Genomic DNA, 112,415 nt, shown 5'->3' on the forward strand with positions numbered 1-112,415 from the left:
TCGACTTCGTCGCCTGGCGCCTCAACCGCGACCAGGGCTCCACCGGCGCCCCGTTCAAGTGGACCTGGGGCAACCTCACACCGGGCGGCGGCAGCGCCTACGCCTGGGCCGGCCAGTGGGCGTCGCACGGCTGGGTGACCAGCAGCACCCCCGTCCCCGGCAGCGTCGCGTGGTTCAACGGCAACCACGTCGCGTACGTGCAGTCGGTCAACTCCGACGGCACCGTCTCGCTCGAGGAGTACAACTGGGGCAACGATCACGCGTACCACACGCGCACGATCCCGGCCTCGAGCGTCCCGCTCTTCCTCTACCCGCCGAGCTGATGGCGGCCGACGCCCTCGGAGTCGCGGTCGCGCAGTTCGCCCCGACCGCCGACCGCGACGCCAACCTCGCCACGATCCGGCGGCTGGCCTCGGTCGCCGCCGCTCGCGGCGCGAGCCTCGTGGTGCTGCCCGAGTACAGCTCGTTCTTCGTCGATCCGCTCGGCCCTGAGCTCGTCGCCGCGGGCGAGGAGCTCGACGGACCCTTCGCCGCCGGTCTCGGCGCGGTCGCCCGCGATCTGGGCGTGCACCTCGTCGCCGGGATGGTCGAGAGGGTCGATGGCGGGCGCCGCATCGCGAACACGCTGATCGCCGTCGATCCGCTCGGCGATCTCGTGGCCCGGTACCGCAAGCTCCACCTCTACGACGCCTTCGGGCAGACCGAGTCCGAGTGGGTCGCGGCGGGAGCGATCGACGCGCCCCAGACCTTCTCGGTCGGCGGCCTCGTCGTCGGCCTGCAGACCTGCTACGACCTGCGCTTCCCCGAGGTCACCCGCTGGCTCGTCGACGCGGGCGCCGACGTGGTCGCCGCTCCCGCCGAGTGGGTGCGCGGTCCGCTCAAGGAGGCGCACTGGCGGGTGCTCGTGACCGCCCGCGCCCTCGAGAACACGATCTACGTCCTCGCAGCCGACCAGACGCCTCCGATCGGCGTGGGCGCGAGCATGATCGTCGACCCGATGGGCGTGGAGATCGCGACCCTGGGAGAGGCGGAGGACGTCGCCGTCGCCTGGATCTCGCGTGAGCGGATCGACGCCTCCCGCGCGAAGAATCCGGCGCTGGCGCTCCGGCGCTTCCGGGTCGAGCCGGTCTGAGCCCGCGTCAGCGCGGCCGCATCGCCGCGAGCCGCTCGGCCGCCCTGTCGAGCACCTCGAAGCGCTTGCAGAACGCGAACCGCACCAGGGAGCGGTACGGAGCAGCGTCCTCGGCTCGGCAGAACGCCGAGACCGGCACCGCCACGACGCCCGCCAGCTCGGGCAGCGCGCGGCAGAAGGCGACCGAGTCGTCGACGCCGAGCGGCGCCGCGTCGGCCACCACGAAGTAGCTGCCCGCCGAGGGCGACACCGCGAAGCCCGCCGCCGACAGTCCCGCCGAGAGGATGTCGCGCTTGCGCTCCAGGGTCGCGGCGATCCCGGTGAAGAACACGTCGTCGAGCCCGAGCCCCCTCGCCACCGCACCCTGGAACGGCGAACCGCTGACGTAGGTGAGGAACTGCTTGACCGCCAGCACTGCAGTGATGTGCTCGCGCGGCCCGGTGATCCAGCCGATCTTCCAGCCCGTGGTGCTGAAGGTCTTGCCGGCGGAGGAGATCGTGAGCGTGCGCTCGAACGCGCCGGGCAGTGTCGCGATCGGCACATGGGCGCCGTCGAAGCGCAGGTGCTCGTAGACCTCGTCGGTCACGATCAGCGCGTCGTGGCGCTCGGCGAGGCGCACGATCAGCTCGCGGGTCTCGGCGGGCAGGACGGACCCGGTCGGGTTGTGCGGGTCGTTGACGAGGATGACGCGGGTGCGGTCGGTGACCGCGCGCTCCAGCTCGTCGTGATCGGCGGTGAAGGAGGGGCCGCGCAGGGCGACCGTGCGGTGCACGCCTCCGGCCAGAGCGATGAGCGCGCCGTACGCGTCGTAGTGCGGGGTGAAGGTCACCACCTCGTCGCCCGGTTCGAGGAGGGCGAGGAGCGTCGCCGCGAGCGCCTCCGTCGCGCCGGTCGTGACGAGGACCTCGCCGTCGGGATCGACCTCGAGCCCGTAGAAGCGGCGCTGGTGCGCCGAGACGGCGGTGCGCAGCACCGGGAACCCGGGGCCGGGCGGGTACTGGTTGAGTCCGGAGGCGATCGCCTCGCGTGCCGTCTCGAGCACCTCGCGCGGGCCGTCCTCGTCGGGGAAGCCCTGACCGAGGTTGATCGCCCCGGTCCGGGCCGCGAGGGCGCTCATCTCGCTGAAGACGGTGGCGGCGACCTCGCCGCCGGGGCCGAGAAGTCCGGCGCCGGCTGCCGCGCGGGTCCAGGATCCGTGGATGCTCACGGTCTCAGTGTGCACCTCTCGCATTGATGTCCCGCTTGCAGGCCTGTCATAAGAAACGCCCAGGTTCCCTGGTCAAGCTATCCCCGCTTGGAAGGAGCAGCACCCATGACCGAGAGTCACGAGGGTCCTCGTCAGCCGGAGGATCCCACCACGCCGTCAGAGTCCGGCGACCGCGAGGGAGCGTCCTCGTCGACGACCGGGCCCACCGAGCCGATCCGCGAGACCACCGCCCCGCAGCCTCCCTACACTCCGAACTCCGAGGCCGGCAACCAGGCCCGACCCGAGCAGCCCTCGCCCCGCTACGGCCAGTACGCTCCGGCCGCCGCCCAGTACGCACCGCCCGCGCCGCACACCGTGCACAGCTCCGAGGAGCCGCCGAGCACGAGCGCCTTCGGCCCCGGCGGTGAGCAGCCGCCCGCGGGCGCGGCACCGACGGCGACCCGCCGCCGCGCCGGCGTCAGCGTCGTCGCGGCCCTCGCGATCGGCGCGGTCGTCGGCGGAGTCGCCGGCGCCGGCGTGTTCGGCCTCTGGTCGGCCTCGAACGGCTCGGCGACCCGCGTCGTCTCCTCCGGGGGCTCGCAGACGATCACCGTCAACAACGCCGAAGACGCGACGACCGCGACCGCGGTGGCGGCCAAGGCCACTCCGAGCGTCGTGACCATCTCGGTCAGCGGCGGCTCCTCCGCCGGCACCGGCTCGGGCATCGTCCTCTCGGACGACGGCTACGTGCTCACCAACACGCACGTCGTCACCCTCGACGGAGCGATCTCGGACGCCGCCGTCACGGTCACGACCAGCGACGGCCGGATCTTCTCGGCGACCGTCGTCGGCACCGACCCGACCCTCGACCTCGCGGTCATCAAGCTGACCGACGCGAGCGATCTCACCCCGATCACCTTCGCCGACTCGACGAAGATCAACGTCGGCGACACCGCCGTCGCGATCGGCGCCCCGCTCGGTCTCTCGGGCACGGTCACCGACGGCATCGTGAGCGCGCTCAACCGCAGCATCCAGGTCGCCTCCTCGGCGGCCCCCGACGACTCCGGCGACAGCTCGAGCGGCAGCACCGACAGCCCGTTCAACTTCGACATCCCGGGTCAGACCCCGCAGACGCAGGCCACGAGCACGATCTCGCTGCCGGTCATCCAGACCGACGCGGCGATCAACCCCGGCAACTCCGGCGGTGCCCTGCTCGACAGCGACGGCGAGCTCATCGGCGTCAACGTGGCGATCGCCAGCGCCGGGCAGTCGTCGAGCTCGAGCGAGCAGTCGGGCAACATCGGAGTCGGCTTCGCGATCCCCAGCGCGATCGCCGAGCGCGTCGCGAAGGAGATCATCGCGAACGGATCCGCCACGCACGGCCTCCTCGGCGCGAGCGTCACCGACTCCACGGCCGGCGTCCTCGGCGCCTCGATCCAGGAGGTCACCAGCGGGGGAGCGGCGCAGGCCGCCGGTCTCGCCAAGGGCGACATCGTGACGGAGGTGTCGGGCACGCCCATCACGAGCGCCTCCGACCTCACCGCCCAGGTGCGCGCGCAGGCCGCGGGTGCCGACGTCCAGCTCACCTACGTCCGGGGCGGCCAGAGCTACGAGGTCGACGTCACGCTGGGCACGATGGCCACCAGCTGACCCCCTCCCGGCACCACCGCAGCCCCCGAGGACCTGTCCTCGGGGGCTGCTAGGGTTGTGCTCCCGCCTCACGAACTGGACACATGCAGCCCGAGACACCGACGGACGACCTCTCCGATCTGCCCGGCGTCTCCTACGTCATGCCGGTGCTGAACGAGGTCACCCACGTGAGGGCGGCGGTCGACTCCCTGCTCGCGCAGGACTACTCCGGACCCTTCGACATCGTGCTCGCGGTCGCCCCCAGCATCGACGGCACCGAGGAGCTCGTCGCCCAGCTGAGCGCGGCCGACCCGCGGATCCGCGTTGTGCCGAACGCCGTCGGCTCGACTCCCGCGGGGCTCAACGCCGCCATCCGCGCGTCGCGACACCCGGTCGTCGTGCGCGTCGACGCGCACTCGGTCCTGCCCTCCGACTACGCCCGCGAGGCCGTCGCCGCGCTGCAGCGCTCCGGGGCCGACAACGTCGGCGGGGTGATGGCGGCGGAGGGTCTCACCCCGTTCCAGCGCGCCGTCGCCCGGGCCTACGGCTCGCGCATCGGCCTGGGCGGCACGCCGCACCACGTCGGCGGTCAGGAGGGGCCGGCCGAGACGGTCTACCTCGGCGTCTTCCGCCGCGCCGCGCTCGAGCGCGCGGGCCTCTTCGACGAGCGCTTCAAGCGCGGGCAGGACTGGGAGCTCAACCGCCGGATCCGCGAGCTCGGCGGCGTCGTGTGGTTCACTCCGCGCCTCACGGTGACCTACCGCCCGCGCCCGTCGATGCGCGCGCTGCTGCGGCAGTTCCTCTCGACCGGGATGTGGCGGGGCGAGCTGACGCGGCTGTTCCCGGCCTCGCGCTCGCTGCGCTACTTCGCGCCGCCGGTGCTCGTCGCCCTGCTCGCGCTGGGGCTCCTCGCGGGGCTCGGCGGAGTCGTCCAGGCTCTCGTGGGAGCCGCTCCCTGGCTGCTGCTCGGCCTCGCGGTCCCCGTCGGCTACCTCCTGCTGGTCGCGCTCGCCACCGTCGTCGTCGCGCGTCCCGACGGGATCCGCGCCATGCTGTGGTTCGCCGTCGTCATCCCGTCGATCCACGTCGCCTGGGGCACCGGCTTCGTGCTCGGCTTCGCCGGGCTGACGAGCAACATCTCCGCCCACCGCCACCAGCCGCGGGCCGACCCAGCGAGGGGCGCATGAGCCAGACCACGAGACCGCGATCGATCGCCGAGCTCCGGGCGGTGGCGCAGCCGCCGGAGGTGAGGGGCCGCCGCAACGCGGAGCACTGGACCGCCTCGCTCTACCTGCGGCGCTTCTCGCCCTACCTCACCTGGCTCCTCCTGCGCACGTCGATCTCGGCGAACGGCGTGACCGGCCTGATGATCCTGGTCGGCTGGAGCGCCGCCGCGGCGCTGCTGATCCCGGGCATCGCCGGGGCCGCCCTGGCGCTCCTGCTCGGCCAGCTGCAGATGCTGGTCGACTGCTGCGACGGCGAGGTCGCGCGCTGGCGCCGCACCTCGTCGCCCGCCGGCGTGTTCCTCGACAAGGTCGGGCACTACACGACGGAGGCGCTCATCCCGATCGCGCTCGGGCTGCGCGCGGCGGGTCTCCCGTTCGACGCCCCCGCCGACTACCTCTGGACGACCATCGGGCTCGCGCTCGCGCTGGTCATCGTCCTCAACAAGGCCCTCAACGACATGGTGCACGTGGCCCGCGCCAACGCGGGGCTCACCAGGTTGGCCGACACGAAGGGCGAGGCGGTGCCGTCCTCCTCCGGGCTCGCGCGCCTGCGCCGCGCCGCGCGCTTCCTGCCGTTCCACCGCCTCTACCACTCGGTCGAGCTGACCATGCTCGCCTTCGCGGCGGCGCTCGTCGGGCTGGTCGTCGGCGCCTCCACGGCCGACCGCGTCCTCGTCTCGGCGCTGCTGCCGCTCGCCTTCCTCGCCCTGATCGGGCACTTCGTCGCGATCATGGCGTCCAAGCGTGTCCGCTCCTGAGCCCCGCGTCGGAGTCGTCGTCCTGACCCAGGGGACGCGGCCGGACGACCTCGCGGCGGGGCTCGCGAGCGTCCTCGCCCAGCGCGGTGTCGTGCTCGACGTCGTCTGCGTCGGCAACGGCTGGGAGCCCACCGGGCTGCCCGAGGGCGTCCGCGCGCTCGCCCTGCCCGAGAACCTCGGGATCCCGGCGGGGCGCAACGCCGGAGTCCCGGCCGTGGCGGGCGAGTACCTCTTCTTCCTCGACGACGACGCGCGCGTGCCGTCGCCGGGCTTCCTCGCCGACGCCGTCGCGCTCCTGCGCTCCCCGCGCCGGATCGGGCTCGTGCAGCCGCGGGTCGACAGCACCGACGGCACTCCCGCGCCCCGACGCTGGATCCCGCGGATCCGGAAGGGCGACGCTCGTCGGTCCGGTCCCGTGTTCTCGGTCTGGGAGGGGGCGGTGGTGCTCCGCCGCGACGTCTTCGAGCAGACCGGCGGCTGGGCCGCTCCCTTCTTCTACGCGCACGAGGGCATCGAGCTCGCCTGGCGGGTCTGGGACACCGGGCGCACCACCTGGTACGCGGGCGAGCTGGCGGCGGAGCACCCCGTGATCCAGCAGACCCGGCACGCCGACTACTACCGGCTCAATGCGCGCAACCGCGTCTGGCTCGCCCGGCGGAACCTGCCCGGCCCCCTCGCCCTCGCCTACGTCGCCTCCTGGACCGCGATCCAGTGCCTCCGCTGGGCGCGCGACCCCGCCGCCCTCGGCGCGTGGTTCGCCGGCTGGCGGGAGGGATGGCGGTCCGATCCCGGCGAGCGGCGCGTCCTGTCGTGGCGCACGGTGCTCCGCATGGCGTTCGCCGGGCGTCCCCCGATCGTCTAGCATCGGGGCATCCGCCCCCGAACGGGCGGGAGGCTCCCGAAAGGACGACGGTGTTCGATTCGACGCAGCTGCTCTCCAGCGCGCTCACACCCCCTGAACTCCTGCAGACGGTGCGGGGCCGGGTCGACGAGTCCGGCGGCGCCGCGACCGACCCGGAGTTCCAGGCCCGTCTCGACGCGCACCTCCCGAGGCTCGTCGAGCTCCTGTCGGAGGTCTACGCCGGTCGCGAGGACCTCGCCGACCAGCTCGTCGCCCTGGTCGAGCTCGCCGCGACCTCGTGGGAGGAGCGCCCCGACGACCTGCGGGCGCTCGACCGCGCCCGGCAGCAGCACCCCGACTGGTACCTCTCGAACAAGGCGCTCGGCGGCGTCTGCTACGTCGACCGCTACGCCGGCGACCTCGAGGGGCTGCGCGCCCAGATCCCGTACTTCCGCGAGATCGGGCTCAACTACCTCCATCTGATGCCGATCTTCGACGCCCCCGAGGGGGAATCGGACGGCGGCTACGCGGTGTCGAGCTACCGGCGCGTGCGCCCCGACCTCGGCGACATGGACGGCCTCCGCCGCCTCGCCGCCGAGCTCCGCGAGCAGGGCATCGCCCTCGTCGTCGACTTCGTCTTCAACCACACCTCGAACGAGCACGAGTGGGCCCGGCGGGCGCTCGCGGGCGAGGAGCGCTTCGAGGACTACTACTGGATCTACCCCGACCGCGAGCAGCCGGACGCCTTCGAGCGCACGACCCGCGAGATCTTCCCCGACGACCACCCCGGTTCGTTCGTGCAGCTCGAGGACGGCCGCTGGGTCTGGGCCACCTTCCACCGCTACCAGTGGGACCTGAACTACTCCAACCCCGAGGTCTTCCGCGCCATGGCGGGCGAGATGCTCTTCCTCGCCAACCAGGGCGTCGACGCGCTCCGGATGGACGCGGTCGCCTTCATCTGGAAGAAGCTCGGCACCACCTCCGAGTCGCAGCCCGAGGCGCACCTGCTGCTCCGCGCGTTCAACGAGGTCTGCCGGCTCGCGGCCCCGTCGCTGCTGTTCAAGTCGGAGGCCATCGTGCACCCCGACGAGGTCGTCGAGTACATCGACCTCGAGGAGTGCCAGATCTCGTACAACCCGCTGCAGATGGCGCTGACGTGGGAGGCGCTCGCGACCCGCGACGTCCGCCTCCTCTCGCAGGCCCTCGAGCGCCGGCACGCGCTGCCGGAGGGGACGGCCTGGGTCAACTACGTGCGCGGGCACGACGACATCGGCTGGACCTTCGCCGATGAGGACGCGGCCGAGCTCGGCATCGACGCCGCGGGCCACCGCCGCTTCCTCAACGACTTCTACACCGACCGCTTCGAGGGCACCTTCGCCCGCGGTGTGCCGTTCCAGGAGAATCCGCGCACCGGGGACCGCCGCGTCTCGGGGACGACGGCCTCGCTCGCCGGAGTGGAGGCGGGCGACGCCTACGGGATCGACCGCGTCCTCCTCGCGCACTCGATCGCGCTCAGCACCGGCGGACTGCCGCTGATCTACCTCGGCGACGAGGTGGGGCAGCTGAACGACTACAGCTACGTCGACGACCCGTCGACCGCGGGCGACTCCCGCTGGGTGAACCGGCCGCGCCGTCCCGCCGAGCGCTACGCCGAGCGCGAGACCCCGGGCACCGACGCCGGGGAGATCTTCGGCGGGCTCCTGCACCTCATCGCGATCCGGAAGGCCGTGCCGCTGTTCGCCGGCACCGAGCTGACGGTGTTCGACGCGGTCAACCGCCACGTGCTCGGCTACCAGCGACCGGGCGAGGGCGAGTCGCTGCTCGTGCTGGCGAACGTCTCCGACGACGTGCAGGAGATCGATCCGGAGCGCTTCGCCGGGTTCGACGCCTGGGCGCTCGACCTGGTCACCGAGATCACGGTCGACCTGCGCGAGGGCTTCCGGCTGGCGCCGCTCCAGTTCGTCTGGCTCCGGGTGACGCCCGCCTGACCCGCCCGGGTAGCCTGTTCCGATGCCGGCACTCCGCGACGTCCTCGACCGCCTCCGCACGGACGCGGTCCTCGCGCGCCGGGTGGGACTCGAGCTGCTGGCCGCTCGCCGCGCGCGGCACGCTGTCGCACGGCTCCTCGACGCCCGCGGCCCGCTGCCGACCGGCCGATTCGAGATCGGCGTCTACTTCGCCGACGGCGACATCAACCTCTACCAGGTGCGGCAGTGGTACCGGCCGCTCGAGGAGCTGAGCCGCACGCACCCGGTCGTGCTGCTCTCGCGCAACGCGAGCGCCGCCGAGGTGCTGCTGCGCGAGAGCCCCGTGCCGGTCGCCTACGTCCGCTCGGTCGCGGATCTCGAGAGCACGATCGCCGAGCAGCCGCTGCGGATCGTGCTGTACGTCAACCAGAACTCGCGCAACTTCCAGATGATGCGGTACGGCCGCCGGTGGCACGTCTTCGTCAACCACGGCGAGAGCGACAAGATGTACATGACCACCAACCAGTACAAGGCGTACGACTACAGCTTCATCGCGGGCGACGCCGCGCTGGCGCGCCTGCACCGGGTGCTCTGGGACTTCGACTTCGACAAGCGCGCCCTCGCGATCGGGCGCCCGCAGGCCGATCACTTCGCCGGCCGCACGCCGTTCGCCCCCGACGAGCGCCAGGTCGTGCTCTACGCGCCGACCTGGGAGGGCGACCGCCCGGCGGCCGGCTACGGCTCGATCCGGAGCCACGGGGTCGCGCTCGCCGAGGCGCTGCTCGCCGACCGCCGGTACCGCCTGATCTACCGGCCGCATCCGCGCAGCGGTGCCGTCGATCCGGAGTACGGTGCCGCCGATCGCCGCATCGTCGCTCTGCTCACCGCGGCCAACGCCGCCGATCCGAGCGCGCACCACGTGCACGACACGGGAGCCGAGCTCGGCTGGCAGCTGGCGGCGGCCGACGTCGCGATCCTCGATGTGTCGGCGATGGTCTACGACCGGCTCGCGACGGGACGCCCGCTGATGGTCACCCGGCCGACGAGCCCCGACGCCGAGGTCGACGAGACCGGCTACCTGGGCGACGCCGAGTGGCTGCGTGCCGAGGACGCCTCCGCGATCGCCGATCGGATCGGGGCGGTCGAGCACGACGACGCCTCGGTCGAGCGTCTCGAGCGCTGGGTGGCGCACTACTTCGGCGACACGACGCCCGGTGCCGCGACCGCTCGGTTCCACGCCGCCATCGAGACGCTCCTAGAGGAGTGGGAGAGCCACTCGGCCCTGCACCGCGACGATCCCGCCGTCGACGACCACGATCCGGAAGGCTGAGCCGAGCCGCCGTCAAGGCCCGCCCGGCGGCGCGGGGGGCTCCTCGGCCTCCCGCTACGCTCGACGCATGATCACCCCGCGCGCCTTCGCCCGCTCCCGCCGGCGCGGGACGGCGGCCACACCGCCGCCCGTCGAGCCCGACATCGTGGTGTCGACCGACCCGGACAAGCCGGTCTTCACGATCCGCTCGTTCCGCATCGGCCTCTTCGGCGGTCTCGGCGTACTCGTCGCACTGGTGCTCGGCGGCCTCGTCGTCGAGCTCGGAACGGTCCTGACCTACATCTTCGTCGCGATGTTCTTCGCGCTCGGCCTCGACCCTCTGGTGTCCTGGCTCGAGAGCAAGAGGATCCCGCGTCCGCTCGCGATCACGATGGTCTTCGCCGCGGTGGTCCTGATCTTCGCGGGGCTCCTGCTCTACATCATCCCGATCCTCGTCGAGCAGCTGACCCTGTTCGTCACCAGCGCTCCCCGCATCGTGACCGACATCGCCTCGCAGCCGTGGGTGCTCGATCTCGAGCAGCAGCTGCGCGGCGTCGTCGACGTCGACGAGCTGATCAGCAGCGTGCAGAGCTTCATCGGCGACCCCAACAACCTGCTCTCGCTCGGCGGCGGACTCCTCGCGGTGGGGACCGGCATCGCCAGCGGCGTCACCGGATCGATCATCGTGCTCATCCTGACGCTGTACTTCCTCGCGTCGCTGCGCTCGATGAAGTCGGTCGCGTACCGCTTCGCCCCCGCCTCGCACCGCTCCAAGGCGCACGAGGTCGGCGACGAGATCACCGGAGCCGTCGGGCGCTACGTCGTCGGGCAGGTGTCGCTGGCCGCGGTGAACGGCATCCTGACCTTCATCCTGCTGCTGATCATCGGCGGACCGGTCCCCGCGCTCCTGGCCTGCGTCGCGTTCCTCGGCTCGCTGATCCCGCTGGTCGGCACCATCTCGGGCGCCGTGATCATCTCGCTCGCCTGCCTCCTGGCCTCGCCGGTCACCGCCCTGGTCGCCGCGATCTACTACCTCGTCTACATGCAGGTCGAGGCGTACGTCCTGAGCCCGCGGATCATGAACCGCGCCGTCTCGGTGCCCGGTGCCGTCGTGGTCATCGCCGCCGTCGCGGGCGGCACGATCGCCGGTGTGCTCGGGGCGCTCGTCGCGATCCCGGTCGCCGCCTCGGTCATCATCGTCGTGCAGAAGGTCGTCTTCCCGCGTCAGGACGCGAAGTAGCGGCTACCGGAACGCGGGTGCCGCCGAGTCGACCGCCTCGATGAAGGCGGCCACCGACGGCGGCACGTGCGCGTCGGACCCCGGCGCGGCGACCGGCGCGAGGGTGCGGGTGACGACCGGGACGACCCCGGCCCAGACCCCGTCGGTCTGGGCGTCGTCGTCGGACGGCCCGGCCGCGCGCACCTTGACGCTCGCCTCCTCGAGCGGGAGCTGCAGGACGAGGGTCGCCGCGATCTCGCGCGGTGTGCTCGGGCGCACCTCGCGCTCGCGACCGGGGAGCAGGCGCGCGGAGAGCAGCTCGAGCGCTCTCGCCTTCTCCGCCCCCTCGACCGTCCGGGCGGTGCCGAGGATCATGGCGGAGCGGTAGTTCATCGAGCTGTCGAAGGTCGACCGGGCCACGACGAGTCCGTCGACCAGCGTCACCGAGACGGTGAGCGGCGCGCCCTGGGCCGCCGCCCGCAGGAGCCCGCCCCCGCTCGAGCCGTGCAGGAGGAGCCGGTCGCCGTCGCGGGCGAAGAGGATCGGCAGCACGATCACGACGCCGTCGCGCACGACGGCGACGTGCGCGAGGAGGGCCTCGTCGAGGATCGCGTCGAGCGCACCCCGGTCGGTGACCTGGCGGTCACGGAGGCGGGTGACACGGGTGCGGTCAGTGGCGGGGAGAGTGGTCATGGCCTCATCCTCATCGCCGCTCTGGATCTGTCAGAATGCCACTGGGGCGCTATCCGAGTGGTCCAGTACGGAGGGTCGCATGGCATCGGGTGATCTGGAGCGTCCGCTGCTGCACGAGCCGGCGGCGCGCGGCCGGGTGCGGGCGACGCTCGCCGAGGCGCTGCGCGCGGCGGTCCTCGACGGGCGGTACCGAGCGGGCGACCCCCTCCCGTCGAGCCGCGTCCTCGCCGAGCAGCTCGGCGTCTCGCGCGGCAGTGTCGTCGCCGCCGTGGACCAGCTCGTGGGGGAGGGGTACCTCGTCGCCCGGCCCCGTGCCGGGGTGTCGGTCGCGACGGACGGCATCGTCGTCCCCGCCCCGGCGCCGCCGGCGGCAGCGGAGGCGCGGCCCGCGTCGACCGCCGATCCGCGGCTCGATCTGCGGCCGGGCCGCCCCGACACCCGCGGCCTCGACACCCCGGAGTGGCGGGCCGCCTGGCGACCGGCGCTCGCCGCACCTCCCTCCGCTCTGCCCGTCGCCACGGGCGACCCCGGACTGCGCGAGCAGATCGCCGACCAGCTGCGGCGCTCGCGCGGCCTCGCTGTGCACGCGGCCGACGTGGTCGTGACGAGCGGCACGGCCGACGCGGTCGCCCTGCTCGTGCGGGCGGCGAGCGGCGCGCTCGGCCGCGCGGTGCGCGTCGCCGTCGAGGACCCGGGCTACCCCGCGGTCCGCAGGCGCCTACGGGCGGAGGGGCACGAGGTCGTCGGCATCGCCGTCGCGGGCGACGGCATCGACCTCGCGGCACTCGACGCGGTGAGGGCGGACGTGGTGGTGGTCACTCCGTCGCACCAGTACCCCACGGGCGGGCGACTCGGCCTCGCCGACCGCCTCGAGCTGGTCCGCCGCTCGGCCGCCGGGCGGATGCTGGTCATCGAGGACGACTACGACAGCGAGTTCCGCTACGTCGGCGCCCCTCTGCCCGCCCTCGCCTCGCTCGACACCGCCGGGGGAGTCGCGCACGTCGGCTCGTTCTCGAAGACCGTCTCGCCGTGGCTGCGGGTCGCCTACCTGGCCCTGCCCGCCTCCTCGTGGCTGCGGCCGGCCCTCGCCGAGCTCGACGCGGAGCGCGACGCCTCCGTCTCGGGGCCGACGCAGGAGGCGCTCGCCGCGTTCATGGCCGACGGAGCGTTCCGGCGCCACCTCACCCGCTCGCGCCGCCGGTACGCGCACCGCCGCGAGCTCGTCCGCCGCTTCGCCGAGGGCATCGACTGGGGGTCGGCGAGCGGTCTCGACGGCGGCCTGCACGTCGTGCTCTCGGTGCCGCTGCCCGCGGGGGAGGTCGCGGCGGCGCTCCTCGAGGAGGGGCTGCGGGTCGCGACGCTGCACGAGTACGCCCTCTCGGGCCGGGCCGAGGAGGAGGCGCTCGTGCTGGGCTACGGCGGAGCGAGCGATCTCGAGCTGGCGGAGGCGCTCGGCGTCCTCGACCGGACGGTCCGCCGGCTCACCGGGTCGGCCGGATCGCCGGGTGTCCGTGGTATCCCTGGAGGATGACCGCCGCACCCGCCCTGCACATCACCGACGACGCCGACGCCGACGCGCTGCTCAGCCGCGACCCGCTCGCGCTGCTGATCGGCATGCTCCTCGACCAGCAGGTCGCCATGGAGACCGCGTTCTCCGGTCCGCTCAAGATCGAGCAGCGACTCGACGCCGAGGGCGCCTCCTTCGATGCGGAGTCGATCGCCGCGTTCGACGAGGACGCGTTCTCCGAGCTGTGCCGCACGCCGCCGGCGATCCACCGCTACCCGGCCAACATGGCCGGGCGCGTGCAGGTGCTCTGCCGCGCCCTCGTCGACGAGTGGGACGGCGACGCGTCGACGATCTGGACCCGCGACGATCCGGACGGGCGCACCGTGCTCGCGCGGCTGAAGGCCCTCCCCGGCTTCGGCGATCAGAAGGCGCGGATCTTCGTGGCTCTGCTCGGCAAGCAGCGCGGCTTCGACGGCGCGGGCTGGCGCGAGGCGGCCGGTGCGTACGGCGAGGAGGGCTCGTTCCGCTCCGTGGCCGACATCGTCTCGCCGGAGTCGCTGACGAAGGTCCGCGAGACGAAGCAGGCCGCGAAGGCCGCGGCCCGCGCTTCCAAGAAGTAGCCGCCGCCCGGCTCCGCCGCCCCGCGAGGAGTCAGGCGCACGACCGATGCGAGCGGGTCATCGCGGCGGCAGCGGGAGGCGCAGCGCCGTCAGATCCGGTCGGCCAGGGCCGCGATCAGTGCGGCGCGGTCCTCGCGGAGGATCGACGCTCCCGCGCCCGGGACGGTGCGCACCTCGACGCCGCGGCCGGTCAGCACGGACGCGAGCGAGGCGTGGCCCAGCGGGTCCTCGGGGAGCACCGCGAGCGTCGGCACGGTGAAGCCCTCCGGGGCGTCCGCGGCGTCCTTCGCGGTGAGCCCCGATGCCGAGGCCGGATCCCAGAGGCGGTGCGCCGAGACGTCGAGCTCGATCTGCTCGTCGGTCCAGATCGGGTGGCGGCGGCGCACGTCGTCGGCGTCGCCCTTCTCGACCTGCACGAGCGAGCCGGCCCGGTGCAGCGCCCCGCCGAGCCCTCGGGAGTCCGAGAAGGCGGGGTCCAGGAGGACCAGCCGCTCGGGCCGGTAGGCGTCGGCGAGCCGTGCGGCGACGACGGCGCCCAGGCCGTGGCCGATGATCAGGTCCGGAGTCTGCAGCACCGACGCCCGCACGTCGCCCGCCCAGCGCTCGGACGAGTAGGACGGCGACTTCGGTGACCCGCCGTGCCCGGCGAGGTCGGGCGCGATCACCCGGTAGCCGTGCTCTTGCAGCGTGGGGACGAGCGCGTACCAGACGCGCGAGTCCGAGGCGAGTCCGTGCAGCAGCAGCGCCACCCGCTCGCCCGATCCGCCGTAGTCGCGCACGTAGAGCTCGAGCGGCTCGGCGGGCCCGGCCGCGAGCGCCTTCCGCTCGGCGCGGGTGGGCTCGAGGACCAGCGCGTTCGCGAAGACCTGCGGGGCGGGGCCGAAGGCGTCGCGGGCGCTCTGCACGACGCGGCGGCCGAGCATCGCGTTGCCGACGCCTCCGATGGCCGCGCCGATGCCGAACGGCATGGCGCGCCCGACGAGCCCGGCGCCCTGCTGGGTGAGGAAGTGCCGGGTGAAGGAGCGCTTCGCCCGGTCGGCGATCTCGCCCACGAGGAAGGACGGCAGGCCCTTCGTCACGACCGATCCCCAGTACTGGTTGAGACCGGCCCCGCCTCCGGTCGCCTGCCCGGCGACCTGGCGCACGAGGTCGCTGCCCGAGGAGCCCATCATCAGGGTGAGCACGAGCGCCCGCGCCCGCTCGGGGTCGACGAGGGGGATGCCGTGCACCTCGGTCACCGACTGCGCGAAGAGCGCGCTGGCCTCGAGGAAGCCGGCCGCGCCCGCCCCGGACAGGGCGACGGAGGTGACGGTGCCGAGCCCCGGGACGACCGCGGTGGCGCCGATGGCCGCGCCTCCGGCGGCGACGCTCGCAAGGTACTGGCGCTCGAGCGAAGTGATGAGCTGCTCCGGAGTCGCGTTCGGCCGGCGGCGGCGCAGGGCGCGGATGTTCGCGAGCACGGCGGGACGCTGGACGGCGAGGAGCCGATCGAGCATCCTGGCGAGCTGCGCGTTCTCGACCTGGGCGTCCGAGCCCGACGTGTCGTCGATCCGCTTCTCGAGGTCGCGCGTGCGCTTGCGGTCGGCCATGTCCTGCTACTCCTGCGTCGTCTGCCGACCGCGGGATGGCGCGACGCGACGTCAGTCGGCGGCGGCCTGCGGTTTCGGCGCGTAGTCCTCAGCGTAACGGGCGAGCACCTGCTCGATCGGTGCGTCGAGCACCAGTCGGCCCTTGTCCAGGTAGAGCCCGCGCGTGCAGAAGCGGCGGAGGTCGCGCTCGTTGTGCGAGACGAAGAACAGCGTCCTCCCGGAGGCGAGGAGCTCCTCGATCCGCGCGTAGCACTTCTCGCGGAAGGCCTTGTCGCCGACGGCCAGCACCTCGTCGACGAGGATGATCGGCTCCTCGAGCCGTGAGACGACCGAGAAGGCGATCCGCACCTTCATGCCGCTCGAAAGGTGCTTGTAGGGGGTGTCGAGGAAGTCGCCGATCTCGGCGAACTCGACGATCGAGTCGAAGCGCGCATCGACCTCGCGCCGCGACATCCCGTGCAGGCCCGCCGTCAGGTAGACGTTCTCGCGGACACTGAGGTCGGCGACGAAGCCGCCGGTGATCTCGATGAGCGGAGCGACTCCGCCGTGCACCTCGACGACGCCCTCGTCCGGCAGAACCACTCCGGCGACGAGCTTCAGGAGGGTCGACTTGCCCTGGCCGTTCCGGCCGACGACGCCGATCGCCTCACCGGCGCGCACCTCGACGTCGAGCCCGCGGAGGGCCCAGAACTCGCCCGGGCGGGAGCGGCGCGAGCGGCCGGCGAAGAGGTCCTTGAAGGAGCGGCGACCGCGGCGGTTGCGGCGGAAGCTGATCCCCAGACCGCGGCAGGCGATGACGACGGGCGACGAGGCGGGCGACGCCATCACAGCTCCTTCAGGACCGCGCGCTCGGAGCGGCGGAAGACGATCAGGCCCGCGACGAGCAGCAGCACCGAGATCAGCGCCGAGGTGAGGATCAGCTGCACGTCGAGCTCGCTCGCGAAGAACGTCGACCGGTACAGCGCGAAGATGCCGCTCAGTGGATTCAGCGCGGCCCACGGCCGGATCTCGGCGGGCAGGTTGGCGGTCGAGTAGATGATCGGGGATGCGTAGAACAGGAAGCGCAGCACGAGCTTGATCACGCGCTCGAGGTCGCGGAAGAAGACCACGAGCGGCGCGACCAGGAGGCCGACGCCGAGCGTCAGAACCGCCTGCAGCAGGATCGCCACCGGGAAGAGCAGGACGGCGGGGGTGACCTCCGCGCCCGCGACGACCGCGAACAGCACCAGGACCGGGATGCTCGCGACGAACTCGATGCCCTTGGAGAGCACGATCCGGCCGACCCAGATGGTGCGCGGGATCGACGTCGAGCGGACGAGCTTCGCCTCCTTGAGGAACGCGCGCGTCGCATCGGAGGTCGCCTGGTTGAACCACATCCAGGGGAGGAGCCCCGCGAGCAGGAAGACGATGTACGGGTCCTCGCCGACCGTGCGGTCGAAGACGACCGAGAAGACGAAGTAGTAGATGCCCGACATCACCAGCGGATCGAGCACCGACCAGAAGTAGCCGAGCGCGCTCGTGGCGTAGCGGACCGTGAGGTCGCGCTTCGTCAGCAGCCACAGCGAGTGCCGGTAGCGCCACGCTCGCGAGCGGCGGTGGCGGACCGCCGCCTCGGCCGAGGCGTCGGATGCCGCTGCTGTGCTCATCGCGGGTGACTCCTCCTGGCCGTTCGAGCCGGCGGAGGAGCCGCGAGCGTCAGACGAAGAGGTTCGCGCGCTCGAGGTCTTCGGCGAAGTCCACCTCGACGGCGTAGAGGTCGGAGATGTCCATCGGCTCGACGAGCAGTCGGTCCTGCTCGATCGCCAACTCTATGCCACGCTCGAAGTAGTCCTGAGCGTCGACGCGGGCGAGCTGGCGGATGAGCGCCGGCTTGTCGGCGGCCGAGACGTAGTTGATGCCGACGGCCTCGCCGAGGCCTCCGCGCACCGTCTTGGAGAGCTGGTCGATGTAGCCCTCGGCGCTCGTCGTGTACTTGACCTCCTCGTCCGACACCTTGGCGGTGTTGACGGTGACGAAGGAGGTCTCCTTCGCGATCAGCGCGGCCGTGCGGTCGAGGATGCGCGGGTCGAAGACGACGTCGCCGTTCATCCAGAGGACGCCGCCCTGGCCGGACGCCTGGAGGGCGCGCAGCAGGCTCTTGGAGGTGTTGGTCTGGTCGTACTGCTCGTTGTAGACGAACGACGCCGACGGGAACGCCTCGATGATGTGCTCGAGCTTGTAGCCCACCACGATGCTGACCGGCGTGGTCGTGCCGAAGGCGTGGTGGATGTTGTCGAACTGCTGCTGCATGATCGTGCGGCCGTCGCTGAGCGGGGTCAGCGGCTTGGGGAGGGAGCGGCCGAGCCGGCTGCCCATGCCCGCGGCGAGGATGACGACCGAGGCGGGGGTACCGCTCGTGCTGCTCCGTGAATCCGAGTGGATCGCCATGTCTTCTCCTCGTGTTAACCGCTGCGTATCGATCTGATTGCTCCCTGGGTCAGGACTTAGTGTACAGTTCCCGATCCCTCAGGCCAGGGTGGTTGACGTCTCGACGTGTCGCGGGCCCCGTCCGGCGCCGGGCGACTTGGTACCGTAGCCGGATGACGTCCGCGACGAACGCCGAGGGAACCGAGCCGGAGGCAGCTCCCCCCGCGGAGTCGCCGATCGCGGAAGAGGCGCCGGGCGCCGAGGAGGCGCTCGTCCAGGAGGCGCCGGAGGAGCAGCCGGCCGACGAGGCCTCGTCCGCCGTGTTCGCCCTCCGCGGCCTCACCCGCACCTTCGGCCGCACGGTCGCCGTCGACCGCATCGACCTCGAGGTGAGGGCCGGCACCTTCTGCGGCATCATCGGGCCCAACGGCGCAGGCAAGACGACCACCCTCTCGATGATGACGGGGCTCCTCCGCCCCGACACCGGTCAGGTGCTCGTGCACGGCGTCGACGTCTGGAAGGACTCCGCCGCGGCGAAGCGGCTCATCGGGGTCCTGCCCGACCGGCTCCGCCTCTTCGACCGCCTGACCGGCGCGCAGTTCCTCTACTACTCCGCCTCACTGCGCGGGATCGACCGCGCGACGGCGAAGCAGCGCATCGTCGAGCTCGCCGAGGCCCTCGGGCTGACCGACGCGCTCGAGCGGCTGATCTCGGACTACTCCGCGGGCATGGCCAAGAAGGTCGCCCTCGCCGGCGCCATGATCCACGCGCCGCGGGTTCTCGTGCTCGACGAGCCGTTCGAGTCGGTCGACCCCGTGTCGTCCGCGGCGGTGATCACCGTGCTCCGGCGCTTCGTGGCGGGCGGAGGCACCGTGGTGCTCTCGAGCCACGGCCTCGACTTCATCGAGCGGGTCTGCGACGACGTGGCCGTGATCGTCGGCGGCAGGGTGCTCGCCTCCGGGTCGGTCGCGGAGGTCGCCGGCACCGCGACCCTCGAGGAGCGCTTCCTCGAGCTCGCGGGCGGCAAGCAGATCGCCGAGGGGCTGCAGTGGCTGCACGACTTCTCCGGCTGAGGCTCGACGTCCTGCTCGGGGCGTTCCGCTCCGGGCCCGCGGCGAGTGCCGGGGCGGTGCTCGGCGTCCTCGTGGTCATCGCCGCGACGGCGGGGCTGGTCGCCGCCCTCGGCGCGCTCGAGCCGTCGTCGGCGCTGGCCGGCGACGCGGTGGTCACCGGGGGATCGCTCCTGACCCTCGGCTTCCTCGCGCTGCCCTTCCTGCTCGGGCCGGTCGACCCGATGGACCCGCGGGCGTTCCGGCTCTTCGGCATCCCGAGCGGCCCTCTCGCGGCGGCCCTCGCGCTCACGGGGCTGGTCTCGGTGCCGGTCCTGGCGCTCGCCGTGCTCGGAGCGGCCCTCGTCCCGGTGTTCCCGGAGGCGGGGCTGCTCGCCGTCGTCGGCCCGCTCCTCGGGGTGCTCACCAGCGCGCTGCTCGCGCGGATCGGGCTCGCCGCCTCGGCCGCGCTGGTCCCCTCGCGGACGGCGCGGGAGCTGCTCGCCGTGCTCGGGCTCGTGCTGATGCTCGCGGTGCCCGTGGCCCTGGTCCTCGTCACGGGGCTCGACTGGGGAGGCGCGGGCTCGCGCGCCCTCGGCGCTCTCGCCTCCTCGCCCTTCGGCGCCGCGTGGGCGATCGCTCCGGCGGCCGTCGCGGGCGACCCGGCACCGCCGCTCCTGATCGCGCTGCTCACCCTCGCGGTCGCGGCGGGCCTCTGGTGGCTGATGGTCCGGCTCCTCACCGAGCGACCGGAGCGCACGCACCGCCCCGCGCGCGGGGTGCGGCTCGGCTGGTTCGATCTGCTCCCCGCCTCTCCCGCGGGTGCGATCGCCGCCCGGAGCATCACCTACTGGGCGCGCGACCCTCGCTACCAGGGCTCCCTCGTCGCCGTGCCGCTCCTGCCCGTCGTGACCCTCGTGCTGCTGGCGGTCGTCGGCGTGCCGTTCCCGCTTCTCTCGCTGCTGCCGGTGCCGCTCGTGGTGCTCTTCCTCGGCTGGTTCCTGCACAACGACGTCGCCTACGACGGCTCGGCGTTCTGGCTGCACGTGGCGGCGGGAGTCCGAGGCCGTGCGGACCGCCTCGGCCGGGCGTTCCCGACCCTCCTGCTCGGGCTGCCGATCGTGCTGCTCGGCTCGCTCGTCAGCAGTGCGACCTCGGGGCTCGACGGCTCCTTCCCCGTGCTGCTCGCCGCCAACACCTGCCTGCTCCTCGTGCCCGCCGGAGTCGCCAGCGCCGTGTCGGCGCGCCTCGCCTACCCGGCGCCGCGGCCGGGCGACAGCGCCTTCGTGCAGCCCCAGGCGCCGGGCGCGAGCGGTGCCGGACCGCAGGCGCTCGCCTTCGGGCTCGGGCTGCTCCTGGCCGCGCCGACGGTCGTGCTCGCGATCCGCGCGCTGTTCGTCGATCAGGAGGCGGTGTCGACCGCGGTGCTCACCGGGTTCGGCAGCGCGGTGGTCGTGTTCGTGCTGGGAGTGCTGCTGGGCGGGTGGCTCTTCGACCGGCGAGCGGCGGAGCTGGTCTCGTTCACGAGCCGCTACTGAGCCTCCCCGGCAGTGCCGCGCGTAGAATCCTCGCCATGACGACCCTCCCCACGAACAAGAGCTCCGACCCCCTCGAGGGCGGAGGAGGAACCGCCACGCTCGACCGCGAGCTCGAGGAGCTCCTCAACCAGGAGACCATCGAGCCCGGCGACCACGAGCGCTTCTCGCACTACGTGCCGAAGGACAAGATCCTCGAGAGCGCCCTCACCGGCAAGCCCGTCCGCGCCCTCTGCGGCAAGAAGTGGCTGCCGGGCCGCGACCCCGAGAAGTTCCCGGTCTGCCCGTCCTGCAAGGAGATCTACGCCCGGATGAAGTAGCCGGGCTCAGGCGTAGCGCGTCGGCAGCACCGGGTCTCCCCGGCCGAGGCGCAGGGCGTCCTGCGGCAGCTCGAGCACCGCGTTCGCGTGGTGCTCCCTGGCCGCCAGGACGCCCGCCGCGCCGAGGTGGGCCGGGAGGATCCCGCCGCCCTCGACCAGCGGCACCAGCAGCGGGCGCTCGCCCTCGCCGACGGCGCCCTCCGGTCCGGCGCCGACGTGCACGACCTCCTCGAGGGCGACGCCGTCCTCCGAGAGCAGGCGCCCCGCCGCCTTCCGGCCGCCGATCGACGCCTTCGCGATCGACTTCTTGGCCACGGCGACCCACTCGCCCGCGTCGTCCTCGTGCGCGACGAGCTTGTAGACCATGCCGGCCGTCGGGTGGCCGGACCCCGTGGCGACGGAGGTGCCGACCCCGTAGGAGTCGACGGGGGAGGCGGCGAGGGCCGCGATGCCGTACTCGTCGAGGTCATTGGTGACCGTGATCCTCGTGCCGGTGGCCCCGAGGCCGTCGAGCTGCGCGCGCACGGCGGCCACCTGCTGGGGGAGGTCGCCGGAGTCGATCCGGACGGCGCCGAGGCCGGTGCCCGCCACCCGGACGGCCAGGTCGACCGCTGCCGTGACGTCGTAGGTGTCGACGAGGAGGGTCGTGCCGGGGCCGAGCGCGGCGACCTGCGCGCGGAAGGCCGCCTCCTCCGAGTCGTGGAGCAGGGTGAACGCGTGCGCGGAGGTGCCCATCGTCGGCACACCCCAGCTGCGACCCGCCTCGAGGTTCGAGGTGGCGCCGAAGCCGGCGATGTAGGCGGCACGGGCGGCGGCGACGGCCGAGCGCTCGCCTGCGCGGCGCGAGCCCATCTCGGCGAGAGGACGCCCGTCGGCGGCCGACACCATGCGGGCGGCGGCGCTCGCCACCGCGCTGTCGTGGTTGAGGACGCTCAGCACGAGGGTCTCGAGCAGCACCCCCTCGGCGAAGGGCGCCTCGACGATCAGCACGGGGGAGCCGGGGAGGTAGACCTCGCCCTCGTGGTACCCCCAGACGTCGCCGCGGAAGCGGTAGTCGGCCAGCCAGTCGAGCGTGCGGGAGTCGACCACGCGGTTCTCGCGCAGCCAGTCGAGCTCCGGCTCGCCGAAGCGGAAGCGCGAGATCAGCTCGAGCAGGCGGCCGGTGCCCGCCAGCACGCCGTAGCGGCGGCCGGCCGGCAGGCTCCTGGCGAACACCTCGAACATGCAGCGCCGGTCGGCCGTGCCGCTGCCCAGAGCGCCCTCGACCATCGTGAGCTCGTACCGGTCGGTGAGGAACGACGTCGCATCCATCCGATCAGTGTTCCACGAGCCCGCGGGTAGGCTCGTCTCCCGTGACGGACGCACCCATCGGCATCTTCGACTCCGGGGTCGGCGGTCTCACCGTCGCCCGCTCGGTGATCGACCAGCTGCAGAACGAGTCGATCGTCTACCTCGGCGACACCGCGCACTCGCCCTACGGGCCCAAGCCCCTCGCCGACGTCCGCGCCTACGCCCTCGACACGCTCGACACGCTCGTCGACCAGGGCGCGAAGCTGCTCGTGATCGCCTGCAACACGGCGTCGGCCGCGATGATGCGCGACGCCCGCGAGCGGTACACGATCGGCCGCGGCATCCCGGTCGTCGAGGTCATCCAGCCCGCGGTGCGCAGCGCCGTGCGCGACACCCGCAACCGCAGGGTCGGGGTCATCGGGACGGTCGGCACCATCCGCTCGCGCGCCTACGACGACGCCTTCGTCGCCGCCCCCGACCTCGAGCTCGTGACCGCGGCGTGCCCGCGCTTCGTCGAGTTCGTCGAGGCCGGGATCACCTGGAGCGACGAGCTGCTGGCGCTGGCCGAGGAGTACCTCGCCCCGCTCAAGGCGGCCGGAGTCGACACCCTCGTGCTCGGCTGCACCCACTACCCGCTGCTGCGCGGCGCCATCGCCTACGTGATGGGCCCCGACGTCCGCCTGGTGTCCAGCGCCGAGGAGACCGCGCTCGACGTCTACCGGACGCTCGTGGCGCACGGCCTGCAGCGCACCTCCTCCGCCCCGCCGAGCTACCGCTGGGAGGAGACCGGATCGAGCGACTTCGTCCGCCTCGCCCGCCGGTTCCTCGGCCCCGAGGTCTCGAGCGTCGATCTCGTCGAGACCGGAACCATCAACCTGCGCGAGCTCGACCGGGCCGCGCCGCAGACAGGGAGCCCCCAGTGACCGACAGCACCGCCAGCACTGCCGCGAAGCGCAAGGACGGCCGCGCGGCCGACGAGCTGCGCACCGTGACCATCGAGCGCGGCTGGAGCACTCAGGCCGAGGGCTCGGCGCTCGTGTCGTTCGGCAACACGAAGGTCCTGTGCACCGCCTCCTTCACCAACGGCGTCCCGCGCTGGCTGCAGGGCAAGGGCAAGGGCTGGGTGACCGCCGAATACGCGATGCTGCCGCGCTCGACCAACTCGCGGATGGACCGCGAGGCGGTCAAGGGCAAGGTCGGCGGGCGCACCCACGAGATCTCGCGCCTGATCGGCCGCAGCCTCCGCGCGGTGGTCGACATGAAGGCGCTCGGCGAGAACACGATCGTCATCGACTGCGACGTCCTCCAGGCCGACGGCGGCACCCGCACCGCGGCGATCACGGGCGCCTACGTCGCTCTGGTCGACGCGATCGAGTGGGCGCGGGGCAAGAAGTACGTGGGACAGAAGGCGACTCCGCTGATCGACAGCCTCTCGGCCGTCTCCGTCGGCATCATCGACGGCGTCCCGATGCTCGACCTCGCCTACGTCGAGGACGTGCGGGCCGAGACCGACATGAACGTCGTCGTCACGGGCCGCGGTCTCTTCGTCGAGGTGCAGGGCACGGCCGAGGGCGCGCCCTTCGACCGCCGAGAGCTCGACGCGCTGCTCGACCTCGCGGTCGCCGGCTCCGCCGACCTCGCCCGCATCCAGGCGGAGGCGCTCGCCGCGGAGCCGTCCGCGTGAGCCTGGATCTCGTCCTCGCCACCCACAACGCGGGCAAGGTCGAGGAGTTCCGCGCCATGCTCTCCGGGGCGCTGCCGGGAGTCGGCGTGCGCGCCTACGACGGGCCCGAGCCGGTCGAGGACGGCGTGTCGTTCGCCGAGAACGCGCTGATCAAGGCGCGCGCGGCGGCGGCGCACACGGGCCTCGTCGCGCTGGCCGACGACTCCGGGATCTGCGTCGACGTGCTCGGCGGCGCCCCCGGCATCTTCTCGGCGCGCTGGTCGGGCCGGGCGCACGACGCCACCGCGAACCTCGAGCTGCTGCTCGCTCAGCTCGCCGATGTGCGGGCCGAGCACCGCGGCGCGCACTTCAGCTGCACGATCGCGCTGGTCGTCCCGGGCTCCGTGATCCCGGGCGGCCAGGAGATCGTGGTGGAGGGACGCTGGGACGGTGAGATAGCCGCCGCCCCGCGCGGCACCAACGGCCACGGCTACGACCCGGTCTTCGTGCCGGAGTCGGGGTCCCTCACCGCCGCGGAACTGGCGCCGGAGCAGAAGAACGCCCGCAGCCACCGGGCCCGGGCGTTCACGGCGCTGCGCTCCGAGCTCGTCGCCCTGGAGTCGCGGCTGAGCTGATGAGGCTCGGTGCCGGCGCCTCCGTGCGTGCGGCGCCTCAGTGCTTGCGGCGCTTGTTGTCGAGGGCGTCCTGGTCGAGGACGTAGGCGACCGACTCGGTCGAGTCGGTCTCCTTGTCGGTCGCGAGGCGGGCCTTGCGGCGCTGCTGGAAGAAGTGGAAGAGCGTCGGCACGATCGCCAGGACCACGGCGCCGATGAGGATCACGTCGATGTAGTGCGAGACGAAGTCGGCGACCGGCGGGATGAAGGCGAGGAGCCAGCCGAGGAGGGTCACGCCGCTGCCCCAGAGCAGGGCGCCGATGAGGTTGTACAGGCTGTACTTGCGGTAGTTCATGTGGGCGACGCCCGCGGCGATCGGCGCGAAGGTGCGCACGATCGGCACGAACCGCGCGAGGATCACGGCGAAGCCGCCGAAGCGCTCGAAGAACGCGTTGGTGCGCTTGACGTTCTCGATGCTGAAGAAGCCCGACTCCTTGCGCTCGAAGATGCGCGGGCCGGCCTTGTGGCCGATCAGGTAGCCGACCTCGCCCCCGAGGAACGCGGAGAAGCCGATCGCGAGGCAGATCAGCCAGATCGGGACGCCGAGGCCGCCGTTCGCCGCGTCCTCGTGCGCCAGGAGCCCGGTGATGATGAGGAGGGTGTCGCCGGGGAAGAGGAAGCCGATCAGCAGACCGGTCTCGGCGAAGACGATGAGGCACACGACGAGCACGCCCCACGGCCCGAACGAGGTGAGGATCGTCTCCGGGTCGAGCCAGGGGATGAGGGCGGCGTGGTTCAACGGATCTCCAGTCGTCGGTGCGCTCAGCGTACCGGTGGACTCCGTGCGGAAGGAGGGACTCGAACCCTCATGCCTCTCGGCACAGGAACCTAAATCCTGCGTGTCTGCCATTCCACCACTCCCGCGAGTGCGGACTCAGTCTAGGAGCGGCCCCCGGTGCGGCACGTAGCGCGGGATCCAGCGCGCGAGCGCCGCGGCACCGGCGAGCCCGAGCACTCCCATCGCCCCCGCGGCGAACGGCAGCGAGACCACGGCGGTCAGCACCGACACGACGATCGGCGCCGCCGCGTTGCCGGCATCGCCGGTGAAGCGGAACGCGCCGAGGAACGGCGCCGGGTCGTCGGGAGGAGCGAGGTCGGCTCCGATCGTCATGAGGATCCCCGAGCCGATCCCGTTCGCGGCGGCGAGCAGGCAGGCCACGGCGACGAACCACGGCACGGGGTCGCTCGCGAGCAGCGTCAGCACGAGGACGAGGTGCCCCACGCCGAGGCCGATCATCGACGGGATGGCCGTGGCGCCGCGGCCGAAGCGGTCCATCAGCTGGCCGCCCGCGTAGAAGAGGGCGAAGTCGATGGCGCCGGCGATGCCGATGATGATCGCCGTCTGCGTCTCGGCGATGCCGATGCTCACCGCCCACAGGGGGAGGATCAGCGTGCGGCTCGCGCGGAGGGCGCCGATCACCGCGGCCCCCGACCCCATGCGCGCGAGGACGCCCCGGTGCTCGCGGAGCGTCCTGACCAGGCCGTGCGGCGACTCCGGGACGAGCGCCGCCTCGTCGACCGGGCCGGCGGCGGCCTGCGCCCGGCGCAGCACCGTCGCCGGATCGGGGACCAGCAGCAGCACGACCACCGCCGCGACGCAGCAGACGATGTGCACCCAGAAGACCGACTCGACCGAGCCCGTGAGGTGCACGACTCCCGCCGCGAGGAAGGGGCCGATCAGCCAGCCCGCGCGGAACGCCCCTGCCAGGGCGCTGAGCGCCCGGGCGCGGTGGCTGATCGGGACGAACGACGTCATGAACGCGTGCCGGGCGAGGGCGAAGACGGCCGTCGCGAGCCCGATCACGAAGACGCCGATCGTGAGGCCGACCCACGAGGTCGACAGCAGGCAGATCACGAGGCCCGTGATCGAGGCGGCGGACGCGCCCAGCATCGCGCCGCGCTCGCCGATGCGCGAGACGATCCAGCCGCTCGGGATGTCGCCCGCGAGCTCGCCGATCATGATCATCCCGGCGACGAGACCGGCCAGAGCGAGCGTCGCACCGAGGTCGCCCGCCGCCGCGGGGAGCAGCGGGATGATCGCGCCCTCGCCGATCGAGAAGAGCAGCGTCGGCAGGAAGGTGGACAGCAGGAGCGGGCCGACGGGGAAGGGGCGCTCAGCGGGGACGGTCACCGTCTCCATGCTAGGACGGAGCCGGTCCCCGGCAGCCCCCGTCGACTCCCCGGTAGTCTGAGAGGACCATGCTGGACAACGACTTCACCGAGCAGATCACTGCTCTCCGCTCCACCTTCACCGACATCCGCGCCGTGATCGACATCGACTCCCTCCGCGCGAAGATCGCCGAGCTCAGCGAGCAGGCGGGCGTCCCCGACCTCTGGGACGACACGGCGAACGCCCAGAAGGTGACGAGCGCCCTCAGCCACCGGCAGTCGGAGCTCGCGCGGATCACCGCGATCGAGCGCCGCCTCGACGACCTCGAGGTGCTGGTCGAGATGGCGAACGAGGCCGAGGACGCCGAGTCCGAGCAGGAGGCGATCGCCGAGCTGGCCGCCCTGCAGAAGACGATGGGCGAGCTCGAGGTGCAGACGCTGCTCGACGGCGAGTACGACGACCGCCCGGCGGTCGTGACGATCCGCGCCGGCGCCGGGGGAGTGGACGCCTCCGACTTCGCCGAGATGCTGATGCGCATGTACCTGCGCTGGGCCGAGAAGCACAAGTACACCGCGACCGTGATGGACGCGAGCTACGCGGAGGAGGCCGGCATCAAGTCGGCGACCTTCGAGATCGACGCGCCCTACGCCTTCGGCACGCTCTCGGTCGAGGCCGGCACGCACCGCCTCGTCCGGATGAGCCCCTTCGGCGCGGCGGGCAAGCGCCAGACGTCCTTCGCCGCGGTCGAGGTCATCCCGCTGATGGAGGAGGCCGGGGCGGTCGAGATCCCCGACAACGACATCCGGGTCGACGTCTTCCGCTCCTCCGGACCGGGCGGCCAGTCGGTCAACACCACCGACTCCGCCGTGCGCATCACCCACCTGCCCACCGGCACGGTCGTGTCGATGCAGAACGAGAAGAGCCAGATCCAGAACCGCGCCGCGGCCATGCGGGTCCTGCAGTCGCGGCTCCTGCTGATCCAGAAGGAGCAGGAGGCGGCGACCAAGAAGGAGCTGGCCGGGAACATCACGGCGAGCTGGGGCGACCAGATGCGCAGCTACGTGCTCGCGCCGTACCAGATGGTCAAGGACCTCCGCACCGACCACGAGGTCGGCAACCCGTCGCACGTGTTCGACGGCGACATCGACGGCTTCATCGCCGCCGGGATCCGCTGGCGCAAGTCCGCCTGATCGCCGTGCGGCTCGACGCGCCGCACGCTCGCACGACCGACTCTCCGAGATCGTCGTTTACCCTCGGTACGACATGATTCGCTTCGACAACGTCTCCAAGCAGTACCGGGGCGGCACCAGACCCGCCCTCAACGCCATCGATCTCGAGATCCTCCGGGGCGAGTTCGTCTTCCTCGTCGGCGCCTCGGGCTCCGGCAAGTCGAGCTGCCTCCGCCTGATCCTGAAGGAGGAGCGCCCCTCCTCCGGGGCGATCCACGTGCTCGGGCAGAACCTGGGCAAGATCTCCAGCCGCAAGGTGCCGTACTTCCGCCGCAACATGGGCGTGGTGTTCCAGGACTTCCGCCTGCTGCCGAACAAGTCGGTCTTCGACAACGTCGCCTTCAGCCTCCAGGTGATCGGCAAGTCGAAGGGCTACATCCAGGAGGCGGTTCCCGACACGCTCAAGATGGTGGGCCTCGCGGGCAAGGCGTCGCGCCTGCCGCACGAGCTCTCCGGAGGCGAGCAGCAGCGCGTCGCCATCGCCCGCGCGGTCGTGAACAAGCCGGCCGTCCTCCTCGCCGACGAGCCCACGGGAAACCTCGACCCGACCACGAGCGCCGGCATCATGGCGCTCCTCGAGCGGATCAACGCCGGCGGCACGACCGTCATCATGGCCACCCACGAGGCGGGCATCGTCGATCAGATGAAGCGCCGCGTCATCGAGCTCTCGGCCGGCAGCATCGTCCGCGACGAGAGCCAGGGCGGCTACGGCCAGACCGAGAGCATCACCGTCGTCCACGACGGCGTCGTGGTCGTCGCGGCCGACGACCACAAGGTCGCCGAGACGACGTCGATCCCGGTCATCACCGAGAGCGCGCTCGCGCCCGCCGAGGTGCCCCAGGTCGACCTCCGGCGCTCCGCGCCTCCGCTGCCGACCGCCGCCGACCCGCACGGCGAGTCCTTCACCCGACCGCGCGTCTCGCAGACGGCGGCGCAGCCGGTCGTCCCCGAGGGCCGCCGCTCGGCCGCCGCCCCCGAGACCCACGTCACCGCCGCGCACCCCGTCGTCCCCGCGCCCGCACCGGAGGCGCCCACCGCCCCGCGCGTCGTCGAGCTCGCGAGCCAGACCGGCCCGATCTACCTGCCCGCCGACACCGGCGCGCTCCCGGAGGAGTCGCTCGCGGCCCGCCTGGGACTGCGCGCCGCGAGGGAGGACGGCGACGAGACCGGAGACGACCAGCAGAACGTAGGACCCGTCAAGTGAGATTCGCACTGATCTGGTCGGAGGTCTCGAGCGGCCTCCGACGCAATGTCTCGATGGTCGTCTCGGTCATCCTGGTCACCTTCATCTCGCTCACCTTCGTCGGCACGGCGATCCTGCTGCAGATGCAGATCGGCCAGATGAAGAACTTCTGGTACGACAAGGCGCAGGTCGCCGTCTACATGTGCACCGCCACCTCCGGCGGCTCGAACTGCAGCGGCACCGACGCCACCGAGGAGCAGATCGACTCGGTCGAGGCGCAGCTCGACGGCGCCACCCTCGCCCCGTACATCGACGCCTCCTACTTCGAGGACCACGACCAGGCCTACGCGAACTTCCAGCAGCAGTTCGCGGGCAACCCGGTCGCCGAGTACGTCACTCCGGATCTGCTCAACCAGACCTTCTGGATCAACCTGAAGGACCCGACGCAGTCGGACGTGATCGTCGAGAGCCTCTCGAGCGTCTCGGGGGTCGAGAGCGTCACCGACCAGCGGCAGTACCTCGACCAGATCTTCTCGATCCTGAACGCGGCCAGCTACACGGCGATCGGCATCGCTGTGCTGATGCTCGTGGCGGCGGTGCTGCTGATCGCCACGACGATCCGGTTGTCGGCGTTCTCGAGACGCAGGGAGCTGGGCATCATGCGGCTCGTGGGAGCGTCGAACCGCTTCATCCAGACACCGTTCATCCTCGAGGGGGTGTTCGCGGCGCTGCTCGGATCGATCCTCGCGGGAGTCGCGGTCATCGCGATCGTGCAGTTCTTCGTGCAGGGGTTCCTCGCGTACCGCATCCCGCTGACGTCCTTCGTGGGCCTCGACGACGCGCTGATCGTGTTCCCGATCCTGGTGGTGGTCGGCATCGTGCTCGCGGCGGTCTCGGCCAACGTGGCGATCGCCCGGTACCTGCGGGTCTGACCGCACCCGCCTCACGGCCGTATACTGGTGGGCTGTCCCGATCGGGGCAGCCCATCGTCGCTCTCGGAGAGGAGCCGCCGTGCCCAGGGAACAGGGACAGAAGGTCGTCGCGACCAATCGCAAGGCGCGCCACGACTACCTCATCGAGGACACCTACGAGGCGGGACTGGTGCTCTCGGGCACCGAGGTCAAGTCGCTGCGGGCGGGCCGGGCGTCGCTCGTCGACGGCTACGCCTTCGTCGACGGCGGCGAGGCGTGGCTCGACGCGGTGCACATCAACGAGTGGGCGCACGGCACGTGGACTAACCACCCGCCCCGCCGCAAGCGCAAGCTCCTGCTGCACAAGGCGCAGATCCTCAAGATCCACAACAAGGTGAAGGAGGGCGGGTACACGCTGATCCCGCTCTCGCTCTACTTCAGCGACGGCAAGGCCAAGGTCGAGCTCGCGGTGGCGAAGGGCAAGAAGGACTACGACAAGCGCCAGGTGCTCCGCGAGCGCCAGGACCGCCGAGAGGCCGATCGCGCGATGTCGACGCGCCGCCGGCTCGGCGAGTAGGCCGGACGTGACGACCGACAGTGCTCTCAGCCCCGCCGAGGAGAAGACCCGCTGGCGGGCCTTCGCGATCAGCGTCGCGGTCGCCGCGATCACCATCCTCGACCTCTCCAAGGTCAACGTGGGCCTTCCCTCGATCGAGAAGGCGCTCTCGGCCGATGCGAGCCAACTGCAGCTGATCGTCGCCGGGTACGCCCTCGCCTTCGGACTCGCGCTCGTGCCGGCGGGCCGGCTCGGCGACATCCGCTCGCGCCGACTGCTCTTCCTGATCGGCCTCACCGCCTTCACGGTCACGAGCTTCGTCTGCGCGATCGCGCCGAGCATCGAGATGCTGGTCGTGGCGCGGTTCCTGCAGGGAGTCGCCGCCGGGATCCAGATGCCGCAGGTGCTCGGGTTGGTGCAGCAGATGTTCACCGGGGCGGAGCGGGCGCGGGCCTTCGGCGTGTTCGGCGCGGTGATCGGCCTCTCGACCGCGTTCGGACCGACGCTCGGCGGGCTCCTCATCGCGATCGGCGGCGACCAGGACGGCTGGCGCCTCCTGTTCTGGATGAACATCCCGCTCGGTGTCGTGGCGCTGGGCTTCGCCTGGCGGCTGCTGCCGAGGACACACCGGAGACCCGGCGCGGACACCTCGCTCGACCCGGTCGGACTGCTGCTGCTGGCCGTCGCGATCTTCGCCTTCATGCTCCCGTTCCTGCTGACGACGGGGAGCTCCTCCGATTCGCCGTTCCGCTGGTTCTGGCTGCTGCTGGCCGCGGTCGCGGCCTTCGCGTTCGTGCGCTGGGAGGCGCACTACGCGGGTCTCGGGCGCACCCCGGTCATCGACTTCCGGATCTTCCGCACGACCTCGTACCGCAACGGGATCCTCGTCGCGACGTCGTACTTCGCGGCGATCCCCGCGACGTTCCTGCTGACGACGCTGTTCCTGCAGCAGGGCCTCGGCCTCGCGCCCGTGTTCGCGGGCATGGTGAGCATCCCGTTCGCGCTGACCTCGGCGGTGACCGCCTGGTACGGCGGCAGGCTCGTGCAGACCTACGGCCGCGCGCTCGTGGTGCTGGGCATCGTGCTGGTCGTCATCGGCTTCACCCTCGTGCTGCTGGCGGCCGAGCTCCTGCCGGCCGAGACGGCGGCGTACGGCATGGGAGCGGCGATGCTCGTCGCCGGAGCGGGCGGCGGCTTCGTCGTGTCGCCGAACCAGACGCTCACCCTCGCCGAGATCTCCCCGGCGCAGGGAGGCGTCGCGGGCTCGGTCGGACAGCTCGGCCAGCGCGTGGGCACCGCGGTCGGCACGGCCTGCGCCTCCGCCGTGTTCTTCGCCACGCTCGCGAGCGAGCAGGGCATGGCCGAGGGGCTCGACCGCTACCACGACGCCTTCCGCAACGGCTACTTCGTCACCCTGGGGCTGATCGCGCTGGCGCTCGTGCTCGGGCTGCTCGATCTGCGCCGACGCCGTGTGAGCGCTCGCGACGCGGGGTAGACTGGTCCCTTGTAACTCAACAGTGTGCGACGACGACCCACTCCACAGGAGTGCTCGCGGGGATGATCGGTTTCGACATTGCCTGCGAAACTGCGAGAAGCGGGTCGAGGATCCAGGGTTATCTCGTTAACGATCTCTGGAAAACACAGGTGCCGAACAGAAGCGCACCGACTTCGCTCTCGCTGCCTAAGCCAGAGTAGATAGTCCGTCAGCCCGTGGGTGCGTCCTCGCCCCGGATCCTGGCGTCATCTAGAGGACTTGCTGCGTCGTTACGCCTGAGGGCGACGCGGGACTTGCACTCGGGCTGGGCCCGTCGACCGATGCGCCGATGGTAACGGTCGGGGCCGAGCAGAACGCTCTCATCGGCTACACCCGTAGAAGGCGCAGAATCACAGCGATGGACGGGGGTTCGATTCCCCCCATCTCCACCACCGGTCGTCGTCGCACACGTCGAGTCACGCCGAAGAGGCCGTCCAGCAGGGCGGCCTCTTCGGCGTTCCGGCGCGCTCTGTGCCGCCCCCGCTCCTCGCCAGGCTCCGGCGCCGCTTGCTCGGGAGAACTTAATAAAGAAAGTTTGGAAAGTTGTGGCGCGGGCGCCGATCCGCGCGTACAGTCGCCCCATCGGACGGCATCAGCCCCGCACGACAGGCGGTCATCGGCACCACCGCGCGCGGGCGAGCGATCCACCACGCCACAAAGATGTGAGAGAAGGAACACGATGACGAAGTTCAGGTTCGGAGCGGCAGTCGGCCTCGCCGCGGCAGCAGCGCTCGTTCTGGCGGGCTGCAGCGGGACCGACTCCGGTAGCGACGCCTCGGTCGAGGCCAGCGATTCCGGCGAGGTCACCTGGTGGGGCTGGACCCCCGACACCCCCGTCGCGGAGCGCTACATCGCCGCGTTCAACGAGGAGTACCCCGACATCGAGGTCACGTACAAGAACTTCGAGAACGTCGACTTCCGCACCACGATCACTCCCGCCCTCGACTCGGGCAAGGGCCCCGACGTCTTCGACCTGTCGCCCGCCGGCGGCTCTCCCGATCTCTGGGGTCCGTACGCGATCGATCTGGCCCCCGTCGCCGAGGAGGCGCTGGGCTCCGACTTCGAGTCGAAGCTCGGGGACGGCTACGTCGAGCAGCTCACCGACTCCGAGGGCCGGCTCGTCTCCCTCCCGCTCGGCGGGATGGCGGCCGGCTTCCTCTGGTACAACCAGGACCTGCTGACCCAGGCCGGCGCCGAGGTGCCCACCGACTACGACTCGTGGGTCGACACCTGCGCGAAGGTCACCGCTCTCGGGAAGACCTGCTTCACGATGGGCGCCGGGGGCGAGGACACCTTCCCGAGCGAGATGTACCACTCCATCGCGAACTCGGTCGACCCCGACTTCTTCATCGAGGCGGCCACCGGACAGGCGAAGTGGGACGACCCCCAGGGAGTCGAGACCCTCCAGATCATCCAGGACATGAAGGACGACGGCATCATCTCGGCCGATGCGCTCGACGGCACCCAGTACCCCCTCGCGAACGAGCAGTTCATGAAGGGCGACGCGGCGATGGTCCAGATGGGCTTCTGGTACACGCAGTACTCCGGTGCCGAGTCGTGCAAGGCGGCCCGCGAGGCCGCCGGTGTGAGCGATCCGACCTGCTTCGTGCAGCTCCCGGCGCAGTTCCCCGACGTCGCGGACAAGGGCAACGGCTCGGCGGTCTTCGGTGAGGCCGACTACGGTCTCGCGATCAATGCCGACTCGCCGAACATCGGCGCGGCGAAGACCTTCGTCTCGTGGATGACCATGTCCGAGGCCGGGCAGCAGAACGTCGCGAACGCCCTCGACCTCCTCCCCGCACTGCAGGGCGTCGCTCCGGACTGGTCGAGCATCGAGCTGGTCGACCAGGACGTGCAGCAGGCCGCGATCGAGTCGCTCATCGCCGACAGCTCGGCCGCCGAGCAGTCGCGTCAGTGGCAGACCTCCGAGACGACCCTCGACGCGATGGTGCTGGCGATCCAGCAGATCCTCGACCCCACGATCGACAAGTCCGTCGAGGAGATCGCCGCCGAAATGCAGGCGGGCTCCGAGGCGACCTCCATCGGTCTCGACTGATCCCCGATCGGAACCCCCTCATGACGGTCACGGCACCCCCCGGGACTCGACCGGCGAGCCCCCGGGGCGACGACAGGCGATCAGGACGGCCCGCCAAGGCGTCCTCCCACCTCGTCCCGGGCGGCATCGCCTGGATCCTCCCCGGTTTCATCCTCTCGGTCGGTCTGATCTACTACAGCATCGTCTACTCCGGCTACCTCTCCTTCTTCGACTGGGGCGGCGGACGCCAGCGGATGACGCCGGTCGGCGTCGGCAACTACGTCGAGGCGCTGACCAACCCCACGTTCTGGACGGCGCTGCGGAACACCGGCATCTACTTCGTGGTCGTCTTCGTCGTGCAGGTCGTCGGCGGAGTGCTCTTCGCCGCGGCGATGCACTCGCGGATCCTCTTCGCCAACGTCTACAAGGTGATCGTCGTGATCCCCGTCGTCGTCGCTCCGGCCACGCTCGCCCCGGCGCACCTGCAGGTGTGGCAGACCGACGGGACCCTCAACCGGATCCTCGAGACCGTCGGCCTGGGCTCGCTCGCCCAGGGCTGGCTCGGCCAGTCGACGACGTCGCTGCTGGTCGTGGTGGCGGTCGGCTGCTGGGGATCGGTGGGCTTCGGGTTCATCCTCTTCTACGCCGGCATGGCGCAGATCGACCCCGAGATGCTCGAGGCCGCGCGGATCGACGGAGCCGGGAACCTCCGGATCCTGTTCTCGATCGTGCTGCCGAGCCTGCGCCCCGTCACGGTGTCGCTGGCCATCCTGAACTTCATCACCGCTCTGAAGCTCTTCGACAACGTCTGGCTCATCACCCAGGGCGGCCCGGCCCACTCGTCCGAGTTCCTCGGCACGATGATCTACGCCGAGACCGCGGGGTCCTCCCGCAACCTCGGCTACGCGGCGGCCCTGTCCATCATCCTGCTCGTCATCGCGCTCGTGACCTCGGTCGTGATCCAGCGCCGAGGACGCGAGCGACCCCCGGTGCTCGAGGAGGAGCTGCCCCGTGTTTGAGACCCGGTCCCTGCGCTCGAGGCTCGTCCTCCAGCTCATCGTCACGATCGCCGTCGTGCCGTTCGTCATCCCGATCTACGCGATGCTCTCGCGGTCCTTCGCCGGCTCGGGATGGGGCAACTACGCGGCGGTGCTCGCGGTGCCGGGCTTCGCCCGCTTCTTCCTGAACTCCGCGATCGTCGCGGGCGGCTCCATCGTCCTGATCTACCTGACCACGATGATGGCGGCGTTCGGCTTCTCGAAGCTCCGGGTGATGCGCAAGGAGGTCTACTTCTGGATGATGATGGCGGCCCTCACGCTGCCCGAGGTCGTGCTGATCGCGCCGCTCTACGCGACGGCGGTGCGGCTGGAGCTGCTCGGCACGTTCTGGTCGGTGATCCTGCCGATCGCGGCGCTCCAGATCCCGTTCACCGTGCTCATCACGCGCGGGTACGTCGACGGGATCCCCGACTCGCTCTTCGAGGCGGCGCGGCTCGACGGGGCGGGGACGATCCGGATGTTCTGGTCGATCCTGCTCCCGCTCGCGCGGCCCATGGCGGTCGCCCTGACCGTCCTCGTGCTGATCAACGCCTGGAACGCGTACCTGCTCCCCAAGGTCTTCCTGACCAGCGAGGACATGGGCGTCGTGACGCTGCTGCCGGAGTTCTTCCGGCGCCAGTACAACGACGACACGCCGAAGATCCTCGCAGCCGCCGTCATCACGGCTCTTCCCACGATCGTTGCCTACGTGGCGCTGCAGAAGCAGTTCGAGCGCGGCATGGCCGCGGGCGCCATCAAGTAGGCGCCGGTGACAGGCGGAGTGGAGAGGGACAGCATGCGGAACGGGAACGCGCGAGCGGAGGAGGAGCGGTGAACGGGATCGGACTCGCGGTGGCGCGGAGCAGGATGGACGACCGGTTCGTGCTGTCCCTCGTGCACGCGCTCGCCGACCCCCTGGTCGAGGAGGGGCTCAGCCTCACCACCGCCGTCGTCGACGACGCCGCGGCGGAGGAAGCGGTGTACCGGCACTGGGCCGAGGTGGGCGGGATCGGCGGGGTGGCGCTGCTCGGTGTCGAGCAGGACGACCCCCGGGTCCCCCTGCTCGCCTCCCTCGGCTTCCCGGTCGCCGGAGTCGTCGACTCCGCCGTCGAGACGGACATCCCCGCGGTGGTCGTCGACTTCGATGCGTCGATCGACGTCCTCCGCGCGTTCCTCGACACGCGGCCGCCGAGGCGCATCGTCTTCATCAGCGCCACGCTCGAGGGCGAGCCCGCCGACGGTCGTGCCGCAGCGATGGAGAGCGCCGAGCTCGGCGGGACCTTCGGCGTGGTGCGCACCGAGCACAGCACCGCGGCGGCGGTCGCGGCCGGTGCCGCTGCTCTCGCCGACGGCCCGGTGACTCTCGTCTTCGACAGCGACGTCCCGGCGGCGGCGGCGCTCGAGTCGTACACCGCGCAGGGGCTCCGGGTACCGGAGGACGTCGCGATCGTCTCGTGGACCGACTCCGCCCTCTGCCGCAGCGCGAGCCGCTCCCTGACCGCCATCGACCGCCGGGGCAGCGAGATCGGGGCGCTCCTCGGCACCCGGGTGCTCGCGGCGGTCGCCGGCGACCGGACGACCCGCGTGCGGGCCCCGCGTCCGTTCGTCGTGGCGGGGGAGACGGCATGAGCGGCATCAGGAGGCTCGGACCGTCCTCCGAGAACACGCGCAGCGCGATCCTCGACATGGTGCGCTCCAGCGGCACGGTCAGCCGGATCGAGCTGGCCGAGATGTCGGGGCTGACCGCGACGTCGATCACGAAGATCGTCAAGTCGCTGCTCGACGACGGCCTGGTCATCGAGACGGGATTCGGCGACTCGACCGGCGGCAAGCGCCGCAGTCTGCTCGAGCTGAACCCCCGCGCCCGCTTCGCCGTCGGGCTCTCGCTCGACGACGCGCGACTCACCTACGTCGTCACCGACCTCGGCGGGACCGTCGTCGGCCAGCTCGTCTCGCCGGGAGTCGGCCGGGCGGCGCCGAGCGTCGAGATCCAGCGCATCGCCGAGGAGCTCGAGCAGCTGCTGCGCCGCCTGCACATCCCCGCGGGCGACGTCGTCGGCGTCGGGGTGGCCGGAGCGGGACTCGACCTCGGAGCGGGGGCCGAGCGGCTCTCCGTCACTGCCGAGGACTGGGACTCGTTCGCCGTCCGCGAGGCGCTCGAGAGCCGCATCGGACTCCCCGTCGTGCGCGACAACGACGCCGCCTGCGCCGCGCTCGGCCAGTTCTGGGTGGGGCGGATCCCGGCGACGCAGGACTTCGCGACGCTGTACATGTCGAACGGGTTCGGGATGGGCCTGATGGTGGGCGGCAGCATCGCGCGCGGCGCCTCCTCGAACGTCGGCGAGATCGGCCACATGGTGCTCGACATCGACGGCCCCGCCTGCTGGTGCGGGTCGCGGGGCTGCCTCGAGATCCTCGCCGCCCCGAGGGCGGTCGTGGCGAACGCGATGCGCGACCCCCGGCTGAGCGCGGATCTCGGCCTGACCGGCGAGCACGCCGGGCTGCGCCACGACTTCGGTGCGATCAGCCGGGGTGCCGCCGGCGGGGAGGAGCGGTGCGTCGCCCTGATCGAGTCGTCGGCCCGCTACGTCGGCGCCGCCGTGCTGTCCGTGGTCAACCTGCTCGATCTGGACCGCGTCTACCTCCAGGGCCCCGGATTCGCCGATGCGGGTGCGCTCTACGTGCGGACCATCCGCGGCCTCGTCACGCGGCTGGCCCGCACCAGGACCATCCACTCCGTCTCGGTCGAGCTGGCGGACCCCGGCCTCACGGCCGCGGCGGTCGGGGCCGCGACCCTGGTGCTGCAGCACGTGCTGACCCCCCATACGCGGCCGGAGCGCACCGAGGTCCACGACTCCGCGCCGCGGCCGATCACGGTCGTCTGAGCTCCCCTCCGATCCTCACCGTCTCCACGCTTCCGCGGCTCGCGAGCCGCGTTCCCGTCTCACTCCGAGACCCCGCGGCTCCGCCGTGCCCACGAGCATCCGCTCACCCTCAGAAAGGACTGGCACCTGTGGCCATTCGATCCGTCCTCCTCAACGTCGCCGACATCGACCGCTCGGTCGACTTCTACACGCGCTTCCTCGGCGCGGAGGTCGTCGAGGCGAGCGACCGCACCGCCGTCCTCGACGTCGTCACCGCGACGCTGCGCCTCACCCGCCTCGACTCGGGCGAGGGCAGCACCTTCGTCCCGGACGATCTGCAGGCGGGGTTCCGCCACGTCGGCTTCAAGGTCGCCGACCTGGACGCCCGGGTGGAGGCTCTGCAGGCCGCCGGCGTCCCCTTCCAGCTGGAGCCGATCCACGCCGAGGGCGACGTGCGGATCACCTTCTTCTACGACCCGGACGGCACGCTGCTCGAGCTCGTCGAGGGCCCGCTCCAGTACCACGAGGTCTACGACCGCGACGCGGTCGACCGCGACTGGGGACTCGGGACCCCCGACCGTCCCCGCTTCGACCACGTCGCCGAGACCGTGTCGGATCTGGATCGCACGATGGAGTACTTCGCCGCCCTCGGCTACCGCCGGATGGCCGGCATCCACCAGCCGAGCGACCCCCGCGGCTTCGAGATCGACTTCCTCCGCGACGCCGACAGCTCGCTCGAGATCTTCACGTACGAGCGGGCAGAGAAGTCGCGTCGCGAGCCCCAGCTGGGTGCGCCCGGCTTCGTCGCGGCCGAGTTCGCGGGCAGCGTGCCCGCGTCGGCGGAGCCGGTCGGCACCGTCGGGGGAGTGGACTTCTACAGCGACGCGGACGGTCTCGTCCACGCCGTCGTGCCGGAATGACGTCGCCGGCCCCCCTCCGGCCGCTCGGTGCGACCGGCCTGCTGGTCGGTCCGATCACCCTCGGCGGCGCTCCGCTCGGCAGCATGCCCGAGAACTTCGGCTACGAGGTCGCCGAGAGGGAGGCGATCGACCTCGTCCGCGCGGTGCTCGACAGCCCGATCAGGACGATCGACACCTCGAACGGGTACTCGTCCGGCCGGAGCGAGCAGCGCATCGGCGCCGGGATCGCCGAGCACGGCGGCCTCCCGGACGACGTCGTCGTCATCACCAAGGTGGACCCGCGCGGCGAGGACTACAGCGGCGACCGGGTGCGGCGCTCCCTTGAGGAGAGCCGCGCGCGGCTCGGCATCGATCCGCTGCCGCTCGTGCACCTGCACGACCCGGAGTTCCACGACTTCGCGACCCTGACGGCGCCCGGCGGCGCGGTCGCGGCCCTCGTCGAGGCCCGCGAGCGCGGCGAGATCGGCTCGATCGGTCTCGCCGGCGGGGACGTCCGCGAGATGCGCCGCTACCTGGATCTGGGCGTCTTCGACGTGGTCCTCGTGCACAACCGGTGGACGCTCGTCGACCGCAGCGCCGGGCCCCTCCTCGACCGCGCCGCCGAGCTGGGCGTCGGCGTCATGAACGCCGCCGTCCTCGGCGGCGGCATCCTCGCCGATCCGACCGGGAGGAGCACCCGCTACGGCTACCGGGAGGCGTCGCCCGCGACGCTCGCCGCGATCGAGACCATGCGCCGGGTCTGCCTCGGCTGGGGCACCGACCTCGCGACGGCCGCCGTGCGCTTCTCCACCCGGCAGGAGCGGATCGGCTCGACCGTCATCGGCATCAGCCGGATCGAGCGCCTCGCCCCGACCCTCGCCGCCGCCCAGGCCGATCTCCCCGACGCGTTCTGGGACGAGCTCGAGTCGCTCGTGCCGAGCGCCGAGCACTGGCTCGACGCACCCCTCACCTGATCTCCGGCACTCCCTCCTGCGATCCGCAGCACCCCTCCTCCGCCCGACCTCTCACGAATCGAGTCACCATGCCTCTCGTCCGCATCGACCTGCACCAGCCCCTGGCCCACCTCCGACCGCAGATGAGCGCCGCGATCCACAGCGCGCTCGTCGACGGCTGGGAGATGCCGGCCGACGACCTCTTCCAGATCTTCCAGCTCCACGAGGAGGGCGACCTCTTCTACAGCCGCACCTTCCCCGACGCCGACCGCAGCGACATCGTCTTCGTGCAGATCCTGGCCTTCACCGGCTACAGCCCCGAGGTGAAGCAGCGCGGGGCGGCCCTGATCGTCGACCGGCTCGCCGAGCTCGGCATCAAGCGCGACGACATCCTGATCGCGCTCAGCGAGAACGGCGACGGCGACTGGCTCGCTCCGTCGAAGGAGGCCTGAGATGCACCGCACCGATCTGCCCGACGACTTCGTCTGGGGGACCGCGACGGCGGCGTACCAGATCGAGGGCGCGGTGTCCGAGGACGGCCGCGGCGACAGCATCTGGGACGCGTTCGCCCGGCGTCCCGGCGCGATCGCCGACGGTCGGACGGGCGCCCCGGCCGACGACCACTACCACCGCTTCGGCGAGGACACCGCGATCATGGCCGATCTGGGGGTCGACGCCTACCGCTTCTCGATCTCGTGGTCGCGGATCCAGGCCGACGGGACGGGGCCGGGAAACGTCGCCGGTCTCGACTTCTACCGGCGGCTGGCCGAGGGACTGCTCGAGCGCGGAGTGACTCCGTGGGCGACCCTCTACCACTGGGACCTCCCGCAGGCGCTCGAGGAGCGCGGCGGGTGGCTCGAGCGGGACACCGCCTCGCGCTTCGCCGACTACGCGGCGATCGTCGCTGAATCGCTCGGCGACGTGGTCGGCGACTGGATCACGCTCAACGAACCGTGGTGCTCGTCGTTCCTCGGCTACGCCGCCGGAGTGCACGCACCGGGCCGCACGGAGGGAACGGCGGCCGCCCGCGCGGCGCACCACCTGCTGCTCGGCCACGGCCTCGCGCTGCCGCGCCTGCGGGAGGCGACGCCCGGCGCCTCGGTGGGCATCACGCTCAACCTCTACTCCGTGCGCGCCGCGACCGGGAGCGCCGCCGATCAGGACGCGGCTCGCCGGATCGACGGTCTCGGCAATCGGCTGTTCCTCGATCCCGTGCTGACCGGCGCCTACCCCGAGGACGTCCTGGCCGACCTCGGCGAGCAGGAGTGGTTCGCCGAGCACGCTCCGGCGGAGGACCTCGCCGCGATCTCGGCGCCGATCGACTTCCTCGGGATCAACTACTACAGCCGCCACACCGTCCGAGCGGGCGAGCCGGCCGCCGAGGCCAGTGCGTACCCCGGCAGCGAGAGCGTCGAGTTCGTCGACACCGGCGCGGCGAAGACCCGGATGGGGTGGGAGATCCACCCGGACGGGCTGCTCGACGTCCTGGACCAGGCGCACGCGCTCGCGCCCGCCCTGCCGCTGTTCGTGACCGAGAACGGCTCGGCGTACGACGACGACGTGGCTCCCGACGGCTCGATCGACGACCCGGAGCGGACCGCCTACCTCGAGCAGCACGTCGCAGCCTGTCGCGCAGCGGTCGAGCGGGGCCTGCCCCTGCGCGGCTACTTCGTCTGGTCGCTCATGGACAACTTCGAGTGGGCCTGGGGCTACACCCGGCGCTTCGGGCTCGTGCACGTCGACTACGGGACCCAGCGCCGCACGCTGAAGACGAGCGCCCGCTGGTTCGCCCGGTTCCTGGGCGGGAGGTCGGGAGAGGACCCGGCCTGATCAGCGGGCCGCCCCGAAGAGGCTGCCGGCGGCCGGGCCCGTCGTCGGATCGAACACGGCGCAGAAGACGGTCCGGTCGCCGTGGCGCCAGCTGACCTCGGAGGGGACGAAGCTGCGGTACTCGAGCACCGAGTCGCCGTAGGGGATGCCGATCGTGAGCGGGAACTCGGGCTCGCACGCGGCCGCGGCCTGCGCGAGGAGCGTGTTCGTGCTGGTGAAGTCGGCTCCCGGCTGGGCGAACGCGTGGAAGACCTCGAGGTCGTGCACCTCGGCGCAGGGGACGAGGTCGACGTCGGCCACCCGGTCGCCGTCCGGCTCGCGTAGGCAGTCGCCCTTGCGGATCGAGAACGCGTCGCCGACGCCCGCGGTCACGACGGCTCCGCTCTCGTCGCGCACCGCCTCCGGCGCGTCGGAGCCGACCACGGAGGAGCAGGCCGCGAGGGGCACCGAGAGGGCCACGGCGACGAGGACGCCGGCGAGGCGCCTCATCGGCGTGCCGCGATGCGCAGGACGGCGTCGTGCAGCACGCCGTTGGTGGCGAGGGAGCTGCCGTGCCAGGGCCCGGGCTCGCCGTCGACGGAGGTGAACCGGCCGCCCGCCTCCTCGACGATCGGGATGAGCGCGGCGAGGTCGTAGGGCTTCACGTCGAATTCGCCCGCGCCGTCGATGAGGCCCTCGGCGACGAGCATGTACGCCCACGCGTCGCCGTACGCGCGGTCGCGGAACACCGAGCGGGCGAGCTCGAGCAGCTGCTCGAGGCGGCCCGCTCCGTCCCACTGCTGGATGCTGTTGTAGCTGAAGGTCGCGTCGGCGAGGTCGGCGACCTGCGAGACGCGCAGTCTCCGCGGCTCGGCGCCGTCGAGGACCCAGGCGCCGGAGCCCCTGGCCGCCCACCAGCGCTTGCCGAGCGCGGGGGAGGAGACGACCCCGACCACCGGGACGCCGTCGACGGCGAGCGCGATCAGCGTCGCCCAGATCGGGACGCCGCGGAGGAAGTGGGCGGTGCCGTCGATCGGATCGAGGATCCACTGCCGAGGGGAGTCGCCGGAGGTGCCGAGCTCCTCCCCGAGGATCGAGTCCTCGGGACGCTCCGCGGCGAGGATCGCGCGGATCGCCTCCTCGACCGCGCGGTCGGCGTCGGTCACCGGCGTGTGGTCGGGCTTCGTGGTGACGACGAGGTCCATGGCGTGGAAGCGCTCGCGCGAGATCGCGTCGGCGGCGTCGGCGAGGCGGAGGGCGAGGCGGAGGTCGTCGTCGAGGGTCACGGCTCCACGATACGGTGCCCGCCGCGAACAGCTCGATTTGACGAACCGGGGGGAGCCACTGCTAGTGTGATCCCTCGGTTCGGCATGCAGTATTCGCCGGGTCGAACGCACCTCTAGCTCAATCGGCAGAGCAACTGACTCTTAATCAGTGGGTTCTCGGTTCAAGTCCGAGGGGGTGCACCCCCAGAAACGCTCGCACTCGGCATCACCGCCGGGGCGGGCGTTTCGTCGTTCAGCGTCGAGCTCCGCATCGCCTGCGTGCAGGCTCCGCCGAACGAAAGGCCCTCCATGCCCGAAGACACCCTCTCCGAGATCGGCTCGATCGCCCTCGCCGTCCTCATCGCCGTCGTCGTCGCGATCGTGGTCACCGCCGTGGTCGCGCTCGTCATCCGCTCGATCGGCAAGCGTAAGACCTGGGCGAGGCTGCTCATCCGCCGCGTCCGCATCCCCTTCCGGGTCCTCCTGATCACCATCGCCGTCTGGGTGGCGCTCGCCGCCACCGTGTCGGGCGAGGTCTGGCCGGGCCTCGTCGACCGCATCTTCCAGATCGCGACGATCGGGGCCGCGGCCTGGCTGGTCGGGGCGCTGTTCGTGTTCCTCGAGGATCTCGGCGCCGAGCGGTACCGCACCGACACCGCCGACAACCGGCGCGCGCGGCGCCTGCGCACCCAGATGACGATCATCCGGAGGGTGGCCGTCGCCGCGGTCGTCGTGGTCGCCCTCGGGGCGTCGCTGCTGACCTTCCCGGAGGCGCGGACGGCGGGCGCGAGCGTCCTCGCCTCGGCCGGTGTGCTCTCGATCGTCGCCGGCCTCGCCGTGCAGTCCAGCCTGACCAACATCTTCGCCGGGATGCAGCTCGCCTTCAGCGACGCGATCCGCCTCGACGACGTGGTGATCGTCGAGAACGAGTGGGGGCGGATCGAGGAGATCACGCTGACCTACGTGGTCGTGCACCTGTGGGACGACCGCCGCCTCGTGCTGCCCACGAACCACTTCACGACCCAGCCGTTCCAGAACTGGACCCGCACCGGATCGGAGCTGCTCGGCGCCGTCGAGCTCGACCTCGACTGGCGCGTGCGGCCCGACGAGATGCGCGAGGAGCTGCACCGGATCCTGGAGGAGACCGACCTCTGGGACCAGCGCGTCAGCGTGCTGCAGGTGACCGACGCCGTGGGCGGTTACGTCCGCATCCGCGTGCTCGTGACGGCGCGGGACGCGCCGACCCTGTTCGACCTCCGCTGCTACGTGCGCGAGCGGCTCGTCACCTGGCTGCACGAGAGCGACCCCGTCGCCCTGCCGCGCCAGCGCGTCGAGATGCAGCAGCCCCAGGAGCACACCGCCGGGGTCGCGCCGCGCACCCACGTGCACTCGTCGCCCGACAACCTCTTCTCCGGCGACCGGGCGTCGGACGAGCGCGGTGCGCTGTTCACCGGCCTGATCGACCTGCGCGACACTCCCCAGCGCGACTGAGCGGGCTCAGGAGGCGGCGAGGAACGGCACGAGCGCGCCCGTGATCGCCCGGTCCGCCTCCTCGTGGCTGATCGTCGCCGTGCCGTCGCCCGGCTGCGGGCCGTACCAGCCGAAGCCGGCGTGGTTCGCTCCCTCGATCTCGACCATCTCGGCCGAGTCCGGCAGCAGGTCGCGGGCGGCGTCGACCTTCTCGGGCGTGCTGAGGCCGTCCTCCGACCCGCTGACGCTCAGGACCGGCAGTGCCGACTCCGACAGGTCGTTCGCGCAGTAGCTCCCGAGCAGCACGAGGCCGGCGACCCCGGGGTCGCCCGCCCACTGGCAGGCCTTCACGCCGCCGAGGGAGTGGCCCCCGACGAGCCAGCGGTCGACGCCCTCCGCCTGCTCGGTGAAGCTCTCGAGCGAGCGCAGATCGAAGAACGCGAGGTTGAGGATCGGGCGGGTGATGACCACCGCGGCGCCGTCGTCGACGAGCGGCGCGAGCGTCGCCTCGTAGGACTCGGCGTCGACCTTCGCTCCGGGGACGAAGACGAGGCCGACGCCCGCCAGGTCGCTGCCCGCGGAGGCGGCCGTCGGCGTCATCACGACGGCGGAGGCGGTGCGCTCGACGCTCACGCCCGCATCGGCCCGCACCCGCGCCAGCGCGTCCTCGTCGGGGCCCATCACGATCGAGGACCAGGTGAGGAACCCGAGGACGGCGACGGCCGCGAGCCCGCCGACGATCAGCAGGGCGAGGCGCGGCCACCGGCGCCGGCGACGCGCGCTCACCGGTTCGCCGCGATCGCGTCGGCCGCCTGGACGAGTGCCAGGTGCGAGAGCGCCTGCGGAGTGTTGCCGGCGTGCCGCTGCTGCTCGACGTCGTACTCCTCGGACAGCAGGCCGACGTCGTTGCTGAGGCCGACGAGCCGGGTCATCAGCGCCTCCGCGTCGTCGAGGCGGCCGGAGTACGCGTACTGGCGCACGAGCCAGAAGGAGCAGGCGAGGAACGGGTGCTCGCCGCCCGCGAGGCCGTCGACGGAGGACTCGGTGCGGTAGCGGTGCAGCAGGCCCTTCTGCAGCAGGGCGCGCTCCAGCTCGGCGACCGTGCCGAGCATCCGCGGATCGTCGGCCTCGACGAAGCCCACCATCGGCAGTACCAGCAGCGACGCGTCGACCTCGGTCGAGCCGTACGACTGCACGAAGTGACCGCGCTCGGAGTCGAAGCCCTGCGCCTCGATCTCGGCCCGGACCCGATCGCGCAGCGCCTCCCAGGTCTCGACCGGCCCGTCGAGCCCGCACTCGCGGACGGCGCGGACACCGCGGTCCAGCGCCGCCCAGATCATCACGCGCGAGTGGGTGAAGTGCCGCGGCTCGCCCCGGATCTCCCAGATGCCGTTGTCGGGCCGCTGCCAGTTGCTCTCGACGAAGCCGAGCAGCGCGCGCTGCAGGGGCCAGGAGAACTCCGTCTCGTCGACTCCGGCGCCCCGGGCCTCGTGCAGCGCGACCATCACCTCGCCGATCACGTCGGCCTGGTACTGGTCGACCGCCGCGTTGCCGATCCGCACGGGCGAGGCTCCGTCGTAGCCGGGCAGGCTCGGCATCGTCCGCTCGAGCAGATCGCGCTCGCCCGCGAGGCCGTACATGATCTGCACGTCCTCGGGCGCTCCCGCGACCGCGCGCAGCAGCCACGCCCGCCACTTCTCGGCCTCCTGCTCGAAGCCGTGCGCGAGCAGCGCCTGCAGGGTCAGCGCCGCATCGCGCAGCCAGACGTAGCGGTAGTCCCAGTTGCGGCTCCCGCCGAACTGCTCGGGGAGGGAGGTGGTCGCGGCGGCGACGATGCCGCCGGTCTCGTCGTCGGTCAGGGCGCGGAGGGTGAGCAGCGAGCGGACGACCGCGTCGCGGTGCGGCCCGTCGTAGCGGATCGACTCCGCCCAGGTGCTCCACCACGAGATCGTGCGCTCGAGGGCCCTGTCGACGTCGAGCACCTTCGGGGCCCGGCGGTGCGAGGGGAACCACGCCATCGAGAGGTCGATCGTGGAGCCCGCCGCCACCTCGAACTCGGCGGAGTGCACGTGGTCGGTGGCCGTCAGCCGCATCCCGCGCACGACGACCGCGTCGGGCCCCGCGACCGCGACGAGCAGCGGATCCTCGTCCGTCCCCTCCTGACGGACCCAGGGGAGCGTGCGGGCGTAGTCGAAGCGGATGCGCAGCTCCTGGCGCATCGGGACCGAGCCCGAGACTCCGCGGATCCGGCGCACCAGCTCCGCGCGCTCGTCGCGCAGCGGCATGACGTCGAGCACCTCGACGACCCCGGTCGCGGTGGTCCACCGGGTCACCAGGGCGAGGGTGTCGCCGAGGTAGTGGCGCTCGGCCGTGGCATCGGCGTCGAGCGGGCGCAGCGACCAGCGGCCCTGATCGTCTCCGCCGAGCAGCGCGCCGAACACCGAGGCGGAGTCGAAGCGGGGGAGGCAGAGCCAGTCGATCCCGCCGTCGCGCGAGACGAGGGCGGCGGTGCGGCAGTCGGAGAGGACGGCGTAGTCCTCGATCGGGGAGACCATGGGCTGATCCTCTCAGCACCGAGCTGTGGTCTCCCAGTCAAGGCCGAGCGACGCGCTGCGACCGCGCTCTAGGGTGAGCCGCATGCCTCACTCCGTCTCCACGCTGCTCATCCTCGGCGCGACGGGAGACCTGTCCTCCCGCCTGCTCCTGCCCGCCGTGGGTCAGCTGCTGACCCGCGAGCCCGACCGCCGCCTCCAGCTGGTGGGGGCCGGCCGCGAGGACTGGACCCAGGAGCACTGGCACGAGGTCGTCGCCGCCTCGTTCGGGACCGAGGAGTCGACCGGCGCCGGCATCGACGAGCTCGTCGCGGGGACCCGCTACCAGCAGATCGACGTGACCGACGCGGAGGCGCTCGCCGCACTGCTCGCGAGCTGCGACGGCCCCGTCGCCGTCTACTTCGCTCTGCCTCCCGCGATCGCGGCGAAGGCCTGCGACGCCCTGGCCGAGCACGAGCTGCCGGAGGGGACCGTGCTCGCCCTCGAGAAGCCGTTCGGCACCGACGAGGCCGGCGCCCACGCGCTCAACGAGCGCCTCGCCGCCCTGGTGCCCGAGGACCGCATCCACCGCGTCGACCACTTCCTCGGCCGCGCGACGGTGATGAACATGCTCGGCCTGCGCTTCGCGAACCGCATCCTCGAGCCGCTGTGGTCGTCGGAGCACATCGAGAGCGTCGCGATCGTCTACGACGAGCAGCTCGGACTCGAGGGGCGCGCCGGGTACTACGACGGCGCCGGGGCCATGATCGACATGATCCAGAGCCACCTGCTGCAGGTGCTCGCGGTGGTGGCGATGGAGCCGCCGTCGACGCTCGACGCGGCCGACCTCCGCGACGCGAAGGGGATCGTGCTGCGCGCCACCCGCCTCCGGGGGGACGACCCGGCCGAGAGCTCGCGCCGTGCCCGCTACACCGCCGGCACGATCGACGGGCGCGATCTGCCCGCCTACGTCGACGAGCAGGGGGTCGATCCCGAGCGCGGCACCGAGACGCTCGCCGAGCTCACCGTCGAGATCGACACCTGGCGCTGGTCGGGAGTGCCCTTCACGCTGCGCTCCGGCAAGGCGCTCGGGAAGCGCCGCCGCGAGGTGGTCATCCGCTTCAAGCCCGTGCCGCACCTGCCCGCGGGCTTCCACGGCACCGAGGAGGCGTCGGTGCTCCGGCTGTTCCTGGCGCCCGACCAGATGTCGCTCGAGCTCAACATCAACGGCCCCGGCGACCCCTACTCGCTCGAGCGCGCCTCCCTCGAGGCGACCTTCGGCGCCGGCGAGCTGCTCGCCTACGGCGAGGTCATCTCGGGCATCCTCGACGACGATCCGTCGCTGTCGGTGCGCGGTGACGCGGCCGAGGAGTGCTGGCGCATCGTGCAGCCCGCGATCGACGCGTGGCGCTCGAACGCCGTGCCGCTCGACGACTACGCCGCGGGCAGCGCCGGCCCGGAGGCGTGGCCGAGCGTCTGAGAGGGAGTCAGCGAGCGGAGTCGGCGGACGCGGGGGCGTCGGCGCGATCGGTCGCGGCGGGCTCGGCCCAGACCGCGATCGGCTGCGGCTGCCACGTCAGGGCGGCGGGCTCGGCGGCGACCAGGTCGTCCGACGTGACCGGGGGAGTCGACGCGGTCATGACCGGGATCGCCTCGGTGATCGGGCTGGAGGTGGCCTCGACGCCCGCGCGCAGCTGCTCGGCCTGGATCGCGGCCGACAGCTCGTGCGCGAGGGAGCGGGCGAGCATGCCGTGGAAGATCGGGTCGCGGTCGTCGTGACTGCGGCGCGTGACGACCCACGCGCCCTGCTCGCCGACGAAGGCGGCCAGGCGCTCGTGGACGACGGCGAACAGCTCGTCCTGGGTGAGAGCGGGGGCCGCGACGACCTCGGGGGCCGGCTGGCGGCGCCTCAGACGAAACCTCATGACGAACCCCGTTTCCCGTGCACCTGGCAGTGTCGCGCCCAGTCTCGCCGGGGCGCGACACGAAGCCGTGCTGACACGCCGCGGGCGGGTCAGCGGTCGCGCTTCTTGCCCTTCGACTCCTTCGCGAGCTCCTTCGAGTCGTACGAGACGGAGCCGAGCGCCACCGCGACCGAGATCGCCCAGCTGACCCACTGCAGGGCCAGACGCCAGTCGCGCGGACCCTTGCGGGTCGTCTGGAGAATGGACCAGCCGCCGACCATCGCGCTGATGACGCTCGAGTTGAGGATGAACTTGCGCATCGATTGCCTCCTGTGTTCATGACGACGGTAGCGGGCTGACCGGGCTCTCAGGAACGGTTGACACCGCGCCCTGCTCCCGCCCGCTACGGTGAACCGCCACCCCGGACGGTCGGCACCGAGAGGAACGGGGACGACATGCGCACGGCTGTGATCGGGGCGGTGCTGCTCGTGCTCGGAGCCGTCGCCGTCGCGACCGGGGTCCTCCCGCTCGACGCCCTGGGCGAGCTGGTCGAGCGCACGGCGCCGATCCTCGCCTTCGTCGTCGCCGTGACCGTCGTGGCCGAGCTCGCCTCCGAGGCGGGGGTGTTCACCGTCGTCGCCGAGCGCGCCGCCGTCTGGGGCCGCGGGCGCACCGCCGTGCTGTGGCTGCTCGTCGTCGTGATGGCGATCGTCAGCACCGTGTTCCTCTCGCTCGACACGACCGCGGTGCTGCTCACCCCCGTCGTGGTCCTGCTGGCGGCGCACGTCAGGGTCTCGCCGCTGCCGTTCGCGATGGCGACGGTCTGGCTGGCGAACTGCGCGTCGCTCCTGCTGCCCGTGTCGAACCTGACGAACCTGCTCGCGGAGCGGCGCCTCGGGGTCGACGGCCCGCTCGAGTTCGCGGCGCTGACCGCGCTGCCCGCGCTCGTCGCGGCCGCGGTGCCGGTGCTGATCCTGGCCGTGCGGTACCGCCGCGAGCTCGCGGGCCGCTACGTGCCGGGGGAGCGGACACCGGTCGAGGACCGCGTGCTGCTGATCGGCGCGGGGATCGTCGTCGCGCTCCTGCTGCCCGCGCTCGTCTCGGGGCTCGAGGTGTGGATCCCCGCCGCGGTCGCCGCCCTCGCCCTCGTCGTGCTCTTCGCCGTCCGCCGGCGCGGGGCGCTGCGGCTCCCACTCCTGCCCTGGCAGCTGGTCGTCTTCGCCTCCGGTCTCTTCGTGGCGATGGAGGCGGCGCACCAGCTCGGCCTCGGCGCGGCGCTCGCCGTGGTCGCGGGCGAGGGGAGCGGAGTCGGCGACCTGCTGCGCCTCGCCGGCTCCGGTGCCGTCGCCGCGAACCTCGTCGACAACCTGCCGGCGTACCTCGCGCTCGAGCCCGTCGCCTCCGACCCGGTGCGCCTGGTCGCGCTGCTGATCGGCGTGAACGCGGGTCCGCTGATCACACCGTGGGCCTCGCTCGCGACCCTGCTCTGGCACCAGCGGCTCACCGCTCTGGGCGTCGCGATCTCGTGGCGCCAGTACGCGCTGCTGGGCGCCGTCGCGGTCGTGCCGACGGTCGGCGGAGCGGTGCTCGCGCTGGCGCTCACCCGGGCCTGAGCCCCGGCACTCGTTCGGGAGGGGCTGCTACCCTCGCCGCGTAAGAGACGGCTCGACCGACGATGGGGAACACCATTCTTCCGAACACTGCCTCCGACCCTCTCGAGCGCGCCGCGGCACCCCGCAACGCGTTCGTGGTGGTGTCCAACCGCCTCCCCGTGGACCGCGTCGTCGCCGACGACGGGACCGCCTCGTGGAAGACCTCGCCCGGCGGCCTGGTCACCGCGCTCGAGCCGGTGATGCGCGCGAACGCCGGTGCGTGGGTCGGCTGGCCCGGGGTCGCCGACGAGGAGGTCGCCCCGTTCGAGAACGACGGCGTGCTGATCGTCCCCGTCGCCCTCAGCGCCCAGGAGCTCGAGGACTACTACGAGGGCTTCTCGAACGACACCCTCTGGCCGCTCTACCACGACGTGATCGCGCCGCCCACGTACCACCGCGACTGGTGGGACGCCTACGTGCGCGTCAACCGGCGGTTCGCCGAGGCGGCCGCCGCCGTGACCGAGGAGGGCGGCGTCGTCTGGGTGCAGGACTACCAGCTCCAGCTCGTCCCCAAGATGCTGCGCGAGCTCCGGCCCGACGTGACCATCGGCTTCTTCAACCACATCCCGTTCCCGCCCTACGGCATCTTCGCCCAGCTCCCGTGGCGCAAGCAGATCGTCGAGGGCCTGCTGGGCGCCGACGTCATCGGCTTCCAGCGCCAGGGCGACGCCGGCAGCTTCCTCCGCGCGGTCCGCCGCCTGCTCGGCTACGACACCCGCAGCACGCTGGTCGAGGTGCCGGTCGAGGAGGAGGCGGTCGTCGGCACCCGCCGCGTCAACCGCTCCCGCCGCGGAGCGAGCGTGCGGCCCGTCGTGGCCAAGCACTTCCCGATCTCGATCGACGCCGCCTCCTTCGAGGAGATGGCGCGCAGTCCCGAGATCCAGGAGCGCGCGCGGCAGATCCGCCACGACCTCGGCGACCCGCAGACCGTGATGCTCGGCGTCGACCGCCTCGACTACACCAAGGGGATCGGGCACCGGCTGAAGGCCTTCGGCGAGCTGCTGGCCGACGGGCGCCTCAGCACCGACGACGCCGTGCTGGTGCAGGTCGCGAGCCCGAGCCGCGAGCGCGTCGAGACGTACAAGCAGCTGCGCGACGACATCGAGCTGCAGGTCGGCCGCATCAACGGCGACTACGGCACGATCGGCAACCCGGCGATCAGCTACCTCCACCACGGCTACCCCCGGGAGGAGATGGTCGCCCTCTACCTCGCGGCCGACGTGATGCTCGTGACCGCCCTGCGCGACGGCATGAACCTCGTCGCGAAGGAGTACGTCGCCTCCCGGTTCGACAACGACGGCGTGCTCGTGCTGAGCGAGTTCACCGGCGCCGCCGACGAGCTCAAGCAGGCCGTGCAGGTGAACCCGCACGACATCTCGGGCCTCAAGGACGCGATCGAGCAGGCGGCGCGGATGCCGCGGGTCGAGCGCTCCCGGCGGATGCGGGCGCTGCGCCGCCGCGTCCTCGAGAACGACGTCGCCCGCTGGTCGGCCAGCTTCCTCGCGGCGCTCGCCGAGCACGCCGAGGGGCAGCAGCTCGACGTGCGCCCCGCCGCGCGGGGCCAGGAGGCGCCGCTCGGTCAGGAGGCCGAGCACGGCCAGGACGCCGCGCACGGCCTGGCCGCGGTCGCCCGCGAGGCCGAGGACGCGCGATGAGCACGCTCACCCCGACCCCCGGCGTCCCGCACCAGCCCGGCGTTCCCGACCGCCTCGTCGTCGCGTTGCGCGAGCTCGCCGCGACCGAGCGGCTCCTCGTCGCCCTCGACTTCGACGGCACTCTCGCCCCGGAGGTCGACGAGCCCGCCCGCGCCCGCGCGCTGCCCGAGGCGCGCGAGGCCGTGCTGCGCCTGCTCGCCCTGCCCGGCACCCGCGTCGCCCTCGTCTCGGGGCGCGCCCTCGAGAGCCTCGAGGAGGTCGCGCAGCTGCCCGACGAGGCGCTGCTCGTCGGCTCGCACGGTGTCGAGATCCGCCTCGACCCCGACGAGGACGCCGTGCGCCTCGACGCCTCAGAGCGGGCGAAGGTCGATGTGCTCGAGGACGTGCTGAAGGGCATCGCCCGCGGCATCGACAACGTCTGGATCGAGGACAAGCCCGCCGGGTTCGCGCTGCACACCCGGCTCGCCACCGACCGGCACAGCCGGGTCGCCCACGTCGTCGCCCTCTCCGAGGCGCGCGCCGAGGTCGAGGGCGTGCACGTGCGCGAGGGCAAGAACGTGCTCGAGTTCTCGGTCCGCTCCACCACGAAGGGCGAGGCGGTCGAGCACCTGCGCCGCTACACCGGCGCGACCGCGGTGCTCTACGCCGGCGACGACGTCACCGACGAGGACGCCTTCGCCGTGATGCGCACCGGCGACGTCGGCATCAAGAGCGGAGCGGGCACGACCTCGGCCGCCTACCGCGTCCGCGGCCCCGAGCAGGTCGCGCACGCCCTGTCGCTGCTGGCCGACTTCCGGGGCGCCGCGGAGTGAGCTCCGCACCCCGCTGAGAGCCGGAGCACCGCGCGCGAGGCGGTAGCCTCGTCACATGCCGGAAATCGATTGGAAGCCTCGTTCGCGCACCGTCACGGACGGCATCGAGGCCACGACGTCGCGCGGGATGCTGCGGGCGGTCGGAATGGGAGACGACGACTGGGAGAAGCCCCAGATCGGCATCGCCTCCTCCTGGAACGAGATCACCCCCTGCAACCTCTCGCTCGAGCGCCTCGCGCGCTCGGCCAAGGAGGGCGTGCACTCGGGCGGCGGGTACCCGCTGCAGTTCGGCACCGTCTCGGTGTCCGACGGCATCTCGATGGGCCACGAGGGCATGCACTTCTCGCTCGTCTCGCGCGAGGTCATCGCCGACTCCGTCGAGACCGTGATGATGGCCGAGCGCCTCGACGGCACGGTCATGCTCGCCGGCTGCGACAAGTCGCTCCCGGGCATGCTGATGGCGGCCGCGCGGCTCGACCTCGCCGCCGTGTTCGTCTACGCCGGCTCGATCGCACCGGGCTGGGTCAAGCTCTCGGACGGCACCGAGAAGGACATCACGATCATCGACTCCTTCGAGGCGGTCGGCGGAGTCAAGGCCGGGATCATGTCCGAGGAGGACGCCAAGCGCATCGAGTGCGCGTTCGCACCGGGCGAGGGCTCGTGCGGAGGCATGTACACCGCGAACACGATGGCGAGCGTCGCCGAGGCGCTCGGCATGAGCCTGCCGGGCTCGGCCTCGCCGGCCGCGGCCGACCGCCGCCGCGACTACTTCGCCCGCAAGTCGGGGGAGGCGGTCGTGGAGCTGCTCCGCAACGGCACCACCGCGCGCGACATCCTCACGAAGAAGGCGTTCGAGAACGCGATCGCGGTCGCGATGGCCTTCGGCGGCTCCACCAACGTCATCCTGCACCTGCTCGCGATCGCGAACGAGGCTGAGGTCGACCTCACGATCGACGACTTCAACCGCATCGGCGACACCATCCCGCACATCGGCGACCTCAAGCCGTTCGGCAAGTACGTCATGAACGACGTCGACCGCCACGGCGGCGTCCCGGCCGTGATGAAGGCGCTGCTCGACGCGGGCCTCCTGCACGGCGACTGCCTGACCGTCACCGGGAAGACCGTCGCCGAGAACCTCGCGGCGATGGACATCGCGCCGCTGGACGGCGAGGTCATCCGCACGCTCGACAACCCGATCCACGCGACCGGCGGGCTGACGGTGCTCAAGGGCTCGCTCGCCCCCGAGGGCGCGGTCGTCAAGACCGCCGGCTTCGACGCCTCCGTCTTCGAGGGCCCCGCCCGGGTCTTCGAGCGCGAGCGCGCCGCGATGGACGCGCTCACCGAGGGCCTCATCAAGCACGGCGACGTGGTCGTCATCCGCTACGAGGGGCCCAAGGGCGGACCGGGCATGCGGGAGATGCTCGCCATCACCGCGGCCATCAAGGGCGCAGGCCTCGGGAAAGATGTACTACTCTTGACCGACGGACGATTCTCAGGCGGCACAACCGGCCTGTGCATCGGCCACATAGCTCCCGAATCGGTGGACGCAGGTCCCATCGCATTCGTGCGCGACGGCGACCCGATTCGGGTCGACATCGCCGCTCGCTCGATCGACCTACTCGTCGATGACGCCGAGCTCGCCGCCCGCCGAGAAGGCTGGGCGCCCCTCCCCCCGCGCTACACCCGTGGTGTCCTCGCCAAGTACGCCAAGCTCGTCCGCTCCGCCGCGGTCGGCGCCACCACCGGGTAGTCCGGGACGGCCCGCGCACTCGCGCCTCCCGCCGACGCACTCCCTCTCGAAGGAATCGACACCCGCATGACACCGGACCCGTCCGCCGTGCACGCCGCACCGACGCCCCAGCCGCCCCGCCCCGCCTCCGCGACCTCCGGATCGGTCTCCGCGACCGAGACCCTCACGGGTGCGCAGGCGGTCGTCCGCTCGCTCGAGATGCTCGGGATCGAGGACGTCTTCGGCCTGCCCGGCGGCGCGATCCTCCCGGTCTACGACCCGCTGATGGACTCGTCGAAGATCCGCCACATCCTGGTCCGCCACGAGCAGGGCGCCGGCCACGCCGCCGAGGGCTACGCCGCCGCGACGGGCAAGCTCGGCGTCTGCATCGCGACGTCGGGCCCCGGCGCGACGAACCTCGTCACGGCGATCGCCGACGCCTACATGGACTCGGTCCCGATGCTCGCGATCACCGGTCAGGTGTTCTCGACGCTGATGGGCACCGACGCGTTCCAGGAGGCGGACATCGTCGGCATCACGATGCCGATCACCAAGCACTCCATCCTGGTGACGCGACCCGAGGACATCCCGCAGGCCCTCGCCTCCGCCGCCCTGATCGCGACGACCGGCCGCCCCGGCCCCGTGCTCGTCGACATCACCAAGGACGCGCAGCAGAACGAGGCCCCGTTCCTCTGGCCGCCGAAGATCGACCTGCCCGGCTACCGCCCCGTCACCAAGGCGCACGGCAAGCAGATCCAGGCCGCGGCGCAGCTGCTGGCCGAGTCGAAGAAGCCGGTGCTCTACGTCGGCGGCGGTGTCATCCGCGCCCGCGCGGCGGCCGAGCTGAAGGCGTTCGCCGAGGCGTCGGGCGCCCCGGTGGTCACCACGCTGATGGCCCGCGGCGCGTTCCCCGACTCGCACGAGCAGCACCTGGGCATGCCCGGCATGCACGGCACCGTTCCCGCGGTGCTCGCGCTGCAGGAGGCCGACCTGATCCTCGCGCTCGGCTCCCGCTTCGACGACCGCGTGACCGGCAAGGCGGCGCTGTTCGCGCCCAAGGCCAAGGTCGTGCACGTCGACATCGACCCCGCCGAGATCTCCAAGATCCGCACGGCCGATGTGCCGATCGTGGGCGACCTCAAGGACGTCCTGCCCGACCTCACCGACGCGTTCGCGAAGGCGATCGACGGCGGCCGCCCCGACACCGCCGAGTGGTGGACCTACCTCAAGGGCCTCCAGGAGGAGTTCCCGCTCGGCTACACCGAGCCCGTCGACGGCCTGCTCTCGCCGCAGTACGTGATCAAGCGCATCGGCGAGATCACCGGACCCGAGGGCGTCTTCGCCTCGGGCGTCGGCCAGCACCAGATGTGGGCGGCGCAGTTCATCCAGTACGAGCGCCCCAACGCGTGGCTCAACTCCGGCGGCGCCGGCACCATGGGCTACTCGGTGCCCGCGGCGATGGGCGCGAAGGTCGGCGAGCCCGACCGCACCGTGTGGGCGATCGACGGCGACGGCTGCTTCCAGATGACCAATCAGGAGCTCGCCACCTGCACGATCAACGACATCCCGATCAAGGTCGCGGTGATCAACAACTCCTCGCTCGGCATGGTGCGCCAGTGGCAGACCCTGTTCTACGAGGGCCGCTACTCCAACACCGACCTGAACACCGGGCACGACACCATCCGCGTCCCCGACTTCGTGAAGCTCGCGGAGGCGTACGGCGCGCTCGGGATCCGGGTCACCAAGCCGGAGGAGATCGACGACGCCATCCGCCTCGCGATCGCCACCAACGACCGGCCCGTCGTCATCGACTTCGTCGTCAGCCGCGACTCCATGGTCTGGCCGATGGTCCCGCAGGGCGTCTCGAACAGCTACGTCCAGTACGCGAGAGACCACAGCCCGACCTGGGACGACGAGGAGTAGACCGCCATGACCCACCACGTCCTCTCCCTGCTCGTCGAAGACAAGCCGGGACTTCTCACCCGTGTCGCCGGGCTCTTCGCGCGCCGCGGCTTCAACATCGAATCTCTCGCGGTCGGACCGACCGAGCTCGAGGGGCTCTCGCGCATCACGGTCGCCGTCGACGTCGAGGACCTGCCGCTCGAGCAGGTGACGAAGCAGCTCAACAAGCTCGTCAACGTCATCAAGATCGTCGAGCTCGATCCCGACCAGTCGGTGCACCGCGAGCACCTGCTCGTGAAGGTGCGCGTCGACAACGTCACCCGCTCGCAGGTGCTCGAGGCCGTGAACCTCTTCCGCGCCCGCGTGGTCGACGTCGCGACCGACGCCCTGGTGATCGAGGTCACGGGCGACTCGGGGAAGACCAACGCCTTCCTCCGCGTCATCGAGCCCTACGGGATCAAGGAGATCGCGCAGTCGGGCCTGCTCGCCATCGGGCGAGGCTCGAAATCGATCACCGAGCGCGTCTTCAAGAACTGACCACCGCACGCTCCTGCACTCTCCACGACAGAAAGCCCCCCGACAGAAAAGGAGTCACTCACGTGACTGAGCTCATCTACGACGCCGACGCCGACCTCTCCATCATCCAGTCGAAGAAGGTGGCCGTCGTCGGCTACGGCTCGCAGGGCCACGCCCACGCGCAGAACCTCCGCGACTCCGGCGTCCAGGTCGTCATCGCGCTCAAGGAGGGGTCGAAGTCGACCGCCAAGGCCGAGGACGACGGCTTCGAGGTCAAGAGCGTCGCCGACGCCGCCGAGTGGGCCGACTTGATCATGATCCTCGCGCCCGACCAGCACCAGCGCGCCATCTACAGCGAGCAGATCGCGGACAAGCTCACCGAGGGCAAGACCCTCGCGTTCGCGCACGGCTTCAACATCCGCTTCGGCTACATCGAGGCCCCCGAGGGCGTCGACGTGATCCTCATCGCGCCGAAGGCCCCCGGCCACACCGTGCGCCGCGAGTTCGTCGCCGGCCGCGGCATCCCCGACATCATCGCCGTCGAGAACGACGCGTCGGGCACCGCCTGGGAGACCGCGAAGTCGTACGCGAAGGCCATCGGAGGCACCCGCGCCGGCGTCATCAAGACCACCTTCACCGAGGAGACCGAGACCGACCTGTTCGGCGAGCAGGCCGTGCTCTGCGGCGGCACCTCGCAGCTCGTCCAGTACGGCTTCGAGACCCTCGTCGAGGCGGGCTACCAGCCCGAGATCGCCTACTTCGAGGTGCTCCACGAGCTCAAGCTGATCGTCGACCTCATGTGGGAGGGCGGCATCGCCAAGCAGCGCTGGAGCGTCTCGGACACGGCCGAGTACGGCGACTACGTGTCGGGCCCCCGCGTCATCGACCCGAGCGTCAAGGAGAACATGAAGGCCGTTCTCGGCGACATCCAGAACGGCGCGTTCGCGAAGCGCTTCATCGCCGACCAGGACGCCGGAGCCCCCGAGTTCCAGGAGCTGCGCGCCAAGGGCGAGAAGCACCCGATCGAGGAGACCGGCCGCGAGCTGCGCAAGCTCTTCGCCTGGAAGCAGACCGACGAGGACTACACCGACGGCAGCGTCGCGCGCTAGTCGCGCCCAGCGCGGAAGAGGGGATCCCGGTTCGGGGTCCCCTCTTCTGCGTTCAGTAGCCGAGGTCGCGGGCGAGGCGGCGCAGGCCGCCCTTCGGAGGCACGACGACGGGGTCGGGCCAGCGCGGGGTCAGGTGGTCGCCGAGCGTGACGCGGCGGAGCTTGCGGCCGACGAGGGGGAGCAGCCAGTCGGCCGTCCAGCGGTGCTGGTCGCGGAGCCACTCGAGGGCCGTGAGCGGCTCCGGCGCGTCCCACGGGCCCGCCGAGACGGTGTGCGGGACGCCGAGGATGTCGAGCACCCGCGCGGCGAGGAACCGGTGCCCGCGCTTGGAGAGGTGCATCCGGTCGGGAGACCACATCATCGGCTCGCGGAACGCCTGCATCCGCCAGTAGTCGACGAGGATCGCGCCGCGCTCGCGGGCGATCCGGCGGACGGCTGCGTTGTAGACGCGGTTGCGGCGCACGAACATCCGCGGGGCGGGCAGGCCGGGGATGTCGAACCCGGTGAAGAGCACGAGGGAGGCGCCGGTCGTGGCGAGTGCGTCGACCAGGCACTCGTAGTCGTCGACGAGCACGCGCATGTCGGTCTTGAGGTCGAGGATGTCGTTGCCGCCGGCGTAGAGGGTGACGAGGGTCGGCCGCAGCGCGAGGGCGGTGGGCAGCTGCTCGGCGCGGATCTGCGCCAGGCGCTTCGAGCGGATCGCGAGGTTCGCGTACTCCCAGCCCGGCTCGGCGCGGGCGAGACGGTCGGCGACGCGGTCGGCCCAGCCGCGGACTCCGTTGGGCAGGCGCGCGTGCGGGTCGCCGACCCCCTCCGTGAAGGAGTCGCCGATCGCGACGAAACGGCGGCCCGCTCCCGCGTCGGTGCGATCAGTCATCCGCCGAGCATCCCGCGCCCGCGGGACCGGACGGTGTCCGCCGGGTGTCGCGGGGGTGTCGGCTCGCTCCGAGGTTCCCGCGAGGACCGCGCGGATAGGGTGTTGCGGTGATCGAGGACAGACCAGGGCACGGCAGTGCCGACGACGGTGACGGCGACGACGACGCTCTGAGCTGGGCGGGAGAGGGCGCCGACCCGACGCTGGCGGGAGTCGCACCGCGCGCGGTGCGCTCGGCTCCGACGGTGCGCGCCTCCCGGGCGGGCGACGCGGACGACGACCTCCCGGACGAGTTGCGCGAGGACGGCGAGGACGACGACGAGACCTCGGAGGCCGAGGCGGCCGCCGCCTCCTCCGTGCTGCTCGTCGCGACCGGTGTCACCGCCGGGCTCTACCTCCTGTACACGATCGGCTGGATGATCACGGCGACCCGCCAGAACGCCACGATCACCGCCTCCTTCTCGGGGGACGCTCTCGGTGGTGCGCTGTACGGGCTCGGTCTGTGGCTCGCCGTCGCGGCGCCCGCGACCTGGTTCGCGGCGGTGCTGCTGGGCACGCGCGACTCCCGGGTGCGCACCCGCGTGGTGTGGCTCGTCGCCGGGCTGGTGCTGCTCGCCCCGCTGCCGTTCCTGAAGGGGGCGTGAGCATGACGGACTCGCTGTCGGCGAAGGCGACCCTGGGCGACGGGCGACGCGACCGGCGCGGACGCCGGCTCGCCGCCTCCGTGCTGATCGCGCTGGGCTTCGCGCTGCTCTTCGCGTGGGACGTGTGGGAGGCGATCGGCAACCTGGTCGGGCTGCGCACCTACGCGGCCTCGCTCGGGACCGATCTGAACCCGACGGGATGGACCGTGCTCGTGCTCGGGCTGGTGCTGCCGGTCGTCTGCTTCGTCGCGGCCGTCCTGCTCGGGCGCCGGCGGGGAGTCCTCGCGCGCACCGGGCTGCTCGTCGCGGCGCTCTGCCTCTCGGCGGCGCTGTCGCTCGACGTGCAGCTGATCCTCGGCTTCGAGAGCCTCGTCGACCTCGGCTGAGCGCGACGTCACACGGCCGGGGCGCCCGCTGGGCCTCCGCTACCATGGCGGGGGCTCGCGGACACCCGCGCCCGAGCCTCGTCCGTCCCCTCTCCGAAGGAAGCGTCTGTCGTGACAAAGCCGGTCGTCCTGATCGCCGAAGAACTCTCGCCCGCCACCGTGGACGCCCTCGGTCCCGACTTCGAGATCCGCTCCGTGGACGGCACCGACCGGCCCGCGCTGCTCGAGGCGCTCGGTGCGGCCGATGCGATCCTCGTGCGCTCGGCGACCCAGGTGGACGCCGAGGCGATCGCCGCGGCTCCGTCGCTCAAGGTCATCGCGCGCGCGGGAGTCGGACTCGACAACGTCGACATCGCGGCGGCCACCACCGCGGGCGTCATGGTCGTCAACGCGCCGACCTCCAACATCATCTCGGCCGCCGAGCTGACCGTGGGGCACATCCTGAGCCTCGCCCGCCACATCCCCGCCGCGCACAGCGCCCTCGCCCAGGGACTGTGGAAGCGCTCCAAGTACACCGGCGTCGAGCTCTACGAGAAGACCGTCGGCATCATCGGCCTCGGCCGCATCGGCGCCCTGATCACCGCGCGCCTGCAGGCCTTCGGCGTGAACGTCGTCGCCTACGACCCCTACGTGACGAGCGCCCGCGCGCAGCAGCTCGGCGTCACCCTGCTGACCCTCGAGGAGCTGCTCGCCCAGAGCGACTTCATCTCCATCCACATGCCCAAGACCCCCGAGACGACCGGGATGATCTCGGACGAGCAGCTCGCGCTGATGAAGCCGACCGCGTTCATCGTGAACGTCGCCCGCGGCGGACTGATCGACGAGGACGCCCTGCACCGCGCGCTCGTCGCGAACACCATCGCCGGCGCCGGTCTCGACGTCTTCGTGAAGGAGCCGCCGACCGGCTCGCCGCTGCTCGCGCTCGAGAACGTGGTCGTCACGCCGCACCTGGGCGCCTCGACGGACGAGGCGCAGGAGAAGGCCGGCGTCTCGGTCGCCAAGTCGGTGCGCCTCGCGCTCTCGGGCGAGCTCGTGCCCGACGCGGTCAACGTCGCCGGCGGAGTCATCGACGAGTACGTGCGCCCGGGCATCCCGCTGGTCGAGAAGCTCGGCCAGGTGTTCTCGGGTCTCGCCGACTCGCCCGTCACCTCGATCGACATCGAGGTCCGCGGCGAGCTCGCCGCCTACGACGTCAAGGTGCTCAAGCTCGCGGCGCTCAAGGGCGTCTTCACGAACGTGGTCTCGGAGTCGGTGTCGTACGTGAACGCGCCGGTGCTCGCCGAGCAGCGCGGCATCGAGGTGCGGCTCATCACCGACTCGGTGTCGGATGAGTACCGCAACGTGATCACCCTCCGCGGTGCCCTCTCCGACGGCTCGCAGATCTCGGTCTCGGGCACGCTCACCGGCACCAAGCAGGTCGAGAAGCTCGTGGCGATCAACGGCTACGACGTCGAGGTGCCGCTCGCGAAGCACCACGTCGTGATGAGCTACATCGACCGGCCCGGGATCGTCGCGGTGTACGGCCGCGAGTTCGGCGACGCCTCCGTCAACATCGCCGGGATGCAGATCGCGCGCACCGAGGCGGGCGGCAAGGCCCTCTCCGTCATCACGATCGACTCGCCCGCGCCCGACGGCCTGCTCGAGAAGGTCCGCGTCGCGATCGACGCCGACCTGATGCAGGAGATCGACATCACCGAGCAGTAGGGGTTCCCATGGTCTCGCGGAGGTTCGCACAGGTCGACGTGTTCGCGGCGGAGGCGTTCCGCGGCAATCCCGTCGCGGTGGTCGTCGACGGCGACGGGGTCGCGGACGCCGACATGGCGGCCTTCGCGCGCTGGACGAACCTGTCGGAGACGACGTTCCTGCTGACGCCCACTGCGCCCGAGGCCGACTACCGGCTCCGGATCTTCACCCCCGGCGGCGAGCTGCCGTTCGCGGGGCACCCGACGCTCGGGAGCGCTCACGCGTGGCTCGGCGCCGGGGGAGTGCCGCGCGTCGAGGGCTCGCTCGTGCAGGAGTGCGCGGCCGGGCTCGTGCGGCTGCGCGTGACGGAGGCGGGGATCGCCTTCGCGGCGCCGCCGCGGCTGCGCTCGGGGCCTGCGGACGAGGCCACCGTGGAGCGCGCGGCGGCGGCGCTGCGGATCCCGCGCTCCGAGATCCTCGGGCACGAGTGGGTCGACAACGGTCCGGGCTGGCTCGCGGTGCGGCTGGCGTCGGCGGAGCGGGTGCTCGAGCTGGCGCCGGATCAGGCGCTGCTCGCGGGGCTGCCGCTCGGTGTCGTCGGACCGTACCCGGACGGTGCCGAGTGCGCCTTCGAGGTGCGGGCGTTCATCCCCGACGTGGGAGTGCTCGAGGATCCGGTGACGGGGAGCCTCAACGCGGGGATCGCGCAGTGGCTGATCGGCGCGGGGCTCGCTCCGGAGCGGTACGTCGCGGCGCAGGGCGCAGCGCTCGGGCGCGCGGGGCGCGTGCACGTCGAGCGGGTGGGCGAGGACGTGTGGATCGGCGGGGCGACGACGACGCTGATCGACGGGGTCGTGCAGCTCTAGGACGGCGCGGGCGTGATCGCGGGTCGAGGAGACCGGTGTCGCGTCTTCGGTGCGTCGCGCGTCGGGGCTGTGGTATCGGACGCGTGCTCGCGCCAGGGGTGCGGTCGCCGTGGCGGCGTGATGGTGCGCCGTGCTGAGCGACGCGAGGTTGTCGAGGGCGACGCGCGGGCATGCAGGAGGGCGGGTCTCTTCGGAGTGGGCGGCGAAGGCCTGCTGGTCGACCGGCTCCGCAGGGGCGTATCGAGACCGACCTGCCTGTGAGCGCGGTCTGTCCGCGGGCCGGCGGAGGCCGGACGGAGCGGGAGCGTCAGAACGGGGCGGATCGTCCGTGAAACGCGGGGTGGTCCACCGGGCGGTGCCGTCGGGGCGGAGGCGGTAGGTCCAGCGGTCGCCGTGGTGGTAGACCGGGCAGAACGACGAGACGTTGTCGAGGACGGCACGCCGGCATGTGGGAGGGCGTCCACGCGGAGTGGACGGTGGATGCCTGCTGGTCGAGTAGCCCCGCAGGGGCGTATCGAGACCGACCTGCCTGCGGACGCGGTCTGTCTGCCGGCCGGCGCGGACGCCGGACGGAGCGGGTGGGTCAGAACGGGGGTGGGTCGTCGGTGAAGCGTGGGGGTGGTACGGGCGGCCTGCCGGGGAGGGCGGGTGGTCGGGTGGTGACGTGGCGTCCGGTGGGGGTGGTCCAGTCGGTGGTGCCGTCGGGGTGGAGGCGGTAGGTCCAGCGGTCGCCGTGGCGGACGTGGTGGTGAGCGGTGCAGAGGGACGCGAGGTTCTCGAGGGAGGTCTGGCCGCCGTGGCGCCATTCGATCGTGTGGTCGGCTTCGCTGGTGGACGCGGGGCGGGTGCAGCCGGGGAACCGGCAGGTCTGGTCGCGCAGCTGGAGCGCGAGGCGCATCTGCGGGGGTGGGACGCGGTGGGTGCGGCCGACGGAGACGACGGTGCCGGTGTGGGGGTCGGTGAGGACTCGGGTGATGGTGGCGGCGACTCCGGCGAGTTCGCGGGCGATGGTGGCGGGGATCGCTCCGTAGCCGTCGAGGTCGGCGGGAGCGTCGTCTGCTCCGGAGGCGGTGCTCGCGGGGAGCGTCAGGCGCACTTCGGCGCGGATTCCGGGGACGAACGTCGGAGGGGTGTCCTGCGGGCTGCTGACGGGGGTGGTGCCGGCGATGTCTCCGTCGCAGAGGAGATCGGTGAAGGCGTCGGCGCGCAGCTGGGCGAGAGTCCGTTCATCGCCCGAGGCCCGGGAGTCACCCGCGGGGCCGGCGCCGTCGCGGAGGGAGTGCGCGATGCGATCGAGGCGGTTGTAGACGCCGACCGCGGCCGCCGCGGGGAGGAGGGCGGAGAGTGTGGCCATCCCGTCGATCTCGGGGGTGAGCCACACGCCGCGGTCCTGCACGGCGCGGTGGTGTCGTTCGGCGAGGGGCTCGGTGTGGAGTTGATCGCGGAGCCGGTCGACGGCGCGTCGCAGCTGGGTGGGGGTCTTCGACAGGGCGAGGTCGGCGGCGCGCTCGTCGAATTCGGCGCGGGACTCCTTGGGCAGTGTCGTGGCGGCGGAGCAGATCACCTCGCCGGCTCGCCAGCGGATCCTGGCCGCCGCGAGCAGGGCTCGGGTGAGCGGAAGATCCTCGACCAGCAGGTGCGCGCGTTCGAGGTCGCGGGAGAGCTCCCGTTCGGACACTCCGGCGCCGGTGGCGAGTTCGGCGCGGAGGGAGCGTTCGACGAGGTCGCTCGACTCGCGACTCGACAGGCCGCCGCGGGCGAACGCGAGCGGGATCGTGAGGCCGTGCCGGTAGACGTCGTACAGCTTCTCGGCGGACGCGAGCAGGTCGAGGGAGGCGTTGCGGGCGAGGCGGCCGACCTCGTCGGCGCCCTCGCGGACGTCGTCGAGTATCGCCTCCGTGGGTCGTGTCTCTGCTGCAACTGCCATACGGATATTGAATCAGGGACCACCGACACCAGGGCGCGGACAGCGGCCGAACGGGACAACTCACGCCCAGAAGAAGCCTGTGGAGGAACCGTTCTCGCCGGGGGAGCGCTCTGAAGCACTCGCCTTGTAACGCGGGCAGGTCTCGATACGCCCCTGCGGGGCTACTCGACCAGCAGGCAGGGCAGGCGGGCGAGGCGTGCAAGCGGGCGGGCAGGAAGGTGGGTGGGCCGTGGAGAGGCGTCCTCCTGCTCTCGCGCTCGCTGATCGAGTAGGCCGCGCAGCGGGCGTATCGAGATCCGCGACCCTCAGCGAGGGGGGGTCGGTGGGCTGGCCTGCTGACGCGGGTGGGTCTCGATACGCCCCTGCGGGGCTACTCGACCAGCAGGCAGGGCAGGTAGAAGGGCGGGCGGCCGGCGGCCAGGAGGCTGGGCCTTCAATCGGGCGGGCGGTAGGCCGGGCGGGTGTCAGGCCGGGCGGGCGGTGGGGCGGGTGTCAGGCCGGGCGGGCAGGCGATACGGGCAGTCGGTGCGGGAGGGGCGAGCGGCAGGCAGTGCGGGCAGGCGGGCGTCAAGCGCGGCGGGCAGGCGGGCAGGGGCAGGCAGTGCGGGCAGGCGGGCGTCAAGCGCGGCAGGCAGGCAGCCAGCCAGCCAGGCCGCAAGCCAGGCCGGCAGCAAGGCGGGCCGCCCGCCCCAGGGACACTCCGCATCCCGCGCTCCCCGTCGCTGCTCGAGCAGGCCGCGGAGCGGGCACGTCGAGATCCCCGATGTCAGCGGAGCTCCGCTGCTCGAACAGGCCGCGGAGCGGGCACGTCGAGATCCCCGATGTCGGCAGCGGAGCTCCGCTGCCCGCACAGCAGGCGCGGCGGCGGCCGGCTAGCGCTGCAGGAGGCGGTCGATGACCGCGAGGACGTCCTCGGCCTGGCCGCGGGGGCCGTCGTCGGTGGGGAGGAGGGCCGAGTTGTAGTACAGGCCGTCGCTCATCAGGACGATGGCGCGCGCGATCAGGGGGTCGCCGACGGCCTCGGTGACGACGGCGTTCCAGCTGTCGTGGATCCGGGCGAGGCCGGCGCTCGCGCGCTCGTCGTGGCCCTGGGCGATGCGCGAGACCGCGAGGATCGTGCGGTCGAAGGGGGTGTCGGCGGCGAACGAGGTGCGGATCAGGTAGGGGACGACGCCCTCGTCCGAGGTCGTGATCCGGTCGATGTCCTCGGCGAGGCGCTCGTCGAGGCGCTCGACGAGGCCGTCGACCAGGGCGTCCTTCGACGGGAAGTGGTAGAGCAGCCCGCCCTTCGAGACTCCGGCGGTGCGCGCGGTGGCGTCGAGGGTGGCCGCGCGCTCGCCCTGCTCGATCAGGAGCGCCTCGAACGCGTCGAGGACGCGGTCGCGGGCGGGGGCGGGAGGCATGCGCTCCATTCTACGGAGCGGGTCCCGCCTCGCCTCTCGACTACTGTACCGGCTGGACGGTATACTCCTCCGAGTCGTCCCTCGAAAGGAAGTACCACCGTGTCCGCCCGCACCGCCCCCGTCGCCGTCCGCCTCCCTGCCTCCGAGCCCGCCACCGATCGGGTCGGTCGTCGCGCCTGGTTCGCGCTCGCGGTGCTGATGCTGCCGGTGCTGCTGGTCTCGGTCGACAACACCGTCCTCAACTTCGCGCTGCCCTCGATCTCGGAGGACCTGGGGCCGTCGGGCACCGAGCTGCTCTGGATCGTGGATGCGTACCCGCTGGTGCTCGCGGGACTCCTCGTCGCGATGGGGAGCCTCGGCGACCGGGTGGGCCGGCGCAGGCTGCTGATCATCGGCGCGATCGGCTTCGCCGTCGTGTCGGTCGCGGCGGCCTTCGCCCCCACCGCGGGCGCGCTCATCGCTGCCCGCGCCGCGCTCGGCCTCTTCGGCGCCACCCTGATGCCATCGACGCTGTCGCTGCTCCGGAGCCTCTTCCCGAACCGCGATCAGCGCCGCCTCGCGATCGCGATCTGGGCGACCGGGTTCGCGGTCGGGTCGGCGGTCGGTCCGCTGGTCGGCGGCGTCCTGCTCGAGAACCACGCCTGGGGCTCGGTGTTCCTGCTCGCGGTGCCCGTGCTGCTGCCGCTCGTCGTGCTCGCTCCGCTGCTCGTGCCGGAGTCTCGCGACCCGCGGCCCGGCCCCGTCGACGTCGTCAGCATCGTCCTCTCGCTCGCGACGATGGCTCCGATCGTCTACGCGGTCAAGTCGGCGGCCGAGCACGGGATCGACGCGGTCGCGATCGTCTCGCTCGTGGTCGGCGTGACGAGCGGCGTGCTGTTCGTGCGCCGCCAGCAGCGCCGCGCGGTGCCGATGCTCGATCTCTCGCTCTTCCGCCGCGGCTCGTTCAGCGCAGCGATCCTCGTCAATCTGCTGAGCGTCGTCGCGCTCGTCGGCGGGCTGTTCTTCGTGTCGCAGCACCTGCAGCTCGTGGTCGGGCTCTCGCCGCTGGAGGCGGGCCTCGTACTGGTGCCCGGACTCGCGGTCATGATCGTGGCGGGGCTCGGCGTCGTGCCCGTCGCCCGGAGGATCACGCCGCGCCTCGTCGTGCCGGCCGGCCTCGTCGTCTCGGCCGTCGGCTACGCGCTGCTCGCGATCGGCAGCCAGGCGCCCGGCGGGGCCTCCGCGCTCACGGTCGCCGTCGCCTTCGCGTTCCTCGGGCTGGGGATCGGCGCGGCCGAGACCGTGTCGAACGAGCTGGTCCTGGCGAACGCTCCGGCCGACAAGGCGGGAGCCGCCTCCGCGGTGTCGGAGACCGCCTACGAGCTCGGCGCCGTGCTCGGCACGGCCACGCTCGGCACCGTGCTCACCGCCGCCTACCGCAGCGGCGTCGTGCTGCCCGAGGGCCTCGACGCAGGCCAAGCGCAGCGCGCGGGGGAGACCCTGGGCGGGGCCGTCGCCGTCGCGGGCGAGCTGCCCGCCGACTCCGCCGCGAGCCTGCTCGCCTCGGCCGGCGCCGCGTTCGACGCGGGCGTGGGCGCCTCGGCCTGGATCGGCGCCGGCCTGGTCCTGCTCGCGGGCGTGCTGGCGGCGTGGCGGCTGCGCCGGAGCTGAGCCGCGCTCCTCAGGCCGAGGCGCGCGCTCGCAGGGACCTCTCCGAGCGTCCGACCAACGCCATCAGCACGACCGCGGCGACGACGCACGCGAGGATCAGGACGAAGGTCGTGTCCCAGCCGTAGGCGTGGACGACGAGGCCGACGCCGGTCGAGGCGAGCGTCGCTCCGAGGACGTAGCCGAACAGGCCGGTGAAGCCCGCCGCGGTACCCGCCACCTCGCGGGGGCTGAGATCGAGCGCCTGCAGGCCGATCAGCATCACCGGCCCGTAGATGAGCCCGCCGATCGCCACGAGGGCGGCGAGGGAGACTCCGAGCGGCCAGTCGATGGGCGAGAGCCAGTAGACGAGGATCGCGGCGCCGACGGCGAGCAGGAACGCGATGCCGGCGGGCGAGCGGCGGCCGCGGAACACCCGGTCGCTGATCCAGCCGCACAGCAGCGTGCCGGGGATGCCCGCCAGCTCGAACAGCGAGAAGCCGGCGATGCCCTCGCCGAGGCTCGCTCCGCGCACGTCGGCGAGGTAGACCGGTGCCCAGACGAGGGCGCCGTACCGGAGGGTGTAGACGAAGACGTTGGCGAAGGCGAGCCCGATCATCGTCGGGTTCAGGAGCACGTGGGTGCGCAGCATCGCCCAGGTCCCCTCGTCGCCCGGGGCACTCGAGACCGGCGCGGGATCGGAGCGGTACTCCTCGATCGGCGGGAGCCCCTCGGACTCCGGGGTGTCGCGCAGGAGGACGAGGGCCAGAGCGGCGACGCCCAGGGCGACGAGGGCGGGCATCCAGAACGCCGAGCGCCAGTCGCCGAACGAGGAGAGCGCCGCGGCGGCCAGTGCGCCCGAGCCCGCGCCGCCGACGTTGTGCGCGACGTTCCAGAGCGCTGTCCTCGACCCCCGCTCGGAGGTCGAGAACCAGTGCACGAGGGTGCGGCCGCTGGGAGGCCAGCCCATCCCCTGGAAGAGGCCGTTCACGACCATGACGAGGGCCAGCAGCGCGACGGAGGCGCCGACCGCCGGCACGAGGCCGATCACCAGGTTGGCGACGGCCGACAGCGCGAGTCCCAGCGGGAGGAAGTACCGGGCGCTGCTGCGGTCGCTGAGCATCGCGCTGACGAACTTCGAGACGCCGTAGGCGAGCAGGACGCCGTTCGTGAGCAGACCGAGGTCGACCGTGCTGAAGCCCTGCTCCTCCTGCAGCAGCGTCGCGACGAGCGGGACGTTGTTGCGCACGAGGTAGTACCCGGCGTAGCCGAGGAAGATCGCGACGAAGACCTGGCGCCGGAGGCGCGGATAGAGGCGCGCGATCCGGTCGGGACTCCTGCGGGGTGCGGGCGGGGGTGCGGCCAGGAATCGGGAGCGGGCCCGGCCGCGGTCGGTCGTGATCGTCGAGACATCGTCGTCGTCGTGGAGCATGGCGAGCACGATCCCATACACAGGTGACTCCCGCACAAGGGCGTGGCGCGGAATCCGGGTCGGCGGCCCGGCGGCGGCGCCGGAACCGAGCCGCGCGGCCGAGAGTACGCTGGGGGCGTCCCTGCCCCCGTACGCCTGAGGATCTCCATGCCACGAACCGTGAAGCTCGCCGTCATCCCCGGAGACGGGATCGGGCCGGAGGTGATCACCGAGGCCGTGAAGGTCCTCGACGCCGTCACCGCCGACTCCGACGTGGTGATCGAGAAGACCCCGTTCTCGCTCGGCGCCGGCCGGTTCCTCGAGACCGGCGACGTGCTCACCGACGACGATCTCGCCGCGATCGCCGCGCACGACGCGATCCTCCTCGGGGCGGTCGGCGGCGTGCCCGGCGACCCGCGCCTGAAGAACGCGAACATCGAGCGCGGGCTGCTGCTGCGCCTCCGCTTCGCGCTCGACCACTACGTCAACCTGCGGCCGACGCGCCTCTACTCGGGGGTGCCCTCGCCACTGTCGGCGCCCGGCGAGGTCGACTTCGTCGTCGTGCGCGAGGGCACGGAGGGCCCGTACGTCGGCAACGGCGGCGCGATCCGCCAGGGCACGCCGCACGAGATCGCCAACGAGGTCTCGGTCAACACGGCCTACGGTGTCGAGCGGGTCGTGCGCCACGCGTTCGACCTGGCTCGGAAGCGCCGCTCGAAGCTGACCCTCGTGCACAAGACGAACGTCCTCGTCTTCGCCGGCTCCCTCTGGAAGCGGCTCGTCGACGAGATCGGGGCCACCTACGAGGACGTGGCCGTCGACTACCTCCACGTCGATGCCGCGACGATCTTCCTCGTGACCGACCCTGCTAGGTTCGACGTCATCGTCACCGACAACCTCTTCGGCGACATCCTGACCGATCTGGCCGGCGCGATCAGCGGCGGCATCGGCCTCGCGGCCTCGGGCAACATCAACCCCGACGGCGCGTTCCCCAGCATGTTCGAGCCGGTCCACGGATCCGCGCCCGACATCGCCGGGAAGCAGCTCGCCGATCCGACGGCCGCGATCCTCTCGGTCGCCCTGCTGCTCGACCACCTGGGCCTCGGCGACGAGGCCGCTCGCGTGACGGCGGCGGTGACCGCCGACATCGAGTCGCGGGACGGCACCGCGCGCTCGACCTCCGCGATCGGCGACTCCGTCGTCTCCCGACTCCGCTGACCGACCTCCCGCAGGCTGAACTCCCCGAAGAAGGCACCCACCATGACCCTCCCCCTCCCGCTCGCTCAGGACCTCGCCTTCGCGGTGACCCCCAACCCGGCCCCCCGCTCGGCCGAGGAGCGCGCGCACATCCTCCAGGCGCCCGGTTTCGGCGTGCACTTCACCGACCACATGGTCGACCTCTGCTGGACCCGCGCCGACGGCTGGCACCGCCCCCGCGTGCAGCCCTACGGCCCCCTCTCGCTGGATCCCGCCGCCTCGGTGCTGCACTACGCGCAGGAGATCTTCGAGGGCATGAAGGCGTACCGGCACGCCGACGGCTCGATCTGGACCTTCCGGCCCACCGCCAACGCCGCGCGGCTGCAGCGCTCGGCCCGCCGTCTCGCGCTGCCCGAGCTGCCGACCGACCTCTTCGTCGAGTCGCTGCGCCAGCTCATCGCGGTCGACGGCGACTGGGTGCCCTCCGAGCCCGAGACGAGCCTGTACCTGCGGCCGTTCATGTTCGCGAAGGAGGCGTTCCTCGGCGTGCGCGCGGCCGAGAAGGTCGCGTACTACGTGATCGCGAGCCCCGCTGGCGCCTACTTCTCGGGAGGCGTCGCCCCCGTGTCGATCTGGCTCTCCACCTCCTACGCCCGCGCGGGCAAGGGCGGCACGGGCGCCGCGAAGACCGGCGGCAACTACGCCTCGTCGCTGCTGCCCCAGCAGGAGGCGTACGAGCACGGCTGCGCCCAGGTGCTCTTCCTCGACTCCCAGGAGTCGCGGTGGATCGAGGAGCTCGGCGGCATGAACGTCGTGCTCGTGAAGAAGGACGGCACGCTCGTCACCCCGGAGTCGGACTCGATCCTCGAGGGCATCACGCGCGACAGCGTGCTGCAGCTCGCCGAGGACCGCGGCCACCGGGTGGAGCGCCGCCGGGTGTCGATCGACGAGTGGCGCGACGGCGTGGCCTCGGGCGACGTGGTCGAGGTGTTCGCCTGCGGGACCGCGGCGGTCATCACTCCGATCGCCGAGCTCAAGGGCGACGGCTTCTCGGTGGGCCACGAGGGCGCGCCGGCCGGCGCGCTCACGATGTCGCTGCGCGAGGAGCTGACCGACATCCAGTACGGACGTCGCGAGGACACGCACGGCTGGATGACGAGGTTGGACGCATGAAGATCGCACGATTCGCCACGCAGCGCACCGGGGACAACGGTGGCGCGATCCTGTTCGGGATCGTCGACGAGGACGAGCTGGTGGTGCTCGCGGGCGACCCGATGTTCGCCGGGTTCGAGACGACCGGCGAGCGCATCCCGATCGCGGAGGCGAAGCTGCTCGCCCCGGTCATCCCGCGCTCGAAGGTGGTCGGCATCGGCAAGAACTACTCCGACCACGCCGCCGAGATGGGCGGCGACGCCCCGGCCGAGCCGCTGATCTTCCTCAAGCCCAACACCTCGGTGATCGGGCCGGACGAGGCGATCGTGCTGCCCGAGGACAGCCAGCAGGTGGAGTACGAGGGCGAGCTGGCGATCGTGATCGGAGCCGTCGCGCGGAACGTGCGCGCGGAGGACTTCGAGGAGGTCGTCTTCGGCTACACGATCGCGAACGACGTGACGGCGCGGGACCTGCAGAAGTCGGACGGGCAGTGGGCGCGGGCCAAGGGCTACGACACGTTCTGCCCGATCGGCCCGGTGATCGAGACCGAGCTGATCTGGAACGAGAGCGCGCTCGAGACCCGGGTCAACGGGCGCCGGGTGCAGTCGGGCAACACGGGGGACATGATCCACGGGGTGCCCGAGATCGTCGCCTACGTGTCGCGGGTGTTCACGCTGCTCCCGGGGGACGTCATCCTCACCGGCACGCCCGCCGGAGTCGGCCCGATCGCGAACGGCGACACGGTCGCGATCGACATCGAGGGCATCGGCACGCTGTTCAACCCGGTGATCGTGCGCGGCTGAGCCGCGACGATCACCGGGCGAGCGGTCAGTCGGCGCTCGCGCGGTCGTCTCCGACCGCACCGCTCGTCTCGTCGGGCAGGCCGGCGTCGTCGGCCATGGTGTCGCCTCCGCTGTCGCCCTCGGTCACGGCGTCGCTGACGCCGCGGTCGATCGCGGTGCCACCGGGGGCCGCGCCGGCGGCGGAGTCGTCGGTCGCGCCCTCGCCGGGCAGGACGGTCTGAGCGCCGCCGAGGTTCGGCGCCTCGGTTCCGCTCTGCTCGGGCAGGTCCTCGTTCACGTTCTGGGCCACAGCGGCTCCTCTCGTCGGTCGTCCCAGTCGAGCACGAGGCGACCGCGGCGAGCAGGGTCTTGACAGCCGGCTCGGGCGGAACGACGGGAGGCGGGTGCCCGGGGTGCTTCACCGTGCTCCCCGGAGCTGTCAAGCGGAGACACTCGCAGGGGGCGGAGTCGTAGCGTCGAGAGCATGAGCTCGACCCGCACCACGCCCAGCACCATCGACCGCATCGCCCGAGACGACTTCGGCTGGGACTCGCTCCTGCCCGGTCAGCGCGAGGCGATCGAGTCGGCGGCGGCCGGCCGCGACACCCTCCTGGTGCTGGCCACCGGAGGCGGCAAGTCGGCCGTGTACCAGATCGCCGGCGCCCAGCGCGGCGGCGTCGTGCTCGTCGTCTCGCCCCTGGTGGCACTGCAGGCCGACCAGCTCGCGTCGATCGAGGCCGCGCCCGCCGCGCCTCCCGCTGTCGCGATCAACTCCTCCCGAGGCGCTGCGGCCGTCGCCCGCGCCTGGGAGCGGATCGACGAGGGCGGCCCGCTGTACGTGCTGCTCGCGCCCGAGCAGCTGGCGAAGGAGGAGAACGTCGCGCGCCTCGCGACTGCCGGCGTCTCGCTCCTCGTCGTCGACGAGGCCCACTGCGTCTCCTCGTGGGGCCACGACTTCCGGCCCGACTACCTCCGCCTGGCCGATGTGCGCCGCGAGCTGGGCGACCCGCCCGTGCTCGCGATGACGGCCACCGCCTCCGGCCCCGTGCGCGACGAGATCATCGAGCGCCTCCTGATGACCGACCCCGAGGTGCAGGTGCACGGGGTCGACCGGCCCGAGATCCGGCTCGTGGTCCACCGCCACGAGAGCGAGAACGAGAAGCGCGCCGCGGTGGTCGAGGAGGCGCGCAGCTGGACCGCTCCAGGTCTCGTCTACGTCGCGACCCGCAAGGAGACCGAGGCGTACGCGGCCGAGATCGCCGCCGAGGGGCGGAGGGTCGCCGCCTACCACGCGGGACTCAAGGTGTCCGAGCGCCGCGACGTGCAGGACCGCTGGCGCGACGGCGGGCTCGACGTGGTCGTCGCGACCTCCGCCTTCGGCATGGGCATCGACCGGGGCGACGTGCGCTTCGTGCTGCACGCGACGACCACCGAGTCGCTCGACGCCTACTACCAGGAGATCGGCCGCGCGGGCCGCGACAGCGAGCCCGCCACCGCCGCCCTGCACTACCGGGCCGAGGACCTCGGGCTCCGCCGCTTCTTCTCGAAGCGCTCGGTCGACAGGGCGGCCCTGAAGGTCGTCTGGGCCGCCGTGACCGGGAAGCCGGGCGTGAGCGTCGCCGAGCTGGCCGGGGCGCTCGACAGGCCCGCTCGGACGATCGCCCGCCTCGTCAACGATCTGGTGGACGCCGACCTCGTCTCGACGCAGGACGGCGTGCGAGCCGTGGGCGACGCGGACGCCGATGCCGCCGTGCGCGCCGTGAAGGAGGCGCTCGCCTCGCGGGAGCGCATCGCGGAGTCGCGCCTGTCGATGATGCGCGCCTACGCCGAGACCTCGCACTGCCGCCGCCGGGTGCTGCTCGACTACTTCGGCGTGGAGGGCCCGGAGTGGTGCGGCAACTGCGACGGCTGCGAGCGGCACGAGGCTCGGGGAGAGGCGGCCGAGGAGGCGCCGGCCGACGCTCCGCTGAGCGTCGACGAGATCGTCGAGCACCGCGAGTGGGGCTCCGGCACCGTGATGAGCGTCGAGAGCGACCGGGCCACGATCTTCTTCGAGTCGGAGGGGTACAAGGTGCTCTCGTTCGCGGCGCTCGACTCCGGCGTCCTGCGCGAGCGCGAGCCCGTCTCCGTCTGACCGGGAGTGCAGAGGAGGCCGCCCCTGCGGGGACGGCCTCCTCTGTCGTGTGCGGTGCGGTCGGTCAGACCTTCGAGACCGCCGAGCTGACGTCGGTCGGCTTCTCGTAGTCGCCCTCGGGGATGGCGCGGAGCGCGTCGAGGACGTCGCTGTCGGCACCCTCCTTCTCGGCCGTCTCGACGATGGTGTCCTTCGAGGCCGGGTAGTCGATGCCCGAGAGGTACTTCTGGATCTGGATGGGGTTGGGGGCGTCCATGCTGGTGTCCTTCCGTGGTGCGGTCAGTGCTGGTGCTCTTCGGCGAAGAGCCGGTCGAAGGCGTCGACGCTGCGGTCGATCACCGTCGTGGGCGTCTCGAGGTGCACTGCGCCGCTGGGCACGAGCCCCGCGCCGCCGAAGCGCTCCATGACGCGCCACTGCGCGGCGACGTCCTCGCCGCTGTGCTCCGGGGGCAGCTGCTCCCAGAAGTCGAAGCCGCCCGCGGCCACCAGGGCGTCGCGGCGGTAGAGGACGCAGGCGCCGAGCCAGGCGATCCGGTAGGGCACCCAGCCGCCCGGGGCGATGTCCAGGCCCGCGGCGATGTGCGTGAGATTGGCGGCGTTGTGCAGGGGCCAGCGCTCGAACGGGGCGGTGCCGCGCCGGATGCGCTCCGGCTCGACCGCGTCGTGCCACGGCTCGAACGCCTCCTGCTCGTGAGGGCGGACGTCCTCCAGGTGGGACAGCCCCTGCACCGCAGAGCCGACGAAGCCGCAGGCGAGCCGCTCGAGCGCGTCGTGCAGGCGGGCGAGCGTGCCCGGCTCGAGCCAGACGTCGTCGTCGAGGAACAGCACGGCCGGCGCGCTCGAGAGCGAGAGCAGGAACTGGCGCTGCTGCGCGAGCCCGAGACGCGGCAGGTTGGAGCGCACGAGCGGCGCGCGCCCCTGCGCCTCGAGGACCCGCAGCATCGAGCGCACCGTCGGGTCGGCGGAGGCGACGCCGTCGGCGGACTGGTCGCTGACGATCACCCGGAACGGCGGGTCGTCCTGCGCCGCCAGCCCGGCGAGAGTGGCGGCGAGCTCGGAGCGGCGGCCCGCCGTCGGGATCAGCACGTCGATCACCGGAGGTGTCCCGTCGGCAGGGCGCCCCCACTCGCCCGACCAGCGGCGGCTGCTCACGACGGGCCCGGCTGCGCGGACGAGCGGATCCGCTGCACCATCTCGGTCGTGGAGTGCTCGGAGACGTAGCCCACCGTGGTGACCGTGCCGCCGTAGGAGCGCACGACCACCGCCTCCGCCAGCATGTCGGGGGCGTAGTCGCCGCCCTTGACGTAGACGTCGGGGTGCACGCGCTCGAGCAGGGGGATCGGGGTGTCGCCGCTGAAGAGGGTCACGTAGTCGACGCAGCCCAGCTCGGCGATGACGCCCGCACGGTCGCCCTCGGGGTTGATCGGCCGTCCCTCGCCCTTCAGCCGGCGCACGGAGTCGTCGTCGTTGACCGCGACGACCAGCACGTCGCCGAGCTCCCGCGCCTGGCGCAGGTAGGCGGTGTGGCCGCGGTGCAGCACGTCGAAGCAGCCGTTCGTGAAGACGATGCGCCGCCCGCGTCGGGCCTCCTCGGCGAGCACCTCGACCAGGCCGTCCTCGCCGAGCACGACGGCGCCGGGGGCGGCGAGGGAGGCGGTGAGGTCGTCGGCGGTGCAGACGGAGGTGCCGGGGCGCTGGACGACGACGTCTGCCGCCGCCTGGGCGAGGTCGACGGCGGTCGCGAGCGAGCGGCCGGCGGCGAGGGCGAGGGTGGCGGTCGCGGCGAAGGTGTCGCCGGCTCCCGAGGCCTGCTTCTCCTCGGCCGGCTGGGCGAAGGTGCGCGTGATCGAGCCGTCGGCGTCGAGGGCGGCGGCGCCGTCGCGGTCGAGGGTGACGACGACGTGGCGGGCGCCCGAGCGCTCGCGGAGGCGGTCGGCGGCGGCGCGGACGGCCGCGGCGCGCTCCGAGCCGCGGCCGAGCGTCTCGCCGAGGAGGCGCTCCGCCTCCTTCGCGTTCGGAGTCACGAGGTCGGGGCGCGCGAAGGCCCAGTCGGCGAGCTCGTGGGCGTCGATCACGAGGAGCCCGGGCCGGGAGGCGGCGAGCACGTGCTCGACCGCGGCGCGCAGGATGCCGGAGCCGTAGTCGCAGACCAGCACGGCGTCGGCGCCGTCGGCCGCCCGCACCGCCGCCTCGGCGAGCCGCTCGAGCTCGTCGTCGGCGGGACGGTGCGGCCCGGAGTCGACCCGCAGCATCACGCTGTCGCTGCCGACGACGCGGGTCTTGATCGTGGTCGCGGCACCGGTGCGCACGATGCCCGCGGTGTCCAGACCCGCCCGCAGGAGGGCCTGCAGGAGGCGGTCGCCCTCGGGGTCGCGCCCGGCGACTCCCACGGTCCGCACCTCGGCGCCGAGCGCCCGCAGATTGGCGGCGGTGTTGGCCGCGCCCCCCGCGACATCGACGACGTCCTCGAGGCGGAGGACCGGCGCCGGGGCCTCGCGCGTGACGCGCTCGGCCTCGCCCAGCCACCAGGAGTCGAGGATGAGGTCGCCGATCACCGCGACGACCGGCGGGCGCTCGCGCACCTGGGCGACCAGGGCGCTCGCCCGCTGCAGTGCCGAGCCCTCGAGGCTCATGAGGCGGCTCCGCGCAGCACAGGGAGACCGAAGTGCACGACCGTGGTGGTCGTCATCTCGTCGAGCAGCTCGGGGCCGTAGCCGAAGCCCGAGCCGCTGGTGCCGCGCGGCTGGGCGCTGCCGCCGGGGGCGCCTCCGAAGACGCCGTTGATCTTGACCGTGCCGACGGGGAGGACGGCCGCGGCGCGGTGCGCGTGCTCCATGTCGCCGGTGAGGACCGTGGCGGCGAGGCCGTAGGGGCTCTCGGCCGCGCGGGAGAGGCCCTCGTCGAAACCGTCGACGACGACGATCGGCGCGACCGGGCCGAAGGTCTCCTCGGTCATCACCAGCATGTCGTCGGTGCAGTCGGCGAGCACGGTCGCGGGGTAGAAGGTGCCCTCGCCGGGCTCGCCGCCGGTGAGGGCGCGGGCGCCCTGCCCGAGCGCCTCGCTCACGTGCTCGTGGACGGCGTCGCGCATGCGGGCGTCGACGAGGCGCGGGAGGGGGCCGGCGCTCCAGCGCTCGGCCTCGGCGACCAGCGCGGTCGTGAACGCCTCGGCGACGTCGCGGTGCACGTAGATGCGCTCGACCGACGTGCAGATCTGACCGGCGTTCGCGAAGGCTCCGAGCGCGGCCTGCTGGGCGGCCCAGACGGGATCGACGTCGGCGTCGACCACCAGTGCGTCGTTGCCGCCGTTCTCGAGGATGACGTGGGCGCCGGTGACGGCTGCGACCCGGGCGAGCGCTCGGCCGGTCGCGGTCGAGCCGACGTGGGCGAGGACGTCGACGCCCTCGGTGCGGGCGAGCGCGTCGCCGACGGCGCCGTCGCCCTCGACGAGGGTCAGCACGCCCTCGGGCAGGGCCTCGACCAGGATCCGGGTGAAGAGGGCTCCGGTGCCGGGGCTGCGCTCGCTGGGCTTGTGGATCACGACGTCACCCGAGACGATCGCGGCGCCGAGCATGCCGGCGGCGACGGCGACGGGGTCGTTCCACGGGGTGAGCGCCAGGACCACGCCGCGGGGGTGCGGCAGGGCGAGATCGACGTTGAGTGCGCCTCCGCGCAGGCTCCTGCCGCGGTGCAGCGGGCCGAGCTCCGCGTACTGCAGCAGGGTGTCGACTCCGGCGCGGACACCGCCGAGGGCATCGCCGGCGGGCTTGCCCGTCTCGTCGGTGTTGAGGATCGCGAGCTCGTCCTCGCGCGCGGCGACGGCGTGCGCGGCGGCGCGCAGCAGGGCGCCCCGCTCGGCGGGCGCGGTGGCGGCCCAGGCGGGGAACGCCGCGCGGGCGCGTCGGACGGCGTCGGCGGGGCTCGTGGCGGTGGCGGCGGGGGTCGTGATGTCGATGGTCACGGTCACCTCTCGATCGGAGGCGTCCGCTCAGGTCGCGGACGCGCGTGCCCACCCCCTGTACCCGCGCGGAGCGGGCTCAGACAGGGGCCTGGGTGAATTCGCGGAGCCGTCGAACAGGGCTGCGGAGGGTGCTCGCCCGGGGTGGTCCGGGAGGCGTCAGCCGGGGTCGCGGGGGTCGGCGTCGAGCCTCCGGGCGAGGCGGTCGAGCACCGTCGTCGCCGCCGCCAGATCGTCGTCGCCGACGTCGGTCCCGTCGGCGGAGAGCAGCCGGCGCAGGTCGCGGTGCATCGTCCGCGTCGCGTCGTGCCCGGCCGCGGTGAGCTCGAGGTGGAGGCTGCGGCGGTCCTGGGGGTGCTCGACCCGGTGCACGAGCCCGGACGACACGAGCCGGGTCGTGATCCCGGTGACCGCCCCCTTCGACACAGACAGCGCGGTCGAGAGCTCCTTGGGGGTCACGGAGCCGGCCGCGCCGATGCGGAAGAGGCAGCGCAGCTCGATCTCCGACAGCCCGTGCTCGGCGGCGAGGCGGCTCCGGTGCGCCTCGAGAGCCCGGAAGAAGCGCACCGCCGCGTCGGGGAAGCCGTCGAGCAGGTGCTGCCGGGGGGAGTGCCGGCTCACCGGTGCCGCTCGATCTCCGAATCCACCTGTCCACGGTACGCCGCCGGACGGGTTCCCGCCAGTGAATTGTTCACAAAGCGAACAGTTCAGAATGTGAACCATGATTCCCGACATCCTGACCCAGGGTCAGTACGACACCGTCTACAACGCCCTCTCGCTCGTGATCGCCTCGCAGCTGTTCACGGCCGTGTTCCTCCTGATCTCGCTGCCCAGGGTGCTGCCCCGGTACCGGCAGGCGATCACGGTCGCGCTCGTGGTCTGCGGCATCGCGGCGTACCACTACTTCCGCATCTTCGACTCCTTCAAGGCGGCCTTCGTCACCGACTCGGTCGGCGGCACCGGCGACTACACCCAGGCCGCCGGCGCCTCCTTCAACGAGGGCTACCGCTACGTCGACTGGCTCCTGACCGTGCCGCTGCTGCTGGTCGAGCTCGTCGCGGTGCTCGCCCTCGCGCGGAAGGTGCAGTCGCGCCTGCTCTACCGGCTGGTCCCGGCGTCGGCGCTGATGATCGCGCTCGGCTACCCGGGTGAGATCAGCGGGGACAACGGCGTGCGGGGGATCTTCGGGATCCTCTCGACGATCCCGTTCGCCTACATCCTGTTCGTCCTCTTCACCCAGCTCAGCCGGTCGCTGAAGAACCAGCCGGCCGGGGTGCGCGGCACGCTGGGACGCCTCCGCTTCCTCCTGCTGCTCAGCTGGGGCGTGTACCCCATCGCCTACCTGCTGCCGCTGCTCGACGTCTCGGGCGCCGACGCCTGGGTGGGCAAGCAGGTGGGGTACTCGATCGCGGACATCGTCGCGAAGGCCGTCTACGCGCTGATCATCCTCCACGTCGCGAAGGTGAAGTCGTACGACGACGACCACGCCTTCGCGGCGGTCGAGACCTCCCGGGCCGATGCTCCCGAGCGCGAGGCTCCGGTCGAGCACGGTGTCGCGAGCGAGGGCGAGGCGCTCGCCCGAGGGTGAGATCCAGACCGGTCGGCGGCTCGTGGCGGGCGGGCCGCCGACCGCCCGGCGACGGGCACGGCGCGCAGTCCGGCGCTCAGCGGAGGAAGCGGATCGCCGGGACCCGCACGGCCCGGCCGCCGGAGGCCTGCACGAGCCCGACGACCGCGACGACGAGATTGACCACTCCGAGCAGCAGCCAGACGATCACGGCGAGATCCCAGGGGAGGAAGCCGCTCGCGCGGATCGACAGGGCGACGACCCACACCACCGTGCAGGGGACGGCGATCACGAGGACGGTGAGGCCCCAGTCCGCGGCCCGTCGGCCGTTCGCGCGGGCGAGTCCGCCGGCGCGGCTCTGGTGCAGGCCGACGGCCACCATCACGATCCCGCTGATCACGAGGTTGACGAACGGGACCAGGAGCAGCCCCAGGAGCCCGAGTCCCCAGGACAGGGCCGCGGCGGGCGGCCGGACGGCGGGCGGCGGCGGTGTCGGGGCGGTCGTCACCCCCACAGGCTACTGACGGAGGGGCCCCGCGCTGCCCCTCCCGGAGCGCGGGCGGGCGGCGGGCGTTTCGGATCGGCGCCCGCGGGGAACAGGGGGGAGTGCACCCCGCCCCCGGAGACCCCGCGCCTCCGCCGCACCCGAGAGGAACCCCCGTGGTCGCCATCGCCCCGCTCCGAGACCGCTTCGACGCCGTCGAGAGGATCGCCGTCCTGCGCGGCGGCGGACTCGGCGACCTGCTCTTCGCGCTGCCGGCCGTCGAGGCGCTCGCCGCGTCGTACCCGGGCGCCGAGATCACTCTGCTGGGCACTCCGGCCCACCGGGTGCTGCTCGAGGGGGTCGACTCGCCGATCGCCGACGTGGAGGTGCTGCCGGTCGCGCAGGGTGTCCGCGACGGGCAGGGCGAGGACGAGCGCGTCGTCGAGGACTTCACCGCCCGGATGCGCGGACGACGCTTCGACCTCGCGGTGCAGCTGCACGGAGGCGGACGGTTCTCGAACCCGTTCCTGCAGCGGCTCGGCGCGCGGCACACGATCGGCTCGCGCACCGACGACGCGGCCGAGCTCGAGCGCACGATCCCCTACGTCTACTACCAGCACGAGATGCTGCGCGCCCTCGAGATCGCCGGGCTCGCGGGCGCTCCGGCGACCCGGCTCGAGCCGTTCCTGCACGTCGACCCCGAGCGCCGCGACCGGCTCGCCGCCGCGCTGCCCGCGGGCGGTCCGCTCGTGCTGATCCACCCGGGCGCGACGGATGTGCGCCGCCGGTGGCCGAGCGGGTCGTTCGCCGAGGTGGCGCGGGCGCTGCTCGAGGACGGGGCGCGCGTGCTCGTGGTGGGCGACGCCTCCGATGCGCCCGCCGCCGACGAGATCGTGGCCGCGGCACCGGGAGCCGTCTCGTGGGCGGGCGCGGTCGAGCTGCCCGATCTCGCGCCCCTGCTCTCGCTCGCCGATGTCGTGCTCGGCAACGACAGCGGGCCGCGGCACCTCGCGGCGGCGGTCGGGGCGCCGACGGTCGGGATCTTCTGGGTGGGCAACGCGATCAACGCCCAGCCCCTCGGCCGGCAGCGCCACCGCGTGCAGCTGAGCTGGACGACGCGCTGCCCCGTCTGCGGCATCGACGTGACGCAGGTGGGCTGGACGGCTCCGCGGTGCGAGCACGAGCTGAGCTTCGTCGACGACGTGCCGGTCGACCGGGTGCTCGAGGACGTGCGCGGAGTGCTCGCCGCGACGCGCTGAGGCCCGCTGAGACGCGAGGCCCGCCGAGACGCCGGATGCCACCCCGGTGCGCGACCCGCCGAGGCGGACGCACCGGAGTGGCATCCCGGGGAGGCGCGTCAGAGGATCACGGCCAGGACGGCTCCTCCTCGTGCGTGATCACGAGCTCGCGGACCTCGCAGCCGCGCGGCTGGCCGAGCACGAACATCACGGCGTTCGCCACGTTCTCCGGGTCGTTCAGGAGCGCGTCGGGGCCCGGCTTGTACTGCGCGTCGCGGTCGTCGAAGAAGCGCGTCTTCATGCCCGAGGGGATCAGCGTGGTCACGCCGATCTCGCCCTTGGTCTCGGCCGCGAGGGCCCGCGTGAAGCCGAGCACGCCGAACTTCGAGGCGCAGTAGGCGGTGGCGTCCGAGACGGCCTTGATCGCGAGAGAGGAGGCGACGGTCACGACGCGCCCGTGGGTCTCGGTCAGGAACGGCAGCGCCGCACGCACGACCGCCGCGGTGCCGAGGAGGTTGACCGAGATGACCCGCTCCCACTCCTCCGGCTCCACGTCGACGAGGCGTCCGCAGCGGTCGATGCCGGCCGCGGTGACGACCGCGTCGAGTCCGCCGTGCTCGCGGGCGATCTCGACGACCGCCTTCTCGGCCTCGCGGGTCTTCGCGACGTCGACCTGGTAGGCGGCGACGCCCTCGCCGAGCGAGGAGACGTCGCGGTCGAGGATGATCGGCGTCCCGCCGGCGGCCGTCACGGCAGCGGCGACGGCGGCGCCGAGGCCCGAGGCGCCTCCGGTGATCAGAACGCGGCCGATGGGGGTGGGAGTGGTGCTCATGGGTGTCCTTTCGAGGGGCGGAGTCAGCCGACGCGCGCGAGCGCGGCGGCGAGACGGGTGGTCGAGCGGCCCGGGTGGTAGGGCACGGTGAGGACGCGGCCGCCCCATTCGGCGACCGTCTTCGTCTCGGGGAGGGACTCGGCGGAGTAGTCGCCGCCCTTCACCCAGACGTCGGGGCGGATGCGGCGCAGCGCCTCGTCGGGCGTGTCCTCGCCGAAGACGATCACGGCGTCGACGCAGCCCAGCGCGAGCAGGAGGTCGACCCGGTCGTCCTGGGGGATGATCGGCCGCAGCTCGCCCTTGAGGCGCCGCACGGAGTCGTCGGAGTTGAGGCAGACGATCAGGCAGTCGCCGAGCGCTCGGGCAGCCGAGAGCGTGCGGGCGTGACCGGCGTGCAGCAGGTCGAAGCAGCCTCCGGTCGCGACGACCGTGCCGCCGGCGCCGCGCACGGCCTCGGCGACGCGCAGGGCGTCGACGCCGCCTCCGTGCAGGGGAGCCGTGTCGGAGGGGGCGCCGAGGGAGGCGACTCCGCCGGCGAGCAGGTAGGCGCCGGCAGCGGCGACGGCCGCGCCGACCGCCTCCGAGGGGCTCGCCCCGCCCGCGAGCGCGACGGCGGCGGAGGCGGCGAACCGGTCGCCCGCCCCGCACGGGTCGGTGGGAGGCACCGCGGCGGCGGGCACCGCCACCGGTACACCGGCGCCCCGGGAGCGCACGAGCGCGCCGTGCGAGCCCATCGTCACGGCGACCGCACCGCAGCCCCAGCGCTCGAGGAGCGTGGTGGCGGCCGACTCGGCCAGCGTCACCCCGCGGCCGGACGCGCCGGAGAAGGCGGTCGCCTCCGCGAGGTTCGGGGTCGCCAGAGTGGTGCCCGCGACGGGCGAGGAGCCGCGCGGGTGCGGATCCCAGACCAGGGGCACGGTCAGCGCGTCGAGCGCGGCGCGCAGCGACGGGTCCTCGGTGAGGCGGCGGCCGTAGTCGGCGACCACGACCGCGTCGGCGTCGGCGAGGGCCGCGAGCATCTCCTCCGTCACCGCGGGCACCGGCGGGCGCTCGCAGCCGCGGTCGAACCGCACGACGGCCTGACCGGAGGCGGCGACCCGCGTCTTCACCGGGGTGGGCGCACCGGAGGCTCCCGCCACCAGGCGGACGCCGTCGAGCTCGGCGCGCAGTTCGGCGACATCGGGGTCGGCGGCGTCGGCGAGCGCGGTGACGAGGGTGACGTCGTGCCCGTCGCGCACGAGCATGCGGGCGACGAGCCCGGCCCCGCCCGCGCGGGCGCTGCGGGCCGAGACGTCGACGACGGGGACCGGGGCGTCGGGGCTCAGTCGCTCGGCGGGCCCGGCGAGGTCGACGTCGAGCATCACGTCGCCGACCACGGCGATGCGCAGGCGAGCGCTCACGCGGCCGCCTCCGTCCGCGCGCGGATGCGCTGCTCGAACGCCCGGCAGAGCGCGTGCACGAGGACGAGCTGCGCCTCCTGCACGTTGGCGCCGTGGCCCGTGAGCGCGATCGACTCGTCGCAAGCCTCGGTCAGCGGGTTCGGCCCGTCTCCGGTGAGCGCCCAGGTGCGGGCGCCCGCGGCGCGCGCCGCTTCGGCGGCGTGGAGCAGGTTGGCGCTGCGGCCGCTCGTGGAGAGAAGGACGACGACGTCGCCCGACCGCGCGTGGGCGGTCACCTGGCGGGAGAAGACGTGGTCGAAGCCGTAGTCGTTGCCGATCGCGGTGAGGCTCGAGGTCTCGGAGTGCAGCGAGATCGCCGAGAACGGGATCCGGTCGCCGTCGAAGCGGCCGACCAGCTCGGCGGTCAGGTGCTGCGCCTCGGCCGCCGATCCGCCGTTGCCCGCGGCGAGCAGGCGCGCGCCCGAGTGGAGGCGGTCGGCCAGGTCGACGCCCCAGGTGGCGATCTGCTCGGCGTGCTGCTCGAGCTGGGCGACGACCTCGAGGGCGCGGGCCACGTGGTCGTCGACGAGACGCCGGGCGGCGCTCGTCGGGGTGTCCAGGACGGTGTCGATGGTCATCGTCGCGGTGCCGCCTTCCGGGTGGTGGGTGAGGAGGGAGCGCCGGAGGCGCCGGTGAGGACCGACTCCTCGCCGAGGCCGGCGAGGGTCGAGAGGTAGGCGCGCTCGGTGTCCGCGGCGACGCGGTCCCACGAGTAGCGCGACTCGACGCGCTCGCGCCCGGCGGCGCCGTAGGAGCGGGCGCGCTGCGGGTCGTCGATCAGGGCCGCGAGCGCGGAGGCGAGCGCCTCCGGGTCGCGCGGCGGCACGTGCACGCCGGTGACGTCCTCGACGACGGTGTCGATCAGGCCGCCGACCGAGGAGGCGACCACGGGCACGCCGCACGCCATCGCCTCGAGCGGGGTGATGCCGAACGGCTCGTACCAGGGCGCGCAGACCACGATGTCGGCCGAGCGGAGCATCGCCGGCATCTCGGTCTGCGACAGCTGCCCGGCGAAGACGACGCGGTCGGCGACTCCGAGGCTCTCGGCGACGCCGTGCAGGCGCTGGTACTCGGGGTCGGCGGTGAGCGCATCGCCCGAGCCGGACCCGCCCACGATCACCAGCTCGGCGTCGTGGCCGCCGTCGACGAGGCGGGCGAGCGCCTCGATGGCGTGACCCATGCCCTTGCGAGGCACGAGCCTCCCGATGCTCATCAGCCGCGTGCGGGCGGTGCGGGCCGCGACAGGTCCGTCGACCGAGAACCGGTCGATGTCGACGCCGCACGGCACGACGGCGATGCGACCGGTCGGCACGCCGAGGTTCTTGAGCTCGAAGGCCTCGTCGGAGCAGGTCGCGACGATCCCGTCGGCGCACTGACCGACCCCCGGCTCGAGCCAGGCGCGCTCCTCGGGGCTGGTGTCGAGGGCGCCCTGCTGGCGGCGCTTGACGACGCCGAGGGCGTGGAAGGTGTGGAGCACCGGGACGCGGCGCCCGGTGGCGCGCTCGACCCGCTCGGAGGCGTCGAGTGCGGCGACCCCCGACATCCAGAAGTGGCTGTGCACGAGGTCGGGTCGCTCCTCGAGCCACTCCTCGGCCAGATCGACCGCGAAGTCGCCCATGAAGGGGAGCAGCTCGTCCTTCGAGACCTTGGCGGCGGGGCCCGCGTCGATGTGCACGACCTCGACTCCGGAGGTGAAGGGTACGCGGCGGGGGAGCGACGGGTCGTCGCGGCGGGTGTAGACGGTGACGCGGTGACCGCGTCGGGCGAGCGCGTCGGCCAGAGCGGCGACGTGCACGTTCTGCCCGCCGGCGTCGACGCCTCCGAGCGTCGCGAGCGGGCTCGCGTGCTCCGACACCATCGCGATCGTCAGTGATCGGCTCATCGTGCACCTCCTTCTGCGGCGACGGCGAGCGTGCGCGCGGGCGTGAGCTCCGCCAGCACCTCGTCCCAGTCGCGGTGGAACCGCCCGAGCCCGTAGCGCTCGAGCGCGACCTCGCGCGCCACGGCGCCGGCGCGGGCGGCCTTCTCGGGGTCCTCGATCAGCGCCCGGGCGGCGGCCGCGAGGGCATCGAGGTCGTTGGTGACGGCGCCGGCCTCCGGTGGCACGGCGCGGCCGGCCTCGGTCACGTCCAGCGCGACGACCGGCATCCCCAGGTGCATCGCCTCGAGCAGCGCGAGGCCGAGCGAGGTCCAGCGGAAGGGGTGCAGGTAGACCCGGCGGCGGGCGAGGGAGGCGTGCATCGCCTCGGTGCGCACGTCGCCCATCACGGTGACGTCGGCGAGGCCCGGCAGCTCGGCGAGCCGGTCGGTCTTCATGCCGAACACGTCGAGCGGCGCGACTCCGGCGAAGCGCGGCAGCAGATCGGTGCCGGCGACGCGACCGCGCCGCACCGGCTCGTTGACGACCACGCCGAAGTGCGCCAGCTCGCCCGTGTAGAGCGCACCCGGGTCGTGGATCCCGTGCTCGATGACGGTGGTCCTGGTCGAGCCCGTGTCCCACATCAGAGCGTTGAAGTGGGTGACGTGCACCAGGAGGAGGTCGTCGCGGTCGGCGAGCGGGTGGCGGTTGCTCGGCACGTCTCCGCGGGGCGTGTTGTGCTCGACGTAGACGGCGGCGACGTCGCGGCCGAGACGGCGGCCCAGGAGGCGTTCCGCCTCGGCGAGCTCCTCGGGGCGCTGCAGCAGCACGACGTCGACGTCGGCGTCGTGCAGCTCCTCGGGAGCGATCTCGACCGTGTTCGGCCAGTCGCGGCCGCCGGTGCCCAGGCCCCAGCCGTCGCGGGCGGCCGTCGTCGGGAGCAGGTACTGGTGGTCGCCGCGGACGAACGCGTCCGCCCAGCCGCCGTGCACGTGCCAGAGCAGGATCCTCATGCGATCGCCTCCGTGGGGGTCGTGATGGTGCGCGGGAGTGCGCGGAGTCGCAGGGCGGCGGCGACCGCCTCCTCGGCGCTCACCCCCGCCAGACAGGGGTGCCCGGGCACCGGGCAGACGCGGGCGCGCGAGCCGGCGCACGGGGCGTGCTGGTCGCCGAGCAGCTCGACCGGGACGCCGTAGGGCGCCCATCGGATCGCCGGGACCACGGGGGCGAAGAGGCTGACGACCGGGGTGCCGACGGCCGCAGCGAGGTGGGCGGGGCCCGTGTTGCCGCTGATCACGACGTCGGCCCGGGCGAGCACCTCGGCGGCGCCCGCGAAGTCGGTCGCGCCGCCGAGGTCGATGCCGCGGGTGCCCGCGACCTCGGCGGTCAGCGCCCGCTCGCCCGCGCCTCCGGTGACCGCGACGGCGATGCCCTGATCGGCGAGCAGCTCGACGGCGCGCGCCGCGTTCGCGGCGGGCCACGCGCGCGCCGGCACGGCGGCGCCGGGGTGCACGACGACGTAGGGTCCGATGCCCTCGAGCGCGGCGGGGAGGCTGCCCTCGCGCTGCACCCGGAGTCGCCCGTCGTCGCCCTCCGGCAGCGCGAAGCCGGCCGCCGCCGCGACCGCGAGGGCGCGCTCGGGCTCGGGCTGGTCCTCCTCGAGCGTCTCGCCGGGCACCAGGCGCACATCGAGCAGGGCGCCGGCGAAGTCGACGGAGGCGCCCGAGATGCGCGCCACGCCGGCCAGCCGCAGCAGGAGAGCCAGGGGCAGGGGCGACTGGTGGAACGAGGTGAGGATCACGGCCTCGTCGGGCCGGAACTCCTCGACGATCGCCTGCAGCTCGGCGACGAGGTCGGCGTCGACCGGGCGCGAGGCGTCGCCGATCCACGGGCACCACCAGGTGCGCACCGACGACGGGCCCGGCAGCAGCGCCGCGGCGGGCGCGCCCTGCGGGCCTGCGAGCAGCAGCACCTCGGCGTCGGCCGCGATCGCGCGCACGGCGGGGCCGCACAGCAGCACGTCGCCCGCGCTGTCCAGGCGGGCGACGAGCACCCGGCGGGTCATGCGGAGTCCTCGTCGGGCTGCATCGCGAGGAGCAGCTCGACCGCCTCGAGGAGGGTCGCGGCGCGCAGGGGAGCGGCCGTCACCTCCTCCTGACGCGTGATCGGGGTGGGGACGAGCACGCCGCGCGCACCGGCGGCGGCCGCGGCGCCCATGTCGGCGCCGATGTCGCCGATCACGGCGAGGGAGTCGGCGGGGAGGCCGAGGGCCGCCGCGGCGTCGAGCACCATCCCGGGCGCGGGCTTCCGGCAGTCGCAGCCGTCCTCGGGTCCGTGCGGGCAGAGCATCCAGACGTCGAAACCGCCGAAGACCTCGTCGACCCGGCGGTTGACCGCCTCGGCCTGCTCGCGGGCGATGATGCCGCGGGCGATGCCCGACTGGTTCGTGACGACTCCGAGCGCGAGCCCGGCCTCGCGGGCCCGCGCCACCGCGTCGAGCGCGGTGGGCATCGGCTCGACCAGCGCCGGGTCGCCGTTGTACGGCACGTCGACCACGAGGGTCGCGTCGCGGTCGAAGAGGATCCCGCGCAGGCGGGGCGAGGCGGCGCCCTGCGGGTGGATCGTGTCGTTCACCTCTTCCACGTACCCCGCTCGGGGAGGTCGTAAACCCCGAGGAGGAGAAGTACTGCTTCTCGGGCGCGTCGGAGGTCCGTCCGGAACGGACGCGTCTGAGGCGCCGGCAACGGGGTACGGGAGTCGCGACAGGAAGGAGGCGCCGTGCGCGCTCTCACCGCCCCCGACGGCACCCCGGAGATCCTCGCTCTGCGGGCGCTCAAGCTCGGCGACATCCTCGTGGCCGTCCCCGCTCTGCACGCGCTGCGCCGAGGATTCCCCGAGCACCGCCTGATCCTCGCCACGACCCCCTGGCTCGAGCCGATCGTCGACCTCGTCGACGGTCTCGACGCCCTGGTGCCGACCCTGCGCGGACTCGACGAGCCGCTCCCGATGGAGGCGGGCCGCGTCGAGCTGGCCGTCAACCTGCACGGCAACGGGCCGGAGTCGCGGCTGCGCCTGCGGGAGATCGCCCCCGAGCGCACACTCGAGTTCCGGGTGCCGGCGCTCGATCCCGACGCCGGCGCCAACGACCCCCGCCCGCTCTGGATCGACGGCGAGCTCGAGCGCGCGCGCTGGGCCCGCCTCGTGAACTCGATCGGCCTCGACGCCGATCCCGAGGACGTCGCCATCGCCGTCCCGGAGGCGCCCGCCCGCGTCGCCGGTGCCGCCGTCGTGCACATCGGCGCGTTCTACGGCTCGCGCGAGTGGCCCGAGGAGCGCTTCGCGGCCGTCGCGCAGTCGCTCGCCCGCGCCGGCCACCGAGTGGTCTACACCGGAGGCGCGAACGAGGCCGATCGCGCCCGCCGCGTCGCGGAGCTCGCCGGCACCGGTGAGGTGCTGGCCGGGGAGATCGACCTGACGCAGTTCGCCGCGGTCGTGGCGTCGGCGGAGGCGGTGGTCACGGTCGACACGGGCGCGGCGCACCTCGCCTCGGCCTACGGCATCCCCTCCGTCGTGATCTTCGGACCGGCCCCGCCCGAGGCCTGGGGTCCGCCCGTGAGCGGACCGCACACCGTCCTGACCGACGCGTCGCTGCGGCGGGGAGACGTCTTCTCGGCCGAACCCGACCCGGCGCTGCTCGCCGTGCAGGTCGACGACGTCCTGGCCGCCCTCGATCTGCTGCCCGTGCGCACCGAGGCGCACCTCAGGCGGTCCGCAGGCGCACTGCCGGGCGCACCGGCGTGACGGTGGCGACGCGGGTGCGGGAGGCGCGCGGCTGATGCAGGCGCGAGGGGGCGCCGAGCCGGTCGGCGAGCTGCGCGAGGGTGCGGCGCTGCAGGCGCGAGACCTGCATCTGCGTCGTCCCGAGAGCATCGGCGATCTGCTGCTGGGTCATCTCCTCGACGAAGCGCATGCGCAGCAGCTCACGCTGCGCCTCCTCGAGCTGCGCGAGAGCGGACGCCAGGCCGTGGCTCCGGTCGATCGACGCGAGTCTCGCGTCGTCGCCGCCGAGGGTCTCGCCGAGCCGCACTCCCGCGTCGCCCACGGTCTCGTCGAGCGAGAGGGGGTGCCCCGCCGAGCGGGCGTCGGCGACCTCCGAGGGCTCGACGCCCAGACGACGGGCGATCTCGCCGTCGGAGGGGTGGCGACCGAGCTCCTGCGCCAGCTCGTCGGCGACGACGGCCGAGCGTCGGTGCAGCTCCTGCACACCGCGCGGCGGCCGGATCATCCAGCCCAGGTCGCGGAGGTGCCGCTTGAGCTCGCCGGTGATGGTGGGCACCGCGAAGGCGGCGAAGCTGGCGCCCCGCTCGGGAGTGAAGCGGCGGGCGGCCTTGACCAGGCCCACGTAGGCGACCTGGCGGAGATCGGCCCAGTCGCCGCCTCCTCGGGACACCCGTCGGGCCACGGCCTCGGCCAGGCCCAGGTGGTCGAGCACGATGCGCTCGCGGATGCGGTCGCCCTCCGTCGGGTCCGCCTCGAGTGCGGCCTGGAACAGCGACAGAGTCCGCGCGTCCTTCTCCTCGCGCGCCGACTCCGTGAGCGGCGCGGGACGGTCCGCAGTGACGAGGGTGATCGTGCTCATCGGGACTCCTTTCGGTGCTGGCCTTCTTCAGTGCCGCCGCCTTGTGGGCAGGCTGCCGCTCGGGTCCGGGGCGGCGGTGGCGCATCGCTCGGCGTCGAGCGGCCTCGGCGAGAAGCTCTCGGCCCACAGCACCACTGCTCCTGCCCGGAGGGGAGTCCGTTGACTCGGAGCACTGCTTCGCGGTACAAGTACTGATCCCTCGAACGGGGTGCGGCAGGGGTGGCTCCCGGCCCGCCGCGGCTAGAATCGGCGCTGTATGTCTGAGCTCACTCCGCCCCTGGATCGCGCACCCGACGCGCACCCGTTCACCACCGCGACCGGGAGCGACGTGCGCGTGCGCTTCTGCCCGTCGCCCACCGGCACGCCGCACGTCGGCCTCATCCGCACCGCTCTGTTCAACTGGGCCTACGCGCGGCACACCGGAGGCACCTTCGTCTTCCGCATCGAGGACACCGACGCCGCGCGCGACAGCGAGGAGAGCTTCGAGCAGATCGTCGACGCGCTGCGCTGGCTGAAGCTCGACTGGGACGAGGGCGTCGGAGTCGGCGGCCCGCACGGCCCCTACCGCCAGTCCGAGCGGAGCGACGTCTACCTCGACGTGATCGCGCGCCTGCTCGCCTCCGGTCACCTCTACGAGAGCTACTCCACGGCCGAGGAGATCGACGCCCGCAACGAGGCGGCCGGCCGCGCGAAGCAGCACGGCTACGACAACCACGACCGCGGTCTCACCGAGGAGCAGCGGGCCGCCTTCCGCGCCGAGGGCCGGCAGCCGGCGCTCCGCCTCCGCGTGCCCGACGCCGATCTGTCGTTCGACGACCTGGTGCGCGGCCCGATCACGTTCCCCGCCGGGTCCTTCAGCGACTTCGTCGTCGTCCGCCCCAACGGCCAGCCGCTCTACACGCTGGTGAACCCGGTCGACGACGCGATCATGCAGATCACGCACGTCCTGCGCGGCGAGGACATCCTCCCCTCGACCGCCCGCCAGATCGCGCTGTACCACGCGCTCATCGACATCGGGCTGACGACCTTCGTGCCGCGCTTCGGCCACCTGCCCTACGTCATGGGCGAGGGCAACAAGAAGCTCTCGAAGCGCGACCCGTCCTCGAACCTGTTCCACCACCGCGACCGCGGCTTCATCCCCGAGGGCCTCGTCAACTACCTGGCGCTCCTCGGCTGGTCGCTGACCCACGACCGCGACGTGTTCTCGATCGACGAGATGGTCGCCGCGTTCGACGTCGCCGACGTGAACCCGAACCCGGCCCGCTTCGACCTCAAGAAGGCCGAGTCGATCAACGGCGATCACATCCGCCTCCTCGCGGTCGACGACTTCACCGAGCGCACCGTGCCGTACCTGATCGCCGCGGGCGTGCTCCCGGGCGCGCCCACCGAGGATCAGCGCGCCGTTCTCGACGCGGCCGCGCCCCTCGTGCAGGAGCGCATCGGCCTGCTCGGCGAGGCGCCCGGCATGCTCGGCTTCCTCTTCACCACCGCTGACGCGCTCGAGTACGACGAGGACGCGCTGAAGGGCCTGCCCGCGAACGCCGGCGAGGTGCTGGCCGCCTCCGTCGGCGCGCTCGAGCTCGTGCCCGAGGGGGAGTGGCTGACGGCGTCGGTCCAGGAGGCGCTCGCCTCCGCCCTCATCGAGGGCCTCGGTCTCAAGCCGCGCATCGCCTACGGCCCGCTGCGGACCGCGATCTCGGGCCGCCGGGTGTCGCCTCCGCTGTTCGAGTCGATGGAGATCCTCGGCAAGGCCGAGTCGATCGCCCGCCTCGTGCGCCTGTCCTCCCGGCTCGCCTGATCATGCGCGAGGCAGTGGGAGGCCGTTACGACGTCGTCGTGATCGGCGCGGGACCGGCCGGGCTCTCGGCGGCGCTCAACCTCGTCCGCGCGCGCCGGAGCGTGCTGATGCTCGACAGCAACCGCCCCCGCAACGCGGCGACGCTCCACTCGCACGGCTTCATCACGCGCGACGGCATCTCGCCGCTCGAGCTGCGCCGGCTGGGCCGCGAGGAGTTCGAGGCGTACGAGGCCGCCGAGGTGCACAACTGCCTCGTGACCTCCGTCGAGCGCTCGGGAGGCGAGTTCATCGTCTCGGCCCGCGGCGTCCGCGGCTCGGCCGACCGCCGCGTCATGGCCACCGCCGTGGTCGTCGCGGGCGGCCTCTCCGAGCGGCTGCCCGCCCTGCCGAGCCTGCGCGCCTACTACGGCACCGCTGTGCACAGCTGCATGGAGTGCGACGGCTACGAGAAGGCCGGCGAGGCGCTCGCGCTGATCGGCGAGACCGACGATCTCGCCGAGCGCGCCATGCTGCTCTCGCAGTGGTCGACCGACCTCGTCGTCTTCACCAACGGCGTCGGAGTCGTCAGCGACGCCGACGAGACCCTGCTCGGCTCGATCGGCGTGCGCATCGAGCGCCGTCCCGTCGCCGACCTGACGGGGGAGCGGGCCGTCATGACCGGCGTCGCGCTGGCCGACGGCGACGTGATCCCGCGCACCGGCGCCTTCGTCCGCCCGGTGTGGGTGCCCGTGCTCGACTACCTCGACGCCGCGGGGCCCGAGCGCGACGCCGAGGGCTTCCTCCGCGTCGACGGCGGAGGACGCACCTCGGTGCCCGGCCTCTACGGCGCGGGCGAGGTGACCGCTCCCGGACCGCAGCAGCTGATCGTCGCCGCAGGCTCCGGAGCGCGGGTCGCCTCGGCCCTCAACCGCGACCTCGTGCGGGCCCGTCTCGGCGAGGCGGCCCCGGAGTCCGAGCAGATCGCGATCCCCGATTTGAGCAGCGTGCGCCCGTAGGGTACTGTCGTCTCTCGGCGCTGGAACTCGTTCCGGCCGCCGCCTGGTCATCGGGCTCAGCCCCGGATGACCATTGGGGTATGGTGTAATTGGCAACACGGCTGATTCTGGTTCAGTTGTTCTTGGTTCGAGTCCAGGTACCCCAGCATTTCGTCCGCTCCGTGATCGGTCGCTGGTCTGCACTGATGTCCGCAGGACTCATGGCTGGCGCCTGATCATCATCCTGGTGGTCCTCTCGCCGCTGGTCGTCGTCGCCATCGGCATCCCCGTCTCGATCGCGCAGGGCCGCGCCCGCCGCGACGCGGGTCCGGTGACGCATCCGCGGGTCGACACGCTGTCGATCGTCGCCTTCGTGCTCTCCTTCATCGTCGGGATCGCCGGCGTCGTCCTCGGCCACACGGCCCGCTCGCAGCTCCTCGACAACGGCGAGGCCGGCTGGGGCTTCGCGACCTTCGCCCTCTTCCTCGGCTACCTGTCGACGGTGCTCGCCGTGCTCGCAGTGCTCTCTGTCGTCGTCACCGTCTTCGCGATCATGGCGGCGGCCTGAGGAAGGCGTTTCGCGCCGGCCTCCATTCGGAACCTGTTCTGAATTAGAGTGGGCAGATGGCTGCCATCAAGTCCGCTCGCACGTTCCAGTCGTCCGAGCTGAGCAGGAACTCACGTGAAGTCTTCGCCGCTGCCGATGAGCACCCGATCGAGGTGACGCGTCGAGACGGAGACGACCTCGTGCTGATGTCGAAGCGCGAGGCGGAGTCTCGCGAGCGGCTCCTCGAGCTCGCGGCTCAGCTGATCGCGGTGTCGACGGACGACCGGGGCACTCTCGGCGACCGGATGTCGACCGTCTTCCCCTGGATGCTCGCCCTCACCGCAGAGGACAGGGAGTCGTGCGCCACCCAGCTCCTCGACGCGGCACGGGCCTCCTTCGCCACCGGCCAGGCGCATCTCGCGATCGCCGAGACGATCTCGTGGAAGGAGACGGCGACGGCCCTCGCCGCCGGACTCGGGACGACCCGAGTCGACTGGCTCGAGGTCGACGGCGTCGTCGTCGAACGCCCCTAGGGATGGCGAGGAACGACCGGGTGGACCGTCCGCGGAAGAAGGGCGAGTACGAGATCCGCTTCGCCTCGGTGCAGGCTCAGAGGGGCTGGACTGACCTTCGCGCAACGTCTCGGAACGCGCTCGCCGACGCGTGGGACTTCCTCGTCCGCACCCCGACGCAGACGACTCCGACGAACTACCGCCTGCGGGGCGAGCTGGCGAGTGTGACTCGCGCCGGCAGCACCCACGACCGCTGGCAGCACAAGCTGACCCAGCACGGCGACGCTCGAATCTGGTTCTTCGTGAGCGAACAGGTCGTCCACCTCGAGCAGGTGCACACCCACCATCCGAACGCGACGAAGTGATCGGCACGCACTCCCGGGCTGCGTTGCGTCTCATCGCCGACCACTCCTCGGTGTGCGCCGACCGGCACGGGCCTGCGACACGTCGGTGACATCGTTCGCCGCGTCGACCGCGGCGCGATCAGAAGTAGCGCCCGAGGTGCTGCCGCAGTGGTTCGTCGCACACGTAGACGTAGGTCCCGCGGATTCCGCGCGTCAGCAGCACCGTGTAGATGTTGCGGACGTAGGAGAGCAGATCCTCGTCGGTGTAGGTGAGGCCGAGCTTGGGGTTGTTCTCGCGCCCCTTCTTGTCGTGGTAGTGGGACCGGTCGAAGACGATGCGCTGCGCGACGGGGTCGTAGCGCAGGTCGCGGCCGATCACGACTCCGGCGTAGTTGAGGTCGTAGCCCTGGACGGTGTGGATCGAACCGACCTCGTCGATGGCTCCGGGTGAGTTGATCCAGTCGCGCTGGGTCCGGTTCCACCGCAGGGACAGTCCGTCGATCTCGATGTCGAACGCGTCCTTCTGCTTCTTCGTGACCCACTTCCACGCGTACCCGGCGACGAGTCGGGCGAGGCCGTGCTCCTGCTCTCGGAGCAGCAGCTCTCGGCGCAGGTCGCCGACGTCCTCGAAGAAGCGCAGGTCGTAGCCGCCGAACTCCTCCCGGTGCACAGGCGGGTCGTCGGACAGCACCGCCCGTACGTATCCGATGTAGTCCTTGTCGGAGGCGATGCGCATCTGAGAGTGCAGGGGATACACGCGACCGTTCTCGGTGGCCTCAGCCAGGAGGGTCCGTGTGACAGCAGCCGGGAGATCCATCGGGCGGACGGTCTGCGCCGTATCGAGCATCACGATCGTGTGCCTGCTGCGAGCGCGGATCCAGTCGAGCTGCGTGTACTCGAGCGAGTCCTGCCCGAAGAGTGCCCGGTTGATATCGGCGAACTTCTTGTTCAGCGGTCCCGACGGTTGATTCGCCCGCTGGCTGAGGCGGTGCGCTTCATCGACGAGAAGGAGGTCGAAGGGCTCTTCGCTCTGCCCGACGTCGAACGGCGTGAGCACGAGATCCCGGCTCAGACCGGGTGTCAGGGCGAAGACCCGCGCGATCGAGCCGCGGAGGGACTGCTGCGGCACCACGAGTCCGACTCGGAGCGTCGACAGCAGCTCGGCGTGACCGGGAGTGAAGAAGTCGCTGAAGACGGAATCGCTGTCCAGAGGCTCCTCCGGATCGTGTCGGCGGATGTCCTGCAGGAGCTTCAGCAGGTAGATCGCGACGACCGTCTTGCCGGTCCCCGGGTCGCCCTGCACGACGACGGTGCTCGGCTCGCCGGACTCGAGATCGGCGAACAAGCCCTCCAGGATGTCCTCGACGGCGATGGCCTGGTCGTGGTTGAGCGCCTTGAACGGCGAGAGCTTGAAGAGGTCGCTGTTGATGATCTCGGGAAGCGTCCGTCGGAACAGGTGCTCCTGGCTCCGCAGCACTTCGAACACCTCGTCGAAGGTCCTGCGGTACGAGTCGCGGTCGAAGTAATCGGCGTCGGTGATCCCCGCGTTGTGGTTCAGGACCTTCAGCCGGCCTTCGCCCGACAGCATCCGCAGGAGGAACGACTCGAGATCGAGGCAGGCGGACTTGTTGAACGTGTCGTCCAGCACGACCCTCACCCTCTCGAGTCGGCTCTTCTCCGGGGAGTCCAGGTGCTGGCGCAGGCGGCCCTCGGCGTTGAGGGACTCGCCCACGTAGACCTCTGCGGCGCTGTCGAGGACGTAGACGACGGGCCAGTTGCGGTGCCGCGGGTCGGCGGCTCCCCAGGCCCGGACCTGGTCGGAGTCGAACGGCAGGCGCTCGAGGCTAAAGCCGGTCATACTTCTCGCTTCGCCCCCGTGCCTTCTCGACGGGGTACTTCTGTCGAGTCTTACGGAGCTTCGCAAGGACGATCTCGTCCGCGTCGACCCCGAGTCGGTCGGCAAGCAGAAGACAGTAGGTCAGCACGTCCGCGAGCTCGTCGACCGCCGAGGGCAGGTCGCCCTCGCCCCACTGGAAGCACTCGAGCAGCTCGCCGGACTCGATGCTGATGCTCTTCGCGAGATTCTCCGGCGTGTGGAACTGGGACCAGTCGCGCTCCCGCACGACCTCGCGGAGCGCGGCGAGGACGTCGTCATCGGGCATGGACGCCAACCTACAGTGCACCCGGCCGCCACACCGTTCGACGTCTTCGAGCCGTACCGCTGCACACTCACCCCGGCGCTCCGGCGCTCCGCTCGACGCCGGACGCCCGTCGCTCCGCCCCACAGCGAGGCATGCCACGATGAACCTGTACATCACTCAGGAATCCGCCTCCCGCGGGTTCGGAGAAGGGGGAATCTCGTCCATGCAATCCGACCTGCTCTGGATCGTCGTCGCCGGCATCGCCGTCGGCGTGCTGCTGCTGCTCGCCATCATCGGCTTCTTCATCTTCCGTGCCTGGTACCAGGTGCCGCAGGCCGACGAGGCGATCGTGATCGTCGGTAAGAAGCAGAAGGGCGATGACGGGCTGACGTCCAATATGACCGTCATCACGGGCGGCGGTGCCTTCGTCAACAAGCTGACCCAGCGCTCCGATCGCATCTCGCTGCGCTCCCGCCAGATCAAGATGGAGCCGGTCGCGCAGACCAAGAACGGCGTGACGATCCACCTCGCGGGCGTCGCCCTCGTCAAGATCGGCTCCACGGCCGACCAGGTGCGCGCCGCCGCCGAGCGCTTCGCCTCGCAGGACCAGTCGATCGACGTCTTCACGACCGAGCAGCTCGAGGGCGCCCTCCGCGGCGTCGTCGCGAAGCTCAGCGTCGAGGAGGTCATGCAGGACCGCCAGAAGCTCGGCGACGAGATCGCCGAGGGGATCAAGGGCGACCTGCTCGCGCAGGGCCTCGTCCTCGACTCGTTCGCCATCCAGGGCGTCACCGACCGCAACGGCTACATCGAGGCGCTCGGCGCTCAGGAGATCGAGCGCGTCCGGCGCGAGGCCGACGTCGCCCGGATCAACGCCGCGCGCGAGGTCAAGGCCCGTCAGCTCGCCACCGACGAGGCGAACCTGATCGAGCAGACCGCCTACGACAAGAACACCGCCGCCGCGAAGTCCGAGGTCGGCCGAGCCAACGCCGAGGCCGAGCAGGCCGAGAACCTCGCCCGCGCCGAGCGCGAGCAGGCCGTCCTCGTCCAGCGTGCCGAGAACCGGCAGGCCGAGCTCGACGCCGACGTCAAGCGCGTCGCCGACGCCGAGAAGTACCGTCGCCAGACCGAGGCCGACGCCGACGCCTACGGCCGCGAGAAGAAGGCCTCGACCGATCGTCAGGTCGCGCAGCAGGTGTCCGACGCCGAGGCCTACGCCGTCCAGCGTCAGGCCGAGGCACGCCAGGCCTCGGCCGCTGCTGAGGCGGCCGCCCTCAGTGCCCGCGCTGAGGCCGAGGCCCACGCCCTGCGGGCCAAGGCCGGCGCCGAGGCCGAGGCCCTGCGCGCGAACGCCACCGCCGAGGCGGAGGCCATCCGCGCCAAGGGAGAGGCGAGCGCGGCTGCGATCCAGGCCGAGGCGGAGGCGCTCCGCGAGAACCAGGAGGCGATCCTGGGCCGCGAGCTGATCGGCCAGCTCCCCTCCCTGATGGCGGAGTTCGCGAAGGGCTACCAGAACGTCGGCACCGTCACCCTGATCGGAGGCGACACCGCCGGCACCCACATCGCCCGCGAGCAGGCGGCGAGCCTCGCCGCCACGTTCGACAGCGTCAAGTCGGCGACCGGTGTCGACCTCGGCGCGATCCTGCAGGGCCAGGCCTTCGGCCGCGGCGTGGCGTCGACCTCCGGAGCGTCGGAGCCCGCCGACCCGACCGTCATCCCCTCGACGAGCTGACGACCGAGGCGTCCCGCCCGCGACATCCTTGCGGGCGGGACGCCCGTCGGACCGACTCGACACTCGATCGGCCCCCGGCTCGCTGCCGCACCGGGGTCACCCGAGCGGCTGATCCCCGCGACAGCGGCGCCTCGTTACGCTCGACGGATGTTCGCAGGACTCGCAGGCTGGCACCTCGTCATCATCGCCGTCATCGTCTCGCCCGTGCTCATCGCGGCGATCGGCATCCCGATCGCCGTCGCGCAGGGCCGGGCCCGACGCGACGCCGGCCTCGTGACGAATCCGCGCCTCAATCCGCTCTCGATCGCCGCTTTCGTCTCCGCGTTCCTGATCGGCATCGTGGGTGTGGTCCTCGGCCATGTGGCCCGGTCGCAGATCCGCAGGAGCGGGGAAGCGGGCTGGGGCTTCGCCACGTTCGCGCTGTTCCTCGGCTACTGGGCTACAGCGGTCACCCTGCTCGGCGTGGTGTCGGTCGTCGGCGCGGCGCTCTGGCAGAGCTGACGCGCTCGCCGACCTCCGCCGGGCCCGCACCGGATCCCGTTCCGCGTCAGCCGAGCTCCTTGCGCATCTGCACCGCCGTCGTCTCGTAGCCGAGCGACTCGTACAGCCCTCGAGCCGCCGTGTTGAAGCCGAAGACGTTCAGCGCGAGCGCGCTGCCACCGCGGGCCGCGACGTGCTCCTCCGCCAGCAGCATCGCCGCCCGGCCCACGCCGCGGCCGCGCTCGGCGGCGTCGACCTGCACATCCCACACCCAGAAGACGCCGTCCAGGTCGCTGGGGTGCGGGCCGAGCCAGATCGTGCCAACAGGTCGTTCCCGGTCGAGGATCACCAGCACGTCGTGCCCCGGGGCCGGGGCTCCGCCCGGGAAGTACTTCTCGTACGAGGCGTCCGCGTTGCGGGTCGCCGCCGCCTCGTCGTCACCGGAGCGGATCCGGTCGGTGATGTACTCCGCGCGCTGAGCCTGCATCCAGGCGGCGAGAGCGGAGGCGGACAGGGGCGAGAGCGAGACGGTCACCCCTCCACCGTGCCACGTCGATCCGTCACGAACGGCTCCCTCCCCGCAGTCGAGGCAGCCGTTCGTGACGGATCGATCGAGCGCTACGAGCGGTCGGCGTGCGCCTTCTTGCCGAAGCGGGTCGCGAGGAACAGCACGGTGCCGACCACCGCGTACGCGAGCGCGCCGAGCCAGACCGGGCCGGTCTGCTGGGTCAGCAGCACGATGCTCGCGATGATCGCCAGGACCGGCACCACCCGCGGCACCGAGAAGTGAGCGTGGTCGACCTTGTCCTTCTTCAGCACCAGCACCGAGACGTTCGCCGAGATGAAGACCAGCAGGAGCAGCAGCACGGTGGTCTCGGCGAGCGTTCCCACGTCGCCGACGAGGCTGAGGACGGCGGTCGCGACGCCGACTGCGACGATCGACACCCACGGGGTGCGGCGCTGGGGCAGCACGTAGCCGAAGGCGGTCGGCAGCAGGCCGGAGGAGGCCAGCCCGAACCCGACGCGGCTCGCCATCACCATGAACAGCAGCGCTCCGTTCGCGATCGCGACCAGCGCGATCAGGCCGAACAGCCACGGCGGCACCGCCACTCCGCTGGCCGCGACCACGTCGAGCAGGGGCCCGGTCGACTCCCCGAGCTCGTCGATCGGCAGCACGATGACGGCGCCGAGGGCGATCAGGAGGTAGACCACGGCGGCCGTGAACAGGGCCGCGAAGAGCGCGCGCGGGTAGACCTTGGACGGGTTGCGCACCTCCTCCGCCATGTTGGCCGCGGCTTCGAAGCCGAGGAACGAGAAGAAGGCGACGATGGAGGCGGCGAAGGCGCCCTGCAGCGGTGCCACATCGGGGTTGAACTCGAAGATGCGCGAGGGGTCGCCGTTGCCGCCGCCGAAGAAGACCGCGGCGCAGACGATCACGATGACGAGACCGCTGACCTCGATGACCGAGGCGACGAGGTTCGCGGTGAGCGACTCCTTCACGCCGCGCAGGTTGATCAGCGTCAGCAGCAGGATGAAGACGATGGCGGTCGGAGCGGGCGGTACATCGAGCAGCGCCCCCAGGTAGTCGCCGGCGAACGCGTTCGCGAGCGAGGCGGCGGTCGTGATGCCCGACGCCATCATCAGGAAGCCGACGAGGAACGACAGGTACGGCTTGCCGAACGCACGGTCGACGTAGCGGGCCGCGCCGCCCGCGTGCGGGTACTTCGTGATCAGCTCGGCGTAGGTGCCCGCCGTGAGCAGCGCGATGACGAGGGCGATGAGCAGGGGCAGCCAGATGACGCCTCCGACATCGTTCGCCATCGTGCCGACGAGCGTGTAGATGCCGGCGCCGAGGGTGTCGCCGACGATGAAGGCGAAGAGGAGCGGGCCGGTGATGACCTTCTTGAGCGATCCACCGCCCTTCGAGGGAGCGGCCGCAGCGGTGTTCGTCGTTTCGGTCATCCGGCAACTCCACCGATCCGGCGCGCCGCACGCAACCCCTACCGCGCGATCGCTGCGAGAGTTCTCACGATCGAAACACGGGTGAGCGGCCCGCCCGGGGCGTCAGCGCGGTTCGACAGGGGAGCTCGGTTTCGGCGTCGAGGGCGACGGCGGCGCCGAGGTCGGTGCCGGAGCGGACGTCGCCGTCGAGGTCGGAGCGGTCGTCGGGAATCCGCTTCCCGGCTGGTAGCCGCCGGGCACCGGAGTCGGCATCGAGTACGGGCCGGCCGCCACCGTGACGGTCCCCTGCAGCACGGGAGCGTCGTCGCCGCTGATCGCGCCGCTGCCGGCGAGCGGCGACAGCGCGAAGGAGAAGGCGGTGTCCGGGCTGCCGTAGGGCCGCTGGAAGATCGCGACGTCGCTGTGGCCGGCCTGACCGGAGGCGGCGAGGCCCTGCACCGAGACGGTCCGGCTCGCACTCCAGCGCAGGCCCAGGTACCAGTTCCCCCCGTCGTTGACCCCGCCGTTCGTGATCAGTCTCTCCGGGCTGGAGGTGCGAGGGCCGTCGACGGCGCTCCACGCGCCGACCACGACTCCGGCCGACGCCGCCGGAGCGACCAGGACCGCGCTCAGCAGTGATGCGGCGAGAGCCGCGGCCTCGGCTCGGGCGGGCGCACCGTCGAGGTACTGGCCCCACACGACCGTGATGTCGACGGTGCACGTCTCGACGAAGGCGACCGACGCGGCGGGAGTGCGCCCCGCGGTCTCCTGGAACGCGAAGCCGGTGTAGTCGATCAGGCCGCCGGAGGACAGGCCTCTGCCTGCTCGAGCGGCGATGTTCCATCCGTCCTGCTCGGAGGAGGGAGACACCGAGGCGGCCGCGGCGGGAGCGGCGACGGCGAGCGCGACGACGGGCGCGCTCCAGAGGGCGAGGGCGGAGACGCTGCGGCGGGAGGGCGCGTCGAGGACAGGGTTCACGGGAGCTCCAGGGTGAGCGGGGAGGGGGCGCTCCACCGTGGCAGACGAGAACGTCCGCGGAGACCCCCTGTTAAGCACTCCGATGCGCCACGATGGGCGCACGCTCCGACGGATCGAGGACCCTGTGAACGACGTCATCCCGCGCCCCGGCATCGCCGACCGGCTCTCCCGGCTCCTCCGAGTGCGCACGGTCTCGGCCGAGCTGCAGAGCGCAGACGAGTTCCTCTCGGTCCTGCGCGAGCTCTACCCCCTGGCGCACGACCGCCTCGAGCTCGAGCGCATCACCGATCGCGGGCTGCTCTACCGCTGGCGGGGCCGCGAGTCGAGCGCGCCTCCGCTGATGCTGATGGCGCACTTCGACGTCGTGCCCGTCGAGGACCCGGACGCGTGGACGCATCCTCCGTTCGAGGGCGTCGTCACGTCCGGGTCGGTGTGGGGCAGGGGAGCGCTCGACGACAAGGGCCCGCTCGTGGTCGTGCTCGAGGCCGTCGAGAACCTGCTGGCCGCGGGTGTCACCCCGGCGCGGGACGTGCTGCTGGCGTTCGGCGGCGACGAGGAGGTGCGCGGGGCGGCCGCGCAGGCGATCGCGACGACGCTGAGCGGGCGCGGCGTCGTGCCGTGGCTCGTGCTCGACGAGGGCAGCGCGGTGGTCGAGTCCCCGCTGCCCGGGGTGGTCGGCGCCGTCGCGATGATCGGCGTCGGCGAGAAGGGGCTGCTCACGCTGCGGCTGACGGCGCGCAGCAGCGGTGGTCACGCCTCCGCTCCGCCCCGTCTGACCGCGATCGGCAGGATCTCGCGCGCGGTGACGCGGCTGACTCCCTCGACGTTCCCGGCGAGGGTTCCGGAGGCTCTCGCGAGCGCGTTCTCGCTGCTCGCCGCCCGCGCACCCGGCCGCGCGGGCGCCGTGTACCGCGCCCTCGGGTCGCGGCCCAGGCTCGCGGCTCCGGTCCTCGCGCGCCTGGGCGGCGAACCGGCCGCGCTCGTGCGCACCACGATCGCGCCGACCATGCTGCGAGCAGGCACGGCCGACAACGTCCTCGCCGCGGAGGCGTCCGTCACCCTGAACCTGCGGCTCGCGCCCGGCGAGACGGTGAGCGGCGCGGTGGAGAAGGTCCGCCGGCGCGTGCGCGACTCCGAGATCACCGTCGAGGTGGTCGCGGGGGAGGACCCCTCGCCGCAGTCTCCGAGCGACGGCGCACCGTTCGAGGCGCTGCGCGCGGCGCTCGCCGTCTCGCACCCCGGGGCGGCGGTCGTCCCCTACGTGATCAATGCGGCGACCGACTCGCGGCACGTGCACCGCTCCGCCCCCGCGGTGTACCGCTTCGCGCCGCTGGTGATGTCGCGGCAGCAGCGCGCCGGCATCCACGGCGTCGACGAGCGCGTCGACGTCGTGGCGCTCGAGCAGGGCGAGGTCTTCCACCGTGCTCTGATCTCGGGTCTGACGGCGTGACGCGCGAGCGGGTGAGCGTCGGCACCCTCGCGTCCGTGGTCGGTGTGCTCGTCGTGGTCGAGTTCACCAGCGGCGTGCTGCAGGGCTGGTACACGCCGATGCTCACCGACATCGCGCGGAGCCTCGACATCCGCGACGCCGACGTCAACTGGTTCGAGGGTGCGCAGCTGCTGCTCGCGGCCCTCGTCGTGCCGGCGTTCGCGCGGCTCGGCGACATGCTCGGCCACAAGCGCATGCTGCTCTGGTCGACCGCGCTGACGGCCCTCGCCTCCCTCGCTCTGCCGTTCGCCGGCTCCTTCGCGCCGTTCCTGGTGGCGTGGGCGCTGCAGGGCTTCTACGTCGTGTGGCTGCCCCTGCAGATCGCGCTGATCTGGTCGCGGTCGAGGAGCCTCGCGAACCGCGCCGCCGTGACGGCCGCGGCCGCGGGCCTCCTGGTCGGCGCGCTCGAGCTCGGCGCGATCACCGGCGCCCTGCTCGGCGGGGCGCTCGTCGGCGCGCTGCCGCTGCCGGTGGTGCTGCTGATCCCCGCTCTGCTGGTCGTGCTGTGCTTCGTCGTGGTGCTGATCGGCGTGCGGGAGTCGCCGGAGCCGGCCGGCGGCCGCTTCGACGGCGCTGGGCTCGCCCTCGTGTCGGCGGGCCTCGTCGGCGCGCTCGGCGGACTCGGGCTGCTCCGCGTCCTCGGCGCGGCGAGCCCGGTGCCGTGGCTGCTCCTCGCCGCAGGGATCGGAGTGCTCGCGGTCTTCGCCCGCTTCGAGCTCCGGCAGGAGGAGCCGCTGATCGACGTGCGGATGTTCCGCTCGCCGGCGCTCGGCCCCGTCTTCCTCACCGCGGGCCTCTTCGGGGTCAGCGTGCTGGGTGCGCAGGCCCCGCTGTCGACCTTCGCGCGCACCGACCCGGCCGTGCACGGCTACGGCCTCGGCACGACCGGCTTCACGACGTCGCTGATCATCGGCGTCTACCTGATCGCGATGATCGCCGGCGCGCTGCTCTTCGCGCCGGTCGCCCGCGCCGTCTCGCCGCGGCGGACCCTCGTCGGTGCCTCCGTCCTCGTGGCCGCCGGCTTTCTCCTGCTGATCCCGCTGAACGGCGCCTACGCGAGCGTGACCGCGTGCATGGTCGTCGTCGGGCTCGGCTCCGGCGCGCTCGTCGCCGCCCTGCCCGCCGCTGCCGCCGCCGCGGCTCCCGCGTCGCAGACCGGAGTGGCGACCGGCCTGACCAACTCGGTCAAGACCGTCGGCGGCGCGATCGCCTCCGCGCTGTTCGGCCTCGCCCTCGTGCAGGGCGCGTCGACCGCCACCGTCAGCCCGTTCGCCGGCTACGTCACGGTCTGGGCGGTCTGCGCGGGCACCGCCCTGGCCGCGGCGGTGCTGCTGCTGCTCGTGGTGCCGCGCGTCGCGTTCACCGACGCCTCCGCCGAGAGCAGGGCGCGATCACACTGAGATGTGGTCACGTCCGGCGTCACCCGAATCGGCGAGCAGGCCGAACCCCTAAACTGACGTCGAAAAGCGACAGGAAGAAGAGGATCGCCATGCGCATCACCCACGTGACGGCTAGTAATTGGCGGAACTTCAAGAATCTTGACTTCCCGCTCGAGAGCAGGTTGTTCGTTGTCGGCCCGAACGCGTCGGGAAAATCGAATCTTCTCGACCTCTTCCGATTTCTCGGGGACATCGCCGGAGCCGGTGGAGGTCTGACGTCCGCCATCGAGCGCAGGGGTGGGATCAGCAAGGTCCGCAGTCTGTTCGCTCGGAACAACCAGGGCGGCCGCCTCATCATCGACCTTCGTCTCAGTGATGGTGAGGACGAGTGGCGTTACCGTCTGTCGATCCGCGGCGAGAAGGGGGGGTTGAATCGTCCGATCGTTGATCAGGAGCTCGTCGAGAAGAACGGCGATGTCGTCCTGAACCGGCCGGATGTCGAAGATCGAGCCGACACTGTTCGGCTCACGCAGACACATCTCGAGCAGATCGCTGCCAATCAGCGGTTCCGAGTGCTCGCCGATTACTTCGCAAAGGTGCAGTACTTCCATCTCGTTCCCCAGATCATCAGGGATCCCGCGAGGATCGGTGCCGTTTCGGGCGATCCCTATGGAGCCGACTTCATCGCGCAGATGAATGCGGTGCCGACAGCAACGAAGAACGCCTGGCTCCGGCGGATGGAGTCGGCACTCCGATCGGCGGTCCCCGAGTTCCAATCGCTGAAACTCGAGGTGGATGCCGCGGGTCGCCCACATCTCATCGCCGGATACCAGAACTGGCGCGAGACGCCGGCGCGCCAGAGCGAAGCCGACTTCTCGGATGGGACGCTCCGGCTCATCGGACTGCTCTGGACTCTGATCAGTGCGCCTTCGAACGGCGGAGTCCTCCTCCTCGAGGAGCCGGAGCTCTCCTTAAATTCGGCCATCGTCCGCACCCTTCCGACGGTTCTCGCCACAACACAGCGCGATCGCAACCTGCAGGTCGTCCTCTCGACGCACGCTCCGGAGCTCCTGGACGACGAGGGTGTGAGGGCGGACGAGGTACTCGTCCTCCGGGTTACTCGGGACGGAACTGTTGCTCAGCTCCTCTCGGCCATCGAAGCAGTCTCCGGCGAACTTGAGGCGGAACTGCCCACGTCGGACATCGTCGACGGTCTGATCGCCCCTCAGGATCTCAAGGGCCTGATTGCCGCCGGTCAAGGGAAGAGGCGGGCGTGATCAACGTCGCGGTCGAGGGAGAGCCGGACCGAGAAGTCGCCTCGGCCGTCGTCAGGGCCGCGGGACGTTCGGTCAATCTGGTGCGTGTCGCTGGCGGCAAGACCCGTCTGGATCCGCTGATACCGAAATACAACCGTGCGTCCGTTCAGACCCCGTGGGTCGTCTTTCGGGACTCCGACTCGGTCTGCCCCGTTGCTCTGCGGGAGGATCTCGGTGCCGGGATCGCGGAGTGGCACCCCTCGTTCAGTCTCCGCATCGCCCATTCCATGTCCGAGGCTTGGCTCTTGGCCGATCCGGTGAGCTTCTCGTCGTTCTTCTCCGTACCTCGCAATCGAGTACCCGCCGACCCTGAGTCTCTGCGGCACGCGAAGAGGACTGTCCTTGCTCTCTGCGCGGGTTCGAGATCCTCCGCTGTGCGCCGCGACATGACGTACGGAGACAATCGAGTCGGACCGCTCTTCGTTAAGCGGATCAATGAGTACGCCTCGACGCATTGGAATCCAGGAACGGCCGCGGAGTTGAGTCCGAGCTTGCGGCGCGCGATCGAGCGGATCAGGACACTCGGCGTCACATCCTGAGCGCGTTCACCGACGCCTCCGCCCCCGTGCCACCAGCCAGAACAGGTACGCCCCGCCGACAGCCCCGGTGACCAGCCCGACCGGCAGCTGCAGCGGGGCGAGCAGGCGCTGCGCGAGCACATCGGAGGCGAGCAGCAGCGCCGCACCGACCGCCGCCGACGCCGTCAGCGGGATACCGGCCGAGCGGCTGGCACGGCGGGCGAGCTGCGGGGCGGCCAGGGCGACGAATCCGATCGGCCCGCTGACCGCGGTCGCGGTTCCGGTCAGGCCCGCCGCGAGCAGGAGCAGCAGCAGTCGGCTGCGGCGCAGCGGGACTCCGAGGCTCGTCGCCACGTCGTCGCCCAGCTCGAGCATCCGCAGGGCGCCGCGCTGCGAGGCGAGCAGCACCGCGAGGACGCCCGCGGCGACCAGGAGCAGCACGACATCGGCCCACGAGGTCGCCGACAGCGAGCCGAACAGCCACAGCGTCGCGGATCTGGCCACCTCGGTCGGGGCCCGCGTCAGGAGGAACTCGTTGGCGGCCGAGAGGAGGGCGGCCAGCGCGATGCCCGCGAGGATCGTGCGCTCGCTCGCGAGCCCGGCGCCGCGGGTGAGGAACAGCACGATCAGCAGCGCGCCGACCCCGCCGGCCCACGCTCCGAGGGCGGGATCCGCGGGCGGTGAGAGCAGCACGAGGCACACCAGCGCCCCCGTCGCCGAGCCGGCGCTGAAGCCGACGATGTCGGGGCTGCCCAGCGGATTCCGCGAGAGGGTCTGGAACACCGCTCCGGCGAGCCCGAGGGCGGCCCCCACGAGCAGCCCGGCGATCACGCGCGGGAGGCGCAGATCGACCACGATCACGGTCGTGCGCGGCGAGGCGGTGCCGACCAGAGCGTCGCCGATGTCGCCGAGCGACGTCTGGTACGAGCCTCCGACGACGCCCGCCGCGGCGGCGATCACGATCACGGCGATCGCGACCGCGAGGACGGTTCGGGTACGTGTCACCGGCTCCTCCTCGCGCCGCGGGTCGCGAGGTGGAAGAGCAGCGGGGCGCCCACCAGCGCCGTGACGATCCCGACCTCGACCTCGGCGGGCGCGGCCAGGAGCCGCCCGAGCACATCGCTCGTCACGACCAGCAGCGCGCCGCCGAGCACCGCGAGCGGCAGGCCGATCCGCAGATCCGGCCCGCTGAGACTCAGCACGACGTGCGCCACGAGGAGGCCGACGAACGCCAGGGGCCCGGCGGCCGCGGTCGCCGCGCCGCACAGCAGGGTGATCGCGGCGCCCGCTCCGAGGATGACCGCGAGCGGCCGCACGCCGAGCGCGCGCGCCACGTCGTGCCCGAGCGCGAGCTGGTTGAGGCCCGGCACCACGATCGCCGCCAGGGCGAGACCGAGCAGCACGAAGGGCGAGAGCTGCGCGGCGGTGTCGAGCTCGCGGCGCTCGAGCGACCCCACGACCCAGAACCGGTACGACTCGAAGGTCTCCTCGTCGAGGAGGGTGACGATCCCGATCAGGGCGCTGAGGCAGGCGCCGAGGGCGACCCCCGCGAGGACGGTGCCGATCGGATCCCGCCCGTCACCGCCCCCCACCAGATGCACGAGGACGGCGGCCGCCGCGGCGCCCGCGAAGGCGAACCAGACGTAGCCTCCGGCGGTGCTCACGCCGAAGAACCCGATCGCGACGACCACCGCGGCGGAGGCGCCGGCGTTCACCCCGAGCAGTCCCGGGTCGGCGAGGCGGTTGCGCGTGACCGCCTGCATCAGCAGCCCGGCGGCCCCGAGCGCCGCGCCGACGAGCAGACCGGTCGCCGTGCGCGGCACCCGCAGTCCGCGCACGATCAGGGCGTCGGCGCTCGTGCCGCCGTGCAGCAGCGCGTCGAGGGCGGCGCTCACCGGCACCGGGCGCGACCCGACGACGAGGCTCGCGACGACGGAGGCGGCCAGCAGCACCAGGAGCACGGTCACCGCGGTGGTCGTCCGGCCGATCCGGCGGCGGGGGAGGGCCGTCGAGCGGGTCATGAGCGGTGCGGGCATTAGCTAAGGCTATCCTTACCGCGTGACTGCGTTCTCCCGCCCCTTCCGTCCCACCCTCCGCCGCTCGGCTCTCGCCGCGCTGACCGCCGCCGCGCTCGCGCTGGCGCTCGCCGCCTGCTCGGGCACCGCCTCCGGCAGCGAGACCCCGCCCGACGCCGAGGCCGCCGCGACCGGCGACTGGACCGTCTCGCGCGTGATGGCCGACGGGATGGGCTCGACCGAGGCCGACGGCGTCTTCCCGCGCACCGTCGCGCACTACGCCGGCTCGACCGTGCTCGAGAGCGCGCCCGAGCGGATCGCCGTCGTCTCGACCGGTCAGCTCGACGCCCTCCTCTCGCTCGACATCGTCCCCGCGGCCGCGACCCGCGCCGAGAACAGCGGGCTCGTGCCCGAGTACCTGGCCGACCGGATCGACGACGCGTCGGTGATCGCCGACATCGGCGAGCGCACCGAGCCCGATGTCGAGGCGATTGCCCAGGCCGACCCCGATCTGATCCTGATCAACTCCGTCCGCGGCGCCGACCTGTACGAGTCGCTCAGCTCGATCGCGCCCACGGTCGTGACGCTGGGCAACGGCGTGAACTGGAAGAGCGACTTCCTCCTGATCGCCGACGCCCTCGGCCGCGAGGGCGACGCGCAGGCCGTGCTCGACGGGCTGCACGCGGACGCGGACGCGTTCGCCGAGACCCTCCCCGACGAGGCGCCGACCGTCTCGTTCCTGCAGTCGACCGGGGACCGCACCCGGATCATGGGCGTGCCGTCCTTCACCGGCGGGCTCGCCGAGGACCTCGGTCTCGCCCGCCCCGCGTCGCAGCAGTTCGACGACACCTCCCAGGAGATCAGCGCGGAGCAGCTCGAGCTCGCCGACGCCGACTGGGTCTTCTACGCAGGTCAGGGCGACGGCCTCGCGCTGATCGAGGACGCGACGCTCTGGCCCACGCTCGGCGCCGTCGAGGAGGGCACCGCCGTCGAGGTCGAGCTCGACCCGTTCTTCATGAACGCGGGGCCCCTCGCCGCACGCCTCGTGCTCGACACGGTGACCGCCGCGCTCGCCTGATCGAGCCCGTCCTGGACCGGCACAGCCTCTAAGCTGGATTGCTTCGTCGAGAGTGGAGCGGTCGCGGAGGAACCATGGGCAAGAAGCGCAATCAGGGACGATCCGGAGGCGGCAGGTCCGGTGGCCAGGGCGGCCAGGGCGGTGGGCGCACCGCCGAGACGGCGATGATGGTGCGGTTCCGCAGCTGGTACCGCGCGCACCTCGCCGACGTCGGCGTCCTGCACGAGCACCTCGAGGTCGACGAGGCCGTCGAGGTGCTGACCGACCTCTTCGCGATGACCCGCGACCTCCGTCCCCGCGGCTCCTTCGCCCAGCCCGACGCTCAGCTCCTCGAGGCCGTCTTCGACCAGATCGAGGCCGACCTCTCGGGCGAGGAGAGCGAGGCCGACCTCGACGACACGCTCTTCACCGTCGCCGAGGTCGTCGAGCACTTCCTCGACTTCCTCACCGACGAGGACCTCTGGACCGGCACCGACGAGGAGCTCGACGAGTGCCAGGCGGTGCTCGACGAGGTCCTCGACCTCGCGGGCTCCTTCGTCGAGGCCGTCCTCGACGACCTCCTCGAGCTCGAGGAGGTCCCGGCCGACCGGATGCTCGCCGCCGTCCGCGCGACCGCCCTCGTCCACGCCGCCGACGTCGTCGTCGAGCACCTCGCGTCCAGCGACGACGCCACGGTGACCGAGCGCGCCGCGCGCGAGATCGTGGTCGAGGCGGGCATCGCCTCCGCCGGCTCCACCCCGAGCGACGACGCGGTCCGCATCCCGGTCTCGGCCTGGTGGGACGCGCTGGTCGCCTCCTCCGTGCTCGAGGCCGACGGCGATCAGGCCTCCCTCGGCGAGTCCGCTCCGCTGTGGCGCAGCTCCGAGCCGCTCGAGGCGTGGGCCGAGCGCATCGCCTACCTCGCCCGCTTCCTCGCGCAGTGGGTGCGCAGTGCCCAGGAGGCGCTCGCCGCCTCCGACACCGAGAACGGCGCGTTCTCGCCCCGCGAGCGCGCGATCACCACGACCGACGCGGTGCTGGTGCGCATCGCGGTCGCCTGCCAGGCCGGCATCCACCCCGGCCTCGTCGTCGGCGAGCTGGTCGACGAGCTCGCCGCCGACCTCGACGTCGCGCTCGAGGACGCGCTCGACGAGCGCGAGCGGATGATCGGCTCGGCCGAGCGGATGCTCGACGACGCGGCGGAGCTCGGCCTCCTGCTGCACGAGCCCGAGTTCGGCTACGTGGTGCCCGACGGCCTCGCGCCCGGCATCGCCTCCGTCATCCGCGCGAGCATCGTGCTGCTCGGCGAGAGCGACGCGACGCGCCTCGAGATCCTCGACGAGGCGACGGAGGACACCGCCTCCGCCTTCGCGCTCAAGGTCTCCGTGCTCGGCACGAAGCCGGCCGTCTGGCGCCGCCTCGAGCTGTCGTCGGAGTCGTCGCTGCGCGATCTGCACCTCGCCCTGCAGCTCTCGCTCGGCTGGACCGACGCGCAGCCGCACTTCTTCAGCGTCGGCGTGCCCGACGAGGAGCGCACGCCGATCGGCTCGCCGGCCGACGCGGAGGAGCTCGGCCCGGACCTCGTCGACGAGTCGCAGGTCGCGCTCGCCGAGGTGCTCGACGGAGTCGGCGACGAGCTGTTCTACGTCTACGACCTCGAGGACGAGTGGCGCCACGTCATCCGGCTCGAGTCGGTCGCGCCGCTGCGGTCCGCCCTGCCGCGCTGCACGGGCGCGCGCGGTGCCGCTCCGATCGACGCTCCGGGCGGCCCCGTCGCCTGGGCCGACACGGTGCGCGCCGCGACCGACGCCTCCTCGCCCGATCACGCGGAGGCGCTCGAGGCGCTGGGCGTCGCGGCCGGGGCGTCCTTCGACCCCGCGGCCGTCGACGTCGACGGGATCAACCGGTCGCTGGGGCTGCTGCGCTCCGGAGTCTGAGCGCCTCGGAAGCAGGGCCTAGGGCGTCAGCAGCAGCTTGCCGATGTGGCCGGACGCGCGCATGCGCTCGTGCGCGCGCTCGGCCTCGGCGAGCGGCACGACCTCGTCGATCACCGGGCGCACCGTGCCGTCGGCGACCAGCGGCCACACCTTCTCGCGGACCTGCGCGATGATCGCGCGGCGCTCCTCCAGGGGCCGCGCACGGAGCGTCGTGGCGTGCACGGCTCCGCGTCGGCGCATCAGCGCGCCGATGTCGAGGGAGCCGAGGGCGCCCGACTGGTTGCCGATGAAGACGATGCGGCCCCCGAGCGCGAGCGCCTCCACGTCGCGGGCGAGGTAGTCGCCGCCGACCGGATCGAGGATCACGTCGGCACCGTCGGTCTCCTCCGCGAGGCGCGCGACGAAGTCCTCCTCGCGGTAGTCGATCAGGATGTCGGCGCCCAGCGCGCGGCAGGCGTCGAGCTTGCGGGAGCTGCCGGCCGTCACCGCGACGCGGGCGCCGATCGCGGCGGCGATCTGGATCGCCGCGGTCCCGATGCCGCTGCCGCCACCGTGGACCAGCACGGTCTCGCCCGCGCGGAGCCCGGCGACCATCACCAGGTTCGACCAGACCGTGGCCGTCGCCTCGGGGAGCGCCGCGGCCGAGACCAGCCCGACTCCTGCGGGCACCGGGAGCAGGAGCCCCGCGTCGACGACTGTGTACTCGGCGTAGCCGCCGCCCGACAGCAGGGCGCAGACCTCGTCGCCGACCTCGACCCCTCGGGTGCCGGGGCCGAGCTCGACGACGGCGCCCGACACCTCCATCCCGAGCACGGCGGAGGCGCCGGGCGGCGGCGGGTAGGCGCCCGCGCGCTGCGAGAGGTCGGCGCGGTTGACGCC

Annotated in this window: 107 protein-coding genes, 3 tRNA genes and 1 other RNA gene (2 of these 111 only partly in view); 68 read left to right on the forward strand and 43 right to left on the reverse strand. The window is 72.3% G+C overall.

Annotation, left to right across the window (positions count from 1 at the left end):
- A protein-coding gene (locus GSU68_RS05890) for a CHAP domain-containing protein (RefSeq protein WP_159906347.1) crosses the window boundary here: on the forward strand, window positions 1-323 show its end. It extends 664 nt beyond the left edge of the window; only the last 323 of its 987 coding nucleotides appear in the window; the start codon falls outside the window, past its left edge; the stop codon is at window positions 321-323.
- Window positions 323-1,132 (forward strand): carbon-nitrogen hydrolase family protein, encoded by an 810-nt coding sequence (locus GSU68_RS05895; protein WP_159906349.1) that lies wholly within the window; start codon window positions 323-325, stop codon window positions 1,130-1,132. The genes GSU68_RS05890 and GSU68_RS05895 overlap by 1 nt, the downstream gene beginning before the upstream one ends.
- 7 nt (window positions 1,133-1,139) lie before the next feature.
- Here GSU68_RS05895 and GSU68_RS05900 read toward each other — a convergent pair whose 3' ends face one another.
- Window positions 1,140-2,339 (reverse strand): aminotransferase class I/II-fold pyridoxal phosphate-dependent enzyme, encoded by a 1,200-nt coding sequence (locus GSU68_RS05900; protein WP_159906351.1) that lies wholly within the window; start codon window positions 2,337-2,339, stop codon window positions 1,140-1,142.
- A gap of 105 nt (window positions 2,340-2,444) precedes the next feature.
- Between GSU68_RS05900 and GSU68_RS05905 the strand changes: the two genes are divergently transcribed.
- The 7 genes from GSU68_RS05905 (at window position 2,445) to GSU68_RS05935 (ending at window position 11,288) form a co-directional block, all read left to right on the forward strand.
- The gene (locus GSU68_RS05905; RefSeq protein ID WP_159906353.1) at window positions 2,445-3,968 is read left to right on the forward strand and encodes a trypsin-like peptidase domain-containing protein; all 1,524 of its coding nucleotides are present in this window, start codon (window positions 2,445-2,447) and stop codon (window positions 3,966-3,968) included.
- Between the two features lie 83 nt (window positions 3,969-4,051).
- The gene (locus tag GSU68_RS05910; RefSeq protein ID WP_159906355.1) at window positions 4,052-5,134 is read left to right on the forward strand and encodes a glycosyltransferase family 2 protein; all 1,083 of its coding nucleotides are present in this window, start codon (window positions 4,052-4,054) and stop codon (window positions 5,132-5,134) included.
- The gene (locus GSU68_RS05915; RefSeq protein ID WP_159906357.1) at window positions 5,131-5,931 is read left to right on the forward strand and encodes a CDP-alcohol phosphatidyltransferase family protein; all 801 of its coding nucleotides are present in this window, start codon (window positions 5,131-5,133) and stop codon (window positions 5,929-5,931) included. Before GSU68_RS05910 ends, GSU68_RS05915 begins: the two co-directional genes overlap by 4 nt.
- The gene (locus GSU68_RS05920) at window positions 5,918-6,793 is read left to right on the forward strand and encodes a glycosyltransferase (protein ID WP_159906359.1); all 876 of its coding nucleotides are present in this window, start codon (window positions 5,918-5,920) and stop codon (window positions 6,791-6,793) included. The genes GSU68_RS05915 and GSU68_RS05920 overlap by 14 nt, the downstream gene beginning before the upstream one ends.
- Before the next feature lie 110 nt (window positions 6,794-6,903).
- Window positions 6,904-8,760: an amylosucrase gene (locus tag GSU68_RS05925; RefSeq protein WP_244259462.1), complete on the forward strand. Its 1,857-nt coding sequence runs from the start codon at window positions 6,904-6,906 to the stop codon at window positions 8,758-8,760.
- 22 nt (window positions 8,761-8,782) lie between these two features.
- Complete coding sequence (locus GSU68_RS05930) at window positions 8,783-10,069, forward strand: hypothetical protein (RefSeq protein WP_244259405.1); 1,287 nt, start codon at window positions 8,783-8,785, stop codon at window positions 10,067-10,069.
- A gap of 67 nt (window positions 10,070-10,136) precedes the next feature.
- Window positions 10,137-11,288, forward strand: coding sequence for an AI-2E family transporter (locus GSU68_RS05935; protein ID WP_159906363.1), 1,152 nt, complete (start codon window positions 10,137-10,139; stop codon window positions 11,286-11,288).
- A gap of 3 nt (window positions 11,289-11,291) precedes the next feature.
- Here the strand turns inward: GSU68_RS05935 and GSU68_RS05940 are convergent, their stop codons facing one another.
- On the reverse strand, window positions 11,292-11,960 hold the full coding sequence (locus tag GSU68_RS05940; RefSeq protein WP_159906365.1) for a pyridoxamine 5'-phosphate oxidase family protein: 669 nt from the start codon (window positions 11,958-11,960) through the stop codon (window positions 11,292-11,294).
- 79 nt (window positions 11,961-12,039) lie between these two features.
- Here GSU68_RS05940 and GSU68_RS05945 point away from each other — a divergent pair, with 79 nt between their 5' ends.
- Complete coding sequence (locus GSU68_RS05945; RefSeq protein WP_159906367.1) at window positions 12,040-13,491, forward strand: PLP-dependent aminotransferase family protein; 1,452 nt, start codon at window positions 12,040-12,042, stop codon at window positions 13,489-13,491.
- Window positions 13,488-14,087 carry an HhH-GPD-type base excision DNA repair protein gene (locus tag GSU68_RS05950; RefSeq protein ID WP_159906369.1) on the forward strand — a complete coding sequence of 200 codons (600 nt, stop codon included), beginning with the start codon at window positions 13,488-13,490 and terminating at the stop codon, window positions 14,085-14,087. The genes GSU68_RS05945 and GSU68_RS05950 overlap by 4 nt, the downstream gene beginning before the upstream one ends.
- A gap of 89 nt (window positions 14,088-14,176) precedes the next feature.
- On the opposite strand, the gene GSU68_RS05955 is transcribed toward GSU68_RS05950, so the two are convergent.
- From GSU68_RS05955 to GSU68_RS05970, 4 genes are read right to left on the reverse strand one after another with little or no spacing between them, the layout of a single operon-like run.
- Window positions 14,177-15,676, reverse strand: a complete 1,500-nt coding sequence (locus GSU68_RS05955; RefSeq protein WP_159906371.1) for an alpha/beta hydrolase — start codon at window positions 15,674-15,676, stop codon at window positions 14,177-14,179.
- A 51-nt stretch (window positions 15,677-15,727) separates the two neighbouring features.
- Complete coding sequence (locus GSU68_RS05960) at window positions 15,728-16,501, reverse strand: ABC transporter ATP-binding protein (protein ID WP_159906373.1); 774 nt, start codon at window positions 16,499-16,501, stop codon at window positions 15,728-15,730.
- A complete protein-coding gene (locus GSU68_RS05965) occupies window positions 16,501-17,322 on the reverse strand; it encodes an ABC transporter permease (protein ID WP_159906375.1) in 822 nt (273 codons plus the stop codon). The genes GSU68_RS05960 and GSU68_RS05965 overlap by 1 nt, the downstream gene beginning before the upstream one ends.
- Window positions 17,323-17,371: 49 nt before the next feature.
- Window positions 17,372-18,103 carry a phosphocholine cytidylyltransferase family protein gene (locus GSU68_RS05970; protein ID WP_159906377.1) on the reverse strand — a complete coding sequence of 244 codons (732 nt, stop codon included), beginning with the start codon at window positions 18,101-18,103 and terminating at the stop codon, window positions 17,372-17,374.
- A 152-nt stretch (window positions 18,104-18,255) separates the two neighbouring features.
- On the opposite strand from GSU68_RS05970, the gene GSU68_RS05975 reads away from it, so the two are divergent.
- The 3 genes from GSU68_RS05975 to GSU68_RS05985 are packed head-to-tail and all read left to right on the forward strand — an operon-like array spanning window position 18,256 to window position 20,986.
- On the forward strand, window positions 18,256-19,155 hold the full coding sequence (locus tag GSU68_RS05975; RefSeq protein ID WP_159906379.1) for an ABC transporter ATP-binding protein: 900 nt from the start codon (window positions 18,256-18,258) through the stop codon (window positions 19,153-19,155).
- The gene (locus GSU68_RS05980) at window positions 19,131-20,669 is read left to right on the forward strand and encodes a hypothetical protein (protein ID WP_159906381.1); all 1,539 of its coding nucleotides are present in this window, start codon (window positions 19,131-19,133) and stop codon (window positions 20,667-20,669) included. Before GSU68_RS05975 ends, GSU68_RS05980 begins: the two co-directional genes overlap by 25 nt.
- Before the next feature lie 35 nt (window positions 20,670-20,704).
- Window positions 20,705-20,986 (forward strand): DUF3039 domain-containing protein, encoded by a 282-nt coding sequence (locus GSU68_RS05985; protein ID WP_159906383.1) that lies wholly within the window; start codon window positions 20,705-20,707, stop codon window positions 20,984-20,986.
- 6 nt (window positions 20,987-20,992) lie between these two features.
- On the opposite strand, the gene GSU68_RS05990 is transcribed toward GSU68_RS05985, so the two are convergent.
- On the reverse strand, window positions 20,993-22,297 hold the full coding sequence (locus tag GSU68_RS05990) for a nicotinate phosphoribosyltransferase (RefSeq protein WP_159906385.1): 1,305 nt from the start codon (window positions 22,295-22,297) through the stop codon (window positions 20,993-20,995).
- Window positions 22,298-22,338: 41 nt separating this feature from the next.
- Here GSU68_RS05990 and murI point away from each other — a divergent pair, with 41 nt between their 5' ends.
- The 3 genes from murI to rdgB are packed head-to-tail and all read left to right on the forward strand — an operon-like array spanning window position 22,339 to window position 24,574.
- The gene (murI, locus tag GSU68_RS05995; protein ID WP_159906387.1) at window positions 22,339-23,199 is read left to right on the forward strand and encodes a glutamate racemase; all 861 of its coding nucleotides are present in this window, start codon (window positions 22,339-22,341) and stop codon (window positions 23,197-23,199) included.
- The gene (gene rph, locus GSU68_RS06000; RefSeq protein WP_159906389.1) at window positions 23,196-23,960 is read left to right on the forward strand and encodes a ribonuclease PH; all 765 of its coding nucleotides are present in this window, start codon (window positions 23,196-23,198) and stop codon (window positions 23,958-23,960) included. The genes murI and rph overlap by 4 nt, the downstream gene beginning before the upstream one ends.
- Entirely contained in the window at window positions 23,957-24,574 is a 618-nt protein-coding gene (rdgB, locus tag GSU68_RS06005; RefSeq protein WP_159906391.1) for an RdgB/HAM1 family non-canonical purine NTP pyrophosphatase, read from the forward strand. Before rph ends, rdgB begins: the two co-directional genes overlap by 4 nt.
- Window positions 24,575-24,611: 37 nt before the next feature.
- On the opposite strand, the gene GSU68_RS06010 is transcribed toward rdgB, so the two are convergent.
- From GSU68_RS06010 to GSU68_RS06020, 3 genes are all read right to left on the reverse strand, one after another.
- Window positions 24,612-25,352 carry a VTT domain-containing protein gene (locus GSU68_RS06010; protein ID WP_159906393.1) on the reverse strand — a complete coding sequence of 247 codons (741 nt, stop codon included), beginning with the start codon at window positions 25,350-25,352 and terminating at the stop codon, window positions 24,612-24,614.
- Window positions 25,353-25,396: 44 nt separating this feature from the next.
- Window positions 25,397-25,477: transfer RNA gene (locus GSU68_RS06015), tRNA-Leu, on the reverse strand.
- Window positions 25,478-25,487: 10 nt separating this feature from the next.
- Window positions 25,488-26,744 carry an MFS transporter gene (locus tag GSU68_RS06020; RefSeq protein WP_244259406.1) on the reverse strand — a complete coding sequence of 419 codons (1,257 nt, stop codon included), beginning with the start codon at window positions 26,742-26,744 and terminating at the stop codon, window positions 25,488-25,490.
- A gap of 68 nt (window positions 26,745-26,812) precedes the next feature.
- Here GSU68_RS06020 and prfB point away from each other — a divergent pair, with 68 nt between their 5' ends.
- The 15 genes from prfB to GSU68_RS06095 all read left to right on the forward strand — a co-directional run bounded on the left by prfB (window position 26,813) and on the right by GSU68_RS06095 (window position 41,754).
- Entirely contained in the window at window positions 26,813-27,913 is a 1,101-nt protein-coding gene (prfB, locus tag GSU68_RS06025) for a peptide chain release factor 2 (protein WP_159906397.1), read from the forward strand.
- 73 nt (window positions 27,914-27,986) lie between these two features.
- Window positions 27,987-29,156: a cell division ATP-binding protein FtsE gene (ftsE, locus tag GSU68_RS06030; protein WP_159906399.1), complete on the forward strand. Its 1,170-nt coding sequence runs from the start codon at window positions 27,987-27,989 to the stop codon at window positions 29,154-29,156.
- Window positions 29,153-30,067: a permease-like cell division protein FtsX gene (gene ftsX / locus GSU68_RS06035; protein ID WP_159906401.1), complete on the forward strand. Its 915-nt coding sequence runs from the start codon at window positions 29,153-29,155 to the stop codon at window positions 30,065-30,067. The genes ftsE and ftsX overlap by 4 nt, the downstream gene beginning before the upstream one ends.
- A gap of 79 nt (window positions 30,068-30,146) precedes the next feature.
- Window positions 30,147-30,623: an SsrA-binding protein SmpB gene (gene smpB, locus GSU68_RS06040; protein WP_159906411.1), complete on the forward strand. Its 477-nt coding sequence runs from the start codon at window positions 30,147-30,149 to the stop codon at window positions 30,621-30,623.
- 7 nt (window positions 30,624-30,630) lie between these two features.
- On the forward strand, window positions 30,631-32,097 hold the full coding sequence (locus GSU68_RS06045; protein ID WP_159906413.1) for an MFS transporter: 1,467 nt from the start codon (window positions 30,631-30,633) through the stop codon (window positions 32,095-32,097).
- A 58-nt stretch (window positions 32,098-32,155) separates the two neighbouring features.
- Window positions 32,156-32,528: a transfer-messenger RNA gene (gene ssrA, locus GSU68_RS06050) on the forward strand.
- Between the two features lie 287 nt (window positions 32,529-32,815).
- Entirely contained in the window at window positions 32,816-34,192 is a 1,377-nt protein-coding gene (locus tag GSU68_RS06055; RefSeq protein WP_159906415.1) for an extracellular solute-binding protein, read from the forward strand.
- Between the two features lie 20 nt (window positions 34,193-34,212).
- Complete coding sequence (locus tag GSU68_RS06060) at window positions 34,213-35,190, forward strand: sugar ABC transporter permease (protein WP_159906417.1); 978 nt, start codon at window positions 34,213-34,215, stop codon at window positions 35,188-35,190.
- A complete protein-coding gene (locus tag GSU68_RS06065) occupies window positions 35,183-35,971 on the forward strand; it encodes a carbohydrate ABC transporter permease (RefSeq protein ID WP_159906419.1) in 789 nt (262 codons plus the stop codon). The genes GSU68_RS06060 and GSU68_RS06065 overlap by 8 nt, the downstream gene beginning before the upstream one ends.
- Window positions 35,972-36,039: 68 nt before the next feature.
- The gene (locus GSU68_RS06070; protein ID WP_159906421.1) at window positions 36,040-36,837 is read left to right on the forward strand and encodes a substrate-binding domain-containing protein; all 798 of its coding nucleotides are present in this window, start codon (window positions 36,040-36,042) and stop codon (window positions 36,835-36,837) included.
- Window positions 36,834-38,093 (forward strand): ROK family transcriptional regulator, encoded by a 1,260-nt coding sequence (locus tag GSU68_RS06075; RefSeq protein WP_159906423.1) that lies wholly within the window; start codon window positions 36,834-36,836, stop codon window positions 38,091-38,093. Before GSU68_RS06070 ends, GSU68_RS06075 begins: the two co-directional genes overlap by 4 nt.
- A gap of 128 nt (window positions 38,094-38,221) precedes the next feature.
- Window positions 38,222-38,992, forward strand: a complete 771-nt coding sequence (locus tag GSU68_RS06080; protein ID WP_159906425.1) for a VOC family protein — start codon at window positions 38,222-38,224, stop codon at window positions 38,990-38,992.
- Window positions 38,989-39,945: an aldo/keto reductase gene (locus tag GSU68_RS06085; protein ID WP_159906427.1), complete on the forward strand. Its 957-nt coding sequence runs from the start codon at window positions 38,989-38,991 to the stop codon at window positions 39,943-39,945. The genes GSU68_RS06080 and GSU68_RS06085 overlap by 4 nt, the downstream gene beginning before the upstream one ends.
- Window positions 39,946-40,013: 68 nt before the next feature.
- A complete protein-coding gene (locus GSU68_RS06090; RefSeq protein ID WP_159906429.1) occupies window positions 40,014-40,376 on the forward strand; it encodes a tautomerase family protein in 363 nt (120 codons plus the stop codon).
- Window position 40,377: 1 nt separating this feature from the next.
- Window positions 40,378-41,754, forward strand: a complete 1,377-nt coding sequence (locus GSU68_RS06095) for a GH1 family beta-glucosidase (protein ID WP_159906431.1) — start codon at window positions 40,378-40,380, stop codon at window positions 41,752-41,754.
- On the opposite strand, the gene GSU68_RS06100 is transcribed toward GSU68_RS06095, so the two are convergent.
- On the reverse strand, window positions 41,755-42,243 hold the full coding sequence (locus GSU68_RS06100; RefSeq protein WP_159906433.1) for a septum formation family protein: 489 nt from the start codon (window positions 42,241-42,243) through the stop codon (window positions 41,755-41,757).
- Window positions 42,240-43,019: a histidinol-phosphatase gene (gene hisN / locus GSU68_RS06105; protein WP_159906435.1), complete on the reverse strand. Its 780-nt coding sequence runs from the start codon at window positions 43,017-43,019 to the stop codon at window positions 42,240-42,242. Before hisN ends, GSU68_RS06100 begins: the two co-directional genes overlap by 4 nt.
- A gap of 107 nt (window positions 43,020-43,126) precedes the next feature.
- On the opposite strand from hisN, the gene GSU68_RS06110 reads away from it, so the two are divergent.
- A tRNA-Lys gene (locus GSU68_RS06110) sits at window positions 43,127-43,199 on the forward strand.
- 108 nt (window positions 43,200-43,307) lie between these two features.
- Window positions 43,308-44,489, forward strand: coding sequence for a mechanosensitive ion channel domain-containing protein (locus tag GSU68_RS06115; protein WP_159906437.1), 1,182 nt, complete (start codon window positions 43,308-43,310; stop codon window positions 44,487-44,489).
- A gap of 6 nt (window positions 44,490-44,495) precedes the next feature.
- Here GSU68_RS06115 and GSU68_RS06120 read toward each other — a convergent pair whose 3' ends face one another.
- Window positions 44,496-45,254, reverse strand: coding sequence for an alpha/beta hydrolase (locus tag GSU68_RS06120; protein WP_244259407.1), 759 nt, complete (start codon window positions 45,252-45,254; stop codon window positions 44,496-44,498).
- Complete coding sequence (locus tag GSU68_RS06125) at window positions 45,251-47,023, reverse strand: glycoside hydrolase family 15 protein (protein ID WP_159906439.1); 1,773 nt, start codon at window positions 47,021-47,023, stop codon at window positions 45,251-45,253. Before GSU68_RS06125 ends, GSU68_RS06120 begins: the two co-directional genes overlap by 4 nt.
- An 82-nt stretch (window positions 47,024-47,105) precedes the next feature.
- Here GSU68_RS06125 and GSU68_RS06130 point away from each other — a divergent pair, with 82 nt between their 5' ends.
- Window positions 47,106-48,479 carry a glucose-6-phosphate dehydrogenase gene (locus tag GSU68_RS06130; protein ID WP_208544655.1) on the forward strand — a complete coding sequence of 458 codons (1,374 nt, stop codon included), beginning with the start codon at window positions 47,106-47,108 and terminating at the stop codon, window positions 48,477-48,479.
- Window positions 48,480-48,486: 7 nt separating this feature from the next.
- Here the strand turns inward: GSU68_RS06130 and GSU68_RS06135 are convergent, their stop codons facing one another.
- Entirely contained in the window at window positions 48,487-48,924 is a 438-nt protein-coding gene (locus GSU68_RS06135; RefSeq protein ID WP_159906443.1) for a hypothetical protein, read from the reverse strand.
- 89 nt (window positions 48,925-49,013) lie between these two features.
- Complete coding sequence (locus GSU68_RS06140) at window positions 49,014-49,223, reverse strand: hypothetical protein (RefSeq protein ID WP_159906445.1); 210 nt, start codon at window positions 49,221-49,223, stop codon at window positions 49,014-49,016.
- A gap of 135 nt (window positions 49,224-49,358) precedes the next feature.
- Here GSU68_RS06140 and GSU68_RS06145 point away from each other — a divergent pair, with 135 nt between their 5' ends.
- The 7 genes from GSU68_RS06145 (at window position 49,359) to ilvC (ending at window position 58,278) form a co-directional block, all read left to right on the forward strand.
- Entirely contained in the window at window positions 49,359-50,516 is a 1,158-nt protein-coding gene (locus GSU68_RS06145) for an SLC13 family permease (RefSeq protein ID WP_159906447.1), read from the forward strand.
- Window positions 50,517-50,578: 62 nt separating this feature from the next.
- Window positions 50,579-52,210 carry a trehalose-6-phosphate synthase gene (locus GSU68_RS06150; protein ID WP_159906449.1) on the forward strand — a complete coding sequence of 544 codons (1,632 nt, stop codon included), beginning with the start codon at window positions 50,579-50,581 and terminating at the stop codon, window positions 52,208-52,210.
- The gene (otsB, locus tag GSU68_RS06155) at window positions 52,207-53,022 is read left to right on the forward strand and encodes a trehalose-phosphatase (protein ID WP_159906460.1); all 816 of its coding nucleotides are present in this window, start codon (window positions 52,207-52,209) and stop codon (window positions 53,020-53,022) included. Before GSU68_RS06150 ends, otsB begins: the two co-directional genes overlap by 4 nt.
- Before the next feature lie 55 nt (window positions 53,023-53,077).
- Window positions 53,078-54,772, forward strand: coding sequence for a dihydroxy-acid dehydratase (gene ilvD / locus GSU68_RS06160; RefSeq protein ID WP_159906462.1), 1,695 nt, complete (start codon window positions 53,078-53,080; stop codon window positions 54,770-54,772).
- Between the two features lie 66 nt (window positions 54,773-54,838).
- On the forward strand, window positions 54,839-56,674 hold the full coding sequence (locus tag GSU68_RS06165) for an acetolactate synthase large subunit (RefSeq protein ID WP_159906474.1): 1,836 nt from the start codon (window positions 54,839-54,841) through the stop codon (window positions 56,672-56,674).
- 6 nt (window positions 56,675-56,680) lie between these two features.
- Window positions 56,681-57,190: an acetolactate synthase small subunit gene (gene ilvN, locus GSU68_RS06170; RefSeq protein WP_159906484.1), complete on the forward strand. Its 510-nt coding sequence runs from the start codon at window positions 56,681-56,683 to the stop codon at window positions 57,188-57,190.
- A gap of 62 nt (window positions 57,191-57,252) precedes the next feature.
- On the forward strand, window positions 57,253-58,278 hold the full coding sequence (gene ilvC / locus GSU68_RS06175) for a ketol-acid reductoisomerase (protein ID WP_159906487.1): 1,026 nt from the start codon (window positions 57,253-57,255) through the stop codon (window positions 58,276-58,278).
- 52 nt (window positions 58,279-58,330) lie between these two features.
- On the opposite strand, the gene GSU68_RS06180 is transcribed toward ilvC, so the two are convergent.
- Window positions 58,331-59,155: an SGNH/GDSL hydrolase family protein gene (locus GSU68_RS06180; protein WP_159906489.1), complete on the reverse strand. Its 825-nt coding sequence runs from the start codon at window positions 59,153-59,155 to the stop codon at window positions 58,331-58,333.
- Window positions 59,156-59,262: 107 nt separating this feature from the next.
- Between GSU68_RS06180 and GSU68_RS06185 the strand changes: the two genes are divergently transcribed.
- The 4 genes from GSU68_RS06185 (at window position 59,263) to GSU68_RS06200 (ending at window position 62,731) form a co-directional block, all read left to right on the forward strand.
- Complete coding sequence (locus GSU68_RS06185) at window positions 59,263-59,796, forward strand: DNA polymerase III subunit gamma/tau (protein ID WP_159906491.1); 534 nt, start codon at window positions 59,263-59,265, stop codon at window positions 59,794-59,796.
- A gap of 2 nt (window positions 59,797-59,798) precedes the next feature.
- Window positions 59,799-60,182 carry a hypothetical protein gene (locus GSU68_RS06190; RefSeq protein ID WP_159906493.1) on the forward strand — a complete coding sequence of 128 codons (384 nt, stop codon included), beginning with the start codon at window positions 59,799-59,801 and terminating at the stop codon, window positions 60,180-60,182.
- Between the two features lie 111 nt (window positions 60,183-60,293).
- Window positions 60,294-61,886: a phosphoglycerate dehydrogenase gene (gene serA / locus GSU68_RS06195; RefSeq protein WP_159906495.1), complete on the forward strand. Its 1,593-nt coding sequence runs from the start codon at window positions 60,294-60,296 to the stop codon at window positions 61,884-61,886.
- Window positions 61,887-61,894: 8 nt separating this feature from the next.
- The gene (locus tag GSU68_RS06200) at window positions 61,895-62,731 is read left to right on the forward strand and encodes a PhzF family phenazine biosynthesis protein (protein WP_159906497.1); all 837 of its coding nucleotides are present in this window, start codon (window positions 61,895-61,897) and stop codon (window positions 62,729-62,731) included.
- A gap of 583 nt (window positions 62,732-63,314) precedes the next feature.
- Here the strand turns inward: GSU68_RS06200 and GSU68_RS06205 are convergent.
- Both GSU68_RS06205 and GSU68_RS06210 read right to left on the reverse strand, forming a co-directional pair.
- Complete coding sequence (locus GSU68_RS06205; RefSeq protein ID WP_159906499.1) at window positions 63,315-64,658, reverse strand: HNH endonuclease signature motif containing protein; 1,344 nt, start codon at window positions 64,656-64,658, stop codon at window positions 63,315-63,317.
- 872 nt (window positions 64,659-65,530) lie between these two features.
- On the reverse strand, window positions 65,531-66,061 hold the full coding sequence (locus GSU68_RS06210) for a TetR/AcrR family transcriptional regulator (RefSeq protein WP_159906501.1): 531 nt from the start codon (window positions 66,059-66,061) through the stop codon (window positions 65,531-65,533).
- 99 nt (window positions 66,062-66,160) lie between these two features.
- Here GSU68_RS06210 and GSU68_RS06215 point away from each other — a divergent pair, with 99 nt between their 5' ends.
- Window positions 66,161-67,711, forward strand: a complete 1,551-nt coding sequence (locus GSU68_RS06215; protein WP_244259408.1) for an MFS transporter — start codon at window positions 66,161-66,163, stop codon at window positions 67,709-67,711.
- A 10-nt stretch (window positions 67,712-67,721) separates the two neighbouring features.
- Here the strand turns inward: GSU68_RS06215 and GSU68_RS06220 are convergent, their stop codons facing one another.
- Window positions 67,722-69,119, reverse strand: a complete 1,398-nt coding sequence (locus tag GSU68_RS06220; protein WP_159906503.1) for an MFS transporter — start codon at window positions 69,117-69,119, stop codon at window positions 67,722-67,724.
- Between the two features lie 147 nt (window positions 69,120-69,266).
- Here GSU68_RS06220 and GSU68_RS06225 point away from each other — a divergent pair, with 147 nt between their 5' ends.
- From GSU68_RS06225 to GSU68_RS06235, 3 genes are read left to right on the forward strand one after another with little or no spacing between them, the layout of a single operon-like run.
- Window positions 69,267-70,316, forward strand: coding sequence for a 3-isopropylmalate dehydrogenase (locus GSU68_RS06225; RefSeq protein WP_159906505.1), 1,050 nt, complete (start codon window positions 69,267-69,269; stop codon window positions 70,314-70,316).
- 42 nt (window positions 70,317-70,358) lie between these two features.
- On the forward strand, window positions 70,359-71,468 hold the full coding sequence (locus GSU68_RS06230; protein ID WP_159906506.1) for a branched-chain amino acid aminotransferase: 1,110 nt from the start codon (window positions 70,359-70,361) through the stop codon (window positions 71,466-71,468).
- Window positions 71,465-72,250 carry a fumarylacetoacetate hydrolase family protein gene (locus GSU68_RS06235; RefSeq protein WP_159906507.1) on the forward strand — a complete coding sequence of 262 codons (786 nt, stop codon included), beginning with the start codon at window positions 71,465-71,467 and terminating at the stop codon, window positions 72,248-72,250. The genes GSU68_RS06230 and GSU68_RS06235 overlap by 4 nt, the downstream gene beginning before the upstream one ends.
- Window positions 72,251-72,275: 25 nt before the next feature.
- Here the strand turns inward: GSU68_RS06235 and GSU68_RS06240 are convergent, their stop codons facing one another.
- Window positions 72,276-72,539 carry a hypothetical protein gene (locus GSU68_RS06240; protein ID WP_159906508.1) on the reverse strand — a complete coding sequence of 88 codons (264 nt, stop codon included), beginning with the start codon at window positions 72,537-72,539 and terminating at the stop codon, window positions 72,276-72,278.
- A gap of 174 nt (window positions 72,540-72,713) precedes the next feature.
- Between GSU68_RS06240 and GSU68_RS06245 the strand changes: the two genes are divergently transcribed.
- The gene (locus GSU68_RS06245) at window positions 72,714-74,363 is read left to right on the forward strand and encodes a RecQ family ATP-dependent DNA helicase (protein ID WP_159906509.1); all 1,650 of its coding nucleotides are present in this window, start codon (window positions 72,714-72,716) and stop codon (window positions 74,361-74,363) included.
- A 64-nt stretch (window positions 74,364-74,427) separates the two neighbouring features.
- Here GSU68_RS06245 and GSU68_RS06250 read toward each other — a convergent pair whose 3' ends face one another.
- The 5 genes from GSU68_RS06250 to GSU68_RS06270 form a co-directional block, all read right to left on the reverse strand.
- Complete coding sequence (locus GSU68_RS06250; RefSeq protein ID WP_159906510.1) at window positions 74,428-74,619, reverse strand: DUF2795 domain-containing protein; 192 nt, start codon at window positions 74,617-74,619, stop codon at window positions 74,428-74,430.
- 23 nt (window positions 74,620-74,642) lie between these two features.
- A complete protein-coding gene (locus GSU68_RS06255) occupies window positions 74,643-75,515 on the reverse strand; it encodes a glycosyltransferase family 2 protein (RefSeq protein ID WP_159906511.1) in 873 nt (290 codons plus the stop codon).
- Window positions 75,512-76,996, reverse strand: coding sequence for a D-glycero-beta-D-manno-heptose 1-phosphate adenylyltransferase (rfaE2, locus tag GSU68_RS06260; protein ID WP_159906512.1), 1,485 nt, complete (start codon window positions 76,994-76,996; stop codon window positions 75,512-75,514). The genes GSU68_RS06255 and rfaE2 overlap by 4 nt, the downstream gene beginning before the upstream one ends.
- On the reverse strand, window positions 76,993-78,330 hold the full coding sequence (locus tag GSU68_RS06265) for an aldehyde dehydrogenase family protein (protein ID WP_159906513.1): 1,338 nt from the start codon (window positions 78,328-78,330) through the stop codon (window positions 76,993-76,995). Before GSU68_RS06265 ends, rfaE2 begins: the two co-directional genes overlap by 4 nt.
- A gap of 150 nt (window positions 78,331-78,480) precedes the next feature.
- A complete protein-coding gene (locus GSU68_RS06270) occupies window positions 78,481-78,942 on the reverse strand; it encodes a MarR family transcriptional regulator (RefSeq protein ID WP_159906514.1) in 462 nt (153 codons plus the stop codon).
- 100 nt (window positions 78,943-79,042) lie between these two features.
- Between GSU68_RS06270 and GSU68_RS06275 the strand changes: the two genes are divergently transcribed.
- The gene (locus GSU68_RS06275; protein ID WP_159906515.1) at window positions 79,043-79,909 is read left to right on the forward strand and encodes a bacteriorhodopsin; all 867 of its coding nucleotides are present in this window, start codon (window positions 79,043-79,045) and stop codon (window positions 79,907-79,909) included.
- Window positions 79,910-79,985: 76 nt separating this feature from the next.
- On the opposite strand, the gene GSU68_RS06280 is transcribed toward GSU68_RS06275, so the two are convergent.
- The gene (locus tag GSU68_RS06280) at window positions 79,986-80,396 is read right to left on the reverse strand and encodes a DUF4870 domain-containing protein (protein ID WP_159906516.1); all 411 of its coding nucleotides are present in this window, start codon (window positions 80,394-80,396) and stop codon (window positions 79,986-79,988) included.
- A gap of 152 nt (window positions 80,397-80,548) precedes the next feature.
- Here GSU68_RS06280 and GSU68_RS06285 point away from each other — a divergent pair, with 152 nt between their 5' ends.
- The gene (locus GSU68_RS06285; protein WP_159906517.1) at window positions 80,549-81,631 is read left to right on the forward strand and encodes a glycosyltransferase family 9 protein; all 1,083 of its coding nucleotides are present in this window, start codon (window positions 80,549-80,551) and stop codon (window positions 81,629-81,631) included.
- 106 nt (window positions 81,632-81,737) lie between these two features.
- Here GSU68_RS06285 and GSU68_RS06290 read toward each other — a convergent pair whose 3' ends face one another.
- The 7 genes from GSU68_RS06290 to GSU68_RS19615 are packed head-to-tail and all read right to left on the reverse strand — an operon-like array spanning window position 81,738 to window position 88,373.
- The gene (locus GSU68_RS06290) at window positions 81,738-82,442 is read right to left on the reverse strand and encodes an SDR family oxidoreductase (RefSeq protein ID WP_159906518.1); all 705 of its coding nucleotides are present in this window, start codon (window positions 82,440-82,442) and stop codon (window positions 81,738-81,740) included.
- Between the two features lie 23 nt (window positions 82,443-82,465).
- Window positions 82,466-83,830: a PfkB family carbohydrate kinase gene (locus GSU68_RS06295; protein ID WP_159910154.1), complete on the reverse strand. Its 1,365-nt coding sequence runs from the start codon at window positions 83,828-83,830 to the stop codon at window positions 82,466-82,468.
- Between the two features lie 8 nt (window positions 83,831-83,838).
- Window positions 83,839-84,459, reverse strand: a complete 621-nt coding sequence (locus GSU68_RS06300) for an SIS domain-containing protein (RefSeq protein ID WP_159906519.1) — start codon at window positions 84,457-84,459, stop codon at window positions 83,839-83,841.
- A complete protein-coding gene (locus GSU68_RS06305; protein WP_159910156.1) occupies window positions 84,456-85,751 on the reverse strand; it encodes a glycosyltransferase in 1,296 nt (431 codons plus the stop codon). The genes GSU68_RS06300 and GSU68_RS06305 overlap by 4 nt, the downstream gene beginning before the upstream one ends.
- An 8-nt stretch (window positions 85,752-85,759) precedes the next feature.
- On the reverse strand, window positions 85,760-86,752 hold the full coding sequence (locus GSU68_RS06310; RefSeq protein ID WP_159906520.1) for a glycosyltransferase: 993 nt from the start codon (window positions 86,750-86,752) through the stop codon (window positions 85,760-85,762).
- Window positions 86,749-87,804, reverse strand: coding sequence for a glycosyltransferase family 9 protein (locus GSU68_RS06315; protein ID WP_159906521.1), 1,056 nt, complete (start codon window positions 87,802-87,804; stop codon window positions 86,749-86,751). The genes GSU68_RS06310 and GSU68_RS06315 overlap by 4 nt, the downstream gene beginning before the upstream one ends.
- The gene (locus GSU68_RS19615) at window positions 87,801-88,373 is read right to left on the reverse strand and encodes an HAD-IIIA family hydrolase (protein ID WP_244259409.1); all 573 of its coding nucleotides are present in this window, start codon (window positions 88,371-88,373) and stop codon (window positions 87,801-87,803) included. Before GSU68_RS19615 ends, GSU68_RS06315 begins: the two co-directional genes overlap by 4 nt.
- A 144-nt stretch (window positions 88,374-88,517) precedes the next feature.
- Here GSU68_RS19615 and GSU68_RS06325 point away from each other — a divergent pair, with 144 nt between their 5' ends.
- A complete protein-coding gene (locus GSU68_RS06325) occupies window positions 88,518-89,540 on the forward strand; it encodes a glycosyltransferase family 9 protein (RefSeq protein WP_159906522.1) in 1,023 nt (340 codons plus the stop codon).
- Here the strand turns inward: GSU68_RS06325 and GSU68_RS06330 are convergent.
- Window positions 89,500-90,378, reverse strand: a complete 879-nt coding sequence (locus tag GSU68_RS06330) for a sigma-70 family RNA polymerase sigma factor (protein ID WP_159906523.1) — start codon at window positions 90,376-90,378, stop codon at window positions 89,500-89,502. The genes GSU68_RS06325 and GSU68_RS06330 overlap by 41 nt on opposite strands.
- Window positions 90,379-90,634: 256 nt before the next feature.
- Between GSU68_RS06330 and gltX the strand changes: the two genes are divergently transcribed.
- The 6 genes from gltX (at window position 90,635) to GSU68_RS06360 (ending at window position 94,574) form a co-directional block, all read left to right on the forward strand.
- A complete protein-coding gene (gltX, locus tag GSU68_RS06335) occupies window positions 90,635-92,176 on the forward strand; it encodes a glutamate--tRNA ligase (RefSeq protein ID WP_159906524.1) in 1,542 nt (513 codons plus the stop codon).
- 2 nt (window positions 92,177-92,178) lie between these two features.
- The gene (locus tag GSU68_RS06340; RefSeq protein WP_159906526.1) at window positions 92,179-93,171 is read left to right on the forward strand and encodes an NAD(P)/FAD-dependent oxidoreductase; all 993 of its coding nucleotides are present in this window, start codon (window positions 92,179-92,181) and stop codon (window positions 93,169-93,171) included.
- Between the two features lie 74 nt (window positions 93,172-93,245).
- Window positions 93,246-93,317, forward strand: a tRNA-Gln gene (locus tag GSU68_RS06345).
- Window positions 93,318-93,397: 80 nt separating this feature from the next.
- Window positions 93,398-93,718 (forward strand): DUF4190 domain-containing protein, encoded by a 321-nt coding sequence (locus GSU68_RS06350; protein WP_159906528.1) that lies wholly within the window; start codon window positions 93,398-93,400, stop codon window positions 93,716-93,718.
- A gap of 56 nt (window positions 93,719-93,774) precedes the next feature.
- On the forward strand, window positions 93,775-94,230 hold the full coding sequence (locus GSU68_RS06355; RefSeq protein ID WP_159906530.1) for a prevent-host-death protein: 456 nt from the start codon (window positions 93,775-93,777) through the stop codon (window positions 94,228-94,230).
- Window positions 94,231-94,232: 2 nt separating this feature from the next.
- Complete coding sequence (locus GSU68_RS06360; RefSeq protein ID WP_159906532.1) at window positions 94,233-94,574, forward strand: hypothetical protein; 342 nt, start codon at window positions 94,233-94,235, stop codon at window positions 94,572-94,574.
- A gap of 118 nt (window positions 94,575-94,692) precedes the next feature.
- Here the strand turns inward: GSU68_RS06360 and GSU68_RS06365 are convergent, their stop codons facing one another.
- Both GSU68_RS06365 and GSU68_RS06370 read right to left on the reverse strand, forming a co-directional pair.
- Window positions 94,693-96,411 carry a DUF2075 domain-containing protein gene (locus GSU68_RS06365; RefSeq protein WP_159906534.1) on the reverse strand — a complete coding sequence of 573 codons (1,719 nt, stop codon included), beginning with the start codon at window positions 96,409-96,411 and terminating at the stop codon, window positions 94,693-94,695.
- Complete coding sequence (locus GSU68_RS06370; RefSeq protein ID WP_159906536.1) at window positions 96,398-96,715, reverse strand: nucleotide pyrophosphohydrolase; 318 nt, start codon at window positions 96,713-96,715, stop codon at window positions 96,398-96,400. The genes GSU68_RS06365 and GSU68_RS06370 overlap by 14 nt, the downstream gene beginning before the upstream one ends.
- 202 nt (window positions 96,716-96,917) lie before the next feature.
- On the opposite strand from GSU68_RS06370, the gene GSU68_RS06375 reads away from it, so the two are divergent.
- Together GSU68_RS06375 and GSU68_RS06380 are read left to right on the forward strand one after the other, a co-directional pair.
- Complete coding sequence (locus GSU68_RS06375) at window positions 96,918-98,426, forward strand: SPFH domain-containing protein (protein ID WP_159906538.1); 1,509 nt, start codon at window positions 96,918-96,920, stop codon at window positions 98,424-98,426.
- A gap of 147 nt (window positions 98,427-98,573) precedes the next feature.
- Entirely contained in the window at window positions 98,574-98,927 is a 354-nt protein-coding gene (locus tag GSU68_RS06380) for a DUF4190 domain-containing protein (protein ID WP_159906540.1), read from the forward strand.
- 46 nt (window positions 98,928-98,973) lie between these two features.
- Here the strand turns inward: GSU68_RS06380 and GSU68_RS06385 are convergent, their stop codons facing one another.
- From GSU68_RS06385 to GSU68_RS06395, 3 genes are all read right to left on the reverse strand, one after another.
- A complete protein-coding gene (locus tag GSU68_RS06385; protein WP_159906542.1) occupies window positions 98,974-99,441 on the reverse strand; it encodes a GNAT family N-acetyltransferase in 468 nt (155 codons plus the stop codon).
- Window positions 99,442-99,524: 83 nt separating this feature from the next.
- Window positions 99,525-100,868 carry an APC family permease gene (locus tag GSU68_RS06390; protein WP_159906544.1) on the reverse strand — a complete coding sequence of 448 codons (1,344 nt, stop codon included), beginning with the start codon at window positions 100,866-100,868 and terminating at the stop codon, window positions 99,525-99,527.
- Between the two features lie 102 nt (window positions 100,869-100,970).
- Window positions 100,971-101,825 carry a hypothetical protein gene (locus tag GSU68_RS06395; RefSeq protein WP_159906546.1) on the reverse strand — a complete coding sequence of 285 codons (855 nt, stop codon included), beginning with the start codon at window positions 101,823-101,825 and terminating at the stop codon, window positions 100,971-100,973.
- Window positions 101,826-101,949: 124 nt separating this feature from the next.
- Here GSU68_RS06395 and GSU68_RS06400 point away from each other — a divergent pair, with 124 nt between their 5' ends.
- From GSU68_RS06400 to GSU68_RS06415, 4 genes are all read left to right on the forward strand, one after another.
- Complete coding sequence (locus GSU68_RS06400) at window positions 101,950-103,275, forward strand: M20/M25/M40 family metallo-hydrolase (protein WP_244259410.1); 1,326 nt, start codon at window positions 101,950-101,952, stop codon at window positions 103,273-103,275.
- Window positions 103,272-104,714, forward strand: a complete 1,443-nt coding sequence (locus GSU68_RS06405; protein WP_159906550.1) for an MFS transporter — start codon at window positions 103,272-103,274, stop codon at window positions 104,712-104,714. Before GSU68_RS06400 ends, GSU68_RS06405 begins: the two co-directional genes overlap by 4 nt.
- 89 nt (window positions 104,715-104,803) lie before the next feature.
- Window positions 104,804-105,970 (forward strand): ATP-binding protein, encoded by a 1,167-nt coding sequence (locus GSU68_RS06410; protein WP_159906552.1) that lies wholly within the window; start codon window positions 104,804-104,806, stop codon window positions 105,968-105,970.
- Window positions 105,967-106,548: a hypothetical protein gene (locus GSU68_RS06415; RefSeq protein ID WP_159906554.1), complete on the forward strand. Its 582-nt coding sequence runs from the start codon at window positions 105,967-105,969 to the stop codon at window positions 106,546-106,548. The genes GSU68_RS06410 and GSU68_RS06415 overlap by 4 nt, the downstream gene beginning before the upstream one ends.
- A gap of 6 nt (window positions 106,549-106,554) precedes the next feature.
- Here the strand turns inward: GSU68_RS06415 and GSU68_RS06420 are convergent, their stop codons facing one another.
- Both GSU68_RS06420 and GSU68_RS06425 read right to left on the reverse strand, forming a co-directional pair.
- Window positions 106,555-107,532, reverse strand: a complete 978-nt coding sequence (locus GSU68_RS06420; protein WP_159906556.1) for an iron chelate uptake ABC transporter family permease subunit — start codon at window positions 107,530-107,532, stop codon at window positions 106,555-106,557.
- Entirely contained in the window at window positions 107,529-108,563 is a 1,035-nt protein-coding gene (locus GSU68_RS06425) for an iron chelate uptake ABC transporter family permease subunit (RefSeq protein WP_244259411.1), read from the reverse strand. The genes GSU68_RS06420 and GSU68_RS06425 overlap by 4 nt, the downstream gene beginning before the upstream one ends.
- A gap of 22 nt (window positions 108,564-108,585) precedes the next feature.
- Here GSU68_RS06425 and GSU68_RS06430 point away from each other — a divergent pair, with 22 nt between their 5' ends.
- Together GSU68_RS06430 and GSU68_RS06435 are read left to right on the forward strand one after the other, a co-directional pair.
- Window positions 108,586-109,620 (forward strand): iron-siderophore ABC transporter substrate-binding protein, encoded by a 1,035-nt coding sequence (locus GSU68_RS06430; RefSeq protein ID WP_244259412.1) that lies wholly within the window; start codon window positions 108,586-108,588, stop codon window positions 109,618-109,620.
- Between the two features lie 74 nt (window positions 109,621-109,694).
- Window positions 109,695-111,536 carry a plasmid pRiA4b ORF-3 family protein gene (locus tag GSU68_RS06435; RefSeq protein WP_159906558.1) on the forward strand — a complete coding sequence of 614 codons (1,842 nt, stop codon included), beginning with the start codon at window positions 109,695-109,697 and terminating at the stop codon, window positions 111,534-111,536.
- A gap of 18 nt (window positions 111,537-111,554) precedes the next feature.
- Here GSU68_RS06435 and GSU68_RS06440 read toward each other — a convergent pair whose 3' ends face one another.
- Window positions 111,555-112,415: the 3' portion of an NAD(P)H-quinone oxidoreductase gene (locus GSU68_RS06440; RefSeq protein ID WP_159906560.1), read on the reverse strand. The gene runs 111 nt beyond the window's last position; the window shows 861 of its 972 coding nt (coding positions 112-972); its start codon lies beyond the right edge, outside the window; its stop codon occupies window positions 111,555-111,557.

It is taken from the genome of Rathayibacter sp. VKM Ac-2759 (assembly GCF_009834225.1).
Lineage (GTDB): Bacteria > Actinomycetota > Actinomycetes > Actinomycetales > Microbacteriaceae > Rathayibacter.

Excerpts from the sequence above, each read along its gene's own strand:
- GSU68_RS05895 (WP_159906349.1), top strand. The coding sequence starts at position 323 with ATGGCGGCCGACGCCCTCGGAGTCGCGGTCGCGCAGTTCGCCCCGACC.
- GSU68_RS05905 (WP_159906353.1), top strand. The coding sequence starts at position 2,445 with ATGACCGAGAGTCACGAGGGTCCTCGTCAGCCGGAGGATCCCACCACG.
- GSU68_RS05910 (WP_159906355.1), top strand. The coding sequence starts at position 4,052 with ATGCAGCCCGAGACACCGACGGACGACCTCTCCGATCTGCCCGGCGTC.
- GSU68_RS05915 (WP_159906357.1), top strand. The coding sequence starts at position 5,131 with ATGAGCCAGACCACGAGACCGCGATCGATCGCCGAGCTCCGGGCGGTG.
- GSU68_RS05930 (WP_244259405.1), top strand. The coding sequence starts at position 8,783 with ATGCCGGCACTCCGCGACGTCCTCGACCGCCTCCGCACGGACGCGGTC.
- GSU68_RS05935 (WP_159906363.1), top strand. The coding sequence starts at position 10,137 with ATGATCACCCCGCGCGCCTTCGCCCGCTCCCGCCGGCGCGGGACGGCG.
- GSU68_RS05940 (WP_159906365.1), bottom strand. The coding sequence starts at position 11,960 with ATGACCACTCTCCCCGCCACTGACCGCACCCGTGTCACCCGCCTCCGT.
- GSU68_RS05945 (WP_159906367.1), top strand. The coding sequence starts at position 12,040 with ATGGCATCGGGTGATCTGGAGCGTCCGCTGCTGCACGAGCCGGCGGCG.
- GSU68_RS05950 (WP_159906369.1), top strand. The coding sequence starts at position 13,488 with ATGACCGCCGCACCCGCCCTGCACATCACCGACGACGCCGACGCCGAC.
- GSU68_RS05955 (WP_159906371.1), bottom strand. The coding sequence starts at position 15,676 with ATGGCCGACCGCAAGCGCACGCGCGACCTCGAGAAGCGGATCGACGAC.
- GSU68_RS05960 (WP_159906373.1), bottom strand. The coding sequence starts at position 16,501 with ATGGCGTCGCCCGCCTCGTCGCCCGTCGTCATCGCCTGCCGCGGTCTG.
- GSU68_RS05965 (WP_159906375.1), bottom strand. The coding sequence starts at position 17,322 with ATGAGCACAGCAGCGGCATCCGACGCCTCGGCCGAGGCGGCGGTCCGC.
- GSU68_RS05970 (WP_159906377.1), bottom strand. The coding sequence starts at position 18,103 with ATGGCGATCCACTCGGATTCACGGAGCAGCACGAGCGGTACCCCCGCC.
- GSU68_RS05975 (WP_159906379.1), top strand. The coding sequence starts at position 18,256 with ATGACGTCCGCGACGAACGCCGAGGGAACCGAGCCGGAGGCAGCTCCC.
- GSU68_RS05985 (WP_159906383.1), top strand. The coding sequence starts at position 20,705 with ATGACGACCCTCCCCACGAACAAGAGCTCCGACCCCCTCGAGGGCGGA.
- GSU68_RS05990 (WP_159906385.1), bottom strand. The coding sequence starts at position 22,297 with ATGGATGCGACGTCGTTCCTCACCGACCGGTACGAGCTCACGATGGTC.
- prfB (WP_159906397.1), top strand. The coding sequence starts at position 26,813 with ATGCTGGACAACGACTTCACCGAGCAGATCACTGCTCTCCGCTCCACC.
- ftsE (WP_159906399.1), top strand. The coding sequence starts at position 27,987 with ATGATTCGCTTCGACAACGTCTCCAAGCAGTACCGGGGCGGCACCAGA.
- GSU68_RS06055 (WP_159906415.1), top strand. The coding sequence starts at position 32,816 with ATGACGAAGTTCAGGTTCGGAGCGGCAGTCGGCCTCGCCGCGGCAGCA.
- GSU68_RS06060 (WP_159906417.1), top strand. The coding sequence starts at position 34,213 with ATGACGGTCACGGCACCCCCCGGGACTCGACCGGCGAGCCCCCGGGGC.
- GSU68_RS06075 (WP_159906423.1), top strand. The coding sequence starts at position 36,834 with ATGAGCGGCATCAGGAGGCTCGGACCGTCCTCCGAGAACACGCGCAGC.
- GSU68_RS06085 (WP_159906427.1), top strand. The coding sequence starts at position 38,989 with ATGACGTCGCCGGCCCCCCTCCGGCCGCTCGGTGCGACCGGCCTGCTG.
- GSU68_RS06090 (WP_159906429.1), top strand. The coding sequence starts at position 40,014 with ATGCCTCTCGTCCGCATCGACCTGCACCAGCCCCTGGCCCACCTCCGA.
- GSU68_RS06095 (WP_159906431.1), top strand. The coding sequence starts at position 40,378 with ATGCACCGCACCGATCTGCCCGACGACTTCGTCTGGGGGACCGCGACG.
- GSU68_RS06100 (WP_159906433.1), bottom strand. The coding sequence starts at position 42,243 with ATGAGGCGCCTCGCCGGCGTCCTCGTCGCCGTGGCCCTCTCGGTGCCC.
- GSU68_RS06115 (WP_159906437.1), top strand. The coding sequence starts at position 43,308 with ATGCCCGAAGACACCCTCTCCGAGATCGGCTCGATCGCCCTCGCCGTC.
- GSU68_RS06125 (WP_159906439.1), bottom strand. The coding sequence starts at position 47,023 with ATGGTCTCCCCGATCGAGGACTACGCCGTCCTCTCCGACTGCCGCACC.
- GSU68_RS06130 (WP_208544655.1), top strand. The coding sequence starts at position 47,106 with ATGCCTCACTCCGTCTCCACGCTGCTCATCCTCGGCGCGACGGGAGAC.
- GSU68_RS06135 (WP_159906443.1), bottom strand. The coding sequence starts at position 48,924 with ATGAGGTTTCGTCTGAGGCGCCGCCAGCCGGCCCCCGAGGTCGTCGCG.
- GSU68_RS06140 (WP_159906445.1), bottom strand. The coding sequence starts at position 49,223 with ATGCGCAAGTTCATCCTCAACTCGAGCGTCATCAGCGCGATGGTCGGC.
- GSU68_RS06145 (WP_159906447.1), top strand. The coding sequence starts at position 49,359 with ATGCGCACGGCTGTGATCGGGGCGGTGCTGCTCGTGCTCGGAGCCGTC.
- GSU68_RS06150 (WP_159906449.1), top strand. The coding sequence starts at position 50,579 with ATGGGGAACACCATTCTTCCGAACACTGCCTCCGACCCTCTCGAGCGC.
- otsB (WP_159906460.1), top strand. The coding sequence starts at position 52,207 with ATGAGCACGCTCACCCCGACCCCCGGCGTCCCGCACCAGCCCGGCGTT.
- ilvD (WP_159906462.1), top strand. The coding sequence starts at position 53,078 with ATGCCGGAAATCGATTGGAAGCCTCGTTCGCGCACCGTCACGGACGGC.
- GSU68_RS06165 (WP_159906474.1), top strand. The coding sequence starts at position 54,839 with ATGACACCGGACCCGTCCGCCGTGCACGCCGCACCGACGCCCCAGCCG.
- ilvN (WP_159906484.1), top strand. The coding sequence starts at position 56,681 with ATGACCCACCACGTCCTCTCCCTGCTCGTCGAAGACAAGCCGGGACTT.
- GSU68_RS06180 (WP_159906489.1), bottom strand. The coding sequence starts at position 59,155 with ATGACTGATCGCACCGACGCGGGAGCGGGCCGCCGTTTCGTCGCGATC.
- GSU68_RS06190 (WP_159906493.1), top strand. The coding sequence starts at position 59,799 with ATGACGGACTCGCTGTCGGCGAAGGCGACCCTGGGCGACGGGCGACGC.
- GSU68_RS06200 (WP_159906497.1), top strand. The coding sequence starts at position 61,895 with ATGGTCTCGCGGAGGTTCGCACAGGTCGACGTGTTCGCGGCGGAGGCG.
- GSU68_RS06205 (WP_159906499.1), bottom strand. The coding sequence starts at position 64,658 with ATGGCAGTTGCAGCAGAGACACGACCCACGGAGGCGATACTCGACGAC.
- GSU68_RS06210 (WP_159906501.1), bottom strand. The coding sequence starts at position 66,061 with ATGCCTCCCGCCCCCGCCCGCGACCGCGTCCTCGACGCGTTCGAGGCG.
- GSU68_RS06220 (WP_159906503.1), bottom strand. The coding sequence starts at position 69,119 with ATGCTCCACGACGACGACGATGTCTCGACGATCACGACCGACCGCGGC.
- GSU68_RS06225 (WP_159906505.1), top strand. The coding sequence starts at position 69,267 with ATGCCACGAACCGTGAAGCTCGCCGTCATCCCCGGAGACGGGATCGGG.
- GSU68_RS06230 (WP_159906506.1), top strand. The coding sequence starts at position 70,359 with ATGACCCTCCCCCTCCCGCTCGCTCAGGACCTCGCCTTCGCGGTGACC.
- GSU68_RS06235 (WP_159906507.1), top strand. The coding sequence starts at position 71,465 with ATGAAGATCGCACGATTCGCCACGCAGCGCACCGGGGACAACGGTGGC.
- GSU68_RS06245 (WP_159906509.1), top strand. The coding sequence starts at position 72,714 with ATGAGCTCGACCCGCACCACGCCCAGCACCATCGACCGCATCGCCCGA.
- GSU68_RS06250 (WP_159906510.1), bottom strand. The coding sequence starts at position 74,619 with ATGGACGCCCCCAACCCCATCCAGATCCAGAAGTACCTCTCGGGCATC.
- rfaE2 (WP_159906512.1), bottom strand. The coding sequence starts at position 76,996 with ATGAGCCTCGAGGGCTCGGCACTGCAGCGGGCGAGCGCCCTGGTCGCC.
- GSU68_RS06275 (WP_159906515.1), top strand. The coding sequence starts at position 79,043 with ATGATTCCCGACATCCTGACCCAGGGTCAGTACGACACCGTCTACAAC.
- GSU68_RS06290 (WP_159906518.1), bottom strand. The coding sequence starts at position 82,442 with ATGAGCACCACTCCCACCCCCATCGGCCGCGTTCTGATCACCGGAGGC.
- GSU68_RS06300 (WP_159906519.1), bottom strand. The coding sequence starts at position 84,459 with ATGACCATCGACACCGTCCTGGACACCCCGACGAGCGCCGCCCGGCGT.
- GSU68_RS06310 (WP_159906520.1), bottom strand. The coding sequence starts at position 86,752 with ATGAGGATCCTGCTCTGGCACGTGCACGGCGGCTGGGCGGACGCGTTC.
- GSU68_RS06315 (WP_159906521.1), bottom strand. The coding sequence starts at position 87,804 with ATGACCCGCCGGGTGCTCGTCGCCCGCCTGGACAGCGCGGGCGACGTG.
- GSU68_RS06330 (WP_159906523.1), bottom strand. The coding sequence starts at position 90,378 with ATGAGCACGATCACCCTCGTCACTGCGGACCGTCCCGCGCCGCTCACG.
- gltX (WP_159906524.1), top strand. The coding sequence starts at position 90,635 with ATGTCTGAGCTCACTCCGCCCCTGGATCGCGCACCCGACGCGCACCCG.
- GSU68_RS06340 (WP_159906526.1), top strand. The coding sequence starts at position 92,179 with ATGCGCGAGGCAGTGGGAGGCCGTTACGACGTCGTCGTGATCGGCGCG.
- GSU68_RS06355 (WP_159906530.1), top strand. The coding sequence starts at position 93,775 with ATGGCTGCCATCAAGTCCGCTCGCACGTTCCAGTCGTCCGAGCTGAGC.
- GSU68_RS06360 (WP_159906532.1), top strand. The coding sequence starts at position 94,233 with ATGGCGAGGAACGACCGGGTGGACCGTCCGCGGAAGAAGGGCGAGTAC.
- GSU68_RS06365 (WP_159906534.1), bottom strand. The coding sequence starts at position 96,411 with ATGACCGGCTTTAGCCTCGAGCGCCTGCCGTTCGACTCCGACCAGGTC.
- GSU68_RS06370 (WP_159906536.1), bottom strand. The coding sequence starts at position 96,715 with ATGCCCGATGACGACGTCCTCGCCGCGCTCCGCGAGGTCGTGCGGGAG.
- GSU68_RS06375 (WP_159906538.1), top strand. The coding sequence starts at position 96,918 with ATGCAATCCGACCTGCTCTGGATCGTCGTCGCCGGCATCGCCGTCGGC.
- GSU68_RS06380 (WP_159906540.1), top strand. The coding sequence starts at position 98,574 with ATGTTCGCAGGACTCGCAGGCTGGCACCTCGTCATCATCGCCGTCATC.
- GSU68_RS06390 (WP_159906544.1), bottom strand. The coding sequence starts at position 100,868 with ATGACCGAAACGACGAACACCGCTGCGGCCGCTCCCTCGAAGGGCGGT.
- GSU68_RS06410 (WP_159906552.1), top strand. The coding sequence starts at position 104,804 with ATGCGCATCACCCACGTGACGGCTAGTAATTGGCGGAACTTCAAGAAT.
- GSU68_RS06425 (WP_244259411.1), bottom strand. The coding sequence starts at position 108,563 with ATGCCCGCACCGCTCATGACCCGCTCGACGGCCCTCCCCCGCCGCCGG.
- GSU68_RS06435 (WP_159906558.1), top strand. The coding sequence starts at position 109,695 with ATGGGCAAGAAGCGCAATCAGGGACGATCCGGAGGCGGCAGGTCCGGT.